A 115,343-nucleotide genomic window follows, 5' to 3' on the forward strand; every position below is an offset into this window, starting at 1 on the left:
CTTTACTTACTTTGGTTTAAATAATGTTCCCATTATTAAAATCACCTTTTCATCTCCCATTAATCTTACTTCCGTTAGTGGAAATATTACCTTAACAGATGCTGCTGGAAACTCAGCTGCATTTATACCAACTTTAGAGAATAACGATAATACCGTTGTGATAACGCCTTCGGCTTTGCAACCTATTACAAAATATATTTTAACTGTTAATACTGGCTTATTATCCAAAACTAACAACAAACTGCAAAGCAGTATTGCCGTTAACTTAATAACAGCGGTTGACGATACCGACAAATTTCCCCGCATTAGCGATGATGAACTTTTAACCCTTGTTCAAAAGCAAACATTTAAATATTTCTGGGATTTCGGCCACCCGACAAGTGGTTTGGCCAGAGAAAGGAATACATCAGGCAATACCGTTACTTCGGGAGGTTCCGGCTTCGGCATTATGGCACTGGTTACTGGGATAAACCGCAACTTTATTAGCAGAACTGATGGTTTAGCCCGCATGCAAAAAATCGTAGCTTTCTTAAAAACTGCTGAGCGCTTTCACGGTGCTTATCCGCATTGGTTAGATGGAAATACCGGAAAAGTAATTCCCTTTAGCACAAAAGACAATGGTGGCGACCTGGTAGAAACTTCATTTCTAATGGCTGGTTTAATTACGGCTCGTCAATACTTCAGCGGCACAGATGCAGCTGAAACTAATTTACGAAACGACATCAACACTATTTATAATGGCGTAGAGTGGAACTGGTACAGAAAAGATAACAGCGCCACACTCTACTGGCATTGGAGTCCAAATTATGGATGGGATATGAACCTACCGATCAAAGGCTGGAACGAATGTTTAATTACCTATGTAATGGCAGCAGCGTCGCCTACTTACTCTATTCCAAAATCAGTTTATGATAGCGGCTGGGCTCAAAACGGATCCATGAAAAATGGCAACACGTATTATGGTGTCCAACTTCCACTAGGTCCTGCAAATGGTGGGCCTATGTTTTTTTCACATTATTCGTTCATGGGGATCAATCCGAATGGGTTAACAGATGCTTATGCTAATTACGAAACGCAAACTAAAGCACATACTTTAATCAATTACAATTACTGCAAAGCAAATCCGCAAGCCAATTATGGCTATGGAGAAAATTGCTGGGGTTTAACGGCAAGTGATATTCAAGGAGGATATACTGCGAGTTCGCCAACAAATGATGTTGGAACCATAGCTCCTACTGCTGCACTAGCATCTATGGCCTATACACCAACAGAATCTATGCAGGCTTTAAAATTTTTCTACTACAAGCTTGGAAACAAAACTTGGGGAGAATATGGCTTCTACGATGCCTTCTCGCTAAAAGACCAATGGTTTGCCTCCTCTACGCTAGCTATTGACCAAGGCCCAATAGTGGTGATGATTGAAAATTATAGAACAAAATTAATCTGGAATCTATTTATGAGTGCACCTGAGGTAAAAGCAGGCATGAAAAGTTTAGGTTTCAGTAGTCCCAACCTTTAGCATTTTACATTCCTAATGAAACTTACATTCCGCAACTTACTTCTCGTATCTGTTATCGCAATTTCCTTTTCGTCTTGTGCGCAACAAGTAAGTAAACCCTATAACCCCGATTTAACCATCAAAAAAGGCTTATCTGATGAGCAGTTGCTAGATCTTGTTCAGAAGCAGACATTTCAATACTTCTGGGATGGCGCCGAACCTACTTCAGGTGCAGGTAGGGAGCGTTATCACGCCGATGAAATTTATCCAGACAACGATAAAAGTACTGTAGCTACAGGAGCCACAGGTTTTGGTTTAATGGCCATTTTAAGTGGAATAGACAGAGGTTATGTAACCAAAAAAGAGGGCCTGGATCGACTAAATAAAATTTTAGATTTTCTGACTAAAGCAGATCGTTTCCATGGGGCATGGTCGCATTGGATTTATGGCGAAACCGGAAAAGTAAAACCCTTTGGTAAAAAAGACAATGGCGGCGATTTGGTTGAAACCTCATTTGTTGCGCAAGCTCTAATTTGTATTGATGCATATTATAAAAATGGCAATGCCGAAGAAAAAGCGGTGGCTCAAAAAGCAGATCAACTTTGGAAAGGAATTGATTTCAACTGGTACCGTAAGGGCGGGCAAAATGTGCTTTACTGGCACTGGTCGCCAGAATATAACTGGGAAATGAATTTTCCTGTTCAAGGCTACAACGAGTGTTTGATTATGTATGTGCTTGCAGCATCTTCGCCTACGCACACAGTTCCTGCCGAAGTTTACCACGAAGGTTGGGCAGCAAAAGGTAAAATCAAAGATAATTTTGAGGTTTACGGACACCCTTTTACGATGTATTACCAGGGACAAAAAAAATCAGTTGGACCGCTTTTTTGGGCGCATTATTCATACCTGGGATTAAATCCTAATGGGTTGAGAGACCAGTATGCCAATTATTGGGAAAACAATGTAAACCATACGCTGGCCATTCACGATTATTGTGTAGCTAACCCAAAAGGATTCAAAGGTTACGGTGAAAACAACTGGGGATTAACGGCAAGTTATTCGGTTAAAGGTTATGCAGCTCATAATCCACAAGAAGATTTTGGGGTGATCTCCCCTACCGCAGCCATTTCGTCAATTCCATACACACCAAAAGAATCAATGAAAGTCATCCGTCATTTATATGAAAATTTAGGAGATAAAGTTTGGGGCAAATATGGTTTCTACGATGCGTTTTCAGAAACGGATAATTGGTATCCAAAAAGATATTTAGGCATTGATCAAGGCCCGATGGTGGTGATGATCGAAAATTATAGATCAGGTTTACTTTGGAAGCTATTTATGAGTAATTCTGATGTACAAAAAGGGTTGACGAAATTGGGATTTGAAAGTTCGGAGATAAAATAATTCATTATTGCGTTTGAAGTTTAAAGCATGAAAAAAACGATACTTACAATCTTCTTTTTAACCTTCTTTCTGGCATCATTCGCTCAGAAGCAAAAAACCTATTGCAACCCTATCAATGTTGATTATGGTTACACTCCTTTTGAATCTTTTACCGAATGGGGCAAACATAGAGCAACGGCCGATCCGGTTATTGTGAATTACAAGGGCGAATATCTGCTGTTTAGTACCAATCAATGGGGTTACTGGCACAGTTCGGATATGTTGAACTGGAAATTTATAGAACGCAAATTTCTTCGCCCCTGGAATAAAACGAAAGATGAACTTTGCGCTCCGGGAGTGGGTATTATTGGTGATACAGTCGTAGTTTTCGGCAGTACTTACACCAAAAATTTTACGCTTTGGGGAAGCACAGATCCACTAGGCAATAAATGGTTTCCATTGGTTGATTCCTTGGAAATTGGTGGCTGGGATCCTGCATTTTTTACTGATGATGATGGAAAATTTTACATGTACAATGGCAGTAGTAATAATTATCCGATGTATGGCGTAGAACTCGATCGAAAAACATTTCAACCAAAAGGCACACGTATGCCGATGTATTTACTAGAAAGCTGGCGATATGGTTGGCAACGTTTTGGTGAATATATGGATAACACTTTCCTCGATCCTTTTGCCGAGGGCGCTTGGATGACCAAACACAATGGAAAATACTATTTTCAATATGGCGCTCCGGGAACAGAATTTAGTGGCTATTCAGATGGCGTGGTAGTGGGTACAAAGCCACTTTTTTACGATTCGCAGTTTACACCACAATCCGATCCGCTGAGCTATAAAGGTGGTGGATTTTCCCGAGGTGCTGGTCATGGAGCAACCTTTCAGGATAACAGCAAAAATTATTGGCACATCTCTACCAGTATCATTTGTGTAAAAAATACATGGGAACGCAGAATGGGAATTTGGCCAACCGGTTTCGATAAGGATGATGTCATGTGGACGAATACGGCTTTTGGTGATTATCCGCTTTATCTCCCATCAGAAAGAAAAGAAAATGGACCAGCGGGGCCAGGCTGGATGCTCATCAATTATAAAAAACCAGTAACGGTTTCTTCGACACTTGGAGCTTTCAATGCTAATAATGCTGTTGATGAAAGTATAAAGACCTATTGGAGTGCCAAAACGGCTAACAATGGGGAGTGGATTCAAACCGATTTAGGAAGCTTAGCCACAGTAAACGCTATCCAAATAAACTATGCCGATCAAGATGCTGAATTTATCGGCAAGCACATCGGCATTTACCACCAATATAAAATCCTTTCATCAACTGATGGTAAAAACTGGACAACGTTAGTGGATAAAAGTCAGAATAAAACTGATGTTCCCCATGATTATATCGAGTTGGAAAAACCTGTTAAAACACGATATATCAAGATGGTGAATATCCACATGCCAACCGGGAAATTTGCCATTAGCGGCCTCCGCGTTTTTGGAAATGGAAACGGCGAAAAACCTTCAGAAGTTAGAAACCTAATTGTACTCAGAACAGAGAAAGACAAGCGCAGTGCTTACATTAAGTGGCAACCTGTTGATAATGCATTTGCGTATAATTTGTATTACGGCACAGCTCCAGATAAATTGTATAACTGCATTATGGTGCATGATTTCAACGAGTATTGGTTTAAAGCGATGGACAGCCAAAAGGCTTATTATTTTTCTATTGAAGCTATAAATGAAAATGGCGTTTCAGCCAAAACCAAAGTGAAGAAAGTGGACTAAATTTTAAAAGCATAAAACACATATATAATGAAACCATCATGATTTTGCCAGTCACAAACACTAGTGAGTAAAATCATGATAGCTTCATAACCATTGAAAACAAATTTACACATATGAAAAAAGTGAAAATCCTAGTTGTTTTTTTAACATCCTTAGCCCTGAATATTTCAGCGCAAACCAAAAAACCGATATCTCCTGAAGAGGCCAAGATGAATACTTTCATCAGCAACCTGATGGCTAAGATGACTGTCGACGAAAAAATCGGGCAGCTCAACTTGCCTAGTTCTGGCGATATTACCACTGGGCAGGCGAATAGTAGCGATATCGGAAAAAAGATTAAAGACGGCCAGGTGGGTGGTTTGTTCAATATAAAAGGCGTTGATAAAATTAAAGCGGTACAAAAAGTTGCCGTTGAAGACAGCAGGTTGAAAATTCCATTACTTTTCGGGATGGATGTGATTCACGGTTACAATACCGTTTTTCCAATTCCATTGGGCATGAGCGCAACCTGGAATATGACAGCAGTAGAAAAATCGGCAAGGGTTGCAGCTATCGAAGCAAGCGCCAGTGGCATCAACTGGACCTTCTCTCCTATGGTTGATATTTCCCGCGACCCACGTTGGGGAAGAATTTCTGAAGGCAGTGGCGAAGATGCTTATTTAGGGTCTAAAATTGCCGCTGCTATGGTAAAAGGTTATCAAGGTAAGTTGCAAGCAAATAATGAAATATTGGCTTGCGTTAAACACTATGCATTGTATGGAGCGGCAGAAGCGGGTAGAGATTACAACACCACAGATATGAGTAAGGTGCGCATGTATAACGAATATTTCCCGCCGTACAAAGCTGCGGTAGATGCAGGTGCAGCAAGTATTATGGCCTCTTTTAATGAGGTTGATGGTATTCCAGCGACAGGAAGCAAATGGCTAATGACTGATGTGTTGCGCAACCAATGGGGTTTCAAAGGTTTCGTCGTTACGGATTATACGGGCATCCCTGAAATGATTGCGCATGGTATGGGCGATTTACAAACCGTTTCTGCTTTGGCCATGAATGCTGGTATCGATATGGATATGGTTGGAGAAGGTTTCCTTGGAACATTAAAAAAATCACTTGCCGAGAAAAAAGTAAGCATCAATGAAATAAACAGGGCTTGTCGTTTAATCCTTCAAGCTAAATATAAGTTGGGTTTGTTTACTGACCCTTACAAATTTTGCGATCCAACAAGAGCTGAAAAAGAGGTGTTCAATGCAGAAAACCGCCAGATAGCCCGTGAAATTTCAGCCGAAAGTTTTGTTTTATTAAAAAACAACAATAACCTGCTTCCACTTAAAAAAACCGGCACTATTGGTTTAATCGGTCCTTTGGCTGATAATACGGCGAATATGTATGGTACCTGGAGCGTTGCGGCTTTGTTCGATCGATCGGTAACGGTGTTGCAAGGTTTAAAAAATGCTTTGGGTAATGATGCTAAAATTTTAACGGCTCGTGGCTCAAACTTTTTAGCCGATTCTGTTGCCGAACACCGCTATGTTAACGTTCACAATCCAACCTACAAACGCGATGCGAGATCAGAAGAAGAAATGATCAAGGAGGCCGTGAGAGTTGCCGAAAAATCAGATGTGGTAATTGCCACTATGGGTGAAGGATCTGAATTTACCGGTGAGGCCAGTAGCGTTACCGACATTCAAATTCCAGAAACTCAGAAAAACCTTTTAAAAGCTTTGGCAAAAACAGGAAAACCAATTGTGTTGGTATTGTTTACTGGTCGCCCGTTGGCATTGAAATGGGAGCAGGAAAATATCCCTGCAATTTTAAACGTTTGGTTTCCTGGCAGCGAAGCTGGAAATTCTATCGCCGATGCTCTTTTTGGAAAAGTAAATCCTTCGGGTAAATTAAGTGCAACTTTCCCTCAAAATGTGGGTCAGGTGCCGCTTTATTATGCCCACAAAAACACTGGTCGCCCTTTGGCAGAAGGCAAATGGTTCGAGAAATTCCGTTCTAATTATCTAGATGTGAGCAACGATCCTTTATATCCATTTGGTTTTGGTTTAAGCTACACCACTTTCAATTACAGCGATGTTAAACTGAGCTCGAATACCTTAACCAAAGGCAAATCGATTACAGCTTCTGTAACCTTAAGCAATACTGGTAAATATGATGGCAAAGAAGTTGTTCAACTTTATATTCGCGATTTGGTTGGAAGCATTACCCGTCCGGTTAAAGAATTGAAAGGTTTCCAGAAAGTGAATTTAAAAGCGGGTGAAAGCAAGACAATATCTTTCAATATCTCAGAAAATGATTTGAAGTTTTACAATTCTGACTTAAAATTTGTGGCTGAACCTGGAGAGTTCCAGGTGTTTATCGGCACAAATTCCAGAGATGTAAAAGCAGCATCATTTACATTAAAATAATCAAGGTTAGGTTTGATTATGAGCCCTGCACTATTGTAAAATAGGCAGGGTTTTTTATTTTTGCTAGATGAAGAATATTTTTCTAACCATATGTTTCCTCATTGCAACGATCGTTTTAAATGCTCAGGATTTAAAAAAATATGACAGGAGCAGTTTTATCAAAGGAAGGGATTCGATCTATTACAGAATCCTTTTTCCAGAAAATTTCAACCCTAAACAGAAGTACCCGATATTATTTGTATTGCATGGGCGTGGAGAAAGCGGCAATGACAACGAGAAACAACTGACACACGGGGCGAAATTATTTCTAAACGAAGATATACGGCGAAATTTTCCCGCTATCATCGTATTTCCACAGTGCCCGGCTGATAGCTATTGGGCAAACGTCAACATCACTACAAACGATAAGGGCAAAAGGAATTTTAGTTTCATTGAAAATGGAAAACCGACAAAAGCCATGCATGCTCTGCAGGGAATGGTAAAGGATTTCTTAAAAAAACCATTTGTAAATAAGGAGCAGGTTTATGTGGGCGGCCTATCTATGGGAGGCATGGGAACTTACGAACTATTGAGAAGAAAGCGAAACACTTTTGCTGCTGCTTTTGCCATTTGCGGTGGTGATAACAGCAACAATATTAAGAAATACAAAAATATTCCTTTATGGATTTTTCATGGCGGAAAAGATGACATTGTTGATCCGGCATTTTCTATGGCGATTGCCGAAAGGCTAAAATCAGTTGGTAAAGAGGTAAAGTTTACGCTCTATCCAAATGCAAACCATAACAGCTGGGACAGTGCATTCGCTGAACCAGACTTGTTGCCCTGGTTGTTTGGGCATCAGAAGGATTAAAAAAATTAATCCATCGTCATCCCGACCGGAGTGCAACGTAGCGGAGAGATCTTTTCCATCTGTTTTCTGTTCAGGGATTTTGCGGCTTAGCTCTAAAGGAAGCTTGAGGTTACTGTGTAGATCAGAAAAAAAAAAGGCTTGAAGAATAAAATCTTCAAGCCTTTTTTTTTCATTTTTGAAAATCCTTACTCCGCCATATTATGATAAACCGCCTGCACATCATCATCTTCCTCTAACTTATCAATCAACTTCATTACATCAGCAGCTTGCTCTTCTGTAACTTCGTGGTGCGATAATGCGATACGCTCTAGTTTAGAGCTTTTCAGTTCAATACCTTTTTCTTCCAAAGCTTTTTGCAAAGAACCAAAATTCTCGAAAGCACCTTGTGCTACGGCGATATCGTTTCCTTCCTCGTCAGCCTCTACATATAATTCTTCCAAGCCCGCATCAATCAACTCAAACTCCAATTCTTCCAAATCCAAACCTTCTGCAGGTACAAAACGGAAAATAGATTTACGGTTAAAAATGAAGTCCAATGAACCAGTTTTACCTAAAGAACCGTCGGTTTTATTGAAATAACTACGAACATTTGCAACGGTACGGTTGGTATTATCAGTAGCCGTTTCAATTAATACCGCTACCCCATGAGGCGCATAACCTTCATAAACAATTTCTTCGTAATTGGCCATGGATTTATCGGATGCCCGCTTGATAGCCGCCTCCACCCTATCTTTTGGCATGTTTACCGCCTTTGCATTTTGCATTGCAGTACGCAGGCGAGAGTTTGTTTCAGGGTGAGGCCCTGATTCTTTCACCGCCATCACGATATCTTTACCAATACGCGTAAACTGAACGGCCATTTTGGCCCAACGCTTAAACTTTCTTTCTTTTCTAAATTCGAATGCTCTTCCCATTTTTAGTATCAAGTATTTAGGATCAGGTATAAAGAATGGGGTTAAAACACCCTAAACCTTCCACCTTAAACCACCTACCTTATTTTTTTAAATTATTTAACATATCGGTTGTCAGTTTCGATAAATCGAACTCTGGTTTCCATCCCCAATCTTTTGCTGCAGTACTGTCATCAATTGAACGTGGCCAACTATTTGCAATTTGCTGCCTTGGATCAGTTTCGGATGTGTAAGTTAAGGTAAAATCCGGAATATGTTTTCTGATTTCTGCAGCCAAAATTTCTGGCGTAAAACTTACCCCACCAAAGTTGTAACTGCTGCGAACCGTAATCTGATCTGATGGAGCATCCATCAGTTCTATCGTTCCGCGGATTGCATCATCCATATACATCATTGGCAATTCGGTGCCCGCATTTAAGAAACTTTGATAACTTCCTTTTTTTAATGCATCATGAAAAATATGAATAGCATAATCTGTTGTTCCACCACCTGGAGCAGCTTTCCAGCTAATTAATCCAGGATAACGGATACTGCGCACATCCAAACCATATTTTTGGTTATAATATTCGCACCAGCGTTCTCCTGCCAGTTTACTTATTCCATATACCGTGTTCGGGTCCATCACACAATATTGATTCGTGTTATCCTTTGGAGAATTTGGTCCGAAAACAGCGATTGAACTTGGCCAGTAAACCTTTGCTACTTTATATTCTAACGCTAAATCTAACACATTTAAAAGCCCATTCATATTCAAATCCCAGGCTAACTTCGGGTTTTGCTCACCAGTTGCTGATAGTAGCGCAGCTAAAAGATAAACCTGCGTAGGTTTATACTTTTTGAAAATGCCATTAATCATCTCTTTATCCAAAACGTTTACGAACTCAAAGGGCGCAGAATTTTTGATGTCGTAATCTGGTCGTCGGATATCACAAGCCACAACATGATCATCACCATAAATTTTTCTTAACATGGTAACCAATTCGGTTCCAATTTGGCCATTAGAGCCTAAAACAATAATATTTTCCTGCATAATTTTTTAGAGATTGAGCAAAGGTAAAAAAATGAGACAAAAGGCATATAAAATATTTACGCTTAGGTGCATCCTTTAAAATTACAGGGTATAAATACGGAAGATTATTGCTAAATTTAATCAGAAATGGAATTTCAGAATGAAATAATTTCCTACATTTACTTCATTCCTAGCTAACCAAAACGAATTAATGACGCTCCAAGAGCCTGAAAAGTCTATCGATTTACTTGTGCGCCTAAGGCTAGGTGATAAGCAGGCTTATGAACAGATTTACTTCACTTTTAGTAAAGAACTGTTATATGCAGCCTTTAAAAAAACTGGTGATAAGGTTGTAGCGGAAGAGTTAGTGCAAAATATTTTTATCTCCCTTTGGGAAAAACGACAAGATCTACAAATCAAAAACCTCCAGGCTTATCTTTTTGGTGCTTTAAAGCTAAGTGTAATTAACCATGTACGTAGTTTGGTGATGGAAAATAAATACATGGAGTACCAAACCTTAACCTATAATGAAAATCATCAAGACACGGCCAATCTCGTAGATCTGCATGATCTATCATCAATTATAGAAGAAGGCATTAATTCATTGCCAGAAAAAACCCAGGAAGTATTCCGTTTAAGTCGTTACCAGCACCAATCCGTAAAGGATATTTCCACTGACTTAAATATATCTGAAAAGGCGGTGGAATACCATATTACCCGCTCTATCAAAAGAATTAAAGAATATATTAAAAATTTTTATCTCTTTTTTTAACCTGATAATCAACAAGTTATAATTATTATTTATTTTTTTATGATGATGCGTTAGGGATACTGGCTTGTTATGTTACTTGTATAATATAGAGCCAAATATTTCCTTATGAACCAGAAATCATTCAACGATTTACTCCTCCGTTATCAAAGCGGAAACTGCACCGATGCCGAAAAGCTTTGGGTAGACAAATGGTATCATAATTTAAACAATAAAAGTTACAACGACCTTTCTTCGAGCGAGCTTGATGAAATGCAGGATAAAATCTGGCTCAACATCAACCACTCCGACGAAAAGCAAATTGATACACTAAAAGTGAAAAGGTTATGGCCAAAATTTGCAATAGCTGCTTCAATCATGATCGCTTTTTTTCTTGGGGGTTTATATCTTTATAACTACAATCCTACCGAACAGGCCTTTATCAACGAAAATGGCGATGTAGCGCTGATTAGCAAAACTAACAATACAAACAGTTTAATGAATATAAAGCTTAGCGACGAGAGTGTGGTAACGCTTAAGCCTAAAGCCAATATCTTATATCCAGAGTTTTTTGCCGGTAATAAGAGAACTATTTACTTAAAAGGAACGGCTTTCTTCTCGGTAAGCAAGAATCCGAAGCGCCCATTTTATGTTTATAATCAAAAGTTGGTTGTTCGCGTTTTAGGAACCAGCTTTTGGGTAAAAGAATCAACCGATAAAATGCCTGCGCAAGTTGCCGTCAGAACCGGAAAAGTACAGGTGCAAGAAAATGAGAAAAGCACATTCCTTGGTTTATCAAAAGAAAAATTAGCTCAACCTATTATGTTAACGCCCAATCAAAAAGGTGTATTTAACAATCATCAGTTAAGCAAAACTCTGGTAAGTAAGCCCATTCCACTGGCCGAAGCTTATAATGTACCAACAAGTTTGAGTTATAATTTCAAGGAAGAAAGTGTAAAACAAATCTTCAAAACCCTTACCGAGGCCTACGGAATTGAAATAAAGGCTGATAACGAGCAGATATCAAATTATACTTTTACCGGAGATTTGAGTAAAAAAGGGCTATATGAGCAGCTCGATTTAATCTGCGGAACCATCTCAAGCAAGTATTATATTCAAGGAACCAGCATTGTGGTTTCAAACAAAAACTAACCAAAATATATAAAATTATGAAGAAAGCAGTAACCTATTTCAGTCAGTAGCCGCCGCTACCTATCCATAATATTTTTCTAAAAACAAAGCCGACAATGTGGGGCATTGCCGGCGAGTTAAATACATTAGAATGTATTCATGGTATTTCTATGTCCAATAAATCCAATCATTTAATGAACAATAACCAAATTTATGAAAAAAAATCAACTTATTTCGCTGGCGATATATGCAATGAGAGTTTCGATTTACCAAATACTTGCAATAACTATTTTCACTTGTGCTGCATTTGCCAAAAATGTCGACGCTCAGGAATTTTTAAATAAACCCATTTCGATCAAAGCCGATCAAACTGATATTAAAACCATTATTGCTAAAACGGAAATGTTAGCAAACGTAAAGTTTGTGTACAGTCCGCAATTAATAAATTCTGATAGAAAGATCTCTATCAATGTAGTTAACCAAAAACTTAAATACTTTCTTGAGAATTCGCTAAAACGTTATGACGTGGGATATAGGATAGTTAAAGATCAAATTTTACTCTATTCTATTCCCGCCAATAACAACCTTGAGCTGCTGAAAGCCTTCGATGGTGTAGTCACCGGTAAGGTTTTAGATAGCAAAGGCAATCCAATTCCCGGCGTTTCTATAACCGTAAAAGGCAAAACAATCGGGACCACGACTGATGAAAATGGAAATTTCGCACTTAAAGGACTTACGGTTGATAGCCGCATATTAGTGGTGCGTTATGTAGGCTACATTTCGAAAGAAGTTAATCTTTCGGCTGGCAATGCCGATGAAAACATTAGCATTAGTTTATCTGAAGATAATCTCCAACTGGAAAGCGTAATGGTAACGGGTGGTAATCCAAAGAAAAAACTCGAAAGTTCTGTAGCCATTACTTCCGTAAGTAATAAAGACATCACCAATAGAGCGCCATTAAACAGTACCGATTTATTAAAAGCGATACCCGGTTTAACGGTAGAAAGCACGGGTGGCGATGGACCAGGTAATGTTTGGGTACGGGGTTTTCCACAACAAGGCGGGTATATCTTTTTAGGTATCCAAGAAGATGGCTTGCCACTTTTGCCAACCGGATTCAATACCAATCCGTCGGTAGATCAATACTATAAAACAGATTTAACCATCCAAAACATTGAAGCTGTAAGAGGTGGCAATGCTTCTATCATCCAAGCAAATACGCCAGGTGCAGTGGTTAATAATTTAAGTTACGTTGGTGCCGACAAACAATATGGCCAGGTTAAATTTACCACAGGATTTTCTCAAGGTTTATACCGCTTTGACGGAAATACAGGTGGAAAAATAAATGATCAGATTAAATATAACATTGGCGGTTTTTATCGTACCGATAATGGTGTTGTAGATCAAGGTTTTAATCCAGCTAACCAGGGTGGACAAATTAAAGGCAACATGACTTTTAATTTTAAAAACAACAAAGGTTTTATTCGTGTATATGGTAAGTACTTAAATGATAAGGTTCAGTTTCTATTAACCAGTTATTATCCATACGATGGAACAGGCAAGCCTACCACCTACCGCGATTATAACATGGCAACGCAGTCAATTGTGCCTGTACAAACAGATTGGAGTTACAATGATCCTACAACTGGCGCTCACAGCTTTAGTTTGAAAGATGGTATCCATACTAAACTGGGTTCTGCAGGGTTTCAATTTAATTATTTAACAGACGGTGGTTGGCAGATTGTGAACAACTTCCGCTATCAAAATACGCACACCAACAGTACTTATACCGCACCTGCAGGCATAACAGCAAGAACATCAGCTGTTCCTTATTATTATCCAGGGGGAGCAGTGGCGCCTTTTGTTTCGGGAGATTATGTGGTAACTTCAAATGCACAGGGCCAAATCAACAGCGATGTTCAAATTGTAAATTACCTGGACTTAAAGAAAACCATCAAAAACCACAGTTTAAACATTGGTGCAGGTATTCATCAATACAATAGAGATGATTTACGTTTTGCTTTCCGTTCGTTTACCGAATTTAAGGAACATCCAAGCATTATACTACAATCTCCAAATGCCCTTGAGCGTACAGTACAAACTAAAAACACCTTTATTGGCAATACCAGGACTTTATCATTGTATGCTGGCGATGAAATAAAGATTTCGGAGCAATGGCGTTTGGATATCGGTGCCCGAATCGATAACCAGAATGTAAAGGGCGACAGACCTTACTACGCATTGAATGCTAGCGGAACAGTGAACATTGCGGCAGCGGCAAGTCCTAATATTTTAGGTTATACCGCTTACGATGAAACGTTAACAAACTGGTCTGCTTCAGTAGGTGCAAACTATAAAATAAGCACTACAGCTAGTATGTTTGCTCGTGCTACCAAAGCGTACAATGCACCAAATATTGGCGATTATAATGCATCTGCATATAATGGCGCTAACATTAAAAAACGCCCGGTGTACTTAGGCGAAGTAGGTTTTAAGTATGCTAAAAACAACCTGGCTATTTTCGCCTCTGGAAGTTACTCAGCAATTAAAAATGTTTCATTAACCATTAATGTACCAACGGTAGCAGCTGGCCAACAAGCCTTGGTTGCCTTTGGTTCTACCCGTACCTGGAGTGCAGAATATGAAATTTCATATAAAATATTTAAACCTTTAAGTTTAAGATTCACCGGTACTTTACAAGATTCAAAATATACCGATTACGAAGCCAATACTAGTGGAAACGCCGCCGTTGCAGCAGAATTCGGGAATCGAGTGTATAGTTTTACCGGTAATAGAACTGAACGTGTTCCTGTTTTAAACACTGAGTTAGGAGCGAATTATGATTTTAAAAACTTTAATTTATACGTTGCAGCAAACTATGTAGGTAGTCGCTTCACCTCTCCTAGCGAAAGCTATAAGTTACCAGGATATGTGGTAATGAAAGCTGGTGCAGGTTATAACTTTAGTAAAAAAGTGGCGATAAGATTTTGGGCAGACAACTTGTTAGATGCGAAAGTGTTGACTGAAGGTGATGTTCGTGGAGATCAATTCAGAGATTTCTCTACTGTAACGCCTGGTCAATTGATGATTGGCAGAACTTTACTTCAACGTACTTTCTGGGGATCATTGGCTTATTCATTTTAACATTCAAAGCCGGAGCTTATGCTCCGGCTTTTTAATTTAACACATCATGACAACAAGAAGATCATTTCTACAAAAGGCAGGTTTAGCAGGTGCCGCGGCATTTATAAGTCCATCAATTATTACTTCGGCATTGGCACAACCGGCTAAAATCTCGAAGATTGGCATAGGCTTGTTTACGCTAAGAGAGCAACTTACTGCCGATGTTAAAGCCACGATAGAACAGGTGGCCAAAATTGGTTATAATCAGGTAGAAACCTATTATGGATACCCCGGCAAATATGAGGTAAAAGGATTTTGGGGTTTACCAGCTGAGGATTTTAATCACTTATTGAAAGATAATAAACTCACTTCGCCTAGCGGGCATTACAATACCTCCGAATTTTTATCAAGCGGAGATGATAAAATACTTAAAACACATATTGAAGTGGCAAACAGTGTCGGACAAAAATATTTTGTTATTCCTGCCCTTCCAACTGATGTACGAACAAATGGAACTTTAGACGATTACAAAAGAATGGCTGCTAAATTTAATACTGCAGGCGAACTTTGTAAAAAGGCTGGTTTAAAATTAGCTTACCATAACCATAACTTTGAATATAAAGATCAGGGAAATGGCGCCACTGGCTACGATATTTTGTTAAATGAAACCGATGCCAACCTCGTAGGTTTTGAACTTGATATTTTCTGGGCTGTAAATGCTGGCTTAAATCCTGTAGATTTATTTAAGAAAAATCCGGGGCGTTACAAAATGTTTCATGTTAAGGATATGGATAAACAAGACAAAAGTGTTTTCGCCGAGGTAGGTTCAGGAAAAATTGATTTCAAAAGTATTTTTGCGGAGTCGAAATTGGCGGGCGTAGATTATATTTTTACCGAACAAGATTTGATTAAAAAAGACGTTTACCAAAGTATAACTGAGAGTTACAACTACGTTAAAAGCAACTTGATTTAGTCCAAGTATTCTTTTTACAAGTGAATATTACTTTTATATATAGATATTGTATAATTCACACGAAGCATAGAACAAAGAAAAACACCAAATAAACGTTAGTGAGACGGTCATAATCATCTTATTTAGAACAATTCTATGTAGTAACAATCGCATTGCAGATTGTTAAATTAAACAGTCAGATTTGATTATTACGCCATATTTTTTCTAATATTACTCATTCAACGCATAAAGAACCAATATAAAAAATATACAACGATGCACAGAAGAGAAGCACTCAAAAACGTCGCATTTTTACTTGGAGGAGCGATATCTGCAAGCACAATGGGCGTTCTATTCGAAAGTTTTACGCTCCCTGAAAACGAAAAAAACTTTGTATCATTCTCTGTTCAGGATGAAAAAATCTTTGCTGAATTTGCGAACATTATCGTGCCCACCACTAAATCATCTCCGGGTGCCAAAGCTGCTGGTTTAGGCAAATTTATCCCGATGATGATGAAGGATTGTTATCCAGCTAAAATGCAAACATCATTTGCAAAAGGCTTTGAGCAACTTCAGGAAAAAGCAATGAAAGATTTTGGGAAAAATTACATGAGCTTAAGTGTTGCAGAACGCACCAAACTAATGGTCGATTTAAGACTCATGTCTATCGCTCAAAAAGAAACCAAAGTACCTGAAAACGAAGATTTGGCTTACTTCTTTATCACAGCCAGAGATTTAACTTTACTAGGCTATTACGCTTCAGAAATTGGTTGTACACAAGCTCGTGAATACATCCTCGTTCCTGGAAGGTATGACGGAAGTGCGCCATTAAAACCTGGACAAAAATCTTGGGCAACCTAATTTCTAAACTACAACAACAAAACATCATGAATTTAAATACAAATTTAAAAGCAGAAAATACTTACGATGCTATTGTTATAGGATCGGGAATTAGTGGCGGCTGGGCTGCAAAAGAACTTACCGAAAAAGGACTAAAAGTGCTCATGCTCGAAAGAGGAATGAACATTGAACACATTACCGGTTATGAAAACGCGATGAAAAGCCCTTGGGAATTTCAGCATGCAGGTAAATTAACCGAAGAACAAAAACGTACACACCCTGTACAAAAAAGGGATTATCCGTATCAGGAAGCCAATGAAAAATGGTGGGTGAACGATTTGGAATGTCCGTACACAGAAGATAAGCGTTTCGACTGGTACCGTGGTTTCCATGTTGGTGGAAAATCATTAATGTGGGGCCGTCAAAGTTATCGTTTAAGTGATCATAACTTCGAAGATAACGCCAAAGATGGTCACGGAAACGATTGGCCAGTGCGTTATAAAGAATTATCTCCATGGTATGATTACGCAGAGCGATTTGCAGGGATCAGTGGATCAAAAGAAAACTGGCCACTTTGTCCAGATGGAGAATTTCTTCCTCCAATGGATATGAACATTGTAGAAAAATCGGTTAAAAAACGTATCGAGGAAGCTTACAACAGAGAACGTATCATGATGATCGGTCGTGTAGCTAACCTTACCGTTCCGCATAAAGGCCGCGGTAATTGCCAATACAGAAATTTATGTAGCCGTGGTTGCCCTTTTGGAGCATATTTCTCTACGCAATCTTCTACCCTACCGGCAGCAATGGCTACCAAACGCTTAACGCTTAGACCATATTCTATCGTAAACCATATTATTTATGATAAGGATACAAAGAAAGCAAAAGGGGTAATGGTAATCGATGCGCAAACCAATGAAACAATGGAATTCTATGCGAAAATTGTTTTCGTTAACGGCTCTACATTGGGTACAACATTTATTTTATTAAACTCTACTTCAGATGCTCATCCAAACGGTTTGGGTAATGCAAGCGGACAATTAGGTCACAACTTAATGGATCACCATTTCCGTTGTGGAGCCAATGGCGAAGCAGAAGGTTTTGATGACAAATACACTTATGGCCGCCGTGCAAATGGAATTTATGTTCCGCGCTACCAGAATATTGGTAACGACAAACGCGATTATTTACGTGGTTTCGGTTATCAGGGCAGTGCAAACAGAAGTAATTGGCAAAGCGATGTGGCCGAATTATCATTTGGTTCAGGCTTGAAAGAGAAAATGACCAAACCAGGTAAATGGACCATGGGCTTAGGTGGTTTTGGCGAGATGTTACCTTACTACGAAAACAAAGTATACATCGATAAAACCAAGAAAGACAAGTGGGGACAGCCAGTATTAGCGATTGATTGCGAGTACAAAGAAAACGAAAAGAAAATGCGTGTTGATATGATGAATGATGCTGCTGAAATGTTAGAAAAAGCAGGATTAAAAAACATCAAAACATTCGACAATGGCTGTTATCCAGGCATGGCTATCCACGAAATGGGAACCGCTAGAATGGGCAACGATCCAAAAACTTCAGTGCTTAACAAGTGGAATCAAATGCATGAAGTGAGCAACGTTTTCGTAACAGATGGAGCTTGTATGCCATCAATCGCTTGTCAAAATCCATCCTTAACTTTTATGGCATTAACTGCCCGTGCAGCAGATTACGCTGTAAAAGAGCTAAAGAAAAATAATATATAAATTGGTTATAAGTTGTAAATTATAGGTTTTACGTAAAACCTATAATTTACAACTTACCACTTTTTAATGATGAAGAGAAAATTAAGAATGGGCATGATAGGCGGCGGTAAAGACGCGTTTATCGGTGCTGTACATCGCCTGGCTGCGAACATGGATGGTTTAATCGAACTTTCTGCCGGAGCCTTAAGTGTAAATCCCGAAGTTGGGTACGAATCTGGAAAACTATTGTTCCTTCCGGATAACAGAATATATAGCAATTACGAAGAGATGATCAAAGCAGAAAGCGAACTGCCTGCTGATGAAAAAATTGACTTCGTAACGATTGTAACCCCGAATTTCGCACACTTTGCGCCAGCAATGATGGCCTTAGAACATGGCTTTAATGTGGTGATAGAAAAACCAATGACATTAACGTTGGAAGAAGCAAAACAGCTGAAAGCAAAGGTTGATGAAACTGGATTAACACTTTGTTTAACCCATACTTATTCTGGGTATCCAATGGTTAAGCAAGCCAAACAAATGGTTGGCGAAGGTGCTTTAGGCGAAATCAGAAAAATTATTGTTGAATATCCTCAGGGTTGGCTCAGTACTTTATCAGAAAGAGAAGGAAATGCACAAGCCGCATGGAGAACCGATCCCTCTAAAACAGGGAAAAGCGGTAGCATGGGCGACATTGGTACCCACGCTGCTCATCTTGCCGAATATATTTCTGGCTTGCAGATTACTAAAATTTGTGCCGATTTAAATATCGTTGTTCCCGGAAGAGCCATTGATGATGACGGAAACGTTTTATTGAAATTCGACAACGGATCAAACGGCGTTTTAATCGCATCGCAAATTGCTGCTGGTGAGGAAAATGCCTTAAAAATTAAAGTATATGGCGAAAAAGGTGGATTGGAATGGCATCAAATGGAGCCAAATACGCTAATCGTAAAATGGTCTAACGCACCTGCTCAAATTTACAGAACAGGAAACGGTTACATGGGCAGTTTTGCACAACACAACACCCGTACACCAGGTGGGCATCCGGAAGGTTACTTAGAAGCCTTTGCCAATATTTATAAAAACTTCGCCTTAACGGTAAATGCAAAACTAAATAACGAACAGCCTACTGCAGAAATGCTTGATTTTCCAAATGCTGAAGACGGAATTCGTGGAATGGCATTTATTGAAAACGTAGTAGATTCGAGTAAATCCGATCAGAAATGGTGGGATTATAAAATTTAAAATTAAGCATGACAACTTTAAAAGGACCAGGAGTATTTTTAGCGCAATTTATTAGTGATGAAGCGCCCTTCAATTCTTTGGATAATATTTGCCAATGGGCTGCCGGGCTAGGATTTAAAGGCATTCAAATGCCCACTTTGGATTCCAGATTTATCGATCTTCAAAAAGCTGCAGAAAGCAAAACTTATGCTGATGAGCTGAAAGGTAATATTGCTTCTTATGGTTTAGAAATCACAGAACTTTCTACTCACTTGCAAGGTCAGTTGGTGGCTGTGCACCCGGCATACAATGATTTATTCGATGCTTTTGCGCCGAAAGAAGTGCATGGCAATGCAAAAGCCAGAACCGAATGGGCAGTTCAACAAATGAAATATGCAGCTAAAGCTTCGCAAAACCTAGGTTTAAATGCACATGCTACATTTAGCGGTTCTTTGCTGTGGCAATATTTTCACCCATGGCCACAAAGGCCTGCAGGTTTAGTAGAAGAAGGATTTGCAGAATTGGCAAAGCGATGGACACCAATATTGAACGAGTTTGACAATTGCGGGGTTGATGTTTGTTATGAAATTCATCCTGGCGAAGATTTATTTGATGGGGAAACTTACGAAATGTTCCTTGCCGCGGTAAATAATCATCCTCGGGCATGCTTATTGTATGATCCATCTCACTTTGTGTTACAGCAATTGGATTACATTCAGTACATTGATTTTTATCACGAAAGAATTAAAGCCTTTCATGTTAAAGATGCCGAGTTTAATCCGACAGGTAAACAGGGTACTTTTGGTGGATACCAGAGTTGGGCCAACCGAGCCGGTAGATATCGTTCTCCTGGCGATGGCCAAGTTGATTTTAAAACCATTTTCAGTAAATTAGCGCAATACGACTTTAAAGGTTGGGCCGTTATGGAATGGGAATGTTGCATTAAAAATCAGGAAGATGGTGCTCGCGAAGGTTCTGAATTTATCCAGAAACACATTATCAATGTAACAGACAAAGCATTTGATGATTTTGCAGCATCGGGTAGTGATAGCGCTTTCAACACAAAAATATTAGGATTACAAGATTAACAACACACACAATGAAAAAAACATTTTTAGGTTTAGGCGCAATAGTAATACTTATGGCGTCTTTTTCGAGCGCAGATTTAGAGAAGGAGAAAATGGTGGTTGCAACGGCTAGTTCAACCAATCATGAGTTTCAAATGAGTGCAGGCGAGAAATTGATTAACAAATCAGATTGTATTGGCTGCCACAACAAAGTGAATAAAATTATCGGTCCGTCATATACTGAGATCGCTAAAAAATATCCAACTACAGAAAAAAACATCAATTACCTGGCCGATAAAATTATTAAAGGTGGTACAGGGGTTTGGGGTACTATGCCAATGACAGCTCACTCTACACTTAAACCAGCAGATGCTAAATTGATGGTTAAATACATTCTTTCGTTGAAGAAAAAATAAGCTAAAATCCCTATTAAACTTCAGATACTAAATGAAAACAGATCAAGAAAATAAAAGCACAACTAACCGCCGTGATTTTATTAAAACAAGCGCTATAGCTGCAGCTGCATTTATGATCGTTCCACGCCATGTTTTGGGTGGGCCGGGCTATTTAGCTCCAAGCGACCGTTTAATTATTGCCAGTATTGGTGTTGGTGGCAAAGGACAGAGCGACATTAATATGTTTGCTAAAAGTGGAAAAGCCGATATTGCTTACCTATGTGATGTAGATGACCGCAGGGCAGCAACAAGTGTTAAAAACTTTCCTAAAGCAAAATACTACAAGGATTATCGTGAGATGTTAGATAAAGAGCATAAAAATTTCGATGCGGTATCTATCTCCACTCCCGATCATAACCACGCCATCCAGGCACTAGCAGCCATGCAATTGGGTAAACATGTATATGTTCAAAAACCTCTAACACACGATATTTATGAAGCCCGTATTTTAACGGCTGCTGCTAAGAAATATAAAGTGGTTACTCAAATGGGTAATCAAGGTGCATCAAACGATGGTCCTCGTCAAATGAAAGAATGGTACGAGGCTGGTTTAATTGGCGATGTACATACGGTTTATGCATGGACTGACCGTCCGGTTTGGCCTCAAGGTATTCCCTGGCCTGCAAAAAAGGCTGATATTCCAAAAGAATTAGACTGGAATTTATGGCTAGGTACCGCTCCTGAAAAAGATTTCGTAGATAAATTAGTTCCTTTTAACTGGCGTGGCTGGTGGGATTATGGAACAGGTGCACTAGGTGATATGGGTTGCCACTTAATTGAGGCTCCGTTTAGTGTACTGAATTTAAAATATGCAAAAGAGGTTGAGGCAAGTGTGGGTTCTGTTTACGTTGATGAATTTAAACGTGGATATTTCCCTGAAAGCTGTCCTCCTTCAAGCCATGTTACTTTAAAGTTCCCTAAAACAGATAAAACCAAAGGTGATGTTACTTTGCATTGGATGGACGGCGGAATTCAGCCAGAACGCCCAGCAGAACTTGAAGCAAATGAAACATTTGGCGATGGTGGTAACGGTACCTTATTTATAGGTACAAAAGGCAAAATGATGTCTGAAACTTATAGTGCAAATCCTAAATTATTGCCTTTAAGCAGAAACAAAGACATTAAAGTTAAAGAAAAATATGCCCGTGTAAAAGATGGCGCAAATGGTCATTATGCGCAATGGGTTGATGCAGCAATTGCAGGTTATGGAAAACAGGAAGTTAGTTCTCCATTCGAAATCGCTGGTCCGCTAACGGAAGCACTATTGATGGCAAATCTGGCCATTAGAAGTTTCGATATCAAAAAGAACGTAAACGGCAAAAACACTTATCCTGGAAGATACATGAAAATGCTTTGGGATAACGATAATATGAAAATTACCAATTTTGATGAAGCAAATCAATTCGTAAAACGCGAATACCGTTCTGGTTGGAATAACTTAACTCTTTAATTTGATTACAGACCTCGCAGATTTTAATAATCTACGAGGTCTATTCACATACACACAATGAAAAAACTCATCCTATCTGCCTGCATTATGTTGGCAGTTACTCAAATTTCTCAGGCTCAAAAAGGTTTCAAGCCTTTATTTGATGGAAAAACAACAACAGGCTGGCACACTTATAACAAAACTAATGTAGGCAGCGCCTGGCAAGTTCAAGATGGTGCCTTACATCTGGATCCTAAAACTAAAGGAAAAGATGGCGGTGGCGATTTAGTTACCGATAAAGAATATAAAGATTTTCACTTGAAATATGAGTGGAAGGTAGCTCCAAAAGCAAATAGCGGACTTATTTTCTACGTACACGAGGAACCAAAATATCATGCTACCTACTCTACAGGTTTAGAGATGCAGGTGTTAGATAACGATGGTCATCCTGATGGAAAAATCACTAAACACCGTTCTGGTGATTTATATGACTTGGTTAAAAGTAAATCAGAACCTGTTAAACCAGTTGGTGAATGGAATAAAGCAGAAATCATCAGCAAAAAAGGAAATTTAACGCTAGTTTTAAACGGCGTTGAAGTAGTAAAAACCACCCTTTGGGATGAAAACTGGAAAAACCTAATTGCAGGAAGCAAGTTTGCTAAATGGGAAAACTGGGGAACTTACAGATCAGGAAAAATTGCATTGCAAGATCATGGCGATGAAGTTTGGTACAAAAACATTTCAATAAAAGAACTATAAAATAAGATTTGAGTTGAGGTCGAGGTTAAGGTTGAGATCACAACCTTACTCTCAACCTAAACCTTAACCTTGGTCTTAACCTAAACCTCAGTCTTAGCCTAAACATTAACCTTATATAAACCAAATGAATAGCACTACTCGCTTTAAACTTTCTACCATGATGTTCCTGGAATTCTTTGTCTGGGGAGCTTGGTTTGTAACGCTGGGAACCTTCCTGGGTAATAACTTAAAGGCAACTGGTTCCGAATCTGCTTCGGTGTTTGGAACACAATCATGGGGTGCAATTATAGCTCCTTTTATAGTGGGATTAATTGCAGATAGATATTTCAATGCTGAAAGAATACTAGGTGTTTTGCATCTGGTTGGTGCAGTTCTTATGTACCAAATGTATAAAGCACCTGATGTAAGTGTTTTCTATCCTTATGTTTTAGGGTATATGATTCTCTTTATGCCAACGTTAGCATTGGTTAATTCAGTTTCGTTTAACCAAATGAAAGATCCAGAAAAAGAGTTTTCGAAAATACGTGTTTGGGGTACGATTGGATGGATTATTGCCGGTTTGCTAATCAGCTTTGTTTTTCACTGGGATTCTCCCGAAGGCATACAAACAGGTTTACTTAAGAATACTTTTCTAATGGCGGGAATAGTATCACTGGTGCTTGGTTTATTTAGCTTTACCCTTCCAAAAACCCCACCAAAAGTATCTGCTGATGAAAAAATTAAAATTGGGGACTTAATTGGCTTGGATGCCCTTAAATTGCTAAAAGATAAAAACTTCGCGATATTCTTTATCTCTGCAATTCTGATTTGTATACCTTTAGCATTCTACTATCAAAATGCAGGTTTGTTTTTAGCAGATATTAAAGTATCTAATCCAACAGGTAAAATGGCTATTGGGCAAATCTCTGAAGCATTATTTCTACTAGCAATTCCTGTTTTCTTTTCAAAATATGGATTCAAAAAAACCATCTTAGTAGGTATGCTGGCTTGGGCTTTAAGATATATATTATTTGCTTATGGAAATGCCGGCGACTTAAGTTTTATGCTTATCATTGGGATAGCACTGCATGGTGTTTGCTATGATTTTTTCTTTGTATCTGGTCAAATCTACACCAATTCAAAAGCTGGAGAAAAATATAAAAGTTCAGCCCAAGGATTAATCACGCTGGCCACATACGGTGTTGGTATGTTGATTGGTTTCGAGGTTGCCGGTATGATTACTGATTCATACAAATCTGGAACCATAACAAATTGGAAAATGGTTTGGACCATTCCTGCGGGAATTGCTGCTGCAGTATTCATCCTCTTTGCATTAACTTTCAACGATAAAACGAAATCAGAAATAGACGCTAAAGCCATTTAATCTTATTCAAAATAGTTAACTAAACACCGATTGTTAGATCACATTCGGTGTTTGTTTATTTAAAACATGGAATCACCAATGCAAAACCATCCGTTAAAAGGCAATATCAATCACTCGGTTTGCCGTTGGTGTTTTAACGATTTCAGTTTAGATGAACTTTGCATTGAGAGTAAAAAAATGGGGCTTACCGGCATCGACCTGGTTAGCCCAAAAGATTGGCCGATACTAAAAAAACATGGTTTGCAGTCGTCCATGTGTAATGGTGCCGAAATTAATTTAGTTGATGGTTTCAATGATAAACAATTTCATAAAATTCTGATCAAGAATTATTCGGAAATGATTCCATTGGTTGCCAAAGCAGGTTATAAAAACTTAATTTGTTTTAGTGGTAATAGAAGAGGCATGGACGATGAAACGGGTTGGAATAATTGTGTAGAAGCGTTAAAACAACTCATTGCTTTGGCAGAGCAACATCAGGTAACGCTGGTGATGGAATTGCTCAACAGCAAAATCGATCATCAAGATTATCAATGCAGTAAAACCGCATGGGGAGTTGAACTTTGTAAGCGATTAGATTCTGAAAACTTCAAATTACTTTACGATATTTACCACATGCAGGTAGATGAAGGAGATGTAATTTCAACCATTAAAAATAACCATCGATACTTTGCGCACTATCACACTGCAGGCGTACCGGGCAGAAACGAGATTGATGAAACGCAAGAACTGAATTATCCTGCCATCATGAAAGCCATTGCAGAAACCGGCTTTAAAGGTTTTGTAGCACAAGAGTTTATTCCTAAAAATGCAGATCGAATGGCCTCATTAAAGCAAGCTGTTTCAATCTGTGATATTTAATTAATTAATATGTTATCAAGAAAAAGTTTTATCATCAACAGCTGTTTAGCAATTGCAACAGTTATTTTAGCTCCATCAATTGGATGCGTAGCGCAAAAGAAAGCAGTAGGATTGCAATTATATTCATTAAGGGCTGAATTGCCAAAAGATGTAAAAGGCACTATCGAAAAAGTAGCTAAAGCTGGTTTCACGGAAGTTGAGCTTTACGGTTTTTCTATCAAAGATCAATTTTGGGGCATGAACCCAATTGAGTTTAAGAAACTTTTAGATGCCAATGGCTTAAAAGCACCAAGTGGACACTATGGCTTGGGAAGTTACTTAACTGATGGCAATACTGCCGAACTAGAGGAGGCAATTGTTGCTGCAAAGGTATTGGGTAGCGAGTATGTAACCATTCCATGGTTGGATCAAAGCATCAGAAAAACTGCTGAGGATTATAAAAAAATCGCCGCAAAAATTAATGTGGCAGGTAAAATGTGTAAAGATGCTGGCCTAAGGTTGGCTTATCATAACCACGATTTCGAATTCCAAAAACTTGGAGAAACTACTGGTTATCAAATCTTATTAAACGAAACAGACAAGAATTTAGTTGATTTCGAATTGGATTTATATTGGGTAGTTCGCTCTGGAAACGACCCGATTAAGTTGTTTACTGATAATCCAGGTCGTTTTACCATGTGGCATGTAAAAGACATGGATAAAACCAATCCGGCATTAAACACCGAAGTTGGTTCGGGCAGCATTAACTGGAAACCTATTTTTGCAGATGCAAAACTTTCAGGCATGAAACACTTTTTTGTTGAACATGAAACCAATTATAAGCCAAATCCAATGGAATCTGTTGCGGCTAGTTGTGCATATTTGAAAAAGAATATTTTATAACTTTAATTTCTATGAACGCTAGACGAACTTTCTTAAAACAAGCCGGCCTAATGGCAGGTGCTTCTTTGGTTATCCCCTCTTTCGCTTTTGATAAAGTGAATAAAACAGTGGGGCTTCAGCTCTACACGCTGCGTGATGAACTACCAAAAAATGTACAAGGCGTAATGGAGAAAGTTGCCGAAGCGGGATATAAGGAAGTAGAAACTTATGGTTTTGCCGACGGAAAATTCTGGGGTTTAACCCCAAAAGAATTTAAAGCTTTGCTTAAGGCAAACGGCTTAAAAGCACCCAGCGGACATTATTTAATGGATGCATTTTCTAAAAACGGCAATACCGCCAAATTGAAAGCCGACATCGAAGCAGCCGCAATTATTGGCGGAAAATATTTCACCATTGCGGGTGCCCATGTGGATACTAAGAAAGGTATTGATGGTTTTAAAAAGACTGCTTCTGATTTTAATAAAGTTGCAGAACTGGCAAAAAATGCCGGCTTGAAATTCGCTTATCACAACCATGATTTCGAGTTTAAAAAATTAGGCGATATCACAGGTTACGATGTATTTTTAACTGAAACCGATAAAAATCTTGTCAATTTCGAACTCGATTTATATTGGGTTGCTCGCTCAGGAAACGATCCGTTGGCTTTATTTAAAAAGTATCCGGGTCGTTTCCCCATGTGGCATGTTAAAGATATGGATAAAGCCAAGCCTGAACAGAATACAGAAGTAGGTAAAGGTTCAATTGACTTCGAAGCTATTTTTGCCGAAAAAAAGTTATCCGGCATGAAGCACTTTTTTGTAGAACATGAAAATAATTACAATCCTAATCCGATAGGCTCTATTAAAACGAGCTGCGATTATATTAAGGCAAATTTGATATAAAGTTCCCGCAGATTAAAATGATTTAGCAGATATAAGGCTAACTCATTTTAATTACGGAATTATGATCTCAATATCTTTTACAGGTATTCTCTAATTCAGCTTCCCGGCCAATACACACGTATTTTTGATCCGTTTTGTATTTCCATTTAAATCGAAAAAATCAAACAAAACAACGTAGATTCCAACAGCGGCTTTCTCCCCGTTCTCTCCTACTCCATCCCAGGTTAAATTACCATTTGTACCAATGGTTTGGTTTTTTAGTAATTGCCTCACCAATTTGCCTTTATCATTGTAAATGTTAACCGTGGCTAAGCTTGCGTTTGCAGCAAGTTGATATTCGAGTATCATCAAATCCTCAAAATTATCCCCATCAGGTGAAAAAGTTTTAGATATCAAGCGAGCGAAATTTTCATCGCCAGTCAATTCTTGAGAATTTCTATAAGTTGGTGTGGCGAAACCCGAAGTAGCCGCTGCTGATTTAAAATTACCCGCTTCGTTTGCGCCGGCATTAAATGAAACACGCTCCAAAGAAATCCCGTCTTCATCCTGGATTAAAGGATGATGGATTTTCGCATTGTAGTCTAACCGATCTAGCACCTGATTATTGCTCAATAAAATGACCACCCCTTTATCATTGTTAAATGTGGGCAAACTACTAATCTGCACAAATTGATTCGGAAACTTTGTTTGGTAATTTAGCTTGATATTCGCTTGATTGGTGGTAATTACCCAATAACTTCCTGGCGCTATCATCAGCTTTGCTGAAGAAACATTTTTAATGCTTGCAGGTTCGCCAGCAGCATTTGCGTTTGCAAGCTGTAACTCCTTTAAATCGATTTCGTGATTTGAATTATTGTATATCTCTACAAAATCAACTCCTCCAGATTGCGGATTAAATAAAATTTCAGAAATAAGAATATCACCTTTGCTGATAATATTAGATGGATTTCTCTGTTTAATATTAATAGGGGATTTCTTGGCGAACGTTGGGATGGAAAACGTGTCATTGCCTATAAATTCCGTAGAAAATATAGGACTTAGAATATCAACCGTAAATTTAAAGAATAACAATAGGGATATAAGCGTAATTTTTACCATATTTGGGCTTATATCAAATGTTTAATAAATATAATAATTAAAATCTAAAATGAAAGTAGCAGTTGTAGGTGCAACCGGATTGGTTGGTACCGTGATGTTAAAAGTATTGGAGGAGAGAAATTTCCCTTTAACAGAGTTAATTCCCGTGGCATCAGAAAAGAGTGTTGGTAAGGAAATTACTTTTAAGGGTAAGAAGTTCCCAATCGTTAGCATGGACACTGCAATTGGCATGAGACCAGATATCGCCCTATTCTCTGCCGGAGGCAATACTTCATTAGAACATGCACCTCGTTTCAAAGAAGCTGGAACAACTGTTATCGATAACTCTTCGGCATGGCGAATGGACCCTGCGGTTAAATTAATCGTTCCGGAGGTTAATGCGCACGAGCTTTCTATCGACAATAAAATCATTGCTAATCCAAACTGTTCTACCATTCAAATGGTAGTGGTTTTAAAACCGTTACACGATAAATACAAAATCAAACGTGTTGTGGTTTCTACTTATCAATCGGTTACAGGAACGGGCGTTAAAGCTGTTGAACAATTGATGAATGAGCGCAAAGGCATTGATGGCCCGAAAGCTTATCCTTACGAAATCGATCTAAATGTGCTTCCTCATATCGACGTTTTCATGGAAAATGGTTATACCAAAGAAGAAATGAAAATGGTGAAGGAAACCAATAAAATCATGAGCGATAACAACATTAAAGTTACGGCGACAACTGTTCGTATTCCTGTAATGGGCGGTCACTCAGAGTCGGTTAACATCGAATTTGAAAACGATTTCGATTTAGCTGAGGTGCGCAGTATTTTAGAAAAATCGCCTGGTATTATCGTTGTTGATGATGTAGCAAACTTAAAATACCCAATGCCAAAAGATGCACATGAGAAAGATGAGGTTTTTGTTGGTCGTATCCGTAGAGATGAATCAGCGCCGAAAGCTTTAAACCTTTGGATTGTTGCAGATAATTTGCGCAAAGGTGCTGCGACCAATGCGGTTCAGATTGCAGAATATCTAATTCAGAAAGAATTAGTTTAACTATAGCTCAAAGCCTCCGACCAAATCGGAGGCTTTTTTATGTGCTTTCCACTCATGAAAAACATTCCGATAGCATTAATATATTCCAGATTAGTTATTGGTTTTATCATTATTTTGCTGAGCGTTTTTCAGGTAAATCATTACTCTTTTTTCGCCATTTCTCTTTTAACCATAGGCTTGCTAACTGATGTTTTTGACGGAATCATTGCCAGAAAACTGAATATTTCTTCAGAAAAATTGAGGCGATTGGATTCGGGGATCGACCAGGTTTTCTTTATTTCTGTTGCTGTGGCGACTTATATCCAATGTCCAGATTTTTTTAAAACCAACTTCGTTAAGCTGGCCATTTTAATTGGTGCAGAGGTAATGATTTATCTAGTTAGCTATTTGAAGTTTAAAAAAGAAGTTGCTACCCATTCCATCGGCGCCAAAATCTGGACTTTAACGCTATTCGCAACGCTTATCGAAATCATCGTTCATTGCCAATCTGTCGTGTTATTTGAGCTTTTTTTATGGCTTGGAGTAGCTACACGGCTGGAAATCGCTGCAATAGTATTCACCTTAAAAAAGTGGACAAATGATGTCCCTACAATTTATCATGCGGTTAAATTGCGCCAGGGAAAAGAAATTAAGCGCAATAAGCTTTTTAATGGATAGCATAACAAATTAACCTTTATTTTGGCAAGCAGTTTCGGTAGCTTTTAACTTACACCTGTCCTGCTCCCGCTTCTGCCGATAAAAAATCGGCATCTCGCTTTGATCAGGTTGAGGTGGCCCGGATAGTAATTTTAAACTGCGTAAAATAAACCCGGTGGAAACGGCAGCTCCGAATTTTTTATGAGGACTACAGTGCACAACGGGTCCGAAGCAAACCCAAGTACTACAGGTTTTGCTTTTCAAATAAAATAGTTTGGTACTATAATTATTGGCTTAGGCTTTCAAATAACTTTATATTTGTTCCTCTTCAATAGCTAGTTTATGCGTTTTAAAATATCCCTTCTTTTCGTATTTGTGCTCATTGGCCATTTTGTTAATGCCCAAAACAAAATCCAAAACCTCGAAAAAGCGTTTAATAATTTATTGGCAGATGAGCAGGCGAAACATGCCCTTTTATCACTTTGTGTGTTAGATGCTAATAGCGGCAAAACACTGTTTGCAAAGAATGAGCAAATTGGTTTGGCTACTGCATCAACTTTGAAAACGATTACTGCAGCCACCGCTTTTAGTATTTTAGGCAAAGACTTCCAATTTCAAACTACCTTAGCCTATACTGGAAACATCACAAGTGATGGCACTTTAAAAGGAAATCTTGTGATTATAGGAAGTGGTGATCCCACGCTTGGCTCCTGGCGTTATCAGAATAAAGAAAATGCAGTTTTAACTCAATGGGTTGCGGCTATAAAAGCTGCAGGAATTAAAAAAATTGAAGGTTCGATTATTGGTAACGATAGCATTTTTGGAACACAAACTACGCCAGAAGGTTGGGTTTGGCAAGATATAGGAAACTATTACGGCGCAGGCACTTCAGGTTTAGCCTGGAGAGAAAATCAGTTCGACATTCATTTACGTCCAGGCGCTACCACAGCTGATGAAGCTAAAGTCATAAAAACTGTACCTGAAACGCCCTATATCAAGTTGGTAAATGAGTTGAAAACCGGTGCTTCTGGAACTGGTGATCGAAGTTATGCCTTTCTGCCGCCATACAGCAATGTGGCTTATTTACGTGGCAGTTGGGGAATGGGAATTGGCAAAACCGGTATCTCTGTTGCCACCCCTGATCCTGCCTTCGATTGTGCTTATCGGTTACAGGACACCTTGAAGAAATTAGGAATCCCAACAAGTTTGGAAGCTACAACAGCAAGGCTCCTCGCTTTGAATAATCAGCCTATTCCTTCTGTAAGCCAAAAAATAAGCACTATTAGTTCACCAACGTTGAGCGAAATCAGTTATTGGTTTTTAAACAAAAGCATCAATTTATACGGTGAAACTTTGCTAAAAACAATTGCCTTAAAATCAAGAAAGCCAGCGACAACCGCAAAAGGTGCAGAAACAGAAATTAATTATTGGGCAGCAAAAGGGATCGATAAAACAGCTTTGAACATCATCGATGGTAGCGGACTTTCTCCAGGCGATAGAGTAACTACCTCAGCAATGGCCAACATTCTATTCCAAATTCAAAAAGAAAGCTGGTTTACCGATTTTTATAAAGGTTTACCAGAATACAATGGCATGAAAATAAAAAGTGGAACGATAAATGATGTTTCCGCTTTTGCAGGCTATCATACCGACCCTGCAGGTAATAAATATGTAATTGTGATTAACATCAACAATTATAGTGGAAGCGGAATTAACAAGAAACTATTCAATGTTTTAAACCAACTAAAATAATATGCCCTATTTTATCAAAAACCTTCAAACTGTGGATGGGTTGATCTCAAATTTGTATGGAAATGTATCTGTTGAGGAAATGACTAAAACAATTGTTTACCATTTAGAACAACAAGGATATAAAGTACAAGACCAAGGTTTTGGTAATTTAATTTTAGAGAAAGGCAGCAGAATACAACGCATTTTGCTGGGAGCGTTTGTAAAATATTTTAAATTCAGCGTGAGCATGACACCTGCAGAAAAAAATGAACTAGTGGTTAATATTTTTCAGCAAACTAGCGGCATGTCGGGTGGTTTAATAGGGATGAATCAAGTTAAGACTGAATTGGCCAGGTTAAACTTTGTTTTCGCCAACCTTTAAATTTTAGAATCAATTTATTACACTACCAAACTTATTATGACTGGAAGGCTATTCATCATTATTTTGCTTTTACCGGTCATTTCAATTGCACAGGTTAAGGTATTGCTAAAAGTTAGTGTTCCTCAGAAAACACAAGATACGCTCTTCATTGCTGGCAATTTTAACGACTGGAACCCAAAAAGTGAAGCTTTCATTTTAAAGCAAAAAGATAGCCTTGCTTATGTAATCGATTTAAATTTGCCAAAAGGAAACCATGAGTTTAAAATTACCCGAGGAAGCTGGGATAAAACTGAGTGCCAGAAAAACGGCGCATCAGCCGCAAACAGAATTTTAAATTTGAATGTTGATACTGTAATGGATATAGAGGTTGCAAATTGGTCGGATAATTTTAAGCAGGTTAAAGAAAAATACCATTTCGGCGACCATGTTCATCTTGTCGATTCTGCTTTTTACATGCCACAGTTGAATAAGCATCGTCAGATTTGGATCTATTTGCCGAAAGGTTATGCAAAGTCTAAGAAGCGTTATCCTGTTATTTATATGCAAGACGGTCAAAATTTATTTCATGCCAATCCGCCGAGAGCCGATGAATGGGCAGTTGATTCGATAATGGACAGCCTAATTCGTGAAGGATCAAAAGAAATGATCGTTGTAGGAATAGATCATGGTGGAAATGATAGGCTAAAAGAATATAATCCTTACGATAGTCAATACGGCAAAGGTGAAGGAAAAGAATATGTTTCCTTTTTGGTGGAAACATTAAAGCCTTACATCGACTCGAACTACCGAACATTGAAAGATTTTGCAAACACCTCGATAGCAGGCAGCTCAATGGGTGGCTTAATTTCCATGTACGCCATTGCTCAGTATCCAAAAGTATTTGGTTCGGCTGGAGTTTTTAGTCCGGCGTTTTGGTTAGCCCCACAAATTTATACAGAAGTGATTACTAATTTAAATGGCTTGAAACGCAGCAAAATATTTTTTGTTGCCGGCGATAAAGAAGGATCTACAATGGTTGAGAACACGAAAAAGATGTATGATATCTTGAACTCTGAAGAAAAGAATAAAAACATTGTTTTTTTAGAAAAAGAGGATGGAAAGCACACTGAATGGTTTTGGCATCGTGAGTTTGTTCCTTTTTATCAATTCATAGCAAAGTAATAGTTAATAGCGAATATTATAGCTCTCCAAATTCCAGCATCTCTCTACTTAAATATCATATCATTGAAAAGAAGCTTTATCATTTTCTTAGTGCTCTTCCAGTTTACAGCATCAGCACAAGTATTAAAGAAACGCACCACCTTGTTGATGGGTAGTAAGTTCGAAATTACTATTGTAGCTAAAGATGCCCTAACCGCCACGCAAAATATTGATAGTGTGATCACAGAAATCAGCCGCATTGAATTCTTAATTTCAGACTGGAAACCAGAAACACAAATTTCGGAAGTAAATAGAAATGCGGGAATTAAACCTGTAAAAGTTGACAAGGAAGTTTTTGATCTTACCAAAAGGGCGCTTAACCTTTCAATAATAACAAACGGTGCATTTGATATTAGTTTTGCAGCGATGGACAGGATTTGGAAATTCGATGGATCGATGATAGCTATGCCCGATGATGAAACAGTAAAAAAATCCGTCGAAAAAGTAGGTTATGAAAACATCATTCTTGATAGTTTAAATTCGACAATCTTTTTAAAATTAAAAGGGATGAAAATTGGTTTTGGAGCATTGGGTGAAGGTTATGCTGCAGATCGATGTAGAAATATGATGCTTGCGAAAGGGATAAAGGCAGGCATTGTAAATGGATCTGGCGACATGAGTACCTGGGGGAAACCACCGAAAGCAAAACATTGGGTAATAGGAATTACCAATCCATTTAATAAAGACAGTCTTTTCGCGGTAGTGCCACTAAAAAGTGCTGCCGTGGTCACCTCAGGAAGCTATGAAAAATTTGTGGTGTTCAATGGAAAACGCTATTCTCATATCATCGATCCCGTTACAGGCTACCCAGCCACAGGTTTAACGAGCGTAACCGTATTTGGACCCGATGCTGAGCTTGCCAATGGTTTTAGTACCTCGATGATGGTTTTGGGTAAAGATAAAGCACTCGAACTGATTAAAGCATATCCGAATTACAGTTGTATAATGTTCGGTGATGATGGAAAGGTTTATCATTCCGAAAATATCAGTGAGAAATTGCTTAAAAAGTGGAAGAAGGGAATATAAATTAAGACATCTGGAAATCGCCAGGCTTTCGCCTTTTTTCGGAGACTAGCTGGGGGTTAATTTATTTCAGTAACCTATATTGATGACTTTTCTGCCATGGTCTGTGTCCCCACAGACCATTATTTGTTTTTTAGTGTTTCGGTCTGTGAGGATACAGACCGAGGCGTTTGAGATTAAATGCCTTTTACAATAGCTGTGCGCATTTTACAAGAACCTATCGTCATTGCGAAGGAGTTTTTCACAACTGCGGCAATCTTTTCCTTATGGTTTGTGTCCCCACAGACCATTATTTGTTTTTTAGTGTTTCGGCCTGTGAGGACACAGACCGAGGCGTTTGAGATTAAAATGCCTCTTACAATAGCTGTGCGCATTTCACAAGAACAATCATCATTGCAAACCCAGACTTGTGCGAGGTGAAGCAATCTTTCTTACCTAAATAAATTGCATTCCACGAACGGTGGAGACAAGCCGTGCCTCAATCACGGAAACGCTACTAACCAATGCTTCTTGCAATATTAATCGAACTCCAGGCTAATAACAATCCATCAAAATCTGACCTCGCGATTGATAGTAACTGATACTTTTTTGCTGGTCTTGCTGACATAATTGATCCAACAGTTCGATCACATCTTTCTGCATACTTAAAGAACCGCAAAGCATAATCACTCCGTTATCTCTTAATGTTCGGCAAACAAAAGATTGGTCTTTTAGGAGAAGATCTTTAACATATTGTTTATTTCCTTCTCTCGAATAAGCCACATGGAGCGAAGTAAGCAAATTGGCTTCTTTATTGATCGCATTTTCGTAAAGTGTAAACGACGCTTTGTTTCTAAAACCACAGTACAGATGAATATCATGCACTCTTCCTTGCTGATCTATCATACCTAAAAACGGCGCTATACCCGTTCCATTTGAAACCATGATAACCGTTTTTGCTTTTGCAGGAAAGTGAAAATGTGTATTCTTAACAACCGCAGCCCTGAATTTCTCATCGATTTTAAGATCGTGCAAAAAACCCGAGCCTAAACCTCCTTGATGAAGTTTAACGCTTAACTGAACATCTTTATCCATTTTACCAATGGAATATAAACGTTCTCGATGATCGTTTGCCGGGTAAACAGCTAATAAATCACCAGAAGTAAATTTAGTTTTTTTAAGAGGCTTTAAGCGGATAATGAATGAAGTATCCTCATGGCTTGAAACTGTTTTATCTACTACTTGAAACTCCTGCGTTTTCGCAGGTTTTGGGGCAAGCAATTTATCAAGAGCACTTAGCTCGATATTAGAAGTCTGTGCCCATAAGTTTGCCCATCGCATAAAATCCTCTGGCGACCGATCGTTTACGGTATGGATTTCGAGCAAGGGTTTTGCCCAATCTTCATGCGCTAAAGCATTGTTAACTTCGTAACCAAACTTGCAAAAATCAGGGTAGGCTTGAGAACCAAAGGCAACTACCGAAAAGTCGACAATTGATAATTGTTTATGTTTTTTTAGGAGCGATTTAAACTTCGAAGCATTTGTCGGTGCATCTCCCTGACCATAAGTTGCCGCAAAAATTAAAATATGCTCGGCCTTTGGATAAATTTTGTAATCATTAAGTTCGGCCATGAAGGCACTTTTCCCATTCTTTAAAAGCTGTTGTTGAATGGCATTGGCAAAACGAAAGGTACTACCGTTTTCAGAGCCAACCAGTAAAATATATTCTGCCTGATCGAACTTGTATTTGTTTTTGATACCATTACGGCTGCGTTTCCACCAAATTACAAAACCCGAATAAATAAAGAACAGGATATTTGCCGAGGCAATGGCTAAAACAATCGCCCAGATGGCACTTCCCCTACCCGTATGTAAATCAATACTGAGGTTATTAAAAATGGTGGCTCTGGAGTAAGGTTGTTGGGTAATAATATCTCCCGTAACTTGATTCACGGTAATTTCCCTGTCGGTAAGTTTAAGCGTAAAATAATCCTCTACATCTTCAGAAAAGGGAAATTCGATTGATTGTAAATCGCTTAATGGAATATTTTTGAAAACCTCAAAATCGATAATCGATTTTGCAGGATCGGTTTTTAAAGCATCAAAATCAATTTTGTGCGTTATTTTTTCTTCCTTAATAATCCCAAATCGTTGTAATGAAAGGTAGGTACCAGATAGCGAAATGATGATGATTGGAATTAAGAGCAAACGCCCTAAAACAACGTGATAATATTGCGCAAATCCATCTTTTACAATCTTTCCAAAAAATTTCTTTAGGTTGCGTTGGCGCTGAATAATCAAAACTGTACCAGATGTTGCAATAAGAAACAACAGAAAGGCGGTAATACCAACAAAAAGCCTTCCCAATTCATGCAGAAATAACGACCTATGTAAAGTAGTGGTCCACCTAAAAAATTCATTCTCTTTGGCGACTTTACTAAATGATTTGCCAGTTTTAGGATCGACATAAAAATTTCCGGACTCCTCATTCGAGTCTGTGCCATTTACTTTTACAAATTGATTGGCATCAATGGTTACGTCAGCAATATCTGTATATGATTTTTGTAGTGTCGGGATGAGCTGGGCAACATCAAGCTGATTAAAATCTTTTGATTTATAAGGCTGGGTCTTTTCAGTAACAGGCTTAAATGATAGGATGATGCCTGTAACGGATGCAAGTGCAATAAAAAGAAAAGAAGATACAGCTAAAGCAAGGTGGCTGTATCTCCACAAAGAAATTGTCATTGAATAAGCTTTAGTTAGGGCTTAGGCGCACGTACCTAATGTAACCCGTTCCTTCAGTTTTAGCGGCCAAACCTTCAGTAGTTAGAGGAATTTCAGCGTCTTTAACATAGTATTTATTGTCTTCAACAGCAGTTTCGAAACGCAACTTGTAACCTTTGTTAATTTTAGCGGTTTCAATATCAAAAGTAGTTACACTTCTATCGCCACCCGTTACTGATGCGCCGGTAACAGCACTGATATTTGTTGGCTTACTTTTATAAGCTTTATGCCATTCTTTTAAATCAGGATACCATTTCTTATCTGATCCCATCACATAAAGTGTTTTTTCATAAGCGCCTTTTGCATTGATTAGCGATACCGCAATGTAAGCACCTTCACCTGTGTAGTTGGTCATTTGAACCATACACTTGTATTTTGTAGTTTTTTGTGCCGTTGATAATTTAGGTAAGAATAGAATTAAAGCAAAAGCGAGGCACAGTTTATATATGTTATTCATTTTATTATTTCAAAAAGTCGATTGATACTTTGTTTCTAGTTAAAAATTCGTTTTCGGTGGCTAAATCGTATGGTGTTTCTTTAAACTCTGTTGCTACATCTTTTTTCGCACCTACAGAAATTAAATATTTCAAAAGCTCGGTATCTTTAGCTGTCATTGCTGCTTTGTGTAAAGCAGTGTAACCTTCTTTATTTTTTAAGTTTACGTCTACTTTGTAATCTGCAACCAGTTTTGCTAAAGCCAAATCGTTTTTAGCAACCGCTAAATGATACAAAGTATTGCCATTTGGCTGCACGGCAGCAAGGTTAAGCCCTTTATCAGTTAATACTTTTAGTTTAGCATTAAAGTCTTCCATACCACGAGGTCCATAAGACTGGAAAAGATAATAAGCCAGGTTATTTCCATCTTTATCGGCACCGTTAATATCAGCACCTTTGCTCAACAGAAAACTAACCGCCTCTGCAGAATTACCACGAACTGCCATTGCCAATGCAGATACACCTTTTGCATTTACCTGATTAACGTTTTTTACATTTTTGGCTAATAACTCCAAGGTAGCTAAATCTCTATTCCCTCCGGCGGCAGCCATAAAAGCAGTGTTGCCTTCTTTATCTGCTGCATTCACATCCACTCCTTTTGATAGGAAATAGCTGATTACTTCTTCTTGCTTCGGTTTACGAGCTACATACGATAAAGTATTTTCTCCATTGCTTCCGATAACAGTTGGCTTTAATTTAAGGCTTTCCAAATATTGAAAAACGGCTATACCGTTTGAACTTCCTCGTCCACCCTGTGCAGCCATAATAAACGCATTGTCGTTATATTTTACGCCTTTTGCAATCAATTTGTTCATCAACTCGATGTTACCACTTCTTGCCACATAGTTAAAAGCGGTGTTGCCAGCAGCATCGGTACTGTTTAAGCTTAATCCTTTACCTATAAAATAATCCGTTAACGCGAAGTTTTTATCATTGGCGATTCCGATTAATAATGCGTTTGCACCATCATGATTCAAATTGGTTTTTACATCAGCACCATTCGCAATTAAAAGATCGTAAACTTTGGTATCAGCCTGGCCTCCGCCTGCTGCAAACGTTAATGGCGTTGCCCCATGACTATCCTGAAGATTAACTTTAGCACCGTTTTTCAAAAGGTGTTCCATTACAGGAACATTTCCTCTAGATGCTGCCCAGAACAGATAAGTTCTGCTATCGTGCGTAATTTTATTCACATCATTACCAGGTTGCGATAAAAGGTATAAAATCGTTTCCGTTGGCGCATTATTGTTGATAGCCAATACAGTTGCATCGAACGACATTGGGTTTAATTGTGAAGGATTACTGCCTTTCGCAATTTCTGCCTTAATTGTTGCTAAGTCTGTATTTCCTTTCCAAAAAGACTGATCAAAAAAGGTGTTTTTTTGAGCCTGTGCAGTAAACGATGCCATTGCAAGAACAGCAATTAGGATTTTTTTCATTTCTAAGCTTAATAGTTTTGATTAACAAATTCGATAGCGCTTTGCAGTGCAAAAGAATTTCGGCTAAGTTAACAAGAATCATTCTAAATAATGCAAGTCACTTCCATTTATTTAAATTAATTATAATTAGTGAGGGTTTTATGATGTGGGCTCCTATTATAAAATGAGATATAGTTTTTCTATTCTAAGAATTTTGGCTAAAAATTTGTGAATAAGACTTTTATAAATACTTGATAATGAGAAAAATTATTGTTTTATCTATGATGTCGTTAGATGGAGTAATGCAGGCACCAGGCGGTCCTGATGAAGATAATGCTGGAGGTTTCGAATATGGAGGCTGGGTTGCGCCGTTCAATGATGAGATTTCTGGCACAGAAATGCAAAAGAATATGGAAGCTTCTGATATCCTTCTAGGCAGAAAAACCTTTGATATTTTTGCTGGCTATTGGCCAGAGCGAGAAGATGGTTGGCCAGGCATTAATGAGGTAAACAAATATGTTTTGTCATCAACCTTAAAACAATCCAATTGGGAAAACACGATTTTCCTTAACAATCTGGAAGATATCAAACGGCTTAAAAACACCAATGGTGGCGATATAAAGGTTTGGGGAAGCAGTAAACTTGTTCAATTATTGTTAGCGCACAATTTAGTCGATACATTTATTTTGATGATCCATCCGGTAATATTAGGTAAAGGAAAACGACTGTTTAATGATGAAGCAAATGCTGCTTCGTTTAAATTGATAGAAAGTGTTACCAGCAAAAAAGGAGTAATATTTGCCAGATATGAAAGATTTGGTGAAGTTAAAACTGGAACTGTTTCAGATTAAATATGTTGATATTTTGATTTCCACTACAAAAGCGGTTTCAACACCACCCAAACGTTTTCAGCTAAAATCTTGTCTCCTTCTGCAGTTGGATGAATTCCATCTTCTTGATTTAATTTGGGAATGCCGCCCACTTTGTCCAACAAAAAAGGAATGAGAGCCATATTATTTTTTTTGGCCAAATCGGGAAAAATATTTTTGAAATCATTTGCATATCTGGCACCCATGCTTGGAGGCATTTGCATACCCGCTAAAACCATTTTAACATTTGGATATTTCGCTTTAACGGCATCAATAATATCCTGAAGATTTTTAGTGGTTTGTTTTACAGGCAACCCTCTTAAACCATCATTGGCACCCAATTCCAACACAAATATATCAATGGGCTGTTTCAACAACCAATCTATCCTACCTTTTCCGCCTGCAGATGTTTCTCCACTCAACCCGCCATTAATTACGGTGTAAGGTAAATTCAAAGAGTCGATTTTATTCTGAATCAACGCAGGAAAAGCCTCAGTTGGGTCAAGACCATATCCAGCAGTTAAACTGGTGCCGAAAAAAGGATGGTTTTCTTTTGGATGGACTTGGCTGCCTGCTTTTGGTCAGCCGAATCTAAAGTTTTCTCTTCATTTCCAGTACGGTTATTATTTCCGCAGGAAGCGAATAGGGTAGCCAAAACAAATAAACCAATAAAGCGTTTTCGTAACATCATGTCTAATTTTTTCTCTAAGTAAAAACCATTATCTTAACAGGCAATGCCGGGGTTATGTTTGGTAAAGCATAGGTACAAAACTTTAATTCAAAAATTTGGAAAATATTTTAAACATTCAGAAAGTAAGTAAAATTTATAAAAATGCAGGGAGAGACCTTACTGTTTTAGATCAGATTAATTTCTCTATCGATGCAGGTTCAACAGTTGCCATTACTGGTCCTTCCGGTAGCGGGAAAACGACACTTTTAGGTTTATGTGCCGGACTAGACCGGGCGAGTAGCGGAACCGTTGAACTAAATGGTATTGCGCTCGAAAAGCTAAATGAAGATGAACGAGCTGCCGTTCGAAACCAATATGTAGGTTTTATTTTCCAGAATTTCCAGCTTTTGCCAACATTAACGGCATTAGAAAATGTAATGGTGCCTATGGAATTGAGAGGCGCTAAAAATATTAAAGCCCAAGCCATGGAACTACTTGAAAAAGTAGGTTTGGCCGATCGTTCGCACCACTATCCTATTCAATTATCGGGTGGAGAACAACAACGTGTATCGCTGGCCAGGGCTTTTTCTAATAAACCTGCAATTCTTTTTGCTGATGAACCTACCGGGAACCTCGATGCAGAAACTAGCGAAAAGGTAATTAAATTACTTTTTGATCTGAATAAAGATTTCGGTACAACTTTGGTAATTGTAACCCACGATTTAGAACTTGCCGCCCGAACGAGCAGAACCATAAAAATTAAAAGTGGAGTAATTATTTCTGATGAAAACTCAACTTATGCCTAATCATATCCCCAAACAAAGCATCAGTTTTTTATGGCTTTTCAAAATGGCCTGGCGAGACAGCCGAAAAAACCGATCAAGGCTGTTATTGTTTATCTCCTCCATTGTTTTAGGGATCGCTGCCTTGGTTGCGGTGTATTCCTTTAAAGATAATTTGCAACGCGATATTGATGCCCAGGCCAAAGAACTAACCGGTGCCGACTTAGTGCTCGACAGTAGAAAAGGAGTAAGTAAGGCGATGCAGAAAGTTATCGATAGTTTAGGCAATGAAAAATCTCAGGAAAAGACCTTTGCATCGATGATCTATTTTGAAAACGGCGGTGGCAGCAGGTTGGTTCAAATGAAAGCCTTAGAAGGCAATTATCCCTATTATGGATCGATAGAAACCCAGCCGGCAAGTGCGGCAAAACATTTTCAAGAAGATAGAACGGCTTTAGTAGATCAAACCCTGATGCTGCAGTTCAACACCAAAGTTGGCGATTCTGTTCAAATTGGTGATTTAAAATTTAAAATACTAGGATCATTAATTAAAGCACCTGGGCAAAATGGGATTGCGGCAAGCGTAGCACCAATCGTTTATTTGCCATTAAAATATTTAGAAAAAACCAATCTGATAAAAACGGGCAGTAGAATTAATAATAAATTTTATTTCCGTTACGATGATCCATCGGGTGTGGATGAATGGGTAAAAAAAAATGAGGTAAAACTCGAGAAGGAAGGTTTTGATGCCGATACAGTTGAATCTCGGAAAGAACAAACCGGCCGATCTTTCAAGGATGTAAATCGCTTTCTTGCGCTTTCGGGTTTTATTGCATTGTTACTTGGTTGCGTAGGTGTTGGAAGCGCCATTCATGTTTACATTCAGGAAAAACTGAGCGCCATTGCCACTTTGCGTTGCCTGGGGTTAAAATCGCGACACGCATTTTTCATTTATCTTATCCAAATATTTTTTATTGGCTTAATTGCCGCCACAATTGGTGTTGTTCTCGGTACAGGCATTCAGTTTTTATTACCATTAGTATTAAAAGATTTTCTTCCGGTTGAAATTACCATGCAGATCTCTTGGTCGGCGGTTGGTCAAGGTCTACTGCTTGGCTTAATTATTTCGGTGTTGTTTGCTTTGCCTTCACTCCTATCAGTAAGGAAAATATCCCCGCTCAATGCTATCCGTTTATCTTTCGAAAAAACACGTAGCAAAAGCGATTTTTTAACCTGGTTGGTTTATTTCTTAATGGCTGCATTCGTAGTCGGTTTTACCCATTTGCAAATGAAAACCTGGGTACAAACTCTGGCTTTTACGGTAAGCATTGGAGTTGCTTTTATTTTGCTGATTATCCTTTCCAGGTTATTAATGTTTTTGGTAAAAACGCTACTTCCAAAATCATCGAATTACTTATGGCGACAAGGGTTTGCCAATTTATACCGACCTAATAACCAAACCTTAATGCTTACCGTTTCTATTGGCTTATCCACGGCTTTTATCGGTACGTTGTTTTTTGTTCAGGGAATTTTAATGAGTCGGGTTACGCTTTCATCTGGCAGTAATCAACCTAACATGGTGATGTTCGATATCCAGAAAACACAAAAAAAGAGAATCGATAGCTTAACTCAAGCCTTTAAATTGCCATTGATGAACCAAGTACCCGTGGTTACGATGCGGATTGAAGAAATCAACGGAAAAAAAGCCAGTGCAGATACTAATAATCGAAGAGCATATCGAAACGAAATCAGGGCGACTTATCAAGACAGTTTAACCGCAGCTGAGAAAATTGTTAAGGGCAATTGGATTGGTAAAGTGAAGCCTAAAGAAACCATTTATATTTCTCTGGATCAGCGATACGCTGATCAAATTAACGTGGGCTTAGATGATAAGATTCTCTTTAACGTACAAGGCATGATGATTCCGACGGTTGTTGGAAGTTTAAGGGAGGTAAATTGGAGTCGGATGCAAACCAATTTCAGGGTTGTTTTCCCTGCCGGGGTACTGGAAGAAGCGCCACAGTTCCACGTACTCATGACCCGCGTACCTACAAGTGAACTATCGGCTAAATTTCAGGGTGAAGTGGTTAAAAACTTCCCGAATGTATCAGTGATTGATTTAGATCTAATTTTAAAATTGCTGGATGAAATCCTTGATAAAATTGGATTTGTTATTCAATTTATGGCAGGTTTTAGCATGGTAACTGGCTGGATTGTTTTGGTATCAGCGGTACTTACAAGCAAAAATCAAAGATTAAAAGAAAGCATTTTATTAAGAACGCTTGGTGCAAGCAGAAAGCAGATTTTAGCCATAAACGCTATTGAATATTTCTTTTTAGGAGCCTTTGCAGCGGGAGCTGGTTTAATTCTGGCTATCGGCGGAAGTTGGGCTTTAGCTAAATTTAGCTTCGAGGCTGTTTTCATTCCTCCCTTTTGGGCAACATTAGGCCTTTTCGGATCAGTTGTTTTTATTGTGGTAATTACTGGGGTGTTAAGCACAAGAAGCATTTTAAATCAACCACCTTTAAAAATCTTAAGAACTGAGGGTTAATATGGTGCTTCATAAAAAAAGGAGGCTGTCTCATAAATCAATTTATCCTTGAATCTTGTCACGTTGAGCTTGTCGAAACGCCTCAAAAGGCATATTTAGCAAGTCCTTCGACAGGTTCAGTATGACATTTCTTGTTTATGATACAGCCTCCTTTTTGAATGTAATTAAACTACTGAGATTAAGCAGCATCAATTGCTTCACGAAGTGCTTTTGCTGCAGCAGCAGGATCTTCAGCACCATAGATAGCCGCACCTGCAACCACCACTTTTACGCCGGCTTTAACTACTGCTGTTACATTTTCAATATTTACACCACCCGCAATTGAAACTGGAACGCCCACTCTTGTCGCCTCATCTATTAAAACCTGAATAGAATAACCAGCTGTCCACTGCTCATCTAAACCAGCATGTAGTTCTACAAATTCAACGCCCAGTTCCGTCACTTCTTGTGCTCTTTTTACCCTGTCAGGATAGCCAATAGTGTCTACGACAATACCTTTTCCATGTGCTTTTGCAGCTTTTACTGCGCCTATAATAGTTGCATTTCCAGCTGCGCCCATCACGGTTACTAAATCGGCTCCGGCTTTAAAAGCAATATCAGCTTCCAGTTCGCCTGCATCAGCAGTTTTCAGATCAGCAAAAACCAGTTTATCTGGATGTGCATTTTTCATCGCTGTGATTACGCTTGATCCAATATTTTTGATTAAAGGTGTACCCAATTCTATAATGTCGACATAGGGTACAACTTTCGCCGCTAAAGCCAATGCCTCTTCTGTTGTTAATAAATCGATTGCTACTTGTAATTTTGCCATGATTTGTTTTATAAATGATAAATATGATTTTACTCTAAATTTGAATGGTTCTTCCAAAGCACTTCTGCAGGCTTATTGCTTAATTTCCATAGAGATTGAAAAATGGCATCATTAAGCAATAAAAGAAATTGCTCGAAGAGGCTACCGGCATACTGATTGGAAATTTTCTTGCTATGATCCTGCTTTTCTGCTGCAGGAATAATGACGGTATGAGTTGCCAACTCGGCCAATTTCGATGTTGCGTTTGTAGTTATGGCCACCAGCTTCGCCCCTGCTTCAATCGATTTTTCTGCTGATCTGACAATCGTTTCAGTGGTGCCCGATCCTGACGCAGCTATCAATAAATCTCCTTTGCTGATGGCTGGCGTAGTGGTATCCCCGACATAATAAACGCTAAAACCCAAATGCATCAGGCGCATGGCTGCTGCTCGCATTGCAAAACCTGAACGACCAGCTGCAGTAATGAAGATGTGATTGGCCTGTTGAATTTGATAAATAACTGGGATGATTTGCTCAAGCTCCAGCCGTTTAGCTAGATTTAAATTCTCTTCTATTATCTGGTTCAAATTGGTTTGTAAACTCCATACCAGCTGCTGATTATCTAACGTATCCAATACCTTTATATCTTTTTCCACCTCTTCCATTAATGTCTTAACTTCCATTGCCAATGATTGATTTGTTGTTCAAAGGTAGATTTGACAGCTGCGTATTTGGTTATACTATCAGCCACTATTATGGTACAATCAGGAAATTCTATCCTTTAAAAGTCATAAATAGTTAATGATACCTGTTAAGTTTCCGAATAGTCCTCCATATGTTCCTTATTATCCAACTGCAAAGAAATTAAGTGTTTAACTTTGATGGTGATGAACACAGCAAGCGATTTCAATCTGGAAAAATCAGTTATTTACATTAGAAATCTAAATAACTGCCCACCGAGCTACCTTAACGATCCAAGCCGCAAAGAATTTTTCGAAATCGTATGGCTGAAGAATGAGAATGCCTTACATGCCTTATCGCCCCATTCGGAAATTGACAGCAAGGGCGACTGGATTTATCTTATCCCACCCTATCGGGTTCATCAACTTAACAAAGCAGGGAAGAATGGCGAATTGATATCTTTCAAACGATCTGTGCTTGAGGGAGAGGATAAAGAATTTTTGTTAGATTTATTTAAGATATTTAATGTTCAGGGAGAATTTTCCTGCCTTAGGCTTGATGGAGAAACCGCAAAGGAGTTAGGCGCCATTTATAGCCTGATAGAGAATGAATATCACAAATCAGAAAATAACTTAATCATCATAAAGGCATTACTTAAAGTTTTTATCTTAAAATTAATACAAGTCAAAGAGCACGATTTTACCAGCCAGGATATCAACCAGAAAAGAGTTTATGAATTTTTGATGTTGCTGGAGAGCAATTATCAACAAATTAGGAACACAGATTTTTACGCTGGTAAAATTGGAATCAGTTCGAAGCGCTTAAATCAAATTTTGAAAGATAAGCTGAACAAAACAGGAATGCAAATTATTCATGACCGTATTATTTTGGAAGCGAAAAGGAAAATCATCCATAGCGAACTTACCATTAAAGAAATATCTTATGATCTTGGCTTTTCCGATCGGCCTTATTTTAGCAGATTTTTCAAAAAACAATCCAACCAAACCCCTGAAGAATTTCAAAAACAAGCTAAAAACCATATCGAATCCAAATTTAACACTTTGATTTAGTTCAGCGTTAGGTTATCATTATGTTAAATATCGATCTATCAAAAAACCTTTTTGCTAAACAGCTGTTCAATTAATCTAAAAAGATACACATGAACAATAAGCTAAGAAATGCAATATTACTAGCCACTTTAGGCGTGATCATTATTAGTTATGCGAGTTGCAGTGTTTCTATTCCGCAGGGCGCTAAGGCCGTTAAACCTTTTCAAAAAGATAAATATTTAGGTAGGTGGTACGAAATTGCCAGAATGGATTTTAAGTTTGAAAAAGATTTAAATAATGTAACGGCGACCTATTCGCTTAATGATGATGGAACAATCAAAGTTGATAATAAAGGATACAACTACGTTAAAAAAGAGTGGAAGGAAAGCATAGGCAAGGCAAAATTTGTAAACGAAAACGATGAAGCAAGATTGAAAGTTTCCTTCTTCGGCCCATTTTATGCAGGTTATAACGTAATTGAAATTGATAAAGATTACCAATATGCTTTAGTTGTAGGGAATAACCTGGATTACCTTTGGATTTTATCGCGGACGAAAACGATTCCCGAAAACATCAAACAGGCTTATTTGAAAAAAGCACAGGGTTTAGGTTATCAAACTGCAGATTTGGTCTGGACAAAGCATGATCAATAGCCGACTATCAATCATGCCTTTTTTAGTGGTTTACCTCAATAATATCTAGTTTACCTGATAGTTCGCTTTCATTGGTTAAATCCAACCGTAAAGGCGTGATGGATACAAAATCATGCTCCACAGCCCAGCGATCTGTATTTTCATCGGCTGGCTCGAGTGGCGTTACCGTAATCCAGAAATGCTTTCTACCCATCGGATCCTCACCTGGAACCACTTGTCCATCATAAAGTCTAACGGATTGCCTGGTCCATTTGATATCTATCGGCTTCGGCGGGAAATTTACATTGTAAAGCCTCAAATCATCGTTTTGCAACAGAATTTGAAGTGTTTGCTCTACAAAAGGGTCAATTGCACTAAAATCAGGCTCCGTTTTACCAACTGGTGTACTTAAGGCAATTCCTTTAATGCCTAATAGCACTGCTTGCTTAGCGGCGGCTAAGGTACCCGAATGCCACATGGAGTTACCCAAATTTGGCCCCATATTAATCCCCGATAGCACCACATTGGTATCAGGAAACATGTGCAGGCCCAAGGCGACACAATCGGCAGGAGTTCCATTTACACGAAAGGCATCAACGTTTTCGAATGTTATTGGTGATGATTTGATGGATAACGGCCGCGAGTGTGTAATGGCATGCCCCATTGATGATTGTTCTACATCGGGAGCTACAATCCTTACTGTGCCGAAGCGCTGTGCAATTTTTGCTAAAGCTGCAATCCCCGGACTATAGATACCGTCGTCATTTGTGATGAGAATATTCATGATCAATAGTTAAAATTATGTGCTATACTTTAAAACCTAATTGACAGCGATATTGTTCCAATCAATATGAAAAAGGCAGATAAATTGGTTCGTTTAGTTCATAATCCAACCGCTGGAGAGGGGAAACATTCCAAAACAGAGATTATAAAGATCATGAAATCCTACGGTTACAAGTGTTCTTGTGTGGCCTCGAACAGTAAATCGTTAAAAGATATAGCACCAGAAACCGAGTTTATTGCGATAGCCGGCGGCGATGGTACGATTCGTAAAACGATTATGAATTTGTTAAGCAAAAAGCTAAAATTTAAAAGACCTATTGCTTTGCTTCCTTTCGGTACAGCCAATAATATTGCTACATCATTGGGAATTACTGAAGATGTAGGTAAAAATATTTCTACCTGGGATTCGTATAAACTTCGGAATTTTGATGTGGGCCAGGTGTTAGGTTTGGAAAAAGTAGCTTACTTTATAGAAGCTGTTGGTTTCGGAGTTTTTCCTAAACTGATAGAAACTTTAGAAAACACCAATACCGATCATATCAAATCGGCCGAGGATGAATTTGAACTTGCGCTCGATACCTTACTGAAAATATCACAATCATACCCGGCAATTGCTTGCAGGATAGAAATTGATGATCAAGTAATTGAAAAAGATTGTTTGATGGTAGAAGTGATGAATATTTCCAGATTAGGGCCAAACTTAAAACTTAGTGAAAACGCTGATCCTGGTGATGGTTTCTTTGATGTTGTTATTGTTCCGGTAGAAAAGCGAAAGGTAATGGAGAAATACATTCAGGACATTATTGATGGCAAAAAAAATACCTTCCCAATCAAGCCCATTCAAACCAAAAAACTAAACATTACCTGGAAAGGGTCGGACATTCATATCGATGATGAAATTAAAAATGAGGGCAAGGAAATTAACTTAACAATTTCATTATTGCACAGCCTTTTAGAAGTAATTGTGAATAAAGAGGAGTTAAAGTAAATTTTCTATCCGTATTTATTGTTTAAATAATACATTTACTACATGATCAGATTAAACAGTGAAACGCCTGATGATGTACTCCGGGATGTTAAAATTGGCGATATGGTAACCGATACCTTTAGTAAAACCGGCCTGGTGGAAAGCATTGAGATAGACGACGACGGTTTATACAAAATTTACGAATTTTATCTCGTCACGGGAAGAACAATCATTGTGAAAAAGTAAGTCTTAAAGATATTCCCTTAAACCAACAACCATGTCAATACTTATTCTGCTACTCGGAATTCTGGTTCTCTTTGTATTGATCTTAAAAAAGATTAACCCGATGATTGCCTTATTGGCAGTTGCTATTTTGACTGGTTTGTTCCTGGGCATGCCTGCAGCAAACGTAATGAGTTCGATTACCAGCGGTGTCGGCAGTACGCTGGGCAGCATGGTAATGGTACTTGCCCTTGGTGCTATGATGGGAAAATTAATTGAGGATAGCGGTTCCGCACAAAGAATTGTGTTTATTCTGATTAAAGCTTTTGGCAAAAACAATATCCAATGGGCGGTATTAATTACCGGACTCATGGTCGGCATCCCATTGTTTTACAATGCCGGTTTTGTAGTACTAATTCCTTTGGTTTTCGCCATATCCGCTGCTACAGGTCTTTCGAAGTTATACATCGGCTTACCAATGGCTACTGCTCTTTCGGTAACACATGGCTTTTTACCACCACATCCTGGTCCGGTTGCATTAGCAGGAATTTTCCATGCCGATATAGGCAAAACGCTTATTTACGGCTTAATTTTAGCCTTGCCAATTGCGGCAATTGCTGGTGTTTTTTTTCCGCGATTAATCATTAAAAAAGATCAGCCAATCCTATCCACTTTAGTCATCGAAGAAGGAAAAAATTTACCTTCGGCCGCCAGAAGTTTTATTACTGCACTGCTCCCGGTTTTTTTAATCGTTGCCGGAACCGCTGGAAGCAGTATAAACTTTCCTTACGTTGGGAAAACCTTCTTTGTTTTCCTTGCAGATCCAACGGCGGCTTTATTAATTTCTGTACTAATTACCTTATTTCTTCAACAGAGCAGTATTGAGAAAGCAATGGAATCTTGCGCCGAAGGGGTTAAAAGCATCGCCATGATTATTTTAATTATCGCTGCTGGTGGTGCCTTTAAACAAATCTTAATCGATAGTGGCATGGGCGAAACGGTTAAAACTTTAACTGCAAACCTAAGTCTTTCGCCATTAATCTTAGCCTGGCTAATTACCGCAGCACTTCGGGTTACACTGGGTTCGGCAACTGTAGCTGCACTTACCGCTTCCGGAATGGTTTTGCCGTTAATTGGCCCAAGTGCGCCTCCAGAGTTAATGGTACTTTCGGTTGGCGCCGGCAGTTTAATGTTCTCTCACGTAAACGATACCGGTTTTTGGATGTTTAAAGAATATTTTAATCTCACCTTAAAAGAAACTTTCAGCACCTGGACCATGATGGAAAGCATCGTATCTATTTTAGGCTTGATTGGGGTTTTAGCTTTAAACCAGTTAAACTTTTAGTTATTATTTTTATTAAAAAATTTACTGAAATACATCATTTGGTAAGCAACGGCATTCTCCCAATACTCAAAATTGTGAGCTCCAGGCCGTACTGTAAAATCGTGAGGAATGTTGCGGGCCGTTAGTTTATCATGCAGGGCGACATTAACATCATAGAAAAAATCGTTCCGGCCAACATCAAATATAATGGCCAATTTATTCGGACTTAAAAGATGTGTTAAATTAATTACGGTATTGGCTTCCCAACGTTCAGGAAACTGGTTGTAGGGACCAAGCCTTTTTGCAATATTCCAGTTTTCGGGAAAAGGTCTGATGTCCACTCCTCCGCTCATACTTCCACAGGCACCATAAACATCCTGGTGCCTGAAAGCGAGATATAAACCTCCATGACCGCCCATACTTAAACCTGTTATTGCCCGGCCATTTCTATCTAAAATAGAGCGATATTTCCGATCAACAAATTCGACCAATTCTTTTGAAACATAAGTTTCGTATTGATAGGAAGGGTCGACCGGACTATCGAAATACCAGCTAGTTACTCCTCCATCCGGGCAAACGACCATCATTCCAAAGTTGTCTGCTAATTTTTTAACCGCTTCTTTGTCTTTGGTGTTTAGTAGCCAATCAGAATACTTACCCCCGGCACCGTGTAATAAATATAAAACCGGAAATCGTTTTGATGAAGCTTCATAATTCTGAGGTTTCACAACAACAGCCTTAATGTCCTTATTCATCACGTTGCTGTGAGTAAGCACCGTATCAACAGTTGCTGCAAAACTTAGCTGCGATGATAGTAAAACTATAATTGGTGCAAGGCAATTGAATATTCCTTTTTTCATATCTGAAAGATGATTTTCGACTGAAAGTAGAACATTTTCATCACAAAGCAAAATCACTTAAGCAGCAGCTAACAGATTTATTTTTTCGTAGTCTTTGTTACGTTTACCGCATAACTTAATAAATGGCTATTACCTTCCAAATATTTTGATCTGTATTTTGTGTGAAGACTTTTACTTTGTTTTACTCCATTCACAATCAGGTTAATCTTATCCAAAGAAAATGAAAGTTTTGTGGTATTGGAAATTAATCCATCGTTCAATAACTGAGTGATGATTTTATTTGAATTATCTTTTCCATTCTCAACATGCACACTCACAGTATTTCCTTCACTAACGGTTGAGTGGCCATTAGCTTTTGGTGGAGCGGGCGGCGTAGCGGGTGGAGTAACATTTAATCGAGGCAAAGGCAGTGCTGGTGGCGCTGTTGGAACAGGTGCATTATTTATTCTTGGTGTTTTAGGTGGCTTCGGAGTTCTCGGCACACTACCCATCTTTGCTGGTTTTTGAAAGTCTCTAGAATCCTTTGCTGCCTGTCGGGCATCAATAATCGCCTGTTTAGAATCCTCTTCAGCAACCCTGGCATCGATTACCGCTTGAGCTGCATCTTTCTGCGCTACCTCAGCATCTTTTTTTGCTACCTCAGCATCAATTACAGCCTGCTTTGCGTCAATTACCGCCTGCTTGGCATCGCGTTTTGCTTGTTTAGCAATCTCTTCATAATCAGTCTGATTCTGTTTACCAGATGATTTTTTGGTCGGCTTATTTTTCTCTTTTGCCTTCCTTTCTGCGGCTTTTATTTTCTGCTCAATTTCCTTTTCCAACTGCTCGGCAGATTTATTTTTCTTCGCTGTATCCTGCACCGCTAGAATTGAGTTAGAAATAGTTGCGCTACTTATTGATGCTGCTTTGCCTACATTTTTAAAGGCTGCAGTAAAAATCACAGTGGAAACCAATGCGATGGTTAATATTGTCTTTTCCATTTTGTTTAAAGTTGAATTGGTGTTAAATAACATTCTGCTTGCCCTATGTAGCAGACTACCGTTTTTACCATTTATGCCCATTGCATAAGCAGGTGCACACTGCTTAAACTCCTGACAAAAAATTAAGGCCTTAACATAATCTTTCCTGTCGTTTACACATGAAATGGCCAAATCATCGCAACAATGTTCGCGTTCGGTTTTAATAAGTTGCGATACCCACAATACCGCTGGATTAAAGAAGAATACAATTTCGATAGCACTCTGTAACAAGTTCACCAGATAATCCCTGCGCTTTACGTGTGCCAGTTCATGAGCCAAAATGGCCTCCACCTCTACGGTGCTCAACCCGTTTAGTAAACCTAGAGGGATTAAAATGAGTGGTTTCAAATGGCCAACCACCAACGGCACTTTCACAATTCCCGATTGCAACATCCTTACGTCTTGATTTAAACCAAGTTTACGGGATAGCAAGTCCAAATGTTCATCCCAGGTTTTGCCAGCCGCATAAGTTTGGTTGTTTCTTAAACGATAAATGCTGCTTAAACCAACAAGTAACTGCACACTTTTACCACAAATAATTAAGAACCAAAGCAATACAATTTGATAAGCATATGAATTCCAGATGCTCAAAACCTTATTTAGGTTCGAAAATAAATCAAACTGAATAGCAGCTATAAACTGGCTTTGGCTCGAATTGGCTAAATGAATGGCCACCTCAGTGGTTTGTTTAGCATTTGTATTAGCGGCTTGATGGCTTAGTTCCAGATAGAACGTAAGGGAAATAGCGAAAACGAATAGCAATAAACAGCCAGTAAGCAAATTATAACGAAGCTTTGCACTTGCTTTTCTGGTGGCAAACATAATTGCCCCTGCAATAATGGCCAGCATTACACCCATCCATAAAGAGTGGAATAACATGGTGCCTAAAGCATTTAACCAGTTTTCGGGCAAAAAATCAAAATGTTTAAAATTCATAATTGTGGTTCTTTAGAATTTTTAATATTTATTCCATACCCTCCAATAGCCGTCTAATCTCTTCAATTTCTTCTTTCGAAGTTTTTTTATTGCCTAAAAGTTGCATCATTAATTGCGATGCAGAGCCTTTGTACAAAGTGTTTACAAAACGATCGAGCAGTTGAACTTTAGTTTTTTCTTCGGCCTCCACAGGAATATAAATGTGCTTCATTTGGCTTTCATCACGTTTTAAAATTCCCTTTTCGGTTAAAATTTGCATCTGTTTCAACGTTGACGTATAGTTTACCTCCCTATTCTCGTTCAGTTTTTCGTTTACAAAGCGAACGGTAGAGGGACCGAACTCCCAAAGCACCTGCAGAATTTCTAGTTCAGCTTTGGTTGGTTCTGGCAAATTATGATCAGCTTGATTATTCTTCATAAATTAAAGGTACGATATTTTTCGTACGATACAAATATTACCTTATTTTATATTTTTATGTCGAGTTGAGGGATAATTTATTTTATAAAAAGCAATATGAATAACTTAAACTGTCTTTCCTGGGACGCGGCCTTTTTAGCCAACGAAGTAATCTCAATTGCAAAGTTTCAAAAAACCATGGTCTGTGTCCTCACAGACCATTTTACAGTTTTAATCTGTGGGGACACAGACCGAGGATAATAATCACAACATAGCAGCATAAATTAGGAGCAGTTATAACAATCTTCGCGAGGCATGAAAAATTGATTTCGCAAAACGAAAAGTTAAACGTCAATGGTAGGACGGCGAACTTTAATATTTGTTGTAAATCTATAAGACATTAAAGCAACCAGGAATCCTTTACTACTCTTGCGTCATTCCCGCGAAGGCGGGAATCCTAAAGCGATAACAACTATTAAATACCCATTCGAGCGAAATATTGTTCTTTAAATTAAGCGAACGATTTATCATGAAATGCATGATTCAGGAACAACTATCAGCTGATCTGACCCGAAATCTCTTACTTTAAGGCTTTAATTACGGCAATTAAATCCTCCTCACCATATTCAGCTTCAGCATTTTCGAAAGTTTTCAATGCAGTTTTTGCCAATGGCGAAGAGATACCTTCAGCCCGTGCCAATTTTAAATCCTTAACAATATGCTTCAAAGCAAATGCTGGTTTATAATTTTCAGCAAGAATAGCATCACCCTTTATTTTGGTAAAAACATTACCGATGGCGGCATTGGTAATGAGCTGCAAAAGATCATCGGTTTTAATTCCATTTTGATTGGCAAATAAAACGGTTTCGGCTAAACCTTGCGTATATAAGGCCAGCAGAGAATTAATAGCCAGTTTAGCCTGATTTCCCGCCCCTACTTCTCCAACACGCAGGGTTAACTTACCTAATTTTTGTAGTACGGGTTTGGCCTTCTCGAAAACCTCTTCTTCACCGCCTACCATAATTACCAGCTGCCCGGTTTCTGCCTGCTTAACGCTACCCGAAACAGGCGCATCGAGATAATCATTGCCTTTCAATTTGCATTTATGGCTCATCTGTTTAGAAATACCGGGAGAAACTGTACTCATATTGATGATAATTTTCCCTCTTGCATCTGACGAAAGCAAACCATTTTCACCATCAAAAAGTTGTTCAATTGCCTGATCATCAGAAACCATTACGAATACCATATCTACCATTTTCAGAAGTGCTTGTGGTGTATCAGCAAGGGTAGCGCCCCGTTTTTGCAATTCAATTTCTTTACCCTTGCTCCTATTATAAACTACAACCTGATCAGTTGCATCAATTAGTTGTGTTGCCATCGGGATTCCCATATTACCCAAACCTATCCATCCTATCTTCATGTTATTTTATTTTTAAGTGATTAACAAATTTGGAAAATAAATGGCTCAATAATTAATTTTATGCAAATGATTTGGTTTACAAACAAAACAGAAGCTAATTGTTAAAAACATTTCAATAATCAATATTACCCAAAGCTTAAATTTGCTATATGTTACTTAAAGATTTATATTCTCCAGCCTTTTACGATCGATTGGGCAGTGCTTTATTCGTTTCCATTCCCAATTTCGACAAAGCTCAGTTCATCAAAAATATTTACGTTTCAGATTTTGAATCTAAAGAACTGAAGGAGCGAATGAAACATACTACAAGGGTGTTAAAAGAATTCATGCCTGATGATTATGTAGCAACTATTTCGCTATTAAAAAAAACAATTGAGCAATTGCGAATTGCCGGAATTGGAGAAGATGGACTGGCTTTTATGTTTTTGCCCGATTATTTAGAAACCTATGGAATTGATTATTTTGAAGAATCGGTTGAAGCACTTGAATTTGTTACTCAATTTGTAAGTTGCGAATTTGCTGTTCGCCCTTTTATTTTGAGGTACGAACAAAAAATGATAGAAAAGATGTTGAATTGGTCTTTACATAAAAATCATAAAGTGAGAAGATTGGCCAGCGAAGGAAGCCGACCAAGACTACCTTGGGCCAGGGCAATTCCATTTTTAAAAAAAGATCCAACTTCAATTTTACCAATTTTGAATAACTTAAAACAGGATTCGTCAGAATATGTGAGGAGAAGCGTGGCAAATAGCTTAAATGATATTGCCAAAGATCATCCTGATGTGGTGATAAAGGTAGCGCAAACTTGGACGGGATTAAGCCCCGAAACCGATGCTATAATTAAACATGGTAGCCGAACCCTCTTAAAACAGGGGAATGCCGAAATTTTAAAACATTATGGTCTAAATGATGACGGAATCTTAATAAAAGATTTTAAAATTCTCACACCAGCTATAAAGATTGGCGAAAGTTTAGCTTTTTCTTTCTGCATTAAAAATGAAAATGAAATGGAGAAAAAAATCAGGTTGGAGTACGCCATTTATTATAAAAAGCAAAATGGGCAGAACACAAAAAAAGTGTTTAAAATTTCAGAGCGGGTTTACCCTCCTGAAGCAGAAATAAACATTCTTCGTAAGCAAAAATTCGTACTAATTACCACACGGAAGTTTCATCTGGGCAACCATCAAATTTCAATGATTATTAATGGTGCTGAAAAGGAAATCAGTCATTTCGAATTAATGGCTTAGTTGAGCATCGCTATTAATTCATCCAATAACGGGATTTGTCTATCTTTAATAGCGATAACGGCATCGCTATAGTTGAACCAATTGCCTCGGTCTACTTCTGCAAAACTTTGTTTCTTGCCCGATTTTGGTGGCCATTCCATTTCGAAAGTATTGCTCACCAGCGTCGCAGGATCTAAATCGCCTTCCACTGCCCAACAAAAAACCTTTTTCCCACCCTTTTGAATAATAGGCTGCAGTTCTAAAAAGTTGCCCTTAACCTCTATGCCAACCTCCTCTTCAAATTCTCTTTTTGCAGCCGCAAATAGGTCCTCGCCTTCATCGGGTTCGCCTTTTGGTATCGACCAAACGCCGGCGTCTTTCTTGGCATAAAGCGGTCCACCAGGGTGAATCAAAAAAAACTCTAAAGCTTTATCTTTTATACGAAAAAGAAGTAATCCAGCGCTTAATCTCATTTTCTGAAATAAATAATTGATAAGTAAGCATTACAAAAAATCCACAAATATGTTTTCATTATTTAGCGTGTAAAGTATATAGCTTCAATAATTTTCATGAATTTCAAGTTTTGTGGTTAAAACCAATCCGTTAAGCTTCCTGAAATACATTGTAATAACCTGAGTTCGATTATTATTTATGCATTTTAACACCCCTTGCGATACATTTTCTTATGCAACGTCATTGCGAAGCTGGGCTAAGGGAGCTGAAGCAATCTATCTTGCGAGGAAAGATTGTCCTATAGGGATTGCTTGGTAACTTCGTCTGCTGAAAAAGCCTTCTCGCATGCTTACTGCAGGCAGGCAATGACATAGACAAAAAAAAGAGAATTAATAATCACACTTAGGTTAATCCCACCGTAACACCTTGTAAGCTACATAAATTAGCACATCACAATCATACTTCATTTAAGAATGCAAAATTTTAAGTCGAATAGCGCCCTTTTTTGATTAAAACTATTATATTTAAAACAGTTAATTCGTCCCCATATTGTATTTAAAGATTAGAAGGTTACCGCTTTTTATATTCAAAAACTTTTTTTTTGCTGGAATTTTATTAACCATTTTTTCCTGCAAATATTTCAAATCCGAACCAGAAGACCACAATGAATTTCTGAGCAAATTTATTGCGCAAGCAGAGGTTATCAATAGTGAAAAGGCTTTTCCATATTTAGATTCCGTATTGCGTACAATCGATAATCCTGGTTATGAAGATCGGTACATGGTTGCTTACTTCAAACAGCGTATGTATGTAAGTTTAGCCTCGCATAAAGAAGAGGAAACAAATTTACGGACTGCACTTTTGTATACAGATAGCATGGCTTATTGGCTTGGCCTGTCAAAAGTAAAAGGGAAATATTTAAACCAAACTGCACAATGTTACCTATCTAAAGGTGATGTTCTAGTTAAAATGAAGCATTATTCAGCGGCATATAAAAATTATTTTCAGGCAAAGCAATTATTAAAAAAAATACCAAAAAGCAGGATTAGAGTAAACTTCCGTTTAGCAGATGCGTGTTACAAAAGTGGAAAATACAGGCAGGCGGCGGCATTATATCTTGAAGCTTGCAACGATGAAGTGATAGATAAGGGCGTTTTTATGGGTTTTGTTAACACGCAAATGTATTTAGACAATGCAGGATTAAGTTATGCAAATGCTGGCATGCTTGATAGTGCTAAGTTTTACTATCGGAAAGCGCTGGCCTACATCGATAAAAATGAAGCTACATTTAAATATGAACCTTATTTTATAAAGTGTGCAAGAGCGGTTGTTTACAGTAACCTAGGAGAAATATATTACACCGAATATGATTTACAGAAAGCCGAGTTTTATTTTAAAGAAAGTATACGGTTAAATGCTCCTCCGCGAAATGATCAGTATTACCAGCAACAAACAAAAATGAGCCTTGCAATGCTTTATCTTGATTTAAATGAGATAAAATCTGCCGAAGCCTTGATGCAGGATGTAGCTACTGAAATTCGAAACCCCTTAACCCCTTATCCAAAATTAAAGTGGGATAAACTTCAGCTAGAATATCTAAATCAAACCGGACAAACTAAAAAAGCTAGGCAACTCACGTATATATACATTAAGGAGCTCAACGAAGAAACTAAAGAAAAACTGGAGGTTAAAAACACTGATTTAGGCGCTGAATTTTTTAACCTTCAAAAAGAATATGAAATAAGGTTATTGAAGAAAGACCGTCAGGTTGCTATACTTTATTTAATCATTGCTACAATAGTATCTCTAACAACGCTGGTTATCCTATTCCAACTTTATAAAATTTGGAAGGCCTCTAAAAAAACAAATAGTCATTTAAATATTCTCAATAGCCAACTAAATGATAAAAACTTCGAGTTGGAACAAACACTTTTCGCTTTAAAAGAAAGCCAGGAAGAGAACAGAAAAGTTATGGACTTAATTGCTCATGATTTGCGAAGCCCAATAGGAGCAATCGTAAGCATGGCTGGCTTAATAATGGACAGCACTGATATTAAAGAAGATGATTACAACATGATAAACCTGATCAAAAATACAGGTAAAGATTCTTTAAAATTTATTGATGAGCTACTGAAACTGAAATCTCAGCAAACCAACATCGAAAAGGAAAATGTAGAGCTGAGCACCTTATTGGATTACTGTGTAAATATCACCAAGCACAAAGCGATAGAAAAAGAGCAAATAATAGAATGTGTAAGTGATCCGGTTTACATTAAAATTAATAGAGAAAAAATTTGGCGTGTGATTAGTAATTTAATTACGAATGCTATAAAATTCAGCCCTAATAATACGACAATTAAGCTTCAAACATCCATTGACGAAGATCATGTCCTGATATCGGTTAAAGATGAAGGAATCGGAATTCCTTTAGAACTTAGAGAAGCTATTTTTGAAATCGATGATTCGAGAAAAAATAGAGTCGGTACAACGGGCGAACAATCTTTCGGCCTGGGGCTAATTATTGCTAAACAAATAGTTGAGGAACATGGTGGCAAAATTTTTTTTGAAAACAATAATGATAAAGGCACTACTTTCTTTGTAATGTTACCTAGATAACCACATCAACAAATACCATAACCAGTGGAGGCTAAGATTAGCATCGCATTTTTTTTGGCAAGGCTTTCTGTAGCTAAACTCAAACTATTCGTTAGTTCATTAGAAAGGATGGCTACAGAACTATGGCAGATCATTAGGCCAACTATCCTGCTACAGTTCATAAAGTCAATTATGATTGCATAAAAAAAGTCATCCAGATTGGATGACTTTTCTATGTTCTATTTGTGTTGTTATTGTTTTGTAATCTTAAACTCTGTTCTTCTATTTAACTGGTGATCCGCTTCAGAACATTTTACGCCGTTAGCACATTTGTTGAGCAGTTTAGTTTCACCATATCCTCTTGCAGTAATTCTGTTTTTATCAACTCCACGATCGATAATATATTGAACAGCAGAATTTGCCCTGCTTTGCGAAAGCCATTGATTATACTGATCATTACCTCGGCTATCCGTGTGCGAACCCAACTCAATCCAAATGGTTGGATTGTCTTTCATTATTTTTACCAACTTATCTAATTCAATTGCTGCATCAGGTCTGATATTTGACTTGTCGAAATCATAATAAATATTTTCAATCCTAATGGCTTTTTCCAATTCAATCTTTTCGAGGTATAAATCTTTCTTAATCTCGGTAGATGTGGTGAGGTTATTAGTAGTTAAAGACGCAACATCACTTCTGTAATTCGTTTTATCGCCGGTTAAATTATAATCAGATGATTTATCCAAATTAAATTTAAAGTCACCACTATCATCTGTTTGTACTTTTAATGCTTGCCCATTTATTTTTGTTAGTGTAACAATCGAATTTGCAAGTGGTTGATTAGTGGTTTTGTCGAAAACTTTGCCGGTTAATCTAAACGCTAGAACTTGCTGTTCCATGAAACTGTAAATGTCGTCACTTCCTAAGCCATCTGTTCTGTTTGAACTTAAGTAGCCACTTAATGCCGATGTTTTAATATAGGCAAAATCATCCTGAGGTGAGTTGGTAGGATAGCCTAAATTTTTAGGCTCTATTATTTTCCCTGCAGATAGCTTTGTTTTGTAAATATCAAGTCCACCCATACCAATTCTTCCATCGGTACTGAAATAAAAGTTGTTTTGAGCATCAAAAACTGGCGTACGCTCATTGCCTTCCGTATTAATTTCTTTAAGGTTTACTGGTGTTCCCCAATCGCCGCCATTTGTACGCTGACTTACATAAATGTCGGTGCCACCCATTCCACTAGGCATATTTGATGCAAAATACAAGCTATTGCCATCGCCACTGATAAATGGGTCGCCTAAAGAATATTCATTTACATTGTTGTATTTAAATGGCGTTGGAACAACCCATTTACCGTTTTCATCTTTTTTACTCGAAAAGATTTCTACATTAACAGTTGCCAATTTACCTTTAACAAAAACTGGCTTTTTAGGGATTTTGGTTAAGGTAAAAAACATTTCGTTTCCATCTTTAGTAAAACTTGCCGGCCCAATATGGTAATTGGTATTCGCATCAATAGGAAACATTTTTACACTATCAACCTTTTCATCAGCAGTATACAGCCTCAAATAATGGTTACCTGTCCAACCATAAATAGTACGACCCGGACGCTTTGCACCATCGAATTTTAAGAAAGGACGTTCTCCACTCTGCTTATCTTCGATACTATTTCCACGATCGGAGGCGAATGTAATGGTACCATTGTATACTGATGCACCCCAATCAGATTGTGGGGTATTCATTTTACTTTCATTTTTAATAGTAGTGGCAGTTGGATTTTTCATCCAAACCATAGCCGAATCGCAGCTCGAAAGCCACAAATCTTGCTCCTTCACTGTTAAACTTTTGTTTATTTCAGCATATTTTTTGTATTGAGTTTTTGACTCTGCATACTTAGAATTTTGCTGCAATGCTTTTGCATAAGCTAAAATATTTTCGGCAGTTGTGTTGGGCATTCCGGCAGCAATAGCATACCAACTTTCAGTTTGTTTATAATCGTTTACTAAGGCATAACATTCTCCCAACCGTTCGGCGGTATAAAGTGTCTGTTTCTTTTTATAAGCTTGCTCATAAAGATCAATTGCTTTTTTATAATTAAACAATTGGTATTGGGCATCGGCCTCCTTCAACACATATTGGGCAACAGCTGGCAAATCTGCCAAAATCAATATGGATGCTAGCGTAATGATGTAGTATAATTTCTTCATTTTTTGTTTAATTCAAGAGTATTGATCGTAATGTAATATTGTTTCCACTAAAAAAATCTTGGTGTAAGCATACGCACATTTTTCCGATTAAAGAAGTAACTGATGGAAATTTCATGAGTACCACTACTATAACCTTGCAACGGCCCAATAGAATAATCGTAAGCATAACCTATACGCAAACTTTCAGTTGGGAAAACCTGTATCGCTCCTACGGCAGAATTGAGCTGACTCAAATCTTTTTGCAGGTAACTTTTATTGTACAATTTTACTCCTGTTCGGTAAGAGCCTCCAATCCAGAAACGTTCTGCTAAAATCAAGAAAGCGTTCAAATCCAAACTGGTTGGACCGCCCCTGTCATCTTTCAAAAGAAATGAAGGTTTCAATAAAACGTCTTTTGATAGTGGGATTAATGTTCCGGCTGTTAAGTAATAATGAGGTTTTGGTTGTGCAATGAATGCATAACGATCAATATCAATGTACTGAGAAACCAGATTATCCGCACTAAAACCAGCATAAAAACGATCGTTAGCGAAGTAAACCCCTGCCCGGGCATCCGGTAAAATAGTACTTTGCAAGCCAACAGGTTGATAAATTTCCGGATCGTTTGGATTCAACATTGCACCATCAATACCCAATTGTACTGCACCAATTCCTAAACCAAAGGCTAACCGCGAAGTTCCATCGGCATTCATGCGTATGCGATATGCATAGTTGCCATATACAGATTGATTGCGTTGTGCTCCAAGTTTATCACTAGATATCTGAAGCGCCAAACCTACATTACCATCATTCGCTATGGCATCAACAGCTACTGACATGGTTTTGGGTGCGCCTTGAATACCTGTCCATTGGGTACGGTAAAACGCATGAACATTAAGCTGCTCTTTATAACCTGCGTAAGCTGGGTTAATATAGATTCCATTAAACATATACTGACTGAATTGTGCATCCTGTTGGGCTTTAGCCAAAGTAGAACACAGTAGCAACACACTTAAGATCTGTAGTATTCTTTTCATTTTTTTCTATTTAGATCTGCAATTAGATCATAAGTAATCATTTCATTTAGCGAATGGATTTTGCCGCTATTATTTTTTAAATGCTCTAATTAAAGTTGTCCAGCCGGTATAGGTAAACCATTCACCACCTGCAGTTTCACGTACTTTTAGCAAATAATAATAAGTACCTTCATTTAAACCCTCTCCGTTCCAATTATTTAAGTAATTATTGGATCTATACACTTCATTACCCCAACGGTTTACGATAACCAAAGAGTTTTCTGCGAACAGTTCAAGCCCTCTAATTTCGAATATATCGTTGTTTCCATCTCCATTTGGTGTAAATAAGGTTGGTATAAATAAATCTTGTCCAGAAACGGATAGTTTGGTATAATAAGCTCCGTTTGCATTTACATCATTGGATAAGGCGATATTGTTTCGGGTATGGATTCCTGTTGCTGGATTTGTACCTTTTAAAATATCCCACTTATTGCCACTTACATAACGGGAAATAGCGGCATTCGCATCTTTGAATAAACTGCCATTGGTATTGGCGTTATGTTGCAAAATCATATTAGCTGTAACTGGCGTGGCACTGTAAATATTCCATACCCTATCCATTCCCAATTGTTCTTTTAGCACTGGCTTATTCGCCATCATATAATCCTGTACGCTGGCATAAATACGACCTGGTGCAGCTGGTGTCAAAGTTGCAGGAGTATAATCTCCTTCATCAATACCGATTGGAAAAACGAAGCCATCACTTCCCGCATAATCTTTCACCATGTGCCCCGCAATACTGTTGCTGGTTACCACCATTCTATCTTTAGAGTAGTTAATGATTTTACCTGTTGTTCCAAAAACCAAGTTGTGCCCATTCAGGATAATATCGGCCTGATCTACCGCCATATCTATGGTTCCTGCTATATTTAATGTTGCAGAATTTAAACCTGCAGGATTGGTAGTACCAAAACCAGGGTCGGTAACATCTGCCAGCATCATGTTGCCATTATTGCGATGCTCGATTAACATATTAATAAAACCACCATTGTTCCCATCAATTTGTGTTGGACCAGAGGCCATGCTGGAATAGAAAGGATTGTTACCTGGGTTATATACCACGATTTTTCCTGTACCGCTAAAGGTAGCACCGGGTGCAATCCACACATTTTTACTGTAAATCTCAAGCACTCCGTTTATTTGCCAATTGGCATTTGGACCGAAATAAGTGCCTTCACTAAAACGCTGTTCCGTGGTTCCGGCAGAAATGGTAACTGAGGAATTATCAACCGTCATACTACTTGTACCCGTTTGAGCGAATGCTGGTAACATGGCTAGCAAGCAGGCAACCGTTAAAAGCAATTTATGTATATCTTTTTTCATGAATCAAAATTTTATCGTTAAACCAAATGCACTATTTAACGTTATAGTTTCTACTTCCAATAATTCCAAACCTTACCATCAAATACTGCCAGTGCTTTCCTATTGGTATCGTAGCACAACATCCCCGGGTAAGGGCTCTTTACATTTAAATGCGGATTTGAAATTTTGGGCAAAACCAAGGCTTTGTTGGTAGATTCCAACACCAATACTCCATCTACAGTTGTTGATCTCGAACCAATTACCGTTTGCTTACCATTATCAGTAGTGCCACTATATGGCGCAATCGGTATTGTGCCGGCAATATCTCCTACCCCAGATAAATTTACCCAAGTTCCATTTTGGTACATCTTTACGATTTTGGCAACCTTATCAAATAAGAAAGTCCCATTGGCAGGTGTGGCAGGTAAGGTTTCTACTGCGGGTAAAATAATCCCTTTGGTTGTTCCTGCAGCAAAATCTAAAACTGAAGAGCCATCTGCTGTATTTTTATTTATAGCGGTTTGGGCACTTGCACTTGCAAAAGCGCCCAAAATTATTATTGTTACTATTAAAAAATTTTTCATCTTTTTCAGATTTATATTTTACAAACAATCATTAGCCAAACAATTCCAAGTCGTTCCATTATATAATTTCACACAGTTAGCACTAATGTCATAAATCAGCATACCTTCAATTGGTGTTGTAATAGCTGCTGTATTGGCTACCCTGGTGATTACAAAACCTTTATTTTTAGATTCGATAACTATATGACCATTAGGCACATTTGCAGGCCAGCCTGTAGCACCACCTGTAAAGCCTGCTAGATTAGAAACCCCTGTAGTGCTTGGCAAACCAGCGGCATCAAATACACCTGGATTGGTACAAGGAAGGCTTGCGAAAGTAATATACCTTTGTACATTATTTGCATCGAAATTATTAGCAAAAACCCATTTCCCACCTATATACGTACCAGCGATTTGGTTTACATTGGTTGTAAACGCAGCATCATCTGCAACTATCATCGATACTGCTCTTGTTGCTGCGAATTTAACGCCATACGTAGAAAGGTCTGCCTCAAAGTATAAAGCACTTGGCGTATTTTTACGCTGAGAGCGCCATGCCTTTTGGATTCTTTCAAACGTATTTCCTGCAATGGCAAGATTAACAAGTGGGGTTACTGCGACATTATTATCTCCTAATAGGAAATAGGTTTTATCATTAGCAAACCCTGTACGTGCTGCTGCCTGATTAGGATTTACAAAATCATTACTGGTTGCAACCGTAAGTATTGTACCTGCATTTACACTTTTTGATACTTTCTGTTCTAAAATTTCAATATCATCTCTACTTACCCCAAAAATATTATTGTTATAAGTTGCATTGGCTGCACCATTCCATACTATATTTCCGTCTGTATCTAGGTAATGGTCAGTTGCTACTTGTCCTAAAGTAATTCCGTACTTGATGGCCAGGTAAGAATCTACTCTTCTGCGTTCTGTGCTTGATAAAGTACCGGCACCGTACACGATAGTTTCCCCTATATGTCCTGTAAAACCTAAATCGTCGCCCAATGTTACTGTACCTGAGTTCCTGCCAAATATATGCCCTCCAGTTACCGTTCCTATAGCACTATGGTTTGATGCTGGTCCAAGTAACGGGCTTCCATTAACTCCTCTTTTTAAATTAACATCTGTGAAAGCAGTGTAAGCAATACTTGGTATTGGCGCAACGTAACTATTCCCTGGATTAGCAAAATAAACAGGACCACCACCGGCATTATTTCGCCTAACTATATTGCCTCCCGATTCGAAAGCAGGAGAATCCCAGTTAGCACCATCTAATGCAGTATTATTTCTACCTATGTTGAAGAATCTTGCATCAGTCATTCCCTCTTTTGTAAATGTGAAAACATCATAATTAAGTGAGGTGAGAGTCTGTACAGCAATATTACCTAATGATTGGGTGTTTGCCGTAAAGTTAATCCCTGGATTGAAGTTGAAGTAAGCAGATGTACCTGTAACATACTTTGGTAATGCATTTGTTCCCAACTGTGTAGAAGTAGTTCCGTTCCACATATCAGTCCACGCAGTTACATCTGTTCCTGCGCCTGCATTCGTTGCATTTTTATCGGCTCTGTACCAAAAAGAAAGATTTGTTGATACACCTCCTGGTGCATTTCCGAAACCCGCAAAGGTGAAAAATTGGCCGTTTGTCAATGTTACGCTAGTGGTATTGTATACCACACCATTTACAGTTGTTTCTGCAGCCATTGGAGTAAAAGTATCTGTACCATCAAAAGTGGCATCAGCTGACTGAACTAAGTACAGATTATTTACGCCCTTTGGCCAGGCCAGTGTTACTGTTCCTACACTACCTGTATTTTGTACCTTCCAAATTGATTCAAAACGGAAGTTGGTTGCGCCGTTAGATCCAGCTGTATAACTCAAAGGTAGTGCAAGGTTTTGTCTTAAACCGTTATCACCTACCATTAAAAATCTACCGTCAGTAAGTGGATTAGTGTTGGCTATATTCGTATTGAACAGTGAACTTCCATTTCCTATAATAAGCTTCTGACCGCTATTAACACTTTTAGATTGTTTCTGGTGCAATGCAGAAATATCCTCCCTTGCTATTCCAAGGATATTGTTGTAATAACTAATATCTGATCCATCCCATACCACCGTGCCGGTTGCGCTCAAATAACTTCTATTTTGCTCTTTTGCCAGTGTTTGTCCATATTTAATGGCTAGATAAGATTCCACCCGATTTACTTCCTGATCGGTCAATTTATTAGGGAATACAATCATTTCGTTTTGCTGCCCGTTTAGTTGTGCGCCTGCATCTGCTTTTCCAACCATCAATGCATTACGATCTGTTGCAGTATTTACGTTAGCTATATTTGTGTTGTAAGTTTGATGTAAGCCATCAAGTGTAATAGAAGTAGCATTATTACCACCAACACCAGCTCCATTTTCCCAGGTACCCCCACCAATATAGGTATTGTTTATAGCATAGGTGCTTTGGGGATCAAATTCTCCAACTACTGGGTAGAATAAAAATTTATTTCCTGTATAACTGTATAAACCTGGATCATCCATTGCGTTTCCTGCTCCAGATGCTCCAAAACCAAACATAGCCCCAGTGGTTGTTGTACTGCCGGCAGAGAAAAGTGCACCTTTGCTCCTGTTTATGATATACCCTTGCGCATCTGCAGGATCATATTGCAACCATTTTTGAGTTCCGTCATAGTTTATAGATGGATTGAAATTTACCAGCTGGCTGACACTTGAAAACTGAGGACGGAACGTTGCCGTAGATTGCGACAATGGATAAGGTTTGTTGTTAAATTCATTCCACTGTTGTATTGTTGCAGCATTTGATGCAAGGGTAGCGCCCGCATCTGAAAACAACGTAGCACCCGCATCTGCTCTATACCAAGCTGCCGATACTACTCCGCCTGGTGCATACTGGTACCCTGCGAGTGTAAAAAACTGTCCGTTAATTAAATTAACTGTGGCGGTATTGTAAACCACTCCATTTACAGTTACTTCGGTGGTCATCGGGGTGAAAGTATCACTATTGTCGATAACGGCATTGGATGACTGCACAAGATAAAGGTTGGACAACCCTTTTGGCCAGGCTAAAGTTACATTTCCAACAACGCCTGTATTCTGTACTTTCCAAATGGCGTCAAAACGAAAATTGGCTGGTCCGTTGCTTCCTGCAGTATAAACTAATGGCGTGTTTAGGGCCTGGTTTAAACCGTTGTCTCCTACAATTAGAAATTGTCCGTCTGTTAAATTATTTGTATTTAAAACATTTGTACCAAAAAGTGTACTGGCATTTCCAATCACTAATTTTTGGCTTGTATTTGTACTTTTAGATTGTTTTTGATGCAATCCAGAAGCATTATCTCTGCCCAAGCCGAAAATATTATTTGTATACCCAATATTGGTTGCCGCATTCCACACCACTTGGTTTGCCGATGTAAGATAGTTTTGTGTTGAAGTTAAGGTAATTCCGTATTTTACCGCTAAATAGCTGTGTATTTTCTCCAGATTAGCATCAGCTAGATCAGCTCCACCGGTATTATGATAAAGTATAACCTCTGCAATATCGCCTAGAAAATTATCTCCTGTCGTTCCATCGGCCCCAATATATGCACCTGTTGTTGGCAGAGTATAAAACGCGGGATTGATAGGATAAGGAGAAGGATAATTTTTTTTCAGACCGTTATAAAAGCCTCTTTGTGTTCCTTGAGCTGCAGTTTTGGGCAATATTGCTGAATAGATACCAAAATCTTCTACAGATGTAATTGCTGCAGCGGCTACATCATAAAGATTTCCAATTGTTGGAAAAGCTGTAGTTCCGCCAGCACCAGAATGGAAAAAGCCATCATCATTACCTGCAATTGCAAATAAGGCCCTTGCAGGAGCAGTGCTCCTATTAACACCTTTTGCAACTACAATATAATGTACTGATCCTGCTGTATTAAGATAAGCTGTGGTTGTATTTCTTAAGAAATTATTTGACCCATCAAAAGTAACGGTAGGATTGAAATTAAATGTACTCGAATACGTGGTTTGATCATTATAAGGCAATATTGCTACTCCATTTGGTGTAAGTGTTACGCTGTTGGATGAAGATGACGCCCATTGTATAACCAATTTGCTTGCATTGGTGGTAACGCCATTATCTCCTTTATACCAAACTGATAAATCTGTAGCAATACCTCCGGGTGCTTGTGCATATACCTTTGGTATACAAATACTAGCCAGGAAAGCCGACAATATTAATACGTATAATTTTTTCATATTTCTCATTTTAGGTGTCCCTTCCATTTTTGTCGGAAGGGAACTCATGAAGATTTTCGGTTCCTGTTATGGCTTGGTATTCAATAATTGCTCTAGTTTTTTCAATCGCTCTTCTAAATTATTTGTCTTATTTTGAAGCGCCTTTATTTCTTTATCTTTTTGGCCCAGAGCATCGTTCATCTCAATTACATGGAGATATAATTCTTCCAGCTTTTCTAATTGTTGCATAGAAAGTTGGGTTAAATCAATTGTATATCCGTTTTTACCTACATTAACTTCGGAGATTGGCGTTACGCCTGGCAAATGTTTATTTGTTTTGATAAACTCGGCAACCTCTTTCAAAGATTTGAATTTGTAATCGTTATAAATTTTTGAAAATCCATTGAAATAATCTTCAAATACATAATCAGCATAAACACTATTGGTAGTCCAGATTTTACCTGTGGTAGAAATATCTCCATCTACGTATAATTTTGGCTGGATAGTAGTTCCCCCTACTACAAAAGATGGAGCGGTAAGTGATCCTATGGCAAAATCTCCAGTTGCTGTTACTGTAGCCCTTGGCGACGCATTCGTATATAAACTTAATGGTCTTGCTTGTCCTGTTCCTACATTTAAACCTGTTGCAGTGCCTTTAGAAATTAATTGTGCAGCAGAATTATTATCAACAAATAAATCTAAATCTGCGGTTCCCCCAGTTAATGCTAAGCTTGCTCTGTTACTAGTACCAGTAATGGATTGGGCTGCACTACCAGCGTTATTAGCACTAAATATGAAAGTCCCATTTGAAGCGGTTGTAAATGCTAATGTCTTCGAATTCAAATTCACTGTCCTATTAGCTGGTAACGTTCCGTCATTTGTATAAATATTAGTATTCAAATCTGTGATCGGAAGAGTTCTCAGTACACCAGTAGGGTTAGCTACTACCACCCTATCGGTAGCAGTATTTCCAACAGAGGTAGAAATAGCACGAATACGAACATTTCCTGCGCCTACATCAAATTGTTCTGAAGGAGTAATAGTGGCGACACCTACACTTCCTGTGCCAGTGATCCGCATTCTTTCCAATCCTAAAGCATTGCTACCTGAACTTGTCGTAAATATTAAAGGCGTTGGATTTGTCGTATAATTTGTACCTATCAGCAAATGCTGAGCCCCTATACCAGTTGTTGTCAAATTTACTTGTCCGTCTGGAAAAGACTGAATATCAAATCGATTATAAGTAGGTCCTGTACCTGAACTCACATATATGTCTGCTGCATTAGTCAATTTTCCAATGTTAGCGATGCTACCAGTGTTATCAAAAATAATGTCTCGTTCTGGTGAAGAAAATCTTAGGCTAAATGCATTTAAATCTACTGTTGTATTTTTGGTTAATGAACCGCCTAACTGGATATTATTTAGCGTTTTAGTTAAACCATTATCGGCAGTTACCAGTGGATCAGCGGCCGATATTAGTTTTATCCATTTACTTTGTGCCGTGCTCCAATAGTAATAACCTGGTGTTACGTTGTTCGGTGCAGTGCCACCCGTAGCTGTATTAAAAACGGTTAAGGCATCTGCCGGTGAGGTAACCGGTGCCGCAATGATGGTGCTGGTTAGCGCCACCCTGGGTAATAATGCCCCCTTGTTTGAAGCTTCCAACTCCAATAACGCAGAAGCGTTTTTAATAGTTGGGTTTGTACCTATTTTTTGTCCTGTAGTTTGGGCCATCGAATGGTAGCCTGTAGCTAATAAAAAGGCTAGGAGAACGATTGATTTAATATTTTTTTTCATTATAATCTGAATTTCGAGATGAGATATTATAGGATCTGGCGGTGAGAATTACGTCTCACCGCCCCTTACCCTAAGCCTAATTAGTCTATTTTGTACCAATCTGATCCGTCACTTTGTATACGGATAGTAGTATTGATGTTAAGTGTATTAAAACTTGTCGTTTCCGAAATTTTGATCGGCGAACTGAAAGTAAGCACATTGCTGGTTTCGTCAGTCTTACGAATAATTAAAATCCTACCCATACTAGTCGTAGCATCAGGAATGGTTAAGGTGAAACCTGCTGATGTTGCGTTTGCTAAAATGGTTACATCGGTAGCCGATGCGGTATAAGCTGATGTTATTTTAATGATGTTACTTAACGAAGTATTGATTGCCGGAATAGTTTTTAATATGCCCGTTGCGTCCGCTACCACTATTCTGTCTGCAGCAGCATTACCAGCATAAGCTACCGTGTTTATTTCCTTAACCGAAATGCCACCGCTATTTATACTTAATGTTTCTTTGAACATATTATCTGTTGCCGAAATGTAAGAAAATGTGCCCAATGCTGTTCGCCCAAAACCATTACCTATGCTATTGGTAGAATAAATACTGTTGTTGATGTTTACCAAATCTGATAACAACATTCCGTTACCGTCAGATAATCCCGCGATTAAATTTCCAATAATGATATTATTTGATGCATTGTTTATGTACCCACCAGAACTATAACCGATAACAATATTGCTACCTCCATTTTCCAAATCGTTAAGCGATTCACTACCAAGCGCAATGTTAGAAGTTCCGCTCACCAATCTACTCAAGACGTTTGAACCAAGACCAATGTTTCTATTCCCAGCTGTAAAGCTATTTAAAATACCTTTACCAATAGCCAAATTTCCACTTCCAGATCCTAAACTTGTACCATTACTTCCTAAACCTGCATCTTGGGAAACATGATTATCAACGCCTACTACACGTACATCAGCTTGCGCTTGATCTATCTGCTTTAGCACACCGGTTGTTTGGTCTACCACTACAATTTTATCAAGTGTAGCGCCTGTAGTTACACCAGGTTGTAAGCCTGCAATTGCTAAGGTATTGCTACCATTAGTTGTTAGGGTTGTTGGTACAACTAATGCACCTCCTAATTGAATATTTGTAGGTGTTGAGAAATTCAAACCATTATTAGCAGTTGCTACAAAAGTACCTGTGTCTCCTTTCGGACCTTGAATACCTTGGATACCTTGAGGACCAGTTGGACCTTCTGGACCTTCTATACCTTGTGGACCATTTGGACCATTTGGACCTATTGGACCTTCTGGACCTTGTAAACCAATTGGACCTTGAATACCTTGTGGACCTTGTGCACCGTCTGGACCCATTAGACCTTGTGCACCCATTGGACCTTCTAGACCTTGTAAACCAGTTGGACCTATTGGACCTTGGCTTCCCGTATCTCCTTTTAATCCTTGGATACCCTGGATACCATCAGTACCGGTATCGCCTTTTGGACCTTGTAAACCAGTAGCACCGGTAGCACCCGTTAATCCAATTGGACCTTGACTTCCCGTATCTCCTTTTGGACCGGTTAAACCAATCGGACCTTGTGCACCTGTTGCACCAGCTGGACCTGTTAATCCTATTGGACCATCACTGCCTGTATCTCCCTTTGGACCGGTTAGACCAATCGGTCCTTGTATACCTGCCGGCCCTTGAGAACCTATTGCACCCGCTGGACCAGTTAATCCAATTGGACCTTGGCTTCCCGTATCTCCTTTTAAACCTTGAATACCTTGGATACCATCAGTACCGGTATCGCCTTTTGGACCTTGTAAACCAGTAGCACCGGTAGCACCCGCTGGACCAGTTAATCCAATTGGACCCTGGCTTCCCGTATCTCCTTTTGGACCGGTTAAACCAATTGGACCCTGGATACCTGCTGGGCCAACTGGACCAGAAGGACCCGTTAAGCCAATTGGGCCTTGTGTTCCTGTATCGCCTTTTGGACCATTAATATTGGTCCATGTATTTGTGGTTGGATTATAAACCCATGTTCCGCTGTCGTTGGTTACAATCGTAACGCCCGCACCCGGAGCACCCGGTGTACCCGAACCCGGCGTACCTGGGGTACCACTTGTTCCTGGCAAGCCCTGAACACCCACTACTCCTGCATCACCCTTATCTCCTTTTGGACCATTGATATTTGTCCATGTTCCTGTGGTTGGATTATAAACCCATGTTCCGCTGTCGTTGGTTACAATCGTAACGCCCGCACCCGGAGCACCCGGTGTACCCGAACCAGGTGTACCTGGGGTACCGCTTGTTCCTGGCAAGCCCTGAACACCTACTACTCCTGCATCACCCTTATCTCCTTTTGGACCGTTAATATTTGTCCATGTTCCTGTTGTTGGATTATAAACCCATGTTCCGCTATCGTTGGTTACAATCGTAACGCCCGCACCCGGAGCACCCGGTGTACCCGAACCCGGCGTACCTGGGGTACCGCTTGTTCCTGGCAAGCCCTGAACACCCACTACTCCTGCATCACCTTTATCTCCTTTTGGACCGTTAATATTTGTCCATGTTCCTGTTGTTGGATTATAAACCCATGTTCCGCTGTCGTTGGTTACAATCGTAACGCCCGCACCCGGAGCACCCGGTGTACCCGAACCCGGTGTACCTGGCGTACCGCTCGTTCCTGGCAAGCCCTGAACACCTACTACTCCTGCATCACCTTTATCTCCTTTTGGACCATTGATGTTTGTCCATGTTCCTGTTGTTGGATTATAAACCCATGTTCCGCTGTCGTTGGTTACAATCGTAACGCCCGCACCCGGAGCACCCGGTGTACCCGAACCCGGTGTACCTGGGGTACCGCTCGTTCCTGGCAAGCCCTGAACACCTACTACTCCTGCATCACCTTTATCTCCTTTTGGACCATTGATGTTTGTCCATGTTCCTGTTGTTGGATTATAAACCCATGTTCCGCTGTCGTTGGTTACAATCGTAACGCCCGCACCCGGAGCACCCGGTGTACCCGAACCAGGTGTACCTGGGGTACCGCTTGTTCCTGGCAAGCCCTGAACACCTACTACTCCTGCATCACCCTTATCTCCTTTTGGACCATTGATGTTTGTCCATGTTCCTGTTGTTGGATTATAAACCCATGTTCCGCTGTCGTTGGTTACAATCGTAACGCCCGCACCCGGAGCACCCGGTGTACCCGAACCCGGTGTACCTGGGGTACCGCTTGTTCCTGGCAAGCCCTGAACACCCACTACTCCTGCATCACCTTTATCTCCTTTTGGACCGTTAATATTTGTCCATGTTCCTGTTGTTGGATTATAAACCCATGTTCCGCTATCGTTGGTTACAATCGTAACGCCCGCACCCGGAGCACCCGGTGTACCCGAACCAGGTGTACCTGGGGTACCGCTTGTGCCTGGCAAGCCCTGAACACCTACTACTCCTGCATCACCCTTATCTCCTTTTGGACCATTGATGTTTGTCCATGTTCCTGTCGTTGGATTATAAACCCATGTTCCGCTGTCGTTGGTTACAATCGTAACGCCCGCACCCGGAGCACCCGGTGTACCCGAACCCGGCGTACCTGGGGTACCGCTTGTTCCTGGCAAGCCCTGAACACCCACTACTCCTGCATCACCTTTATCTCCTTTTGGACCGTTAATATTTGTCCATGTTCCTGTTGTTGGATTATAAACCCATGTTCCGCTGTCGTTGGTTACAATCGTAACGCCCGCACCCGGAGCACCCGGTGTACCCGAACCCGGCGTACCTGGGGTACCACTTGTTCCTGGCAAGCCCTGAACACCTACTACTCCTGCATCACCCTTATCTCCTTTTGGACCATTGATGTTTGTCCATGTATTTGTGGTTGGATTATAAACCCAAGTACCACTGTCGTTGGTTACAATCGTAACGCCCGCACCCGGAGCACCCGGTGTACCCGAACCCGGCGTACCTGGGGTACCACTTGTTCCTGGCAAGCCCTGAACACCCACTACTCCTGCATCACCCTTGTCGCCCTTATCACCTTTATCTCCTTTTGGACCATTGATATTGGTCCATGTATTCGTGGTTGGATTATAAACCCATGTTCCGCTGTCGTTAGTTACAATGGTAGTACCTGCACCTGGAGCACCTGGAGTACCCGAACCCGGCGTACCTGGGGTACCGCTTGTTCCAGGCAAGCCTGCTACACCGACTACACCTGGATCGCCCTTGTCACCTTTATCTCCTTTCGGACCATTAATATTGGTCCATGTATTTGTAGCTGGATTATACACCCATGTTCCACTGTCGTTAGTTACAATGGTAACGCCTGCTCCCGGAGCACCTGGAGTACCAGAACCTGGTTTACCCGGTGTACCTGAAGTACCCGGCAAGCCCTGAACACCTACTACACCTGGATCACCTTTTGGACCATTGATGTTGGTCCATGTATTTGTTGTTGGATTATAAACCCAAGTACCACTGTCGTTAGTTACAATGGTAGTACCCGCTCCCGGCGCACCTGGAGTACCAGAACCTGGTTTACCCGGTGAACCTGAAGTACCCAGCAAGCCCTGAACACCTACTACACCTGGATCACCTTTATCTCCTTTAAGTCCATTAATATTCGTCCATGTATTGGTTGTTGGATTATAAACCCAACTTCCGCTATCATTGGTTACGATAGTAACGCCTGCTCCCGGGCCTCCTGCTGTTCCAGGGATTCCTGGTGAGCCGGTTTTACCCGGTTGATTCTCTACTAGGATTGCATTACTGCTTCTCACAAAAACCCATTTTGTACCGTCATTATAGTAAATACCAGGTACCACATCATTCGCGGTAGCAAGGTTATATACCATCATACCCGCCACATGCGCACTGAGCGGCGCCGGATTTGTAGTTTGGATTAAATTGACCCGGGTGTGCAAAAAGCCTTTATTGTTGCTTTCCAACTCAAGAATTGCATCTTTGTTCGGCAGATTACTAGTATTAATGGTACCATCTTTTATCTTCTGCTGTGCAAAAGCCGTGGTGGTACCTAAAAGTAAAACTGTTAGACTGAGGAGTAAATGTTTATTCATCTAATTAAATCTAGTTTGTTTGATCAATTTTGGACATTTTATTAGCAGGGACTTAGGAAATGCTAATATTATTACTTGCTGAGAATTTTTATCCACAAGAGTAATTGGCCAACGCTTCACACATTCAAATAATTAGCCAGAAACATAAAACTTGTCAAGGGAAAGACCAGTGGACATTATTGAATCTTAGCTTGAAACAAAACGGGTAAAAAATTACCCTATAATTTATTATTGAGTATAATTTTGCCCATATATCCCCACCAAATCCATTAAATAGTTCTGGATCATTCGTAGGCGAGTGATCTTTACAAATTCACTTAAAATTAGTGCTTTACAAGATAAACCTGCATGCCAAAAATATACAACCACCCGCAAAAATTTCGTTCATCAATATCAAAAGCAATGGCCAGCTTTCGCCAGCCATGCCTGATTATTTTATGGTTTTAAATATTCGCCAGCAGATCAATAATACCAATCCAATAGGGATAAGATAGATTAACCAATTAAAGCCTAACTTCATTTGCTGGCGACCTAAACGCTTCAATTTTGCTTTTGATTTTTTACTCGTTGTGGTATTCTGATGAACGCTTAACTGCTTGCTCGACTTCGACTTTATAGCCTTCTGTTCTTTTCGGAAGATGCTCATTTTATTCATCTCTCCTTCAATCCTGCCATCGGGCCTGATGCTTATTTTTCCTTTCGGATAAAACTCCATTCTGCTCTCTATGTTAGCACTATCATGTTTGATCTTCCATTCCGAGTACTGAAGCAATTTAGTTTCTTTCCGGTTAACCTCCGTCTGTTCGGTGGAGGATAATGTGGTGTTCGACTTCTGCAAGGCATTACAGCCAGATAGCATTAAAGCTAAAATCAATAAATATCTCATGGCCTAGCTCCCTTCTCCACATCGGAAATCCAATTGGCGTAAACCGCAATGTTTCGCCGATGCCTGATTTTAGCATAAACGCCATCCCCTTCCCTACTGCCCGACACATTGGTATTACCTTCTATCGTATAGATCCAGTTACTTTTCTGTTTCACGACGAAACCACAATGCGCAAACCTTTTCAGTTCCGGAAAATAAATACCGAACACCGTTGCTGGCTTGATGAGTTTTGTTTTTCGGCTGAAGGGAAATAATGCCGGGCTCCAGGCAGTTCGTGGTTGCTTCGCTCCGGCTTGCCCAAATACCCAACTCACAAATGCGGCGCACCAGGGATCTCCTTTCTGATTGCCCGTGTAGGCCAGATATTGCTCTACCAAATGTCCATCATTCTTTCCAGTAGCCTCCCTAACACCCACTTGCGCTTTTGCAATAGCAAGCACATGAAGGGCAGTGAGTAAGGGTGGCAGGCTTTGCGGCCTTCGGATTAAAAATGACCTGCCGGCTTCCCGATTCAGGACTAAAGACTCGCGACTGGCTAAAGCACTGCCGCCAATGCGCCCACCCCAGCTAAAAGTAGCAAGGCAAAAGATGCCCAGTAAAATCCTAATTGTTGCCATGACATTAATGTTTGAAATTGTAAAACCATTTGTTTCGTATTGGGTAAACCGGCCAGCTGCCAGGAGCGGTTCAGCAACCACCAACTGAGCAGCAGCAGTAGAAAATAGCAGGTGAAGCCTAACAGCACAAGCTGGATAATGCCGGCATCGATCAGGCCTGCCGTTGGCGCCAGGTACCTTAATAGTTTAGGGAGCGCAAACCAGAGGACTAAAATGGCTAAAGGCATGATGAAATGTGTTTTTCGAAAATTTAACAGCGCATAGCTGTTTATAAGTAGTGTTTTCATGTGGATTAACTTTTGCTTAAGATTGCCCCTCCCCCTCAAACCGGATTCGGGGCAATTGTGAATTTGAATGTTAAACTGCAGTGATTGCGCCGAGATAGGTGCTGTCAGAGTTAAGCAGCTTCTTCTTTACTGAACTAAAGGCCGCATAAATATGCACCTCATCACCTGCGAAGTTGGCCGGAAGCTGAAATTCGTAACTGGTATCCAGGCGGGCGGCGGCTAGTGCTACCCTAATAAATTTCTGCTTTACCAAGTTATAAGCCAATAAATTGAGCATATCGGTACCATCTACAAATTTGTCGTCAGGTTCTGTATGGGGCCAGCTGATTGACATCACACTCCCTGCAACTGCTACAGCCGTCATCTCCAATGGTAAATCAAGTTTTCCATCACTAAACTTTACCTTACTCAAATCAAGTTCGAATACTGGATCCACTCCTGTTATGGCCTCTTTCAGATGATACGCTACAGCCAGGTTCATCGGCGTAAGAGTCGAGTTTGCCGTTTTAAAACCTACATCGATAAGCGGACTGATATTGCTTAAAAATTCTGTAACCACCTTAAACTTGACCTGCTGATTAAGCTGTGCCTGTGTAGGCGCTTTGCCGCTGCTTCTTGGCAGCGCCCTAATGGTATCGAGCCTACGCCAGTAAGCACCGACAACTGTTCCTGTTTTCTTTCTGAATCCTCCAAGGATCCCTAATTTAATTAAACCCATCTTGTTTAAATGTTTAAGTGAATAAATGTTTATTCGCTGCTAATTAGGAAAGAATGACCGGTATTACTCTCCCAAGCAACAGTTCAAAAAGACCAAAAACGTTTGCCAGCAGGCAGTTCCCTGGGTACGGGACGGAAAGGCATAAACTTACGCTACATACCCACAATGGTGTTTTTATCTGAATATTATTTCGGAAAAATATGGGCTCGGACCGATATAAACTTTAAATACTGCAGCTGTGATTTGTTAACTTAAATGTTTTCTGATATATTTAAGGATTGGATCGCCCCAATAGTTGTATGGTAAGTGTATGCTGCTGGCAAAACTGAATTCATCAGATTTGCGGGTAATTGCACATCCCAGCTTACTTTGGCTCTCTTCCGTATCTTGTTCGGGTTTCGTTCGGGGAAATGGATAGCGAAGGCAAATACTATATGGCTAAACCGGCTATGAGCAATTGTTTTGCCTATAGCTTCTCATCCGTTCAAATATAACAGATTAGCGATCCCCATTATGGCTAAATTTAGACATGGTATCTTAGGTCCAATTTCAGGGAAATTGGGACCTATAGTAGGTGCTACATGGAAAGGTATTCCATACCTCCGTACAGCTCCAAAACAAAATGAAAATGCAAAGCGCAGTCCTGCGCAGCTGGCCAATCAGCAAAGGTTTAAGTTTTTAAATCAATTTCTCGCCCCCTTCCACCCTTATATCAACAATGGGTTTAGGCAAGCCGCGGATGGAAAAACCGAAATTAATGCAGGTTTTACGGCCAATTATAAGTTAGTATCGGGGGAAAGCCCCGATTTTACGATTGATCTCAGTCAGCTTGCGCTCAGCAAAGGAGATCTGGCCATCTTGCATCAGCCGGTTATAAACTATCCAAGCCCTGGTGTACTGGAATTGAGCTGGGTTTTTAAGGCGGAAAAAAATGCAAATTTTGATGATCAGTTAATGATTGTAGTGTACTGCCCCGAACTGCAAAAAACAGATGGCACTGTTGGCGGCATCAAAAGGGCGGCAAGGCGGCATACCTTCCTGCTCGATGAAAGATTTCATGATAAGGAATTACATGTATATATCGTGATGATGGCACTCAGCGGCAAACTATTGTCTGATACGATTTACTTAGGAAAGAGGGTTATACAATGAAAAATAAACTAAACTCTCTCCGCCAATTTGTGATCAGGCACATCCAGGCCACTGCTGACACTGATCAGCAAACCTTAATGCAGGACAACCCGGCAGCGCAATTGCTACAGCTCAAAGAAAGCTTGCTGCTGGAAATAGAAGCTTTAGTGCTGAGCAAAAGGAATGACCATTTAATTAAACGACACATCCGGTATACACAGATCGAATGCATTCATTTACTTGACTTGTTGCCCGATGAAAATTCGGATCAATTCGTAAGCCCGCTACAACAGCTCAGCCGCAACTGTTTAGAGCAAGTACTTGATTACCTTTTCGATGCACATGGTTACCATGTAGATCAGGATGTTTATGCGCCCGAACAACATTTGCTTCGCAGGCAGAAACAAATTGCAGATCAGCTCAATGTTTTAAAAGCAGGATTAAAACGTAAGAAGGTGATCCCCGATCTCCAATACATTATAGCAGCTGCGTTTGAACGGTTTGTTCGCCTTACTAAAGCGACTTACCACCAGCTCCACTACCACGGTAAATTGCAGCAGTCCATCATTAAGCTTTGTAACCAGATAAACAATGTTCAGTTTGATGAACTCCTTTTAGAACATCTGATCTACTTCAGCTTTAATGAAAATGCCTTTGTTTCCTTTTGCAAACAGCAGATGATCCAAGACCTGGATCGAATGTACCAGGAGACTTTGAAATACGAGAAACTTTGTTTCTTCGAAAAATCGTTAATGGCGCAACAGGAAAAAATTAATTTCAGGTATAGTTCTGAACGGCCTAGCGTAAAAAGCCAGCTGATCGCCTTTGTGTCGGCAGAATTAAACTATTATAAACGCAACCATGATTTTGTAGCGCAGAAGCAAACCGTAAACAACTTCACCCAAACCGGTGTAACGCCTTACCGGGTCAAAATGAACTTATCAGTAGATGGTTTAGCCTATTTGGTTAGATTGTTTTGCCAAAGCGAAGTTATTGAGGCCAATCCCCGTTCTAAGCTGCTGGAATTTATTTCACAACATTTCCAAACAGCAGGTATCGGTGATAAATTGCTTTCGGCCCAAAGCCTGGGAACCAAGTATAAGCAGGTAACGCAAAGTACAGCAAATGGTTTGCGGGTTTTGCTTAACAGGATGATTAAGGAAATTGATGCTGATTTTGGCAAAACCTAAGCTTGATCTTCCATTTTTCCATAGAGCCAATCTTTAAAATCTTTGGTTTTACGACGGCTCACAGTCAATTTAATTGGAAATTCGACAGTGGTGTAGATATCCAGACGATTGCCTTTTCGTGGTGCCGTCTCTCTCACCACTGCCCGTGAAATGATACATTTTTTATCAATTTGAAAATAATCATCAGCAGGCATCATTTCTATGGTTTCGGTAAGGTTAAATGACCATGGAATCATCTCTCCCCTGGCATCGTAAGCCAGGGGAGCTTTATGCTTTATATAGACAATCCCCATTGTTGGCAGTACCGAAGTTGTTTCGGGCACTACTTCGGGTTTATACTGTTTGTATTTAAATTTTACTTTTTCAATGATGTTAATCACGGGTGCCGGCTGCGGCTTCGCCAGCTCCATTTTGGCATAATACATACAATAACATAAATTGACCAGCAATACAAACAGGGTAATCAGTAAAAAAAGTTTGGCGAAATACGGACCATTGAATATGCTCTCTCCTTTGAGGCAAAATAGCAGGCTCGCCAGGCATACTTCCAAGCCCATGGTAATCCCAAAACCGAATATCAATTGGTTTTTAACCCGCTCCCTGTTAATCTTAAATCCATCATCCTGTTTATTTAGCCTTTTAGTGATCCAGAATACATACTCCATCAGTGTAACCGCAATGAACATACTCGGTAACACCGACCAATAGTAATACCCTCGTTTTAGAAGTGCAAACCAGCTGAGAGCAGTATTGTGGCTCACAATGTAATGGCCTGCAAGCAATGCAATAACCAGAATAAAAGCATGATGCAGAATGGAAGTTCTACTGAGCATAGGGGAAATGTTTCTCTTCACGAAAAGGAGCGCCTAAAAATTAACAATTCATCAAGCGGGATGTGGTAGGGCACAATGGGGATGTTGCCGTTCAGCAAATTTCTGTCATACCGTTCGGTAAGTCTTGCTGATAATCACTTCCAAGATACGGATTATCAGCCTAATTTCAAACCAGCCAATTCAGGCTACCCTAAATTTCTTAACCCAAAATGAGAAAATTTTTATTTGATGAAGCAGGCCTGCAAGAATTATCGCAGACGCTTTACAGCATGGACGATGCACAACTTGCACTTGAGGTAGCAGCCCTCGAAAACAATTTTAGTGGATGGATTTTACAACACTTTCAACTCACTGCAGAACAGTATGTCTTTTTTATGCAGCTGAACCCACAGCTGCTTAAATTTCTGACCAGTCAATGCAGTTATGCGGTGGAGAACCGCTTAGCTATTGAGCTGAGTAAAACCGGAGGAAAATCAAGCCAAGAGACGGGCGAGCCTGGTGATAAATTGTTCGAGCCGAAAAGTAAACTTCAGGCCGGTTCCGATTCTGACGGGAACTTTAAGGCAAGTGGAAGTTTACTCCTTTCGGTAACTTACAGCTAAACCAGGTTCACTGGCTCGGCATCCCTAAAAACCCTGTTGGTGGGCGATACCCAACAGGGTTATTTTATTCACATGATTTTCAGAAAACCTGCAAAAATGCAACAACTTAAAATCGCCTTACAGGCTTTAGGGCCTTTGAGGCCAGCTGCATGGGAAAGCATTGCTCGGGCAACTCAATTATTACAGCTAAAAGAAAATGAAAACCTGATCAGAAAAGCAGGTATGGTAGCTTTCTTAGTGAGCGGGTTGCTCAAGGAATATGATGCAAGGCAGCGTAAAAGGCCATCTATTATAAACTTTATACCGGAAGGGAATTTCCTGATTACCCGAAAGTTTAATGAGGCCAATTTTATTAAAGCCTGTTTCCCAAGTGTAGTTTACCTAATGGAATGGGCGCAATTACAATCGCTATATCAGCAATATAATGAACTTCAACAGATTTATGATGGTTTAAGCGAAAGGTATGATACCAGTATCGCCTACCGGCAAATGCTCCTGGAAGAAAAAGTATCTGGCGCCCGTATTTCGATGTTTATCCATTCCCATCGGCTTATTCTCCCCATGGTAAAAAAGAAAGACATGGCCAATTACCTACACTTAGCTTATGATCACTTTGTGAGGCAATACAGTAAATTGCTTTAGTAAAAGGCACCTTGCTGCACTGACTTGAAACAGCTTTTTTGATGACCTGTCTACAGGAACGAAACACGCTATACTAGCTAGTTTAGTGTTATGGAATTAATCGCCTAAACCATCATCTTGCCTTCTCCTGTGCCTGAAAACCAATAAAACAAAAGAGCGGGTTGGACCAATGCCCGATGTAAAATGTTGGCGATTTCCTTACACCTAAAATTAAAACGATGAATTTAAAAAAATTAAGTTTAGGCCTTGTAGCCCTGGTGGGGTTCGGCCTGATGATTATTATGAATGCTTTTACGGCTAAAACCGGTGAAGAAAGTAAACGCGTAACTTACTTTTATAAGTATAAATTAAATACTTATACACAGGCGCAAATTGAGAATCCTGCGAACTACGAACGGGCAACCAGCACTTGTAGCACAGGAATACATGTTTGCGGTGTGTTACTGGATACCGACAATGGACCAGCTTCTCAGCCAGACGTATCAGAGTTTGATGATGTAAAAAGTAACTTATGGGCATCAGAACAAGCAGATGCGCCAGCAATACCCGAAATTAAAATGCGTAATTAAAATAAAAGCGGCGGGTAAAAAAAACCGCCGCTTTTATTTTATGGATTTTGTTGGATATCACTTAACTGAACTACCATACGATCAATCGGCAGTACGTACCTCAAATCATTTGGTTTCAGGGTATACACTTTTTTGTTAACGGTTCTGCTCCATGTTGTTTCGGTATCCACAGACTGATTTAACCTTCGCAAATCTCCCCACCTCAGGTTTCTGAAAACCAGTTCCTTTCTTCTTTCAAGCAAAACTATTTTTAACGCAGTTGCCTGATCATTGAACGTGTAGGGAATAAAGGCACCTGTTTTAAACCGCTTTGCTAGAAGTGTATTCAAATCTTTTGCACCTTCAGCCAAGCGGTTTTGCCTTACCCTGCACTCTGCCCTATTCAACAGCACCTCATCAACCGCAAGGCCACTAAATATTACAGCAGTACTCAAACCAGTATAGTTCCCTTTGAAAGCATAACTCGCATCACTATTTTTTTTGAAATAAATGATTTTCCTTAAATCATTTGGCGAATAAGCATCGTACAATACAGGATCTACCTTAGCCCGGCTTTGCACCAGGATTCCAGGGACAGGTGTTCGGCAATCGTATAACACTTCCATATTATATTGCAAAAAAGGAATAGTGGCTGTAGTGCTTACTGTGTTGTAATCTATTAAATTATAGTTTAGTGCTAAACACGAATCTGCGTATAATCCGGCTTCATTGTAGCTGCCCATCAATAAATGAATTCTCGACAACAATGCATATGCTGCAGGTTTGGCTGCCAGATATTTTCCTGTAGCTTCGGGGGGCAAGAGGCTTGCTGCATTTTGTGCATCAATTAAAATCTGCTGATAGTTTTCTGCCACTGTATTTCGCACGATTTTAGCCTCAATGTCGGTTTTCAACTTTAGAGGAATTCCTGCAACAGCATTCGAACCCTGTAACTGATAAGCTGGTGCAAATAATTGCGCCAGGCTTAAATGATAATAGGCTCTTAAAAATAATGCCTGCCCTCTCAGCGTTGTGCCTTCATTGGATTGTGGCGGCGTGAGCTTTAATGCTGGCAGTGTTTCCAATACCAGGTTAGTATTGAAGATAACTTTGTAGGGCATGCTCCAATCTATATTTACATCCTCATATTTTTGCCAGATATAAAAATTACGCTGTTTTTCCGGGGCCGATGCCCAACTCGCATCAGTGAGGTAATAATTATCCGCACAGATTTCGCCTAAAGAAGGGTATTGCCCGTTCATGCTGAAGTAATTGTTTAATATCCCCTGCAGATCACTGAATTGATCTGGCGTTGAAATCCTTTTATTGGGCTTTTCTTCCAGATATTTTTTGCAGGCCACCTGCATCCCTAAAAGAATAAGGAAGCCAATGGCTAATGTGTATTTTGTTTTCATAATAGTGTTATTAATTTTAAAAAGCAGCTTTTACTCCTGCCGCAAAATTCATTCGGTTGCGCAACTGATAAATGGCATCAGGGTCGATTTTGTGGTCGTTAGCCCGCCAAAGAATAAAGTTTAACTGATTGGCATAAAGGTAAAATGTGGCCTGTCTGATCCATTTTAAGTGTGCAGGTTTCCATTGATAACTTAAATAAACGTCTTCCAGGCGGATATGATCGCCACGCTCTACCGTAGCTTCCGATTGCGTGTAGAAATAGTCACGCATTCCATCTGCGGGATAAATCATTGATGGAACAGTTGTGTTTGTTTCATCCCCTGGGTTCTGCCATCGGTTTTCAAAGTCGCTCAAACCACTACTGCTTTGGTAAAGACTCCCATAGTTAAGGGAAGGACGTCGAAAATAATAGCCCAGTTTATAACGTACATTTAATGTTAGGCTTAGATTTTTCCAGCCAAAAGTATTGCGCAGGTTACCAAATACAGGCGGGACGCCAGCGCCGTGAACTACCTGTTCAGCGATGGGGTTAACCGAAATCGCATCATAATTAGTGCTGATCTGCCCGTTTACAAAGCCACGGGGATTACCATTTGCCGGATCTAATCCTGCCCATTTAAAGCTGATTATTTCGTAAGGATTATAACCGACTACAGGAAACACAATCGCACCATCACTGGTTAACCCATTGGTATTAGGTGGATTTTGACTGCCTGTTACTTTATAATTCACATAGCTAAATAATAAACTACTTTGCCAATTGAAAGTACCCTTTATGTTTTGGCTGTTCACTATCAAATCTGTTCCCTTTGCCTTGATAGCTGCTGAATTTAGATTCGCACTGGTGAATCCCGAGGTTGAATTCAGGTTAACACTGTTCATCAAATCGAAGGCATATTTCGAAAATAAATCAATACTTCCGCTGAGCCAATGGTTACGAAGACCAAAGTCTAGCCCCAAGTTAAGCTGTTCGGTTTGCTCCCACCGTAGATTTGGATTTGGCGGCGCGTTAACGGTTACAAAGGGAATATTAATCGGCGATGAGGCAGCAGCACCATAAGTAATGCGTGTCAAGGCTGAGGTATTGGTATTTACATTTCCGCTAAAACCATAAGAGAACCTTATACTTAAGGTTGGCAGCCATTCATTTTGGTAAAACGGCTCCCCATCAATTTTCCAGACGCCACCCATTGACCATAGCGGTACCCAGCGTTGATTGGTGCGCACACCAAAGAGATTGGAGGCATCTCTGCGAATGCTGCCGGTTAGCGTATACTTTTTCTTGTAGGTATAGGCCGCATTGGCATAAAAAGACAAAAACCTATTTAAGATTTCTGATGGTAAGCCTGCCGATGGAATATAGAAATCGCTATTGAGATTACCATACTTGGGGAAAGCAGTACTATTGTCAACCGCAATGCTATTGAGCGTTTCAGGGTCATAACCATAAAGCATTAGGTTATCTGTCCTCAACTGGTTCTGCCTTCGCTCGCCGCCCAAAATGGCATCAACCTCATGGTTCCCCCAGCGGTGATCGATATTCAACTGTGCCCGCAGCGAATAACCTTCGCGATGCGAAATGGTATTTCTATAAATACCGCCTTTAGGTAAATTGTAGGTTGTGCTACCTGGATTTAAAATGGTAAAACTATTAATAAGGTCGCGGGTATAATACGTGGCCATGCCATTAAATTGGGGTGATTGTTGTTCGCCCCGCTGATACTGGTATTTTATATCGGCACTTAACCATTTAGTGATCTTGTACGTATTCCCCAGGTTGACAATTAAATCAAAAAGGTCCGTTTCGCGATTGCTGTTGGCCAATTCATCCAATGGCCGATATTTCCAGTCGAGTAAACGGCCGCCTCCAACGGTGTCGGTAAAGCTTTTATTGTAAAACCAGTCGGCAGGTAAAGCATTTCCGGCTTCATCCACTAACCTGCTGTAAGTAGAGAGCCCACCCTCGCTTCCCTGAAAGCCACCATATCCACCCACACTGTTGTTTTTTGTTTTAGCCGTGGTTAATAGCAGGCCGGCCATAAACTTCCACTTGCGTGATAATGAAATGGTATTGTCTGTCCGAAAGGTATAACGCTGGCTGCTGTTCCCTACCAGATTACTTAAACTGCGATCGGCCCCACCCGATAGCCGATAAGCAAGTGCGCCTGTATTGCCAGCGATACTTAAGGCATATTGCTGGCTAACTGCCGGCTGATATAAATATTCCAGCATATCATACCGAACATCCTGCTGGCGCAGCCTGGCTAATTCTGTCTGAGCGGCTGCCTCTGTCAGGTTACCTAGTCGCTGATCATTTAAAATGTTAGCTGCTTCTGGGATTAGCGGGTAAAAAGGATCGTTAAACCGGTTATCGTAATAACCCTGTGCAAACAACATACTTTCCAGATCAACGGTAGCTGATGGGCTTAACTGATTGGCGCTGAATAAATCTGGCTTGGCCTGAATATTTAAACTTCCATTAAAATCTATACGCAAAGCTTCTCCTACGTTGGCATTTTTGCTGGTTAAAACAATTACACCATTGCCCGCCTTCGCTCCCCAAATGGCACTTGCAGCAGCGTCCTTCAAAACCGTTACACTCTCAATATCGTTGGGGTTAATGTTATTGATATTCCCTTCATAAGGGAAATTGTCTAGCACAATCAGGGGCATTCGACTATTCAGATCCAACGTACCCAAGCCCCTGATCTGGTAGGTGGTGCCGTCGCCCGCACGCTTGTCTACCTGCAAACTGCTGGTGATATTTTCGAGCCTTCCCAGTATATCAGGTTTAACACTTTGCTCCAACTGCTCTTGCGGTACCTTGTAGAAAGAACCCGAGGCCCGGCGCCTGTCAATTTTTTGGTAGCCCGTGCTTACCTGTACTTCATCCAGTTGTTTAACGGATCTTTTTAGGATAATTTGAATTGCAGCTTTTTGTGGAACAGTAATTAAAGTATCGTAATTCACATAACCGGTATGACTGAAATTAATCTGGTACTTACCCGCAACAACATTAATCTTAAAAATCCCACCTATTAAACTGAAGGTTTTTTGAGGCACATTTGCGATACTAACGTTCACATTAGCAATTGGTAGTCCTTGTTCATTGGTAATCTTGCCTGTAAGCTCTTGCGCACGTAAACTTAAAACAATACCCAAAATAAAAATCGTAATAATCCATTTCATATCAATTACCCTCCCTCTCTTCTTTTATCCTACGTCTAATTTCCAGTAAGCTATTTCTTTCCTTTACTATAGCTACAATTGCAGCCTCAGTAAACAGGTAGCTTTGGGTTATGCCCTCCAAATATCGATCTCCGGATATCACTGCATAGGTAGGTAAAGAAACAGTTGGAAAAAGCTGCTCAAGTAGTGTATCCTCTACTACAATAGGCATATCTTTTAAATGGCTTGCATTTAACTCGTATACTCTTGCAATTTTTTCTGGCGTATCACCCACACTTTTTTTATTAACTAGAAAAACCTGTAACCCGCTTTCAAGGCTATCCTGCAATTTGCTCAACTTGGGAAACCCCTCAACACAATACCCACACCAGGTAGCCCAAAAATCGATAACAATTACTTTTCCTTTATACTTTCGCAAGGTTTCGGTGCTATATTTACCGTTTTTATATATCTTCATCGGCATATCCCACAATTCATTAGGTACCTGTTGCCCAACTTTCACTGGCTTTAGTACTTGAGGTTTAACTTGTGCAATAACCCAAAAATTCAGGCAAAGCATAGCCATTACGATAGCTATCGTTATTTTTTGAATCATAAATTTTGTATTAGTTTGTTTAGTTAATCGTTAATAATTGATACGGCTCAACAGTTACCCCGAGCCGTACCGAAAGCTTAAGTTTAATTCGACAGATCATAAGCTCATCACCCCCCTACGTCATCGCCTGCCTACGGTAGGCGGGCCAGGATGGCTTTTAGTCTCCGTGGCAATCTCTCCTTTAATCGGCAACAACCCAAGTTGCATTGTTAACCATATAAGGTATATAGACCATATAGCTTTCAGGTTCCATTTCCACCTGTCATCCTGAGCCTTTCGAAGGACGATCATTTCTACAAAAACCATATAGGCATATAGGCCATATAGAAAGTGCCACCTGTCATCCTGAGCCTGTCGAAGGACAATCCTCTGCTCAACCCATTCGTCATTACCTGCCTGCGATAGGCGGGCGAAGGGGATTCTTCTCTACTTTTTGGCAATCTCTCCTTTAATCGGCAACAACCCAGGTTGCATTGTTAACCATATAAGGGATATAGACCATATAGCTTTCAGGTTCCATTTCCACCTGTCATCCTGAGCCTTTCGAAGGACGATCATTTCTACAAAAACCATATAGGCATATAGGCCATATAGAAAGTGCCACCTGTCATCCTGAGCCTGTCGAAGGACAATCCTCTGCTCAACCCATTCGTCTTTACCTGCCTGCGGTAGGTGGGCGAAGGGGATTCTTCTCCACCTTTTGGCAATTTCTCCTTTTACATACAACAACACAGGTTGCATTTTTAACCATAAAGGAAGAATTAGGATTGGGCTTTAAGCGTAATAATAGCAAAACCCTGCCCGCCCCCAACACTAACTTCATTAACCCATTTGATATAAGATAAGGGCGGGACAGGATTTGCTATTTCGCTATACAGGATTCTTAGGCTTCAACGCATACAAATAATCGAAAGGACATTTAATGGGATGGGTAACATATTGGGAATGATTTGAAAATAAGCTGAACGCAAAAGCCAGTACCGCCCTGGGATGAGGAGAGGAAACGAATGGTAACTGTTTAGTGTTTTGGTTCATACTCGTATTGATTACAACACGAGCCTTGATGGGAGGTAATATATGTGGGATTACCTACCGTCACTACAAAAAAGTTTCTGACGCCTTACGTAACACGGGTTTACAGCAATCCCACATCTATTTCGAAGTACAAATATATACACCTACACATAGATATGGGCATCAATTTGCTGTCTTGCGTTACGGCGTCAGAATTTGTAATGGCAAGACTCTTATTAATACCTAATTATAATAAACGAATATAATAAATATATCATAATATACCAAATTTGGAATAATAAGTTTTTAGTCAAAATGTGACTTTGGTCGCATGGCAGAACAGTATATTGATGAAGCACTTCTCCAAGAAATACGGGTAAGATTATGGTCAATTTCCAAAACAAAGAAAATCACGCTTGAGGATGTAGAAGACAGGACTGGTTTTAGCTATAGTCAAGTTTATAGAATCATTCGAGGAACAAAAAACATGTCTGTAAGTGGTCTTGTAGCAGTATGCAAAGCTCTCGAAATTCAACCTAAAGACCTATTCGACTTCGAAGTTACTATCCCGAAATATCATCCCGTAAGGAAGCTAAATAAGGGATAATATTAGCAAAAAAGGCAGCCTAAATTAGCCTGCCAATTCTGAGTGATTTTCCAATATTCAATTATTTGTCTTCGTACCTTTCATGAAAGCGATTATTAAAATGGTAAATCATCATCTTCTCCTAGCACTAAAGATTCAGTAGAATATATACACCATTCTGTATTCCAATCAGTTTTCCGATAAAACCTTAATTTTTTCTCTTCGTCAAAAACATTTAGTGCGATTTTTAATCTGTATGTTTTGTTGTTCGTTGTCCGAAAGAACTCATATGGTTCAAAAATAGGTTCATCTTCTACCAAAATATAACCATAGGCGTCCATAAATGATTTTAGATCTTCAAAGCCTTCAATATAAAAATTATACCTGATACCCATCTCGGTTCTAATGTATTCAGTCAGTGGATGGTTTATCATTAGAATTCTGTTTATCTCCTCAGCTTGATCCTTATTTTCATCGCTAAGATAATTTACTAATCTGTTTAATGTTTGTGCAGTTTTCTCTAAACCTTTAATCAAATTAACCTCTTTAACTCTAGTTTGTTCCTGTAAGAAACGTTGAAAAAGACCGGCCAATTGATCCTTTAAGTATTTCGTAATATCCGACACGGTATCAAATCCCTTGATATTATTATTTGACCTCAGCGACTTTATTTCTTCAATAAATTGATATATTCTGGTATCATCTACATATCTGTATTTAGTTTCTGCGTCTTTATTAAGTAAGTATGTTTCATATTCTGAAAGGACATTTTTATCTATGAATATATATATTTGTTTGTTTTCAGCTAATGCAGCCCTGATTTCCATTTGTGAAACTGAGGAATCATGTTTTTTTGATTCGGAACCAAATCTTCCGCCTACAATAGAGATGAGTATATCAATGCTTTTAATTTCTTTATAACAATATTCCTCAAGTGCATCATCTTTTCCATATGGGATATCTCCTTCTTCATTCCGAACTGGCTCATATCCTAACTGATCAAGAAATAAATCAATATCAGCTCTAGTTTGTTTTAGATCATAGAAAGTTGAGCTTATAAAAACTCTCGGTTTTGCCATAAATATTTTTTTTTAATCCTCCGCAATTTCCAGTAAAAAACCAGCTATTGATGTTTAGGTAAAGCATAACATGCTCGAGCCAAAATTTAAATAGTTTGGTTTAAACACAATGTTAATGAATTAAATAAAATTAACAAATACTAAGATTGGATCAACGGAAGAATACTACGAATTTTAGATTGCATACAATTTTGTATTAAGTGAGAGCTAGGAAGGATAATAGCACTTCTTTTCAAAATGTTATATGTTGTACATTTTAAAAATATGATGAATACGAATATGCAACATCAAAGACCTAAAGCCTAAAAAACAAAAATGTATTTAACAAAATATAGTAATATGTTCAATCTATGTTACTGGAAACAATAGTTAAAACAGACTAGTTTATCATATAATAACAGTTCACACTATTGTTTTAGTCGGTTTTAAGTGTTAGATTTATAATATTCAATAAAAACGCTAGCTTTGCGCTCTCAATAAGATGACACAATTTGATTACATAAAAGACTTGGCAAAGTATGGTTTGGAAAACAACCAGGAGAAACTTGTGTCTGTTGTAAATGAATTTATTGAATACTCTAAAGGCGCTAAAAAACTTAATCAGGCATTGCAAATGCAATCGATTATTAAGGATACGGTAAAAGGGAAAGATCTTCAAAAACTGGTGAAAGTTGGCTCGCCAAGTTATTTCAGGCATCAAGATGAGCGTGAAACGGATGAACTGATCCTACAAAGATTAAATTCTGAATACACATTTGAGAATTTAGTTTGTGATGAATCTATTAAAACCCGTTTGCAATATTTCCTTCAGGAGCACCAATCTCTTGAGATGCTCTCCATGTACGATTTGCCTGTTGCTAATAAAGTACTGCTGCATGGCCCGAGCGGTTGCGGTAAAACTTTGGCTTCCTATGTTATTGCAGGCGAGCTCAAAAAGACGATGATAGTGGTTAACCTGGGGGCTATTGTTTCATCAAAGTTGGGTGAAACCAGTAAGAATTTAGCAAAAATTTTTAGAAAGGCAGCAACAGAAGATTGTATTATTTTTATTGATGAATTCGATTCATTGGGCAAAGTAAGAGATTATAGTCAAGATCATGGAGAAATGAAAAGGGTTGTGAATACCATTTTACAGCTTTTCGATTATTTGCCACAATCTAGCATTGTAATAGCGGCTACCAATCAGGTGGATATGATTGATGATGCATTAATGCGCCGCTTTGATTTAAACTTAAAATTTGAGCTGCCTGGCGTAATTCAGATTGCAGATCTAATTGCGCTAACATTAAAAAGTGGTAAATTTAAATTTGACAAAGCTAAAATTGCTGAAACGATTTCTAAAAATGCATTAGGCTTATCTTATTACAGTATACAGAAAACATTGATAACAGCCATTAAACAAAGTCTTTTTAAACAAAAAAAGGAACGAAAAACAATACCTTTGGTGAATGTAATTAATACATCGATTTGGAAAAACTTGTTATCGGAAGAAAAAACAGCCTTGAATAAATAATTCAAGGCTGTTTTTTATTAGTCAAATTCTGCGTTCAAGTCACCATTAAGCTCGAGGCCAGCGATTGGCTCAAGGTTATTCCAAAGTTCCATTTCATCATATAAACTAAAATTATTTAACTCTTGATTTGGCTTTTCAGTTATGGTGAGTGCAATTGAAAACTCATGATTCTTTTGAGCAAGAAATTCGACCATTTCTCTTTCTAATTCCTGTTTATGCGTACACCGAACAGCTAAGGTGATTTGCTGACTTACCTTATTAATTTCATTCTTGTTGATTAGAAGTTTAAGTTTTTGAACATTTGAGAAAGGTTTATTAGCAGGTGGATAAAAGTCTTCAGACCATGGTTGTAAATCCTTCTTAATCCCTAATGCAACTTTCCTTGCTGCCCTCCTTTGATCATCGTCCATGTGCTCTGTATAAAACTGATCAAAGTAGTCGTGTTTACTGTCAGATAGTATTTCTGCTATTTCAGCAGGCTGATCTATCACCTGATGGTTGACAAAATTAAAACTGATGTGTAGTGGGTTGTATGCTAATTGATTGCCCCATATTGGAAAAAATTTATAGCACAAGGTAGCTTCGACACTTATGATGGGCGAATCTTTACTATACTGAAGTAAGTACGGTGGGATGTTAATGTTAATGGCCTTGTAGGTTTTGGAAGATATAACATCTTCTATAATAATCGTTACCGATTTGTCATCAGAGTAAAGCATTTTTTCTACCTGAGGCATACCAAATCCAACAAGGGATTTGTAAAGACTATCGGCGGAGAAAAGTTTGTTGATGATTGGTTTTTGTGTTCTGGTATGTAAAGAATCGTAAGGCAAGCCAAACATTTTTTGGCTTTCTTCTTCTTTAATTTTAAGTTCCAGTTCATTAAGGAAAGATGAATTTCCGTATTGCTGGGCACTATTTAAAATCAGGGCTTTAACCGACTGCATTTTTAAAGAACCGTATTGCTTTAGTATTTTAGCTGCTAAATTTGCAGCAAGTGGCGCAGCTAAACTTGTGCCCGAATTTTGCTGATAAAAATCATTACCGTTGAGCCCAAAGCCAAAAACCTGTAAACCTGATGAAGGATTAAATCGGTCTCCCCCTGGCATCACAATATCTGGTTTATTTATATTCTTATTTTTTTGGCTATCCTGAAAGTGCGTTTCATTTATTTTGGCTAATGGATTTAAATAATGTTTCCGAGTATAATATGCTGGTAATTCTTTAAAAGGTGTAAGGTGTGCATTTGAATCTTTATTAAAGTTTTCTGCAATAGCACCAACCGTAATATTGTTATAGCTCTCTGCAGGTATACAAATATTAGTGGCTTCACAATTATGAAAGTCACTTTCGCTATTTGGATTGAAGAAGTGATTCGGATAATTATGCAACTTATGTTCATTACCCGGCTCGTTCATTGCGGCCATATCATCTTCTTGCAAATTGCCAGTCGCAATAAAAATGATGATGTCTAAATGGTAGGCTAATTTATCAAGTAGATAAGCATATTCAGAAACCACAGAATTATAATTTATTGCAGGACCACATACTGACAAATTAAAAATCCTGACGCCTTCTCTTGCAGCTCTTTTAATCATTTTTTCAATGTCGTAGATGTTAAAGAATCCATCATAATCATTGATGATTTTTATCGGTAAAATGAATGCATCAGCAACGAGCGCATTAATATCTGGGTTAAAAATATCGGCACCCAATGCCGCTATGGAAGCAACAACGGTACCATGCGTATGATTGGTGTTATTGGGGTTAGGTAATATAGGATTTGTGATATCGAGCGTAGAATCTAATATGATATTTTGCAATGGCGCTATTCGCCTAACGCCATTATCAATAATACCAATAATAATATCAACTTCAGGTGGCCCAATCGTGATATTCCAGGTTAAGTGCGGTATATTAAATTCGTCATTAGCGATTGTTGGAATGCGCAGGCTTTGAATTTTAAAGATCACATCAAAATTCTTTGATAACACTGAAACTTGATCTCTAGATATGTTTTTAATCTCTATTGTGCTATGCTCATCAGTACTAAAACCTTCTATTACACCTGATCTACTAAGAGACTTTAAATACTCGAGTAGGTTGACCAGAATCAAGTCATATTCCCGCTTAATATCTTCACTGCGATTTACTAAACTTAGCACAACGTTATCACCAATATATCCCTCTATGTTTAAAGTGCTCAAAAATTCGAAATCATGTATAATTGTTGAAATACTATATTTAGTATTTTTAGGAGACACGTCATCGCGGCTGTTGATGAACTCGTTTAGTAACTTAATAAAATCTTTAAATTTCTCCCCGTCACTAATTGCAAATACGACAGATTGGTTGAAGTTTCTGTATATAACTGGTATTAACCCAAAACGCTTAAAATTACTTTTTGTCTTGTAAGGTTCGTTATCATTAAAAATGACGAAGAAATGCACCTCGATGTATTCGAGGTGTTCAGGTATATCTAGTAATGTTCTTTCGCTAACTCTAGTCTTTATACCTTCTTCAATCAATTTTAAGCTATTGTTTAGTTTGATTTTTTGCCTTCGATAAGCTTCTGGTGGTGAGTCAGGCACTGTAGTGGGATCAATTTTACGTGAAGCATTAAAGTATTTTTTCTGGCCTCGGGGATTATTTAAAAATAAATGTGGTCTATTTGCCATATTATTGAGAAGTTAATTTTATGGAAGTTAATACTTTGTTTTCAAAGCGCAAAAAACTAGTAAAATGATTAATATATTTGTTAAAATAGATAACGCTCATGATTACTAACCTTTCTGCAAACCGCGAAATAAAGGACTACGAAAAAGAAGATGCATTTGATTTCAAAATCAAAGCAGATGCCATTAGATATTTTTTAGAGGATAATCCAAATTCGTTGAAAGAAAATAAAATGCTGGCATTATATGGCAAATGGGGAAGTGGCAAAACCTCCCTAATGCGGCATATTGAACAAGAGATTAATAAAAACATTTATTTCCCACTATTTTTTGAGGCTTGGGCACATGAAAAAGATGAAAATTTAGCATTATCATTATGCGATGCCCTTACTGCTGAAATAGCTGACAATGGTGCTCTCGAACAAATTAAGGAATTCAGAGTTGCTGCAATTAACATGTTAAAAGGCTTTACCAGTGCAATCAGTGTTAAAGTTGGTGGACCCTTACTTGGATCAGAAATTAATTTTGATGGCGGAAAACTGGTTGACACCATAGACCAAATTAAAGCTGAGAAAAAAGACCATTCTTTTTTCAGTGAAAACAAAGAATTCAAACAAAGTTTTTTGGCAATTGAAGAGCTTTTGTTAAACAAAAAAAATGCTACACGTATCATCGTTTTTGTTGATGATCTTGATAGATGTGAACCTGAAAACGTGTTGAACCTTATTACTGCCCTAAAACTTTTTTTTACCTATGGCGAGCACACTATTTTTTTTTCCGGATTAGACAAGGAAGCGGTTACTAAAGCTGTTAAAACAAAATATCATGATGTGATTAAAAGTGAAGAATATCTAGAAAAGGTTTTTGACATCACATTTGGTATGCCTAAAGTCTTTTCGTTAACGAAATACTTGGAAAACTTTTTTTATCCAAATCAAAGAGGGCTGGGGCCTATAGAAAAACAAAACATTGAGATAATAGAGGATTTCTTTCATTCTATTCAATTTACAAATCCCCGTCACATAAAAAAAATACTTAACAAATATGAGATTCTTTGTTCGTTCAAAGTAAGTTTATCTATTCCTAAATCAATTCGGGCATATATACCGAGTTTAATTTTTAAGGATGAAAGAGGTAATTTATTCGAATCTGTGTTATGTTTATATTTTATTATTCTATATGAAAATCACTTTGATAAATTTGAAGAAATAGAAAATTATGAGGGCAAAATGAAAGGTTACATAGAACCACTTTATAATTTTGCTAGGAGAACTAATGGAAATTATGATCTTACAACAGCCTCAGGTTCGATAAAACAATTTACCCTTGTTGCATTATCAGAAACTTCTTTTTCGGTTCTGCTGGCTAAGAATAGTAGTCCAGGCTCGGTTAAAAGATCATTTTTCATGTTTCTGCTGATATTTGCAGACCCAAATGTAAAAACTTGGTCCGCTATATCTGATGATAAATTGATAAATTTCGTTGATCATTTTCCAAAGGATAGCATCCACAATTTATTCTGTGCATTTCTCATCAAATACAAAGGGGAAATTGAGAATAGTTCTTATAGTGATTATATTTTCGGAAACTATTTCAAAATGGCCAGGTACTTATTATAACTTTAATCCGTACAAATAAATGCATGATGAAATTTACGATACTTATCTCAAGCTAGATAAGTTTTTCAAGCTTAATATTAAGACACAACTCAGAAATTCAGGTTATGTTTTTTATAAGTTCAGGCACATCCACGACCTTGTTTCAGATGAAAAATATTATATTATCTTATTTAATGATCAACCCATTACATTTCTAGATCGTGATGATTTAATTAAAAAGCTATCCCAATATCTAGATGGTGAACTAAAAGCTTTGGAAGTAGAATTTAAACAGCGAGAGCAAGAAAGACATAGTAGCCAAAATTGGGATGATTACAATCATTTTTATTTTAGTGAGGATAATTCACACAAACAAAATAAACTTACGCAAATTTTAGAGAAACTAAAAGGAAGTTAATTCTTCGTATTAGTAATAAGACATTTTTAATACCATAATAAGCCGTAGCTGTTTGCGCCTACACCTGCGAAAGATGACTTCTACGTGAATTGTGTGTGCAAATGAAATTAAGGCGCAGCTCACTTTGAGTAGCTTGTTTCTTCTGAATACAATCTACTAAAGGTTGTCATAACGTTTTGCGATCTGATGGGATGCTGTCAAAGCGAAATTCGTTAACTACACCATCAAGTTGCTAAAAGAGTTTTGTGCTCATCATCATATTTCCCGGCTGCAAAATTAGCAGCAGCCACCACCTGGAGTACAAGTCAAACCTGATGCCAGATTTACCAGGTTAATTTTTTGTTTCTCAGCCGGAACTCCACATTTATCCATAGCTAAACAAGCCGTTTTCTTGGCCAGCAAAAGAAAGTTCTGCCCATCAAAGCCCAGGTCGTACTTACCAATAGTTTCTGCCTGATACTCTACTTCAATTTCCAGATCTTCCATACCTAAAACCTTTTCTGAGAGGGAAATGATCTGGAGTAACTTCCCTGCTTTTAAGCGGTGTTCCTCATCGGCAGCATCCCATAACTGGAAGTTAGCTACTTTTTCATGGCGTACAGTTCCACCGCAGTCGATAAAATCTTTGGTAATAATCCCCACCTCAGTTACATGGAAATGTTCGGGCACCGTATTGCCGTTTTCCAGTTTAAAATTCACTGCTTCAGCTGTTGCAAGTATTGTTTTTATTTCTGATAGTTTCATATTTTAGTATTATTGCAATGTAACGATGGAATTTGGTAAAAAAAGTTAACAGCAGGTAGTTTCGCCCTTATATGAAGCCAAAAATCCACCAAGTTGTGTTTCTAACAGTTTCCACGTTTTCGGATTAATACAGTAGCATACACTTACACCTTCTATTGTGCCCTGAATAATGCCGGCTAATTTTAATTCTTTCAGATGCTGAGAAATAGTTGCTTGAGCCAGGCCAAGCTCGCCTACTAAATCCCCGCAGATACAAGTATTTGAAATGATGATTCTTTGCAGGATAGCGATCCGGGCAGGATGCGCAATTGCTTTCAGCAAGGTAGAAAGCTGGTTCTGGTTGGCAGTAAATATCTCTGATTTTGTAAGTCCCATAATGATATATCGCAATATTACGATATACCTATCAGAAGTAAAAATATTCTGGTTTTTATTTTTTTAAACAGACATACTTAACCATGAATATTAAATTAAACCTTAACCTGTTGGCCGGGTAATGTCCCAAAAAACTCAATTTATCAACTAGCCCGTTACATTTTCTTTAAAGTCTATCCAATGATGATAACCTATAAACTGGGAAAGGCTATTGAGGATAAATGGCGAAAACTGGGAAGCTATTGGCAAAAGGCCAAAAAATCGTTTGATATTGGTGAGAGAAATGTAATTCTGATCCTGCTTAAATATCTGAATGGAAATAATTTTACAGTTATTATCACTGATATCCTCCATCCCACAATGCAGTAAGATGCCTTTTCTTAGTAGCAGGTAATAGTCATTGTCGCCCATATTGCTTATGTTAACAGCTGGTTAGAAATTACCTATACAAATTATTGAAAATTTAAAAACTCTTCCCTGCTACTACTGTAAATAATTTGCTACGTTGAAAAAATACGTCGTTTACACCTTCTTAGTATTGAAATAAAAAATTAATATTTTACTTACATTTACAACCATATTTAAAGAATGGTATTATGACCAAAAATAAGATTTTGGTGATTGATGACGATGTTGAATTGCTTGAAGCACTTGAAGATTTTCTTTGCACAGAAGGTTTTGAAGTGAGATCATCGCCTAACCATCAATCAATTGATAAACTTAATGAGGATTTTCACCCTGATCTAATTATTCTGGATATCGCCCTTGGAGATGGCGACGGCAGAACCATTTGCGATGAGCTTAAAAATAGCGATGCCACTGCCCACATCCCCATCCTGTTATTAACAGGTTTGAGTTACCAGGATATTTCCGAAATCGAATGTCTTGCAGATGGTATTATTGGAAAGCCATTTGAAAGCAGCCACCTTTTGCTCAACATCAAGGAACTCATTTTAAATTAAAAAGAGCTAAGTCCAATTTTGACACAAAAAACTAGGCTGGAAGCTCAACTATAAATGTAGCCCCTGCTCCTTCCCTACTTTCGAGTTTTATCTCCCCTTTATGAAGCTCGACAATTTCCTTGCAGAGATAGAGGCCGATTCCAAAACCTGCAATTGATCCCATGTTTGGACTTTTTATCCGGTAATAGCGTTCAAAAATCTGTTGCTGGTCTTGCTCATCAATTCCCATTCCATGGTCCTTCACCACAATCGCAACTTTTCCATTCTCAGGTTTAGAGTAGGAAATATTGATGTCGCTACCAATTGGTGAATATTTCACGGCATTGCCAATCAGGTTATGAATAACCTGTGAGATCTTGTCTCTGTCGGCATAAAGGTCAACGCTTTCGTTCTTTTCAAAAACAATTCTATGGGTATGTACAGTGGAATGAACTTCGTCTTCGAGTTCATAAAACAATGCTTTAAGATCAAAAGAAGATTGTGCCAACAGCATTTTACCAGAATCCAGTCGGGATATATTTAGAAAGCCATTGATCATGGAAGTCATGTTGCGTACCTGGCGGAGTGATTTTTCTAGTATTCCTTCCAACTTCTGATCTCCGGAAAGCATGGCGTTACGCTGCATGAGCTGCTGATAAGCATTAAGAGAAGTAAGCGGCGTTTTCAGTTCATGACTGACCATAGCCATGAAGTCATCTTTCCTTTGCTCATCCTTTTTTTGTTCGGTAATATCACGCAAGGTTCCGTTTAAACTCACCACATTTCCATTATTATCGTAAAACACCTTACCCCGGGCCTGTACAAGTCTTCCGTTTGGATCCTCAGGATTAAAGATGCGGTATTCAATAAAATAATTCCCGTTTGAGGTAGCGCTCAACGATTCCATGATGGCCTCTTCGACCCTGGCCCTATCTTCATCCAAAATACTGGAAAATGCAATACCCAAATCGATATTTTGAGCTTCAGGAAGTCCAAACCATGACTTTAATAATGCATTGCCAGAGAAAAGATTTGTTTTCGGCTCATAAAAAAATGTGGCAAGATCTCCTGCCTCTACGGCCAGCAAAAGCATTTGTTGATCTTTCTCACTTGCCCGTCGATCAAGTACCAATTGGGTAATTTCCTCCAGAATCACCAATACGCCACTCACTAATCCATCGGAGGAGAATACGGGTTGATAAATTGAATTAACGATAGCTTCACGCAAGCCGCCGTGGTCTCTCAATCTGACAGTAAATTCATTGTTTATTCGTCGCTGCCCTGTCGTAAATACCTCGTTGAGCCACCTGTTAACCGGCTGGCCGATAAGTTCCGGTCGGGCCTTTTCATGCGGAAGCCCCTCAACTTCTGAAAGTGAACGTCCCCAAATTTTTAAAATGGCTGGGTTGGCAATCTCTATGATATGTTCCGGTCCCTGCAGCATTGCGATCCCTACTGGTGCCTGTTCTATGATTGTTCTAATATGTTCGCGACTTTCTCCGAGCAGCTTCAGCGAGGTGTTCAGGTCTTCGTTGGTAGAACTCAGCTCTTCCATAGTAGCCGCCATCTCCTCCATCAGTGATTGTTCTTTTTCTTCTTTTCTCTGAATCCGCTCCAGATATTCCCGTCTCGAACTCACCTTCCGGGCGGTATTTAGGATACACCAGGTTCTGCCCTCCTTGTTTAAAAGTGCTTTATACTCATAATCATAATAATCAGTCGTAGAAACTCCGTTTTTGATCACATGAACTGGCGCATCGCTTACGGAATAAGTTTGACCAGAACGCCACACCTGTTGAAGCAGACCGAGGAAAGGTTGACCTTCTAGCTCAGGAAGCGCTTCCATCAGCGGTTTTCCGATTACTGAAGGACTCTTCCCCCAAACCTCCAGCATTCCTTCATTTGCAAAACGGATGATCATATCCTCATCGGTATATATGGCTGTTGCCTCTGGCGAGCATCCAAGGGCCTGGATGATTAGCTCTCCACTAAAATCCTCCCGGGATGATTGTTCTTCGATATTCATGGAATACCAAAGATAGAAAAATTGCCCTATGTAAAGGATATGCAGAGCTAAGAGCTTTGTAGTTTTTTTTTTGCACAGCCCTGTTCACAATCTATCCTATAATGAATATAAAAATGATGTACCTACCCGTCTGAATCATTCATCTACCGAAATGATTGACAATAAGGTTATTCATTTTTTGGTGAACCAAAAAACGATCAGTATACGATCTAAAAAAACTCAAATTTTACCAAACCAAATTAAAGCTATTCCGTTAATAATAGGCTATAAAACCTTTAATCCGACAAAAAATAGAAACTTAGATGAATCCTTCGCCGACCCGGTTTACCGATACAAAGTTATTAGAGATCCTATCGAAAGTGCCTAATGCTACGGCCATTTATTCAACTGAAGATATTTATATTCATTTTGCTAACGATGCAATGATATCCCTATGGGGAAAAGATCGCTCTGTTATTGGAAAAACAATTGCAGAAGCATTGCCTGAAATTGTTGGGCAACCATTTATTAGTATCCTGAAAGAAGTTTGGAAAAGCGGCCAGACCTACGAAAGCAAAAATACCCCTGCAGAACTTGTAGTAAATGGACAGCTACAGCTATTTTACTTCGATTTCAGCTATCAGGCAGTTAAAAATCAAGTTGGTGAAACAGAATACATCTTACACACCACCACCGATGTGACGGAGATAAATAGGGTTAGAAATATTGCTGCTGAGAGCGAAGCGAAAGAGAAAGCCCTGGCACACGAACAAGAATTGAACATTGAGCTGGCTTCCACAAATGAGGCGCTCGCCGCTTCGATGGAGGAATTAAATACTACTAATGAAGAACTTCAGCAGAGCAAAGAAAACTTTAGGTTATTGAGTGAGGCCCTGGAGCGCAAAGTAACCGAGAGGATTACTACAATTGCCTATCTAAACCAGGAACTTGAGGCTTCAAACGAAGAAATCCGGGCATCAAATGAGGAGTTAGCGGCAACAAATGAAGAGCTTATTCAAAGCAATCAATTATTGTTTGATAGTTCAGCAAAACTGGAACAAACCCTCGCCAATTTAGCCGAAAGTGAATTTCGTACCAGAAGCATTATCGAAAATGCACCTTTCCCTATCGGTGTTTATATCGGTAAAGAAATGACGATCACTTTTGCCAATGCATCCATTATTGGGGTTTGGGGAAAAGGCAGCAATGTAATTGGAAAACGTTATGCCGATATTTTACCTGAACTGGATAACCAGGCGGTTTTTGAGCAGTTGGACCAGGTATTTACAACAGGAAATTCTTTCGAAGCCAGAAACCAACGTTTGGTGTTAATTGTAAATGGGGTACCTCAGGTTTTTTATTTCAATTATATTTTTACAGCACTACGTAATGAGGCGGGCGAAATTTATGGCGTAATGAATACGGCCGCTGATGTTACCGATGTGGTTTTGGCTAAGCAAGCACTGGAAGCTGCGGCTCAGGAAAAACAAGAACTCAATGAAGAACTGGCGGCTATAAACGAAGAGATGGTGGCCATTAATGAGGAGCTCACAGCATCAAATGAAGAACAGGCTCGATTTAATGATCAACTCTCATCCATTTATGAAAAACTTAAAGTTAGTCAAGATGAGTTGGAACTCGCTATTGATGCGGCTGTTTTAGGCACATTCGATTTAAATCCTTTAACAGGTCGTTTTACGGGTAATGCACTCACGAAAACCTGGTTTGGCTTACAGCCGGAAGACGAAATCGAATTGAATAAGGCTACCGATGTGATTCACATAACAGACAGACAAAGGGTTATCGATACCATTCAAACTGCATTGAAATTTGATTCGGGCGGCTATTACGACACTACTTACACCATTCAAACTACCGAGCAAGCACGGGGGCGAATTGTGAGGGCAAAAGGTAAGGTACTTTTTAACGAACATCAAGAAGCCATCAGGCTGAGCGGTGTTTTACTTGATGTTACGGAGCAAGTAAATTCTACAGAGAAAATGGCCGCCCTGCTCGATAATCTTGCCAGAAGTGAACAGAAATTCCGCTCCCTCATCCAGCAAGCTCCGGTAGCTATTAACCTGTTTAAAACTGATGAATTTATCATAGATAGTGCCAATGAAAAGATGCTCGAAATTTGGGGATTAACGGAATCTGTTAATGGCAAAAGGTTATTGGAGATATTGCCGGAACAAGCTAATCAGCCACTATTGAGCATTTTAAATGATGTTTTGGCGACGAACCAACCATATTTCGGCGTGGAGAATAAAATGTATATTCTTAAAAACGGAATACCTGAAGAAAGGTATTTCAATAGTATCTATCAACCCATTAAAGGAGATGAAGATAACATTGACGGAATTTTACAAATAGTGACTGAAGTAACCGAGCAGGTTAATGCTAAAAAGGAAGTGATTGAGATTAACAACCGACTAAATATTGCCATCGAGGCTGGTGCATTGGGTTCTACGGAAATAGATTTAGCAACAGGTGATATGGTTTGTAACGATCGGTTTAAGATTTGTTATGGCTGGCCTTTAGACCAGAAATTTACTTATTCTGATTTACTGCAAGCCATGCTTCCACCTTATCGTGAGCGCATTCCTCAGCTCATTAATGAGGCAGTTAAACATCAACAGGTTTATCAGGCGGAGTATGAAGTGGGTTGGCCAGATGGATCTGTACATTGGGTTAGTTCACACGGAAAGGGAAGATATGATAACGACGGTAAAGCCACCAAATTGGTTGGTATTGTATCAGATATCACAGAAGTGAAGGCCGATGAGCAACGAAAAAATGATTTCATTGGCATGGTTAGTCACGAATTGAAAACGCCACTTACTTCACTTACGGCCTACATTCAGTTATTGCAAAGTAAGGCTGATCAAAGTGGAGATGCCTTTGCACTTAATGTATTGGAGAAAGCGAACAATCAATCGAAAAAAATGGTCAATATGATCAATAGCTTTTTAAATGTTTCCAGACTGGAATCAGGAAAAATTCATATTGAAGCAGAATATTTTGATCTTTCCATTTTACTAAAAGAGATCGAAGAAGAATTTAATGTAGTGATTAACAGCCATCAGTTTACTTTTAAAACCGAACAGATATGGGTTACCGCGGATCGCGAAAAAATCGGGCAAGTCGTCAATAATTTCATCTCCAACGCGTTAAAATACTCGCCAACGGCAAGCAATATTACAGTATCGTGTGAGGTTGACAATGGATCAGCTGTGGTTGCCGTGAGCGATGAAGGAATTGGAATTTTGCCTGAAGATCAGGGTAATCTTTTTGAAAGATATTATCGGGTTACCAATCAGCCACAAACGGTATCTGGTTTTGGAATCGGACTTTACCTTTGTGCCGAAATTATCAAACGGCATCATGGTAAAATTTGGCTGGAGAGTGAAGTAGGTAAGGGATCTATATTCTATTTTAGTTTACCACTATAATACGATTCTGTTAAAAGTTTAAAATTAGGAAGTGGTCGATTTTCTCAACTATCATGGTTAGGGAAGCTATTTTATGGCTTGATAAGCTTCATGAAAAATATTGAACCATTCCCTAAATTATTTTATTTCGTATTGTAAATGGCATGAAACCTATTGAAGCATCCGTCACATTTATATCGTTTTACAGGAATAAAATTTAAAATATTTTTAAACAGATAGGTTCTAGGGATGCGGTAGGTTTCATGATTCCTACACCTTGGACAGGCTGGCACGTCGCAACCTTAATTGCAGGCAAATTTTCAATCATAATAAGGATAGTCTCTTGGGATATAAGAGAACTAACAAATATCGACTATTATTATGTAGATTGTATGAATTTCATCTACCCAAATGGTGAATTTGTCGATTATTTTGACGCCCTTAACTATTTCAATTACCTGTACAACACAGAGTTGTATTAATGGATTAATAATGTTATTGATGAAGGCAAAAAGTAGCTTGACATATTTTAAGTCTAGGTACTATTTGAAATGTTTTCCAAAAAAAATGCCCTTATCTAGTGGATAAGGGCATTTAAAATCTTTCGAATTTGTTATAACAAACCATAAAGGCCGTTTGCGTATGTTCTAAGTGAGGCTGATACCGAACTCATTTTTTCAGGAGATGGTCCCTTCACTTTATATGCCTCTGGATGAAGTTCTAATGGTTGATCGGTTGAATTTTCTGTTAGGTTTTTGTTGCCTAAAGTAGCATTTTGTTCTTCGCTTAATTTTAAAGGTGCCATGTCGTATCTATTTATATTGTTAAAACAGGCCTGAGAACGATTTGTTTTTCGAATTCATTTAAAATTGAAGATTTTTAATCATTTTATTCTATGCTGGAAATCCAGTTTTCTGTGCTCGAAACTTTAACAGGCTCAACTGAAGAAACAATTCTTAATATGCCGCCTCGGTTGATATCTTCTTGCGTAATATAATTTCTATTAAAGGGCTTGCCATTAAGAAACAGCTGTTTAATATATTTATTTTTCGGGCTGAAATTAGCAACCTCTACCTTAAATGTTTTTGCATTTGGCAAGCGGAAGGTAACTGATGGAAATAGCGGTACGTTAAGATAGTAAACCGGCCAGCCTACGCAAGCAGGAGAGAATCCGCTTGCCGTAAAAACATACCACGCACTCATTGCTCCTGCATCATCGTCCATAGTTCGTAGATAAGCTTCAGGTTGATTCTTATAGATTTTACCAATATAACTTCCAATCCCCCTACTATTATCATTGAAATAATTTTGAATAACGGTATCGGCGGCCAATTGGTGCATCCAATATTGAGATTTATATCCTTGCCTGGTTACGTTATACATCAATGGCACCTGTAAATCAGGCTCATTGGCATGGTTATACAAATCTCTAGCAAAAAATTCATCCAGCTTGGCAATGTAGCCTTCCTCTCCCCCATCAAGTGCCATCAACCCTTTAAAATCGTAAGGAACAAACCATCTGTATTGCCAAATGGTACCTTGATACAAACCTCTTGCCTGCATCTGGTCAACATCCCGTTTACTCATATCTTTAAAATCCTTGTTCCAATAGGTTCTATATTCGAGTGCTTTGTTTTTATAAATCTCTGCCTTTTCAGGCTGCTTTAAAATCGTAAAAATTTCTGCCAAAGCCCAATTATCATAGCTCGATTCTAGTGCCTTATCAGGCGATTTGTAATCTAATCCCTTAACTTCTTTCTCCAGCGAATCAGCAATACCCGCAAAATCGACAGGATAACCTTTGCGATAGGCATCCAATAAAACCACAATTGCATGTTCACTGCGAACAGTATTTGATGGTTCGCTTTGACCTGCATAATCCTTCTTTCCTGAATGGTACAAATCAGCAATGGAAGTAACCATTCCGGCGTAGCGTTCTGGTGTAATGATGGAGAGCAACGGCAGTTGCGTACGATAATTATCCCAAATGGCCCATCCATTGTATCTTATTTCTTTGGCTTTCCGAAGTTCACCCTTGGTATTGCGGTATTGTCCATCCTGATCAGAAATAACATAGGGAGATTGCATAGTACGATAAAGAAGCGAATAAAAAAGCTTGGCATTATCAACATCGCCACTCACCTCAATTTTAGCCAGATTTTTGTTCCATTCCGCAGCACTTTTATCTTTAATGGCTTCTAGCGTTTGATCTAAAATGGCCGATTTTGCCGATTCGACACTAACAGAAGAGAGTGCCACATTTATTTCTGCTGAAGTAGCTGCAGCATTTAGTTTGGCAACTAATTTATGTTCTGATAGTTTTTCCCAGTTCACCTTGCTCGTAATTTCCAGATAATAGTAAATCCGGTATTTACCTACGCCACATGTCGTTTTTGATTCTATCCAGCCCGAAACAGCATTCCCATCTACAACATGTTCTTCCGTTACAAAAGCGCCATTAAATGCATAGCCTAAATCGAGATAAATCCCTTTTTCTCCTTTGGGATAATGATAAACATGCTTGCCTGCGTTAGCTGCAACAGCAAAGCTGGCATCAATTTTATTTTCAAAACCTACCTGGTAATACCCCGGTCCAGCTTTTTCAGTTGATTTGATTAACGTAGACTGCATTGGATCCTTCCCTAAAAAGGGTTTGATAAAAATATTTCCACCCGAACCCTGGCAGCCTACTCCTTCAAAACGATTGTGTGTAAATCCTTCAAACTTTTTAGCCAGATACTCGTAACCGGTGTGGGTTTTTGGATAGGTTTGAGGGCCAATACTTAACATACTGAATGGATAAGATGCCGCTGGCGACATTTGCCCATGATCTCCTGAAGAGCCCAAAAAAACGTTCACTAAATCAACCGGCCGTTGCGTTTTGATGGAAAAAGGAACGGCTTTCTTTTGTGCCAGAACATTCAAATGGAGAAGAAAAATAGTAGCGATAATATTAAGTGCAAGTTTCATATGGGGGATGTAAAATCGGCCTAAAATAGCATTTTAGCGTGAAGTACAGGTTATGTTATACTTTCTTTACAAAGGCTATTCTTGACCAAAAAAAAAGCCATTCCGGTGTTTCCGAAATGGCTTATAAAAATTGTTTAGCTTCTTACTTGATCGTTACCGGAACAGATACTTTATCCCAATCTAAAGAAAAACCAGTCTTAGTGATTTTATAAATTAAACGCTCTTGAGTAGCTTTTAAAGGTTTGGTTTTCACCTCAACACGTAAAGCATCTTTTGCCTCTTCGTATTTATAGGCACCCCATTGCTTTGGTTCTTTATTAAAAATTGCTGTCCAGGTACCGCTTTCTTTCGGGATTAAAAAGAAGCTATATTTTCCAGCAGCAAGTGCTTTACCTTCAACCATAATATCTTTATCAGTGGTAAAAGTGGTCGCCTCATTGGCACCTGCACGCCATACTTTATCGTAAGCTTCTAAACCACCCCAAATTTTACGTCCTTTAACAGCAGGGCTGCTATAAGTGATAGTAATGGTAGCGCCTTTAACTTTTCCTGTAACGGTTGCCGAAGGACTTGGTTTTGGCTGAGCGGCATCTTGCGCCATTGCACTTACTGAAATCGTTATTGCGGTAAAAAGCAATGCAACAGATTTAATCATCGTTTTCATAGTAATATTATTTATTTGTTTTTGTTGTTTTGAGTTTACGAATCTAATGCTTTGCGCCGATAAAATAATAATCCTAAAGTCGAAAAAATTATTACTGCAGCGGCACCGACTACGTTTAACCAAAGGAATGATACCACATCAAATTCATAAACACCAATAACTACAATTTCAGCTAGAATAGCCGAAATAAAAACAATTGATCCGTTAATTTTCTTAAAATAAAAAGCAACCAGGAAAATACCGAGAATAGGACCGTAGAAAAGAGAACCAAGAACGTTTACCGCCTCAATAAGTGAACCCATTTGTGTGGCAAACATGGCTACCGCAATAGAAAATATCCCCCAACCCAAAGTATGTAACCTACTGTACTTTAGCTCCGTGGCATCGTCCATGGCTCGCTTACTGAAAACTAAATGCACATCTTTTAATGAACAGGCGGCCAATGAATTTAAGGCCGCTGAAATAGACCCCCAGCTGGCTAAAAAGATGACGGCAAACAATAACCCAATCATACCCACTGGCAAAGTATTTTTAACGAAATACAGAAAAATATAATTGGTATCCGTTTTCTCGGCATTAAAATTTGCTTTATTAATGGCCACCTCTACCCTGCTGTGCAAATCTTTAACATCTTTTTGGGTTTCTTTAAAATTCGCAATTGAAGCATTTAATTCTGGAGAGTTTTTTTCTCGTTGAGCTAAAATAGCCTTCGACTGGGCATTAAACTTTTCTTCAAGCAGTTGATGTTCGCCCTCAAAAACCGCAGCCTGCTGTGGTTGTGTTTCTTTTAAATATTGATAAGAACGTTCATTGAAATAAATAGGCGCTGGTTTTAGTGAGAAGAAAGCAAACAGTAATGCACCGATTAAAAGAATGGCAAACTGCATTGGAATTTTAACTAAACCATTTAACAGCAAACCCATTTTGGCATTGGTATTATCTTTGGCGGTAATGTAGCGGCCCACCTGACTTTGATCGGTACCGAAATAAGAAAGTGCAAGAAAAAATCCACCGATTAAGCCGCTCCAGATGTTGTATTTGTCTTTCCAGTCGAAATCGGTAGTGATCACATTCAGCTTTCCTGATTTACCAGCAAGATAAAGCGCATCGCCGAAACCAACGCCATTAGGCATGTTTTGAACCAATAAATACCCAGCAAATGCCATGGTACCCAGAATGATCAGGAACTGAAGCTTTTGGGTATGGGCAATAGCTTTTGCACCACCAACGTAAGTATAAATTAATAGAATTCCACCGGTTAAAACATTGGTTAAGTAAATATTCCAGTTTAAAACACTTGATAGAATAATACTTGGCGCATAGATGCTGATCCCGGTTGATAATCCCCTGGAAAACAAAAATAACAGCGAGGTTAAAACCCTCGTTTTTTTATCGAAACGTTGCTCCAGATATTCATATGCGGTATAAACATTTAGTCGCTGAAATATCGGAATAAAGGTAATGCAGATGACGATCATCGCCAATGGCAAACCAAAATAATACTGAACGAAACGCATTCCATCAGTATAGGCTTGGCCGGGCGCAGAAAGAAAGGTAATGGCACTGGCTTGGGTAGCCATAATGCCTATAAGCACAATGTACCAAGGCATTTGGTTGTCGGCTTTTAAGTATGAGGCATTACTTTTTTGCCCCCTGCCGATAAAAACACCGTAAGCCACAACAGCCAGCAGAGTAAATATGAGTACTAACCAATCAATATTACTCATGCCCAAAATCTAGTAAACAGGTAATAAAATACAATTTGGAAAACCAGTGCTAATGCAAGCAAAACGTACCATGTATTCCAATTTTTGAGCTGGTTTTTCATCCTACTTCCCTGCTGATATAAAGTTGAAAAACAACCTTGCGGCACCTATATTTCCTGCTGGCAATTGCCTGAAAAATGCAAGTGGTGTGTAAATAAAATTGCCTTTACCGTATTTTGCATATAATGTAGATCCTTTTAACGGCTCTTCCCCAGTATCATTCATTTCGAAGAGTGTCTCGTATTTATCATCCCATTTATCTGGGAAATAAGCGCCTCGTTCCTGTACCCAACCATTAAAATCTTCTGCGGTAATTTTATTCGGATAACTTAACAGTTTATGATTTGGATTAAGAAATTTAACAGCGGCATTTTCTTCTGTAACCCTTTTACTGCTAATACTGAATGGATATATGCCAAAATCTTGCAAAGCCATATCTTGAGTGGTGTTGTATTGCATCACCATTGTTCCACCGTTTTCTACATAGCTTTTAAGCGCCACCTGCCAATTTTTAATCCGTTTATCTGTGTTTATTACCCTCACGCCTGTTACAACGGCATCATAAGATGCCAACTTGCTTGGATTTAAAATATCGGCTTCGGTTAAAACATCAACCTGCAAACCAGCCTGGCGCAAAAACTCAGGAATTAAATCTCCTGCACCCTGGATATAGCCCACCTTTTTCGCCAACACTTTTACATCGCCTTTTAATAACCAGGTTGTGGCTGGAACAAAGTATTGCAGCGATGGCAAATGTGGATACTGGATCATCACCTGGCCTTTTGTAAACTCACTATTTTCTGAAGAAAAAACAACTTCAAGCTTATTTTGAGGAGTTTTTATTTTCGCCAGATCGCCAGCAGGCAATATAAAATCTTTAATTGTAATGGTATTCTCTGGCAAATTGATACCAGTGAAAGTGGCTATAGTTGCATTTCCTACCCTAAAAATCACTTTACCATAATTGATGTATTTGTTGGCCTTTAAGCGAAGGGTTACTTTCAAATCTTCCTTCTCTTTTGCGAAATAAACCGGTTCGGCAAAACTTAAATCCATTGCCGGAATAATCCTCAACTGCTCTACCACATCACCCTTTACCGGGTCGAGTTTTTTATATGAAAGTGGAAGTTTAACCGTAAACTTGTCGCTTCCGATTTTTAAAACAACCGAAACATTTAATGGAGATGCAAGCTCTGGCAAACCGATCAATGTATCATTGGCCACGCTAAATGTTGCTGCATTTTTCGCCGGTTTTTCTAACCAGTAAGGTTCTGTAAGCGCTGCATTTAAAGGGATTTGAATTTTACGCTGGATGTTGATCAGCGAATCGCCAGAAATCCTTCTATTTAACACATCAGTTTGATTGATCCAATTAACCTGTTCAAGAATTACTGGTGGAGCCCCTCTCGAAATTACATTTAAACTGAAGTTGTAGCTGCTGCCTGCAATAGCCTCTGCCTGGTTAGTGACCACTTCGCCCATAAAACCTGTGCAGCTTAAAATAATGTGATCTATCGCATTCAGTTTGTCTTCCTTCAATCTCACATCCTGAATTTCCAAAATTCTTTTACGCAGCATTAACAAGCCATGCAAGCTTTTATCTGGATGATTATAATCGAAAGATAACAGAATAATATCAATCAACTCATCAATGTTATCAATTCCTTTTTCCGACCAATTCAGCGGAATTTTATCAAAAAGACTTTCTTTTGCAGGAACGCCCGCAACATGGGTAAAATATTCTGTCCTAACTCCCGCTACAGATTGCGTTCCCGCTCCCTGACTTTTATGTAAACTTCGGCTTAACCCAGCCAGTTCGCCATAACCCATTCCGAGTTGTGGATCGAATTGCCCTACAGTAACCTTCAATTGATTTTCGGAGGTGGTATTTACCGAACCGAAGCGAAAAGTGTTCCAAAGCAATCTTTTCGGTTGCCAAACATCAACATACCTTAACTGGTTTGGAAACATATTTCTATCTGCAGCTGCTTTAAATGCCTTTTCGGCAACCACCGCAGATGCCGCATGTTGCCCGTGCCCTGCAGCCGCAGTTGGCGGAAAACGACAAATAATTACATCGGGTCTGAATTTTCTGATTACCCAAACTACATCTGCGGTAATGCTATCCGCATCCCACTGTTTAAAAGTATCATCGGTATTTTTAGAGAAGCCAAAATCAATTGCCCGGGTAAAAAACTGTTGTGCCCCGTCCAGTTTTCTTGCTTCCAACAACTCATGCGTTCTGATCAATCCCAAAGCAGCACCCTGTTCGGTTCCTAACAAATTTTGTCCTCCATCACCTCTGGTTAATGACAAATACGCAGTTTCTACATTTTGTTCATTTATTAGCCAGGATAACAAACCGGTATTTTCATCATCGGGGTGTGCCGCGAGGTAAAGAACCTTTGGAATATGCCGAAGCGTTTTAATTTCACGAAAAATTTCAGATGACTTTGCTGGCCTAACTTGTTGAGCGAAAGAGAAAAAACAGATGAAACAGGAAATGAATACCAGGGTTAGCTTTTTAAACATAGAATTTGCTTTGTGAGACAAAGATGCTTAAAATGGTTTTATTTAGCGTAGTAGAAATGAAAAAGGTACAAATAAAGAATAATTATTAATCCTTAATATTGCACCATAAATTACACCCATGAACGGCATCGTCCTCATCATTGATGATGAAAAAAAAATCTGCAGCCTGCTTTCAAGAATTATTGAGCTGGAAGGCTTTAAAACCCTTCAGGCGAATACCGGTAAAGAAGGCATAAATCTTTTAAAAAACAATGATGTAAGCATAGTGATCAGTGATGTAAAGTTGCCGGATGTAAACGGCGTAGCGTTGGTAAAAGATATAAAATCGCTCAAGCCTTATACCGAGGTGATCAACCTTACAGCATATGGCACCATTGCTGATGGTGTTTTAGCGATAAAAAACGGCGCTTTCGATTATCTCGTAAAAGGTGATGACAACGAAAAGATCATTCCGTTGCTTTATCGGGCGATGGAAAAGGCTAACCTTCAGCAACGTATTTTTGAACTTGATAAGAAAGTAAATTCAAAGCATAGTTTCGCAACAATTATCGGCCAATCAAAAGCATTAAAAGAGGCCATTGATCTAGCAAAGCGAGTAAGTAAAACAGATACTACCGTTTTACTTTTGGGCGAAACAGGAACAGGAAAAGAAGTTTTTGCCCAGTCTATTCATCAGGAAAGTCCAAGAGCTGCCAAGCCTTTTATTGCGTTGAATTGTAGTGGTTTTTCTCCAGAATTGCTGGAGAGTGAACTTTTTGGTTATAAGGCTGGTGCATTTACAGGAGCAAATAAAGATAAAAAAGGCTTATTAGAAGAAGCGAATGGTGGTACTTTGTTTCTCGATGAAATTGGCGAAATGGTTCTCGATTTACAGGCCAAACTTCTTCGGGTGCTGGAAAACCAAAGTTTTATAAAGGTGGGCGATACTCTAACGCAGCAGGTGAATGTGCGTGTGCTTGCTGCAACAAATAAAGACTTAAAAGTTGACGCAGCAGAAGGTAAATTCAGGGCTGACCTTTATTACCGACTTTCTGTTTTTACAATAACGCTACCACCACTAAGAGAAAGAAAAGCAGACATACCTGCGTTGGCAGCATATTACCTGAGCGAATTTTCGATCAAAGTTAACCGACCAGGATTAAAAATGACCGACAATATATTGAACGCTTTTCAGCAGTATAGTTGGAAAGGAAATATTCGCGAGCTAAAAAATGTAATTGAAAGACTGGTCATTCTTTCTGATGGAGCCCAATTAAATACCGCAGCACTTCCACCTGATTTTTTTGAATTTACCCCTCAGGAAAATAAATTTAACTTAAATCAAATCGAAAAACAGCACATCCAAAAGGTATTGATCCACACCAAAGGAAACAAAACAGAAACCTCAAGATTGTTGGGCATTGGCTTAACCACACTATACCGGAAAATTGAAGAATATGGCATAGGAGAATTGTAGAATCGTCGCCTTATCTTAAGCGGCAATTCGAATTTTGTTGAGATGAAAGGAACAACTTACTTTTAAATTTTGCTTCAGCAGTTTTGAGAGATCACTCCAAAACGAAAAAAACCCTTCCATTTTGGAAGGGTTTTTTTATGCTTAAAATTTCAATAAAACATATAAACATCTTGCAATCAGCAAATTAAAATCTCCCCGTACTCATCGGCATAAGAGTTGGCAATAGGCATTTCATAAAACAATAAGTTATGACAATTATCCTATTACTCGTAATCCTTCTGCTCTGTTGGGCAACTTACAAATCAATTGATTGGTTCGAAAAAATTTAAAGCCATGTTAGCACTATTCATCATCGCAATCGCCGTATTTATCTATATGATTTACGTATTGATTAAACCTGAAAAATTTTAAAAACAGAGAATATGGATAGCGGGGAATGGAGAATCGGAAATAGCAAATAGCCTATTCACAGATATTCTAGGCAATGGGAAATAGCAAATAGAATGATAGTCTATTTCCAAATAGCTACTTCCCATTTCCAAATATCTATTCCCCATCTCCTCCTTCATAACATCCTATTCTCCAAAAACAAAAAAAATGAACACTGAATTAATTGGCATTGTTGCCACATTCCTCTTAACCTTAATTATCGCCTTCCCGTTGGGGAAATATTTGGCGAAGGTTTTTGCAGGAGAAAAAGTTTGGACAGACTTTTTAAAGCCGCTCGAAAATGGAATCTACAAATTATCCGGCATCAATATTAAGGAGCAAATGAACTGGAAACAACAGCTAAAAGCTTTACTAACCATAAATATCTTGTGGTTGGTTTACGGTTTTTTTATGCTGATATTTCAAAATAAGCTCCCATTTAATCCTGATGGTAACCCTGGTATGACGCCAGATTTGGCTTTCAATACCATTATTAGCTTCGTAGCAAACTGTAACCTTCAACATTACTCGGGCGAAAGTGGCGTCAGCTATCTCACTCAACAATTTGTGCTGATGTTTCTTCAGTTTGTAAGTGCTGCTACAGGTATTGCAGCGGCGGTTGTATTATTTAAAGCTTTCAGAGATAAAACAACCATCTTACTTGGTAATTTTTGGGAGTTTTTTATAAAGGCGATTACCAGATTATTGCTGCCTCTATCTATTGTTATTGCGCTAATTTTAACCTTTAACGGAACGCCGGCCAGTTATGATGCTAAAGATCAATTTCTTTCCGTACAAGGTGATACAGTAAATGTTTCTCGAGGACCAGCGGCGCAAATGATTGCCATAAAACATTTGGGAACGAATGGCGGAGGGTATTTCGGTGCAAATTCTGCCCACCCATTCGAAAACCCAAGTTATTTAACCAATATGGTCGAAATGATTGCCC

The 115,343-nt window shown here is 39.0% G+C and carries 93 protein-coding genes (2 of these 93 only partly in view); 51 read left to right on the top strand and 42 right to left on the bottom strand.

What is annotated here, in order from left to right; all coding sequences use genetic code 11:
• From ACZZZC_RS19555 to ACZZZC_RS19575, 5 genes are all read left to right on the top strand, one after another.
• A protein-coding gene (locus ACZZZC_RS19555; RefSeq protein ID WP_463483676.1) for a glucoamylase family protein crosses the window boundary here: on the top strand, positions 1-1,519 show its 3' portion. Its footprint begins 149 nt before the window's first position; the window shows 1,519 of its 1,668 coding nt (coding positions 150-1,668); its start codon lies beyond the left edge, outside the window; the stop codon is at positions 1,517-1,519.
• 15 nt (positions 1,520-1,534) lie between these two features.
• Positions 1,535-2,902 carry a glucoamylase family protein gene (locus ACZZZC_RS19560; RefSeq protein WP_463483677.1) on the top strand — a complete coding sequence of 456 codons (1,368 nt, stop codon included), beginning with the start codon at positions 1,535-1,537 and terminating at the stop codon, positions 2,900-2,902.
• Between the two features lie 27 nt (positions 2,903-2,929).
• On the top strand, positions 2,930-4,675 hold the full coding sequence (locus tag ACZZZC_RS19565) for a discoidin domain-containing protein (protein ID WP_463487955.1): 1,746 nt from the start codon (positions 2,930-2,932) through the stop codon (positions 4,673-4,675).
• 113 nt (positions 4,676-4,788) lie between these two features.
• Entirely contained in the window at positions 4,789-7,086 is a 2,298-nt protein-coding gene (gene bglX / locus ACZZZC_RS19570) for a beta-glucosidase BglX (protein WP_463487956.1), read from the top strand.
• 67 nt (positions 7,087-7,153) lie between these two features.
• Positions 7,154-7,936 carry a carboxylesterase family protein gene (locus tag ACZZZC_RS19575; protein WP_463487957.1) on the top strand — a complete coding sequence of 261 codons (783 nt, stop codon included), beginning with the start codon at positions 7,154-7,156 and terminating at the stop codon, positions 7,934-7,936.
• Between the two features lie 185 nt (positions 7,937-8,121).
• Here the strand turns inward: ACZZZC_RS19575 and ACZZZC_RS19580 are convergent, their stop codons facing one another.
• Positions 8,122-8,850 carry a YebC/PmpR family DNA-binding transcriptional regulator gene (locus ACZZZC_RS19580; RefSeq protein ID WP_086547484.1) on the bottom strand — a complete coding sequence of 243 codons (729 nt, stop codon included), beginning with the start codon at positions 8,848-8,850 and terminating at the stop codon, positions 8,122-8,124.
• 79 nt (positions 8,851-8,929) lie between these two features.
• Positions 8,930-9,877 (bottom strand): NAD-dependent epimerase/dehydratase family protein, encoded by a 948-nt coding sequence (locus ACZZZC_RS19585; RefSeq protein ID WP_265798197.1) that lies wholly within the window; start codon positions 9,875-9,877, stop codon positions 8,930-8,932.
• Between the two features lie 190 nt (positions 9,878-10,067).
• Between ACZZZC_RS19585 and ACZZZC_RS19590 the strand changes: the two genes are divergently transcribed.
• From ACZZZC_RS19590 to ACZZZC_RS19660, 15 genes are all read left to right on the top strand, one after another.
• Positions 10,068-10,628, top strand: coding sequence for a sigma-70 family RNA polymerase sigma factor (locus tag ACZZZC_RS19590; protein WP_463487958.1), 561 nt, complete (start codon positions 10,068-10,070; stop codon positions 10,626-10,628).
• Positions 10,629-10,733: 105 nt separating this feature from the next.
• Positions 10,734-11,756: a FecR family protein gene (locus ACZZZC_RS19595; protein ID WP_463487959.1), complete on the top strand. Its 1,023-nt coding sequence runs from the start codon at positions 10,734-10,736 to the stop codon at positions 11,754-11,756.
• Positions 11,757-11,948: 192 nt separating this feature from the next.
• A complete protein-coding gene (locus tag ACZZZC_RS19600; RefSeq protein WP_463487960.1) occupies positions 11,949-14,879 on the top strand; it encodes a TonB-dependent receptor in 2,931 nt (976 codons plus the stop codon).
• 46 nt (positions 14,880-14,925) lie between these two features.
• On the top strand, positions 14,926-15,831 hold the full coding sequence (locus ACZZZC_RS19605; protein ID WP_463487961.1) for a TIM barrel protein: 906 nt from the start codon (positions 14,926-14,928) through the stop codon (positions 15,829-15,831).
• Positions 15,832-16,086: 255 nt separating this feature from the next.
• Positions 16,087-16,671: a gluconate 2-dehydrogenase subunit 3 family protein gene (locus tag ACZZZC_RS19610; protein WP_463487962.1), complete on the top strand. Its 585-nt coding sequence runs from the start codon at positions 16,087-16,089 to the stop codon at positions 16,669-16,671.
• 26 nt (positions 16,672-16,697) lie between these two features.
• Complete coding sequence (locus ACZZZC_RS19615) at positions 16,698-18,398, top strand: GMC family oxidoreductase (protein ID WP_316809016.1); 1,701 nt, start codon at positions 16,698-16,700, stop codon at positions 18,396-18,398.
• Between the two features lie 69 nt (positions 18,399-18,467).
• Entirely contained in the window at positions 18,468-19,625 is a 1,158-nt protein-coding gene (locus ACZZZC_RS19620; protein WP_463488245.1) for a Gfo/Idh/MocA family protein, read from the top strand.
• Between the two features lie 8 nt (positions 19,626-19,633).
• Positions 19,634-20,692, top strand: coding sequence for a sugar phosphate isomerase/epimerase family protein (locus ACZZZC_RS19625; RefSeq protein ID WP_463487963.1), 1,059 nt, complete (start codon positions 19,634-19,636; stop codon positions 20,690-20,692).
• A gap of 11 nt (positions 20,693-20,703) precedes the next feature.
• On the top strand, positions 20,704-21,087 hold the full coding sequence (locus ACZZZC_RS19630; protein WP_463487964.1) for a c-type cytochrome: 384 nt from the start codon (positions 20,704-20,706) through the stop codon (positions 21,085-21,087).
• A 31-nt stretch (positions 21,088-21,118) separates the two neighbouring features.
• Complete coding sequence (locus ACZZZC_RS19635; protein WP_056851659.1) at positions 21,119-22,576, top strand: Gfo/Idh/MocA family protein; 1,458 nt, start codon at positions 21,119-21,121, stop codon at positions 22,574-22,576.
• 57 nt (positions 22,577-22,633) lie between these two features.
• Positions 22,634-23,314, top strand: coding sequence for a 3-keto-disaccharide hydrolase (locus ACZZZC_RS19640; RefSeq protein WP_463487965.1), 681 nt, complete (start codon positions 22,634-22,636; stop codon positions 23,312-23,314).
• Between the two features lie 124 nt (positions 23,315-23,438).
• On the top strand, positions 23,439-24,677 hold the full coding sequence (locus ACZZZC_RS19645; protein ID WP_463483688.1) for a nucleoside permease: 1,239 nt from the start codon (positions 23,439-23,441) through the stop codon (positions 24,675-24,677).
• Between the two features lie 66 nt (positions 24,678-24,743).
• A complete protein-coding gene (locus tag ACZZZC_RS19650) occupies positions 24,744-25,535 on the top strand; it encodes a hydroxypyruvate isomerase family protein (RefSeq protein WP_463483689.1) in 792 nt (263 codons plus the stop codon).
• 9 nt (positions 25,536-25,544) lie between these two features.
• On the top strand, positions 25,545-26,417 hold the full coding sequence (locus ACZZZC_RS19655) for a sugar phosphate isomerase/epimerase family protein (protein ID WP_463483690.1): 873 nt from the start codon (positions 25,545-25,547) through the stop codon (positions 26,415-26,417).
• Between the two features lie 11 nt (positions 26,418-26,428).
• Positions 26,429-27,298 (top strand): sugar phosphate isomerase/epimerase family protein, encoded by an 870-nt coding sequence (locus tag ACZZZC_RS19660; RefSeq protein WP_463487966.1) that lies wholly within the window; start codon positions 26,429-26,431, stop codon positions 27,296-27,298.
• Between the two features lie 90 nt (positions 27,299-27,388).
• On the opposite strand, the gene ACZZZC_RS19665 is transcribed toward ACZZZC_RS19660, so the two are convergent.
• Positions 27,389-28,396 carry a lamin tail domain-containing protein gene (locus ACZZZC_RS19665; protein ID WP_463487967.1) on the bottom strand — a complete coding sequence of 336 codons (1,008 nt, stop codon included), beginning with the start codon at positions 28,394-28,396 and terminating at the stop codon, positions 27,389-27,391.
• 49 nt (positions 28,397-28,445) lie between these two features.
• Here ACZZZC_RS19665 and ACZZZC_RS19670 point away from each other — a divergent pair, with 49 nt between their 5' ends.
• From ACZZZC_RS19670 to ACZZZC_RS19695, 6 genes are all read left to right on the top strand, one after another.
• The gene (locus ACZZZC_RS19670) at positions 28,446-29,435 is read left to right on the top strand and encodes an aspartate-semialdehyde dehydrogenase (protein WP_056851652.1); all 990 of its coding nucleotides are present in this window, start codon (positions 28,446-28,448) and stop codon (positions 29,433-29,435) included.
• 54 nt (positions 29,436-29,489) lie between these two features.
• Complete coding sequence (locus tag ACZZZC_RS19675; protein ID WP_463487968.1) at positions 29,490-30,092, top strand: CDP-alcohol phosphatidyltransferase family protein; 603 nt, start codon at positions 29,490-29,492, stop codon at positions 30,090-30,092.
• Positions 30,093-30,413: 321 nt separating this feature from the next.
• Positions 30,414-31,823 carry a D-alanyl-D-alanine carboxypeptidase/D-alanyl-D-alanine endopeptidase gene (gene dacB / locus ACZZZC_RS19680; RefSeq protein WP_463487969.1) on the top strand — a complete coding sequence of 470 codons (1,410 nt, stop codon included), beginning with the start codon at positions 30,414-30,416 and terminating at the stop codon, positions 31,821-31,823.
• 1 nt (position 31,824) lies between these two features.
• Positions 31,825-32,184: a hypothetical protein gene (locus ACZZZC_RS19685; protein WP_463487970.1), complete on the top strand. Its 360-nt coding sequence runs from the start codon at positions 31,825-31,827 to the stop codon at positions 32,182-32,184.
• Positions 32,185-32,220: 36 nt separating this feature from the next.
• Positions 32,221-33,345: an alpha/beta hydrolase-fold protein gene (locus tag ACZZZC_RS19690; RefSeq protein ID WP_463487971.1), complete on the top strand. Its 1,125-nt coding sequence runs from the start codon at positions 32,221-32,223 to the stop codon at positions 33,343-33,345.
• Between the two features lie 63 nt (positions 33,346-33,408).
• Positions 33,409-34,410 carry an FAD:protein FMN transferase gene (locus ACZZZC_RS19695; RefSeq protein WP_463487972.1) on the top strand — a complete coding sequence of 334 codons (1,002 nt, stop codon included), beginning with the start codon at positions 33,409-33,411 and terminating at the stop codon, positions 34,408-34,410.
• 531 nt (positions 34,411-34,941) lie between these two features.
• Here ACZZZC_RS19695 and ACZZZC_RS19700 read toward each other — a convergent pair.
• From ACZZZC_RS19700 to ACZZZC_RS19710, 3 genes are read right to left on the bottom strand one after another with little or no spacing between them, the layout of a single operon-like run.
• Positions 34,942-37,131, bottom strand: coding sequence for a PepSY domain-containing protein (locus tag ACZZZC_RS19700; protein WP_463487973.1), 2,190 nt, complete (start codon positions 37,129-37,131; stop codon positions 34,942-34,944).
• Positions 37,132-37,141: 10 nt separating this feature from the next.
• Positions 37,142-37,627, bottom strand: a complete 486-nt coding sequence (locus ACZZZC_RS19705; protein ID WP_463487974.1) for a DUF2271 domain-containing protein — start codon at positions 37,625-37,627, stop codon at positions 37,142-37,144.
• A 4-nt stretch (positions 37,628-37,631) separates the two neighbouring features.
• Positions 37,632-39,104 (bottom strand): ankyrin repeat domain-containing protein, encoded by a 1,473-nt coding sequence (locus ACZZZC_RS19710; RefSeq protein WP_463487975.1) that lies wholly within the window; start codon positions 39,102-39,104, stop codon positions 37,632-37,634.
• 236 nt (positions 39,105-39,340) lie between these two features.
• Here ACZZZC_RS19710 and ACZZZC_RS19715 point away from each other — a divergent pair, with 236 nt between their 5' ends.
• Positions 39,341-39,934 (top strand): dihydrofolate reductase family protein, encoded by a 594-nt coding sequence (locus ACZZZC_RS19715; protein ID WP_463487976.1) that lies wholly within the window; start codon positions 39,341-39,343, stop codon positions 39,932-39,934.
• 23 nt (positions 39,935-39,957) lie between these two features.
• Here the strand turns inward: ACZZZC_RS19715 and ACZZZC_RS19720 are convergent, their stop codons facing one another.
• Both ACZZZC_RS19720 and ACZZZC_RS19725 read right to left on the bottom strand, forming a co-directional pair.
• Positions 39,958-40,431: an arylesterase gene (locus tag ACZZZC_RS19720; protein WP_463487977.1), complete on the bottom strand. Its 474-nt coding sequence runs from the start codon at positions 40,429-40,431 to the stop codon at positions 39,958-39,960.
• A gap of 41 nt (positions 40,432-40,472) precedes the next feature.
• Positions 40,473-40,643, bottom strand: coding sequence for a hypothetical protein (locus ACZZZC_RS19725; protein ID WP_463487978.1), 171 nt, complete (start codon positions 40,641-40,643; stop codon positions 40,473-40,475).
• Positions 40,644-40,738: 95 nt separating this feature from the next.
• Here ACZZZC_RS19725 and ACZZZC_RS19730 point away from each other — a divergent pair, with 95 nt between their 5' ends.
• Both ACZZZC_RS19730 and ACZZZC_RS19735 read left to right on the top strand, forming a co-directional pair.
• The gene (locus tag ACZZZC_RS19730) at positions 40,739-41,428 is read left to right on the top strand and encodes an ABC transporter ATP-binding protein (protein WP_463487979.1); all 690 of its coding nucleotides are present in this window, start codon (positions 40,739-40,741) and stop codon (positions 41,426-41,428) included.
• Positions 41,406-43,955 carry an ABC transporter permease gene (locus tag ACZZZC_RS19735; protein WP_463487980.1) on the top strand — a complete coding sequence of 850 codons (2,550 nt, stop codon included), beginning with the start codon at positions 41,406-41,408 and terminating at the stop codon, positions 43,953-43,955. The genes ACZZZC_RS19730 and ACZZZC_RS19735 overlap by 23 nt, the downstream gene beginning before the upstream one ends.
• Positions 43,956-44,133: 178 nt before the next feature.
• Here the strand turns inward: ACZZZC_RS19735 and hxlA are convergent, their stop codons facing one another.
• The gene (gene hxlA, locus ACZZZC_RS19740; RefSeq protein WP_463487981.1) at positions 44,134-44,766 is read right to left on the bottom strand and encodes a 3-hexulose-6-phosphate synthase; all 633 of its coding nucleotides are present in this window, start codon (positions 44,764-44,766) and stop codon (positions 44,134-44,136) included.
• Between the two features lie 29 nt (positions 44,767-44,795).
• A complete protein-coding gene (gene hxlB, locus ACZZZC_RS19745; protein ID WP_463487982.1) occupies positions 44,796-45,428 on the bottom strand; it encodes a 6-phospho-3-hexuloisomerase in 633 nt (210 codons plus the stop codon).
• Positions 45,429-45,632: 204 nt separating this feature from the next.
• Between hxlB and ACZZZC_RS19750 the strand changes: the two genes are divergently transcribed.
• Positions 45,633-46,496, top strand: coding sequence for an AraC family transcriptional regulator (locus ACZZZC_RS19750; RefSeq protein ID WP_463487983.1), 864 nt, complete (start codon positions 45,633-45,635; stop codon positions 46,494-46,496).
• An 89-nt stretch (positions 46,497-46,585) separates the two neighbouring features.
• A complete protein-coding gene (locus ACZZZC_RS19755) occupies positions 46,586-47,128 on the top strand; it encodes a lipocalin family protein (RefSeq protein WP_463487984.1) in 543 nt (180 codons plus the stop codon).
• Positions 47,129-47,150: 22 nt separating this feature from the next.
• On the opposite strand, the gene surE is transcribed toward ACZZZC_RS19755, so the two are convergent.
• A complete protein-coding gene (gene surE, locus ACZZZC_RS19760; RefSeq protein WP_463483708.1) occupies positions 47,151-47,891 on the bottom strand; it encodes a 5'/3'-nucleotidase SurE in 741 nt (246 codons plus the stop codon).
• Between the two features lie 66 nt (positions 47,892-47,957).
• Here surE and ACZZZC_RS19765 point away from each other — a divergent pair, with 66 nt between their 5' ends.
• The 3 genes from ACZZZC_RS19765 to ACZZZC_RS19775 are packed head-to-tail and all read left to right on the top strand — an operon-like array spanning position 47,958 to position 50,424.
• Entirely contained in the window at positions 47,958-48,878 is a 921-nt protein-coding gene (locus ACZZZC_RS19765) for a diacylglycerol/lipid kinase family protein (RefSeq protein WP_463487985.1), read from the top strand.
• 42 nt (positions 48,879-48,920) lie between these two features.
• Positions 48,921-49,103 (top strand): hypothetical protein, encoded by a 183-nt coding sequence (locus ACZZZC_RS19770; protein WP_463483710.1) that lies wholly within the window; start codon positions 48,921-48,923, stop codon positions 49,101-49,103.
• 31 nt (positions 49,104-49,134) lie between these two features.
• Positions 49,135-50,424: a GntT/GntP/DsdX family permease gene (locus ACZZZC_RS19775; RefSeq protein WP_463487986.1), complete on the top strand. Its 1,290-nt coding sequence runs from the start codon at positions 49,135-49,137 to the stop codon at positions 50,422-50,424.
• Here the strand turns inward: ACZZZC_RS19775 and ACZZZC_RS19780 are convergent.
• From ACZZZC_RS19780 to ACZZZC_RS19795, 4 genes are all read right to left on the bottom strand, one after another.
• Complete coding sequence (locus ACZZZC_RS19780) at positions 50,421-51,263, bottom strand: alpha/beta hydrolase (RefSeq protein WP_463487987.1); 843 nt, start codon at positions 51,261-51,263, stop codon at positions 50,421-50,423. The two genes, ACZZZC_RS19775 and ACZZZC_RS19780, sit on opposite strands and share 4 nt — an antisense overlap.
• Positions 51,264-51,340: 77 nt before the next feature.
• A complete protein-coding gene (locus ACZZZC_RS19785; RefSeq protein WP_463487988.1) occupies positions 51,341-53,218 on the bottom strand; it encodes a M56 family metallopeptidase in 1,878 nt (625 codons plus the stop codon).
• 28 nt (positions 53,219-53,246) lie between these two features.
• On the bottom strand, positions 53,247-53,636 hold the full coding sequence (locus ACZZZC_RS19790; RefSeq protein WP_463487989.1) for a BlaI/MecI/CopY family transcriptional regulator: 390 nt from the start codon (positions 53,634-53,636) through the stop codon (positions 53,247-53,249).
• Positions 53,637-54,195: 559 nt separating this feature from the next.
• On the bottom strand, positions 54,196-55,038 hold the full coding sequence (locus ACZZZC_RS19795) for an NAD(P)-dependent oxidoreductase (protein WP_463487990.1): 843 nt from the start codon (positions 55,036-55,038) through the stop codon (positions 54,196-54,198).
• Between the two features lie 149 nt (positions 55,039-55,187).
• On the opposite strand from ACZZZC_RS19795, the gene ACZZZC_RS19800 reads away from it, so the two are divergent.
• Complete coding sequence (locus tag ACZZZC_RS19800; protein WP_463487991.1) at positions 55,188-56,285, top strand: DNA alkylation repair protein; 1,098 nt, start codon at positions 55,188-55,190, stop codon at positions 56,283-56,285.
• Here ACZZZC_RS19800 and ACZZZC_RS19805 read toward each other — a convergent pair.
• On the bottom strand, positions 56,282-56,737 hold the full coding sequence (locus ACZZZC_RS19805; RefSeq protein ID WP_463487992.1) for an NUDIX domain-containing protein: 456 nt from the start codon (positions 56,735-56,737) through the stop codon (positions 56,282-56,284). The genes ACZZZC_RS19800 and ACZZZC_RS19805 overlap by 4 nt on opposite strands.
• 529 nt (positions 56,738-57,266) lie before the next feature.
• Here ACZZZC_RS19805 and ACZZZC_RS19810 point away from each other — a divergent pair.
• Positions 57,267-59,333, top strand: a complete 2,067-nt coding sequence (locus ACZZZC_RS19810; RefSeq protein ID WP_463487993.1) for a tetratricopeptide repeat-containing sensor histidine kinase — start codon at positions 57,267-57,269, stop codon at positions 59,331-59,333.
• A gap of 230 nt (positions 59,334-59,563) precedes the next feature.
• Here the strand turns inward: ACZZZC_RS19810 and ACZZZC_RS19815 are convergent, their stop codons facing one another.
• The 11 genes from ACZZZC_RS19815 to ACZZZC_RS19865 form a co-directional block, all read right to left on the bottom strand.
• Positions 59,564-61,522 (bottom strand): OmpA family protein, encoded by a 1,959-nt coding sequence (locus ACZZZC_RS19815; RefSeq protein ID WP_463487994.1) that lies wholly within the window; start codon positions 61,520-61,522, stop codon positions 59,564-59,566.
• Positions 61,523-61,569: 47 nt separating this feature from the next.
• The gene (locus tag ACZZZC_RS19820) at positions 61,570-62,538 is read right to left on the bottom strand and encodes a PorP/SprF family type IX secretion system membrane protein (protein WP_463487995.1); all 969 of its coding nucleotides are present in this window, start codon (positions 62,536-62,538) and stop codon (positions 61,570-61,572) included.
• 69 nt (positions 62,539-62,607) lie between these two features.
• Positions 62,608-63,900, bottom strand: coding sequence for a gliding motility-associated C-terminal domain-containing protein (locus tag ACZZZC_RS19825; RefSeq protein WP_463487996.1), 1,293 nt, complete (start codon positions 63,898-63,900; stop codon positions 62,608-62,610).
• Between the two features lie 50 nt (positions 63,901-63,950).
• The gene (locus ACZZZC_RS19830; RefSeq protein WP_463487997.1) at positions 63,951-64,463 is read right to left on the bottom strand and encodes a hypothetical protein; all 513 of its coding nucleotides are present in this window, start codon (positions 64,461-64,463) and stop codon (positions 63,951-63,953) included.
• Between the two features lie 18 nt (positions 64,464-64,481).
• A complete protein-coding gene (locus ACZZZC_RS19835) occupies positions 64,482-68,693 on the bottom strand; it encodes a beta strand repeat-containing protein (RefSeq protein ID WP_463487998.1) in 4,212 nt (1,403 codons plus the stop codon).
• Between the two features lie 66 nt (positions 68,694-68,759).
• Positions 68,760-70,469: an autotransporter outer membrane beta-barrel domain-containing protein gene (locus tag ACZZZC_RS19840; RefSeq protein WP_463487999.1), complete on the bottom strand. Its 1,710-nt coding sequence runs from the start codon at positions 70,467-70,469 to the stop codon at positions 68,760-68,762.
• A gap of 80 nt (positions 70,470-70,549) precedes the next feature.
• Positions 70,550-75,544, bottom strand: coding sequence for a hypothetical protein (locus ACZZZC_RS19845; RefSeq protein ID WP_463488000.1), 4,995 nt, complete (start codon positions 75,542-75,544; stop codon positions 70,550-70,552).
• 430 nt (positions 75,545-75,974) lie between these two features.
• The gene (locus tag ACZZZC_RS19850; protein ID WP_463488001.1) at positions 75,975-76,430 is read right to left on the bottom strand and encodes a hypothetical protein; all 456 of its coding nucleotides are present in this window, start codon (positions 76,428-76,430) and stop codon (positions 75,975-75,977) included.
• On the bottom strand, positions 76,427-77,047 hold the full coding sequence (locus ACZZZC_RS19855; RefSeq protein ID WP_463488002.1) for a C40 family peptidase: 621 nt from the start codon (positions 77,045-77,047) through the stop codon (positions 76,427-76,429). Before ACZZZC_RS19855 ends, ACZZZC_RS19850 begins: the two co-directional genes overlap by 4 nt.
• Positions 76,966-77,334, bottom strand: a complete 369-nt coding sequence (locus ACZZZC_RS19860) for a hypothetical protein (protein WP_463488003.1) — start codon at positions 77,332-77,334, stop codon at positions 76,966-76,968. Before ACZZZC_RS19860 ends, ACZZZC_RS19855 begins: the two co-directional genes overlap by 82 nt.
• Positions 77,335-77,404: 70 nt before the next feature.
• Positions 77,405-78,052: a DUF6266 family protein gene (locus tag ACZZZC_RS19865; RefSeq protein ID WP_463488004.1), complete on the bottom strand. Its 648-nt coding sequence runs from the start codon at positions 78,050-78,052 to the stop codon at positions 77,405-77,407.
• A 513-nt stretch (positions 78,053-78,565) separates the two neighbouring features.
• On the opposite strand from ACZZZC_RS19865, the gene ACZZZC_RS19870 reads away from it, so the two are divergent.
• Together ACZZZC_RS19870 and ACZZZC_RS19875 are read left to right on the top strand one after the other, a co-directional pair.
• Entirely contained in the window at positions 78,566-79,204 is a 639-nt protein-coding gene (locus ACZZZC_RS19870) for a DUF6266 family protein (protein ID WP_463488005.1), read from the top strand.
• Positions 79,201-80,373 carry a hypothetical protein gene (locus ACZZZC_RS19875; RefSeq protein ID WP_463488006.1) on the top strand — a complete coding sequence of 391 codons (1,173 nt, stop codon included), beginning with the start codon at positions 79,201-79,203 and terminating at the stop codon, positions 80,371-80,373. The genes ACZZZC_RS19870 and ACZZZC_RS19875 overlap by 4 nt, the downstream gene beginning before the upstream one ends.
• Here the strand turns inward: ACZZZC_RS19875 and ACZZZC_RS19880 are convergent.
• Complete coding sequence (locus ACZZZC_RS19880; protein WP_463488007.1) at positions 80,370-81,206, bottom strand: LytTR family transcriptional regulator DNA-binding domain-containing protein; 837 nt, start codon at positions 81,204-81,206, stop codon at positions 80,370-80,372. The genes ACZZZC_RS19875 and ACZZZC_RS19880 overlap by 4 nt on opposite strands.
• A gap of 209 nt (positions 81,207-81,415) precedes the next feature.
• Here ACZZZC_RS19880 and ACZZZC_RS19885 point away from each other — a divergent pair, with 209 nt between their 5' ends.
• From ACZZZC_RS19885 to ACZZZC_RS19895, 3 genes are all read left to right on the top strand, one after another.
• Positions 81,416-81,808 carry a hypothetical protein gene (locus ACZZZC_RS19885; protein WP_463488008.1) on the top strand — a complete coding sequence of 131 codons (393 nt, stop codon included), beginning with the start codon at positions 81,416-81,418 and terminating at the stop codon, positions 81,806-81,808.
• Between the two features lie 96 nt (positions 81,809-81,904).
• Entirely contained in the window at positions 81,905-82,450 is a 546-nt protein-coding gene (locus ACZZZC_RS19890) for a cyclic nucleotide-binding domain-containing protein (RefSeq protein ID WP_463488009.1), read from the top strand.
• 218 nt (positions 82,451-82,668) lie between these two features.
• Entirely contained in the window at positions 82,669-83,019 is a 351-nt protein-coding gene (locus ACZZZC_RS19895; protein WP_463488010.1) for a hypothetical protein, read from the top strand.
• Positions 83,020-83,057: 38 nt separating this feature from the next.
• Here ACZZZC_RS19895 and ACZZZC_RS19900 read toward each other — a convergent pair whose 3' ends face one another.
• The 4 genes from ACZZZC_RS19900 to ACZZZC_RS19915 form a co-directional block, all read right to left on the bottom strand.
• A complete protein-coding gene (locus tag ACZZZC_RS19900; protein WP_463488011.1) occupies positions 83,058-84,413 on the bottom strand; it encodes a RagB/SusD family nutrient uptake outer membrane protein in 1,356 nt (451 codons plus the stop codon).
• A 16-nt stretch (positions 84,414-84,429) separates the two neighbouring features.
• Entirely contained in the window at positions 84,430-87,603 is a 3,174-nt protein-coding gene (locus ACZZZC_RS19905) for a SusC/RagA family TonB-linked outer membrane protein (RefSeq protein ID WP_463488012.1), read from the bottom strand.
• Position 87,604: 1 nt separating this feature from the next.
• Positions 87,605-88,198, bottom strand: a complete 594-nt coding sequence (locus ACZZZC_RS19910) for a TlpA family protein disulfide reductase (RefSeq protein WP_463488013.1) — start codon at positions 88,196-88,198, stop codon at positions 87,605-87,607.
• A gap of 426 nt (positions 88,199-88,624) precedes the next feature.
• Positions 88,625-88,939, bottom strand: a complete 315-nt coding sequence (locus tag ACZZZC_RS19915; protein ID WP_463488014.1) for a hypothetical protein — start codon at positions 88,937-88,939, stop codon at positions 88,625-88,627.
• 604 nt (positions 88,940-89,543) lie between these two features.
• Between ACZZZC_RS19915 and ACZZZC_RS19920 the strand changes: the two genes are divergently transcribed.
• On the top strand, positions 89,544-89,819 hold the full coding sequence (locus ACZZZC_RS19920) for a helix-turn-helix domain-containing protein (protein ID WP_463488015.1): 276 nt from the start codon (positions 89,544-89,546) through the stop codon (positions 89,817-89,819).
• A 95-nt stretch (positions 89,820-89,914) separates the two neighbouring features.
• Here ACZZZC_RS19920 and ACZZZC_RS19925 read toward each other — a convergent pair whose 3' ends face one another.
• Positions 89,915-90,877, bottom strand: a complete 963-nt coding sequence (locus ACZZZC_RS19925; RefSeq protein ID WP_463488016.1) for a DUF4062 domain-containing protein — start codon at positions 90,875-90,877, stop codon at positions 89,915-89,917.
• Between the two features lie 481 nt (positions 90,878-91,358).
• Here ACZZZC_RS19925 and ACZZZC_RS19930 point away from each other — a divergent pair, with 481 nt between their 5' ends.
• Positions 91,359-92,390: an AAA family ATPase gene (locus ACZZZC_RS19930; protein ID WP_463488017.1), complete on the top strand. Its 1,032-nt coding sequence runs from the start codon at positions 91,359-91,361 to the stop codon at positions 92,388-92,390.
• Positions 92,391-92,407: 17 nt separating this feature from the next.
• Here ACZZZC_RS19930 and ACZZZC_RS19935 read toward each other — a convergent pair whose 3' ends face one another.
• Positions 92,408-95,068: a S8 family serine peptidase gene (locus tag ACZZZC_RS19935; protein WP_463488018.1), complete on the bottom strand. Its 2,661-nt coding sequence runs from the start codon at positions 95,066-95,068 to the stop codon at positions 92,408-92,410.
• A 98-nt stretch (positions 95,069-95,166) separates the two neighbouring features.
• Here ACZZZC_RS19935 and ACZZZC_RS19940 point away from each other — a divergent pair, with 98 nt between their 5' ends.
• Positions 95,167-96,684 (top strand): KAP family P-loop NTPase fold protein, encoded by a 1,518-nt coding sequence (locus ACZZZC_RS19940; RefSeq protein WP_463488019.1) that lies wholly within the window; start codon positions 95,167-95,169, stop codon positions 96,682-96,684.
• A gap of 19 nt (positions 96,685-96,703) precedes the next feature.
• Positions 96,704-97,081: a hypothetical protein gene (locus ACZZZC_RS19945; protein WP_463488020.1), complete on the top strand. Its 378-nt coding sequence runs from the start codon at positions 96,704-96,706 to the stop codon at positions 97,079-97,081.
• Between the two features lie 276 nt (positions 97,082-97,357).
• Here ACZZZC_RS19945 and ACZZZC_RS19950 read toward each other — a convergent pair whose 3' ends face one another.
• Together ACZZZC_RS19950 and ACZZZC_RS19955 are read right to left on the bottom strand one after the other, a co-directional pair.
• Positions 97,358-97,825, bottom strand: a complete 468-nt coding sequence (locus ACZZZC_RS19950) for a DUF6428 family protein (RefSeq protein ID WP_463488021.1) — start codon at positions 97,823-97,825, stop codon at positions 97,358-97,360.
• 45 nt (positions 97,826-97,870) lie between these two features.
• Positions 97,871-98,200 (bottom strand): ArsR/SmtB family transcription factor, encoded by a 330-nt coding sequence (locus ACZZZC_RS19955; RefSeq protein ID WP_463488022.1) that lies wholly within the window; start codon positions 98,198-98,200, stop codon positions 97,871-97,873.
• 180 nt (positions 98,201-98,380) lie between these two features.
• On the opposite strand from ACZZZC_RS19955, the gene ACZZZC_RS19960 reads away from it, so the two are divergent.
• Together ACZZZC_RS19960 and ACZZZC_RS19965 are read left to right on the top strand one after the other, a co-directional pair.
• A complete protein-coding gene (locus ACZZZC_RS19960; protein ID WP_463488023.1) occupies positions 98,381-98,569 on the top strand; it encodes a hypothetical protein in 189 nt (62 codons plus the stop codon).
• Between the two features lie 227 nt (positions 98,570-98,796).
• Positions 98,797-99,162, top strand: a complete 366-nt coding sequence (locus ACZZZC_RS19965) for a response regulator transcription factor (protein WP_463488024.1) — start codon at positions 98,797-98,799, stop codon at positions 99,160-99,162.
• 31 nt (positions 99,163-99,193) lie between these two features.
• On the opposite strand, the gene ACZZZC_RS19970 is transcribed toward ACZZZC_RS19965, so the two are convergent.
• Complete coding sequence (locus tag ACZZZC_RS19970; RefSeq protein ID WP_463488025.1) at positions 99,194-101,167, bottom strand: PAS domain-containing sensor histidine kinase; 1,974 nt, start codon at positions 101,165-101,167, stop codon at positions 99,194-99,196.
• Between the two features lie 302 nt (positions 101,168-101,469).
• Here ACZZZC_RS19970 and ACZZZC_RS19975 point away from each other — a divergent pair, with 302 nt between their 5' ends.
• Positions 101,470-104,598 (top strand): PAS domain-containing protein, encoded by a 3,129-nt coding sequence (locus tag ACZZZC_RS19975; RefSeq protein ID WP_463488026.1) that lies wholly within the window; start codon positions 101,470-101,472, stop codon positions 104,596-104,598.
• A gap of 592 nt (positions 104,599-105,190) precedes the next feature.
• Here ACZZZC_RS19975 and ACZZZC_RS19980 read toward each other — a convergent pair.
• The 5 genes from ACZZZC_RS19980 to ACZZZC_RS20000 all read right to left on the bottom strand — a co-directional run bounded on the left by ACZZZC_RS19980 (position 105,191) and on the right by ACZZZC_RS20000 (position 112,509).
• Positions 105,191-105,382: a hypothetical protein gene (locus tag ACZZZC_RS19980; RefSeq protein WP_463488027.1), complete on the bottom strand. Its 192-nt coding sequence runs from the start codon at positions 105,380-105,382 to the stop codon at positions 105,191-105,193.
• An 83-nt stretch (positions 105,383-105,465) separates the two neighbouring features.
• Positions 105,466-107,547: a glycoside hydrolase domain-containing protein gene (locus ACZZZC_RS19985; protein WP_463488028.1), complete on the bottom strand. Its 2,082-nt coding sequence runs from the start codon at positions 107,545-107,547 to the stop codon at positions 105,466-105,468.
• Positions 107,548-107,689: 142 nt separating this feature from the next.
• The gene (locus tag ACZZZC_RS19990; protein WP_463488029.1) at positions 107,690-108,211 is read right to left on the bottom strand and encodes a DUF2911 domain-containing protein; all 522 of its coding nucleotides are present in this window, start codon (positions 108,209-108,211) and stop codon (positions 107,690-107,692) included.
• Positions 108,212-108,246: 35 nt separating this feature from the next.
• On the bottom strand, positions 108,247-109,938 hold the full coding sequence (locus ACZZZC_RS19995) for a sodium:solute symporter family protein (protein ID WP_463488030.1): 1,692 nt from the start codon (positions 109,936-109,938) through the stop codon (positions 108,247-108,249).
• A gap of 102 nt (positions 109,939-110,040) precedes the next feature.
• Entirely contained in the window at positions 110,041-112,509 is a 2,469-nt protein-coding gene (locus ACZZZC_RS20000) for a PIG-L family deacetylase (RefSeq protein WP_463488031.1), read from the bottom strand.
• Between the two features lie 118 nt (positions 112,510-112,627).
• Here ACZZZC_RS20000 and ACZZZC_RS20005 point away from each other — a divergent pair, with 118 nt between their 5' ends.
• From ACZZZC_RS20005 to kdpA, 3 genes are all read left to right on the top strand, one after another.
• The gene (locus ACZZZC_RS20005; RefSeq protein WP_463488032.1) at positions 112,628-113,965 is read left to right on the top strand and encodes a sigma-54-dependent transcriptional regulator; all 1,338 of its coding nucleotides are present in this window, start codon (positions 112,628-112,630) and stop codon (positions 113,963-113,965) included.
• Positions 113,966-114,298: 333 nt separating this feature from the next.
• The gene (locus ACZZZC_RS20010) at positions 114,299-114,376 is read left to right on the top strand and encodes a potassium-transporting ATPase subunit F (RefSeq protein WP_082468366.1); all 78 of its coding nucleotides are present in this window, start codon (positions 114,299-114,301) and stop codon (positions 114,374-114,376) included.
• A gap of 186 nt (positions 114,377-114,562) precedes the next feature.
• Positions 114,563-115,343 carry the beginning of a potassium-transporting ATPase subunit KdpA gene (gene kdpA / locus ACZZZC_RS20015; protein WP_463488033.1) on the top strand. It continues 941 nt past the right edge of the window, so the window shows 781 of its 1,722 coding nt (coding positions 1-781); its start codon is at positions 114,563-114,565; its stop codon lies off the right edge, out of view.

The organism is Pedobacter sp. AC212 (genome assembly GCF_979258625.1).

Bases quoted from the DNA above. Each gene is read 5' to 3' on its own strand.
- ACZZZC_RS19560 (WP_463483677.1), top strand. From the start codon at position 1,535: ATGAAACTTACATTCCGCAACTTACTTCTCGTATCTGTTATCGCAATT.
- ACZZZC_RS19565 (WP_463487955.1), top strand. From the start codon at position 2,930: ATGAAAAAAACGATACTTACAATCTTCTTTTTAACCTTCTTTCTGGCA.
- bglX (WP_463487956.1), top strand. From the start codon at position 4,789: ATGAAAAAAGTGAAAATCCTAGTTGTTTTTTTAACATCCTTAGCCCTG.
- ACZZZC_RS19575 (WP_463487957.1), top strand. From the start codon at position 7,154: ATGAAGAATATTTTTCTAACCATATGTTTCCTCATTGCAACGATCGTT.
- ACZZZC_RS19580 (WP_086547484.1), bottom strand. From the start codon at position 8,850: ATGGGAAGAGCATTCGAATTTAGAAAAGAAAGAAAGTTTAAGCGTTGG.
- ACZZZC_RS19585 (WP_265798197.1), bottom strand. From the start codon at position 9,877: ATGCAGGAAAATATTATTGTTTTAGGCTCTAATGGCCAAATTGGAACC.
- ACZZZC_RS19590 (WP_463487958.1), top strand. From the start codon at position 10,068: ATGACGCTCCAAGAGCCTGAAAAGTCTATCGATTTACTTGTGCGCCTA.
- ACZZZC_RS19595 (WP_463487959.1), top strand. From the start codon at position 10,734: ATGAACCAGAAATCATTCAACGATTTACTCCTCCGTTATCAAAGCGGA.
- ACZZZC_RS19600 (WP_463487960.1), top strand. From the start codon at position 11,949: ATGAAAAAAAATCAACTTATTTCGCTGGCGATATATGCAATGAGAGTT.
- ACZZZC_RS19605 (WP_463487961.1), top strand. From the start codon at position 14,926: ATGACAACAAGAAGATCATTTCTACAAAAGGCAGGTTTAGCAGGTGCC.
- ACZZZC_RS19610 (WP_463487962.1), top strand. From the start codon at position 16,087: ATGCACAGAAGAGAAGCACTCAAAAACGTCGCATTTTTACTTGGAGGA.
- ACZZZC_RS19615 (WP_316809016.1), top strand. From the start codon at position 16,698: ATGAATTTAAATACAAATTTAAAAGCAGAAAATACTTACGATGCTATT.
- ACZZZC_RS19620 (WP_463488245.1), top strand. From the start codon at position 18,468: ATGAAGAGAAAATTAAGAATGGGCATGATAGGCGGCGGTAAAGACGCG.
- ACZZZC_RS19625 (WP_463487963.1), top strand. From the start codon at position 19,634: ATGACAACTTTAAAAGGACCAGGAGTATTTTTAGCGCAATTTATTAGT.
- ACZZZC_RS19630 (WP_463487964.1), top strand. From the start codon at position 20,704: ATGAAAAAAACATTTTTAGGTTTAGGCGCAATAGTAATACTTATGGCG.
- ACZZZC_RS19635 (WP_056851659.1), top strand. From the start codon at position 21,119: ATGAAAACAGATCAAGAAAATAAAAGCACAACTAACCGCCGTGATTTT.
- ACZZZC_RS19640 (WP_463487965.1), top strand. From the start codon at position 22,634: ATGAAAAAACTCATCCTATCTGCCTGCATTATGTTGGCAGTTACTCAA.
- ACZZZC_RS19645 (WP_463483688.1), top strand. From the start codon at position 23,439: ATGAATAGCACTACTCGCTTTAAACTTTCTACCATGATGTTCCTGGAA.
- ACZZZC_RS19650 (WP_463483689.1), top strand. From the start codon at position 24,744: ATGGAATCACCAATGCAAAACCATCCGTTAAAAGGCAATATCAATCAC.
- ACZZZC_RS19655 (WP_463483690.1), top strand. From the start codon at position 25,545: ATGTTATCAAGAAAAAGTTTTATCATCAACAGCTGTTTAGCAATTGCA.
- ACZZZC_RS19660 (WP_463487966.1), top strand. From the start codon at position 26,429: ATGAACGCTAGACGAACTTTCTTAAAACAAGCCGGCCTAATGGCAGGT.
- ACZZZC_RS19665 (WP_463487967.1), bottom strand. From the start codon at position 28,396: ATGGTAAAAATTACGCTTATATCCCTATTGTTATTCTTTAAATTTACG.
- ACZZZC_RS19670 (WP_056851652.1), top strand. From the start codon at position 28,446: ATGAAAGTAGCAGTTGTAGGTGCAACCGGATTGGTTGGTACCGTGATG.
- ACZZZC_RS19675 (WP_463487968.1), top strand. From the start codon at position 29,490: ATGAAAAACATTCCGATAGCATTAATATATTCCAGATTAGTTATTGGT.
- dacB (WP_463487969.1), top strand. From the start codon at position 30,414: ATGCGTTTTAAAATATCCCTTCTTTTCGTATTTGTGCTCATTGGCCAT.
- ACZZZC_RS19685 (WP_463487970.1), top strand. From the start codon at position 31,825: ATGCCCTATTTTATCAAAAACCTTCAAACTGTGGATGGGTTGATCTCA.
- ACZZZC_RS19690 (WP_463487971.1), top strand. From the start codon at position 32,221: ATGACTGGAAGGCTATTCATCATTATTTTGCTTTTACCGGTCATTTCA.
- ACZZZC_RS19700 (WP_463487973.1), bottom strand. From the start codon at position 37,131: ATGACAATTTCTTTGTGGAGATACAGCCACCTTGCTTTAGCTGTATCT.
- ACZZZC_RS19705 (WP_463487974.1), bottom strand. From the start codon at position 37,627: ATGAATAACATATATAAACTGTGCCTCGCTTTTGCTTTAATTCTATTC.
- ACZZZC_RS19710 (WP_463487975.1), bottom strand. From the start codon at position 39,104: ATGAAAAAAATCCTAATTGCTGTTCTTGCAATGGCATCGTTTACTGCA.
- ACZZZC_RS19715 (WP_463487976.1), top strand. From the start codon at position 39,341: ATGAGAAAAATTATTGTTTTATCTATGATGTCGTTAGATGGAGTAATG.
- ACZZZC_RS19725 (WP_463487978.1), bottom strand. From the start codon at position 40,643: ATGATGTTACGAAAACGCTTTATTGGTTTATTTGTTTTGGCTACCCTA.
- ACZZZC_RS19735 (WP_463487980.1), top strand. From the start codon at position 41,406: ATGAAAACTCAACTTATGCCTAATCATATCCCCAAACAAAGCATCAGT.
- hxlA (WP_463487981.1), bottom strand. From the start codon at position 44,766: ATGGCAAAATTACAAGTAGCAATCGATTTATTAACAACAGAAGAGGCA.
- hxlB (WP_463487982.1), bottom strand. From the start codon at position 45,428: ATGGAAGTTAAGACATTAATGGAAGAGGTGGAAAAAGATATAAAGGTA.
- ACZZZC_RS19750 (WP_463487983.1), top strand. From the start codon at position 45,633: ATGAACACAGCAAGCGATTTCAATCTGGAAAAATCAGTTATTTACATT.
- ACZZZC_RS19755 (WP_463487984.1), top strand. From the start codon at position 46,586: ATGAACAATAAGCTAAGAAATGCAATATTACTAGCCACTTTAGGCGTG.
- surE (WP_463483708.1), bottom strand. From the start codon at position 47,891: ATGAATATTCTCATCACAAATGACGACGGTATCTATAGTCCGGGGATT.
- ACZZZC_RS19765 (WP_463487985.1), top strand. From the start codon at position 47,958: ATGAAAAAGGCAGATAAATTGGTTCGTTTAGTTCATAATCCAACCGCT.
- ACZZZC_RS19770 (WP_463483710.1), top strand. From the start codon at position 48,921: ATGATCAGATTAAACAGTGAAACGCCTGATGATGTACTCCGGGATGTT.
- ACZZZC_RS19775 (WP_463487986.1), top strand. From the start codon at position 49,135: ATGTCAATACTTATTCTGCTACTCGGAATTCTGGTTCTCTTTGTATTG.
- ACZZZC_RS19780 (WP_463487987.1), bottom strand. From the start codon at position 51,263: ATGAAAAAAGGAATATTCAATTGCCTTGCACCAATTATAGTTTTACTA.
- ACZZZC_RS19785 (WP_463487988.1), bottom strand. From the start codon at position 53,218: ATGAATTTTAAACATTTTGATTTTTTGCCCGAAAACTGGTTAAATGCT.
- ACZZZC_RS19790 (WP_463487989.1), bottom strand. From the start codon at position 53,636: ATGAAGAATAATCAAGCTGATCATAATTTGCCAGAACCAACCAAAGCT.
- ACZZZC_RS19795 (WP_463487990.1), bottom strand. From the start codon at position 55,038: ATGAAGATAGGATGGATAGGTTTGGGTAATATGGGAATCCCGATGGCA.
- ACZZZC_RS19800 (WP_463487991.1), top strand. From the start codon at position 55,188: ATGTTACTTAAAGATTTATATTCTCCAGCCTTTTACGATCGATTGGGC.
- ACZZZC_RS19805 (WP_463487992.1), bottom strand. From the start codon at position 56,737: ATGAGATTAAGCGCTGGATTACTTCTTTTTCGTATAAAAGATAAAGCT.
- ACZZZC_RS19815 (WP_463487994.1), bottom strand. From the start codon at position 61,522: ATGAAGAAATTATACTACATCATTACGCTAGCATCCATATTGATTTTG.
- ACZZZC_RS19820 (WP_463487995.1), bottom strand. From the start codon at position 62,538: ATGAAAAGAATACTACAGATCTTAAGTGTGTTGCTACTGTGTTCTACT.
- ACZZZC_RS19825 (WP_463487996.1), bottom strand. From the start codon at position 63,900: ATGAAAAAAGATATACATAAATTGCTTTTAACGGTTGCCTGCTTGCTA.
- ACZZZC_RS19830 (WP_463487997.1), bottom strand. From the start codon at position 64,463: ATGAAAAATTTTTTAATAGTAACAATAATAATTTTGGGCGCTTTTGCA.
- ACZZZC_RS19835 (WP_463487998.1), bottom strand. From the start codon at position 68,693: ATGAAAAAATTATACGTATTAATATTGTCGGCTTTCCTGGCTAGTATT.
- ACZZZC_RS19840 (WP_463487999.1), bottom strand. From the start codon at position 70,469: ATGAAAAAAAATATTAAATCAATCGTTCTCCTAGCCTTTTTATTAGCT.
- ACZZZC_RS19845 (WP_463488000.1), bottom strand. From the start codon at position 75,544: ATGAATAAACATTTACTCCTCAGTCTAACAGTTTTACTTTTAGGTACC.
- ACZZZC_RS19850 (WP_463488001.1), bottom strand. From the start codon at position 76,430: ATGAGATATTTATTGATTTTAGCTTTAATGCTATCTGGCTGTAATGCC.
- ACZZZC_RS19855 (WP_463488002.1), bottom strand. From the start codon at position 77,047: ATGGCAACAATTAGGATTTTACTGGGCATCTTTTGCCTTGCTACTTTT.
- ACZZZC_RS19860 (WP_463488003.1), bottom strand. From the start codon at position 77,334: ATGAAAACACTACTTATAAACAGCTATGCGCTGTTAAATTTTCGAAAA.
- ACZZZC_RS19865 (WP_463488004.1), bottom strand. From the start codon at position 78,052: ATGGGTTTAATTAAATTAGGGATCCTTGGAGGATTCAGAAAGAAAACA.
- ACZZZC_RS19870 (WP_463488005.1), top strand. From the start codon at position 78,566: ATGGCTAAATTTAGACATGGTATCTTAGGTCCAATTTCAGGGAAATTG.
- ACZZZC_RS19875 (WP_463488006.1), top strand. From the start codon at position 79,201: ATGAAAAATAAACTAAACTCTCTCCGCCAATTTGTGATCAGGCACATC.
- ACZZZC_RS19880 (WP_463488007.1), bottom strand. From the start codon at position 81,206: ATGCTCAGTAGAACTTCCATTCTGCATCATGCTTTTATTCTGGTTATT.
- ACZZZC_RS19885 (WP_463488008.1), top strand. From the start codon at position 81,416: ATGAGAAAATTTTTATTTGATGAAGCAGGCCTGCAAGAATTATCGCAG.
- ACZZZC_RS19890 (WP_463488009.1), top strand. From the start codon at position 81,905: ATGCAACAACTTAAAATCGCCTTACAGGCTTTAGGGCCTTTGAGGCCA.
- ACZZZC_RS19895 (WP_463488010.1), top strand. From the start codon at position 82,669: ATGAATTTAAAAAAATTAAGTTTAGGCCTTGTAGCCCTGGTGGGGTTC.
- ACZZZC_RS19900 (WP_463488011.1), bottom strand. From the start codon at position 84,413: ATGAAAACAAAATACACATTAGCCATTGGCTTCCTTATTCTTTTAGGG.
- ACZZZC_RS19905 (WP_463488012.1), bottom strand. From the start codon at position 87,603: ATGAAATGGATTATTACGATTTTTATTTTGGGTATTGTTTTAAGTTTA.
- ACZZZC_RS19910 (WP_463488013.1), bottom strand. From the start codon at position 88,198: ATGATTCAAAAAATAACGATAGCTATCGTAATGGCTATGCTTTGCCTG.
- ACZZZC_RS19915 (WP_463488014.1), bottom strand. From the start codon at position 88,939: ATGCAACCTGTGTTGTTGTATGTAAAAGGAGAAATTGCCAAAAGGTGG.
- ACZZZC_RS19920 (WP_463488015.1), top strand. From the start codon at position 89,544: ATGGCAGAACAGTATATTGATGAAGCACTTCTCCAAGAAATACGGGTA.
- ACZZZC_RS19925 (WP_463488016.1), bottom strand. From the start codon at position 90,877: ATGGCAAAACCGAGAGTTTTTATAAGCTCAACTTTCTATGATCTAAAA.
- ACZZZC_RS19930 (WP_463488017.1), top strand. From the start codon at position 91,359: ATGACACAATTTGATTACATAAAAGACTTGGCAAAGTATGGTTTGGAA.
- ACZZZC_RS19935 (WP_463488018.1), bottom strand. From the start codon at position 95,068: ATGGCAAATAGACCACATTTATTTTTAAATAATCCCCGAGGCCAGAAA.
- ACZZZC_RS19940 (WP_463488019.1), top strand. From the start codon at position 95,167: ATGATTACTAACCTTTCTGCAAACCGCGAAATAAAGGACTACGAAAAA.
- ACZZZC_RS19945 (WP_463488020.1), top strand. From the start codon at position 96,704: ATGCATGATGAAATTTACGATACTTATCTCAAGCTAGATAAGTTTTTC.
- ACZZZC_RS19950 (WP_463488021.1), bottom strand. From the start codon at position 97,825: ATGAAACTATCAGAAATAAAAACAATACTTGCAACAGCTGAAGCAGTG.
- ACZZZC_RS19955 (WP_463488022.1), bottom strand. From the start codon at position 98,200: ATGGGACTTACAAAATCAGAGATATTTACTGCCAACCAGAACCAGCTT.
- ACZZZC_RS19960 (WP_463488023.1), top strand. From the start codon at position 98,381: ATGATGATAACCTATAAACTGGGAAAGGCTATTGAGGATAAATGGCGA.
- ACZZZC_RS19965 (WP_463488024.1), top strand. From the start codon at position 98,797: ATGACCAAAAATAAGATTTTGGTGATTGATGACGATGTTGAATTGCTT.
- ACZZZC_RS19970 (WP_463488025.1), bottom strand. From the start codon at position 101,167: ATGAATATCGAAGAACAATCATCCCGGGAGGATTTTAGTGGAGAGCTA.
- ACZZZC_RS19975 (WP_463488026.1), top strand. From the start codon at position 101,470: ATGAATCCTTCGCCGACCCGGTTTACCGATACAAAGTTATTAGAGATC.
- ACZZZC_RS19980 (WP_463488027.1), bottom strand. From the start codon at position 105,382: ATGGCACCTTTAAAATTAAGCGAAGAACAAAATGCTACTTTAGGCAAC.
- ACZZZC_RS19985 (WP_463488028.1), bottom strand. From the start codon at position 107,547: ATGAAACTTGCACTTAATATTATCGCTACTATTTTTCTTCTCCATTTG.
- ACZZZC_RS19990 (WP_463488029.1), bottom strand. From the start codon at position 108,211: ATGAAAACGATGATTAAATCTGTTGCATTGCTTTTTACCGCAATAACG.
- ACZZZC_RS19995 (WP_463488030.1), bottom strand. From the start codon at position 109,938: ATGAGTAATATTGATTGGTTAGTACTCATATTTACTCTGCTGGCTGTT.
- ACZZZC_RS20000 (WP_463488031.1), bottom strand. From the start codon at position 112,509: ATGTTTAAAAAGCTAACCCTGGTATTCATTTCCTGTTTCATCTGTTTT.
- ACZZZC_RS20005 (WP_463488032.1), top strand. From the start codon at position 112,628: ATGAACGGCATCGTCCTCATCATTGATGATGAAAAAAAAATCTGCAGC.
- ACZZZC_RS20010 (WP_082468366.1), top strand. From the start codon at position 114,299: ATGTTAGCACTATTCATCATCGCAATCGCCGTATTTATCTATATGATT.